The sequence below is a fragment of the Flavobacterium omnivorum genome (assembly GCF_900099915.1).
Taxonomy (GTDB): domain Bacteria; phylum Bacteroidota; class Bacteroidia; order Flavobacteriales; family Flavobacteriaceae; genus Flavobacterium; species Flavobacterium omnivorum.
Genome location: NZ_FNDB01000005.1, coordinates 1 through 115,343, shown reverse-complemented (window position 1 = coordinate 115,343; position 115,343 = coordinate 1). Strand labels below are relative to the sequence as shown.

The window sequence follows — 115,343 nt, the reverse complement described above, 5'->3', positions numbered from 1 at the left end:
ACATTTTTGGAATGTGAAATCCTAATGCGTTTCTGTTTCCTAAATCTTCGGTGCTGTCAATTTCTTTTTCGGTCAACCAACGGCTATTTGAAAACGAAAATTCCATTTTGTTTCTATAAAAAAATTGTTTCTCCGATCCTAAAATGGGTTCAAATTCAGGAAGTTCCACTTTTCCAATGCGTTGCAGATGATTTAACACTTCATTTTGTTTGTAATACAGCTGTTGACTGTATTTCATATTCTGCCATTTACAACCACCACAAACACCAAAATGCTCGCAAATAGGAGTTACACGGTGCTCTGAATATTCGTGAAAGTGAATCGCTTTTCCTTCGTAATACGCCTTACGTTTCTTGAACGTTTGCACGTCGACTACATCGCCGGGTACTACATTAGGGATAAAAACTACTTTACCGTCGGGAGCTTTTGCCACCGATACGCCTTTTGCACCAGCATCAAGGACTTTTATTTGATGAAAGACAACTTTGTCTGTATTTTTCTTAGCCATAGCGCAAAAATAAGCGTTTGAATGGTTTTATAAATTCAATTTTGTAAATATTTTCAAAAAGTCTCCTTTTATTTTGCGCCTTATCTTGCTTTTCGCTGTAAATCTGCTGCACTTGATCTTAAAATCGGCAACAAAAAGAGCTGTATAGCCCTCCGATGCTAAGGCAATTTTTTTTTAGGGCCTTGTGAGCACCTCTTTTTCTATTGCAGTACTTGTGCACATACCGTTTGTAGGTTTGGCCAAGCATTTCAAGCGCAGCAACGGGAAAATAAAAGGACTAAAGCGGTACCAAGACCTAAGTATACTTAAGAGTTTTGTCTCTACATTGAAATAGTTTTGGTATCGAAATTTAGCGATGGAAAAAATTAAAAAAGGAGCTCATATCAGCTTGTTTCAGTGTCGGTTAGGATTGGGAATATAAGTTAGTAACACTTGTTTTTTGAGTGGGAACACTTCCTATATTTCTAAAATCTCTTCCCGTAGGTTCTTCAAAAACTTCTAGTTGAAATTGAGAGGTTATAGTGAGTAAATGATCAAAAATATCGGATTTAATGACCTCATGTTTTTCCCATTCTTTTTCATAAGTAAAACAATAAATTTCTAAAGGCATCCCTTGAGAAGTTGGATCTAATTGGCGAACCATAGTGGTCATCTCGGTATTAATTTTAGGATTAGAAAGAAGATAATTTTCTGCGTAAACTCTAAAAACGCCAATATTAGTTAGGCTTTTGATATTTACTGGATTGGACTCATTATCAATTAGAGAAGAATTGGATTTCTTGATCTCAATTTCTTTCTGAAGGATGTAATCTCTTATAAGTGTGTATTGCTTAAATTGTTCTAGCATTTGATTATCACAAAAACAAAAACTACTTACCTTAAGATAGATGGCTCTTTTGATTCTTCGTCCTCCTGAATTACTCATTCCACGCCAGTTTTTAAAAGAATCAGTGATGAAAGCATAGGTTGGAATTGTAGTAATTGTTTTGTCCCAGTTTTGAACCTTGACGGTGCTTATATTGATGGACATTACGTCTCCATCAGCATCATATTTTGGCATGGCAATCCAATCGCCCACGCGTACCATATCATAAACAGACATTTGAATACTCGCTACAAAACCTAAAATAGTGTCTTTGAAAATTAATAACAATATAGCGGTCATGGCTCCCATAGCACCTAAAAAGTAAAATGGACTCTTTCCTAAAAGTAACGACAAAATAAGAATTCCGCCTACGAAATAAACGACGATATTTAGTACTTGAATGTAACTCGTAATAGGTTTGTCCTTGAAAATAGAAGATTTGGACAGAATGATATCAAATACTGCCAGTAAGGCAATGATGGTCCAAATGATGACCAAAAGAATTACAATCATCGCCAAAGTAACAATATAACTAGACAGTTTTGGATATTCGACCAAAATGGAAGGCACGGTAAAAATGACAAGAACTGCTGGAATAATATAAGCAAGTTTGTCAAATATTTTTTTCTCAAGTAAGAGGTCATCCCACGTCATCTTAGTTTTTAAAAATAGCTTATGTATTGCATTAACAATTAATTTTTTGGTAATCAACCAAGACACAATACCTATGAGGAACAAACAAAAAAGAAGTATCGGGAGATTGATGTAATAAGCGATTCGGGGATCTATGTTAAAAAAATCAGTCAACCAGGAAGGATCTATATTTATGGAAGGGTATTTTTCGGTTAATACAATCATTATTTTACTTTGTTTCATACAAAGGTAACATTCGCAAGTGAAGACAAGGTCAGATCCTTAGGATTGGCTTTTTCTTAACACTACACATTGTTTTAACAGTAATCGAAAATTTTTACCAACGTGTGTTTTTACCTAATTACAGTGCTTGTTTCGGTTAATGCAATTCAAATTTAGGTTATTTTGATTCCCTCTCTGAATCTGATTATTTTGAAGCTGGTAATAGATTTTGATTCAAAGAACAATAACGAACGATTGAGTAAATTACTGGTGGCAGTCAAAAATAAAAAGTTAATGAACCTAGGGAAGGAATTCAATTTTATTTTTTAAAAATAAGAGCAGAGATCTACAATGAAAATCTATTGTTAGAAAGTAAGGACTTCAACTAGGCTACTATAGTTTTTATATTATTAAATTTCAATGGTAAAAAGGGCAAGAGAAAAAAATAGCGATACTGTATAAAAAATAGTATGAGGAATCTCAACATTGTCGTTTTATTCCTTTAAGCAACAGAGATACATTCGGTTTTGCTTTATTCTATTTTAGAAAGAGAATTGTGGTCTGTTCCAATTCCATTCTTCGTTTAATCAGCGAAAGGCCATATTTCTCTTCTAATTGTTTGCTCATACTTTCAAAATTGGTCGTTTGAAGTGTGAAATTATAAGTGTCTTTGAGGTCAGTTTTATCGAAAGTTATTCGCTTGTTCTTTTTGGTCAAAGCATCAACCAGCGATTTAATATTGGATTTTTTGATGATGATTTCCTTCGGGTTTATAGTCACCAAGTTTCCATGTGAATTATGAGTTGATTTGTGTTCAGATAACAGAGATGAGTTTGAAACTTTTAAATCCCAAACTTCCATTAGTTTACGGGTCTTTTTAATTTGGAAATTATAGGTTTTTGTTATTTGATTTAAAGCAATCCTTTTTGTTTGTGAACTGTCTTTCAATTTGTTTTTGAAATATACGTTCAAAGTTTGTTCAAGCTGGTTTTCATTATTGGTTTGTAACAAAATTTCATTTGTAGTCAGTAATTGGGATAGAATTGTTTTTAGACTTATATTTTTGTAAGCCAGGCTATCCGGATACTTTTGTTGCGTACTTTGAAGATGTATGTCGTCAGTTTCTTCGATCTTGATGGAATACGCAGGAGATTCAAAGTTTAGTTTTTCGGAATGGTTTGATATGGATAGTATTCCAATACCAATAAATAAAGCATTGTGAAGCCCGTGCATTAAAAACCCTGAAATAAAACCATCACGAACCCTTAGATAGCCAATAATGAGGCCTAATATTATTTGTGGCGCTACTAAAATTGGCGATAGAAGTAAAATAGTATAGGAAAACTCAAAATTAGTAAGATGAACCATTCCAAAGAACACAGAAGAAAAATAAAATATGAATTTGTATCTTTTAGTCCAGACTGAACTTAGGAATGTTGCTGCTTTTTGTTGATTTCTTTTTCCTGTGAGTGAAGCTACTGCAACGATAAAATGCAATGCGTAATTGTCTTTGTAACGCAAATACAGGCGAAAGAGTAGCTCTTCGAAAAAAGGTATTATGATAACTACTACAAACAAGAGTACTGGAATTGATACTGACTTGATCAAATTTTCCATTGCGTGGTTTTCAGTATCCACTAATCCTAGTTGTTCAAGACCACTAATCAAAAGAATCAAAACTACCATAATCGGAATTTCAATTAGCAGTAAAGAAAGAAGCGTTTTTACTTTTTGAACTACGGTACGTTTTGGTCCTGCCTCGTCTTTAGGATTTTTTAAAAAGACCATTAAATTGAAGTAGTTTTCTTTGATCGCTTCCAGCATAGGAGTATTTTATAATTTAATAATTAGGATTTCAGAAAAAAATATAATGGACTGTTTAGGGAAGTGGTCTCATTTGAACAATGTTCATTTCTCCTGTCACAAACATAATCAAATCAATACGAAAAATAGCACATAAAGAAATATATTCACAAGAATTTTAAGTTGGTATTATTGCAGTTTTTATCATTGACAAAGTATTAGTTCATTAGGGCAGATACACTTTTAGTTTAATATGAATTTTAAACTTTCGTTAAAAAATGGCCTGGTTTAGACTATTTTTTGAGAAATGAACTAAATTTGAGAAAACAGAAAATCTATAATTATGAAAAGAAATGCAACCGCAGTCTGGAATGGTTCACTCAAAGAAGGAGCCGGAAAATTGACGACACAAAGTACTACATTAAGCGATACACAATATTCATTCAAATCCCGTTTTGAAGAAGGAGTAGGGACAAACCCGGAAGAACTGATTGCGGCCGCACATTCAGGTTGCTTTACGATGCAACTTTCAGCTTATATTACGGAAGCTGGTTTTGAAATTGAAAGTATTGAAACCAAATGTGCTATTGATTTGGTCGATGGAACCATTTTGACTTCACAATTAACGGTTACAGCAAAGGTAAGCGGAATAGCAGAAGATGCTTTTCAACAATTAGTGACTAAGGCAGAAAAAAATTGTCCTATCTCTAAGGTACTGAATGCCGCAATTTATACTACGGCTACCTTAGCATAAACAAATAAATATTCCACAAAGCAAGAAGGCCCGACTTAAATCGAGCCTTTTTGCTTTTGTATATTCCATTATTTCTCTACTAAAACTTCTTTGATTGCTTTTTCAGCAAGCGGAGCCATAATCTGATAACCCAATTTGTTAGGGTGCACACCGTCACCGGAATAAGCCTTTTTTAGTCCATCGCGTTCATCTCTCATGGCCGAAAAGTAATCAAGATACAGAATACCTTTAGCGTTAGCGTAATTTTTTATCATTTTATTGAGATCCACTACTTTTTGAGCTGGATTTTGATTGGGTTTCCAAGGGAAGTCATAAGCGGGTAGCACGGAGCATAAAATCACTTTAATGTGATTTGCATGTGCCAACTCAACCATTGAGAAAATATTATTTGTAATCATTTGCAATGTTACTGGACCCGTATTGCCTGCAATGTCATTAATTCCTGCTAAAATAACTACTGCGCTAGGTTTTAAATCAATCACATCAGCTCTAAAGCGGAGTAGTATTTGCGGAGTTGTTTGGCCACTAATACCGCGATTAAGGTAAGGTTTTCCAATAAAATATTCAGAGTCAGTTGTGCTCCAAAACTCTGTTATAGAATCGCCCATCAGCACAATTCTCTTTTCTCCGGGCGCTACTGGTTTCAGCTGTGCATTCTCCTCTTGATATTTGCTTAAATTCGGCCAGTCCTGCGCTTGTGCTTTTCCTCCCATAATGATTGATAACAATAAGATACTATAAAGGAATTGAATTTTTTTCATTTGTCCTTGGATTTAAAATTTCAAAATAAAATTAGGATACGCCAAATGCAACCGAATCAAACTTTTTTTGCTTCTTTGAAAGCTAGAGTAAAGAAGGTTGATTTTAAAAAGTTAAATTAATCAAACAAATCAGATGATAAATAGCGATCGCCACGATCACAAATAATAGCTACAATCACACCAGATTCTAAAGTGTTGGCTATTTTTAATGCTGCAGCAACAGAACCTCCACTGCTCATTCCTGCAAAAACGCCTTCTTCAAGTGCCAAACGTTTGGTCATTGCCCGCGCTTCAGTTTCCGAAACTTCAATTATAGTATCTACTTTTGAGGCATCAAATATTTTTGGCAAATATTCCTGCGGCCATTTTCTGATTCCTGGAATTTGCGAGCCATCGCTGGGTTGTGCTCCTACAATTTGAATAGCTGGATTTTTTTCTTTTAAATAGGTAGAGGTTCCTATAATGGTTCCTGTAGTTCCCATTGCGGAAACAAAATGGGTCACGGTTCCTACTGTATCGGTCCATATTTCTGGACCTGTTGTTTTGTAATGTGCTTTCCAGTTGTCATCATTGGCGAACTGATTTAGCATAATATAGCCGCCTTCGGCTACTTTTTTGTCAGCATAATCTCTAGAACCAATAATTCCTGTTGCAGCGGGCGTTAAAATCACTGTGGCGCCATAAGCGCGCATAGTTTGGGTGCGTTCCTTAGTAGAGTCTTCTGGAAGTACCAATTCGATTTCGATATTGAATAATTTGGCTATCATTGCCAATGCAATCCCCGTGTTGCCGCTTGTAGCCTCGATCAGCTTATCTCCTTTTTTTATATCGCCTCTTTCGAGTGCTGATTTGATCATATTGTACGCCGCTCGGTCTTTTAAACTGCCTCCCGGATTATTCCCTTCCAGTTTCAGTAAAAGTTTTACGTTTTTATTTTGTACCAAATTAGTAGATTCTACCAAAGGTGTATTTCCAATAAGGTCTAATATTTTGAATGATTTCATGCTGTTTTTTATCTTGAATTTGAATTAGAATGCGTAGTTGTAACATCTGAATGCTTTTATAGGTCCCGTTTTTAAAAATAGCAACAAGAATAGCAGAAAGGGATATTATTGTAATGAGATAACATTCGGATTTGTTTTGTAGTGAATTACAAAGATATTGAACTATTTTGAATTATTTCCTTCAAAAACAGAAAGCAATCTTGTTTTTGAAGGTACTTTTGTTAGATAAAATAATCAAAGTTGTTCGAATTGTTCGAATAGTAAAGCGAATCCTATTTGTGTTATTTTATAATCTACAACGGCCAAGTAGTAGTTTTAATGAAAGTATTTTTTTAAATTAGCCAATAAATAAAAATCCATGAAAAGTAATTTGACTTTTATTAGTGATATTTCTAAGAAAGAATTTCCACTTGCTGATAAAGTTTCGGCAAAAACAATCCGAAATCCCATATTGGCACTTATAGAAAATGATTTTCCTGATTTTGATAAAACTAAATTTTTAGCAATTGAGGAGCTGAATATGTATCGAGAGAAATATATTTCAAATTATTTGCTTGTTGAAATAGGAGAGTTGTCCAATTTGGAGGCTAAGGTTATTAATTCTTTGAGCGAAGACAAATCATTGGTGAGTGACGTTGAAGATGAATTGGGTGCTCGCACAGTAGGTCAAAAAGTAGCAGATCAGGTGGCAGGTTTTGGCGGAAGCTGGAAATTTATTATTCTTTTTGGGGTATTTATTATGCTTTGGATTTTAGCAAATATTTATATTTTGCTGAATAAAGGGTTTGATCCTTATCCTTTTATTTTATTGAATTTAATTTTATCTTGTTTGGCCGCACTTCAAGCTCCAGTAATTATGATGAGCCAGAATCGTCAAGAAGAAAAGGATAGGGAAAGAGCCAAAAAAGATTATATGATTAATCTCAAATCAGAACTTGAAATCCGAATGCTTCATGAAAAACTAGATCATTTGATTATGCATCAGCAAGAAGAATTAATAGAAATTCAGAAAGTCCAAATCGAAATGATGAATGATATTCTGTCAAGAATTAAATAATTTTTTGAAGGGAAAAAGTTAGAAATAAAGCGACGAAAAGTGTTTGAAAAAATAACCTCCAATCATAAAAATACCATTTAAGATAGCGGAGGTAATAATCCATTTTCTGTAATTTCTATTGTTGTCAATCAAATTCAAACCAACAATTCCCAGAAATAACAAGGTCGTGAAAAGGGCTGGATACATCTTGAAAGCGCCGTAAAAATCACCTTGTAATAGCAGTAAAAATCCCCTCTGAAAACCGCATCCCAAACACTCCATCCCAAAGAGGGTTTTGCTTAAACACGGGAGCATATATTTATCTAAATTCAATGATATTATTTTTTACAATTTTACAAAAAAATAAGTAACGTTTGAAAAAATAAGCAGGTAATTTTAAATTCATTACTTTTGGAATCTGATATTCTAAAAGATGAAGAAGTTTATAATTCCCGTAATGATTGTTGCCATCATTGTTGCTTTGTACGAGCAAGTCAGTGCAGAAAAAAATGTGTACATCATGGTTGTTGCTATTGTGATTTTCATGATGGGAATGATGCAGTTGAGTGCCAAAACACCTAGTAAAAATCAAGATAAAGAAGACCAAAATGTTTAATAAAGGAGATAAAGTTTCAGTACTTGACGAAGCTATTGATGGCGTCGTATTGTCTATGAATGGAGATCAAGTTACCATCGAAACAGCAGATGGATTCATGATGACATTTTTTGTCAATGAATTACTTAAAGTGCCAGATACCAGTAATTTAATGAATTCTATTAGAAGAGTAAATGTAAGTGAAATTTCTAAAGAAAAAGAGATTCCAAAAGCTCGAAGTTTTGTAAAGGAAAAAAAATCAAAGCATGAAATTCCGGCACCAGAGTTTGATTTACATATCGAAAAACTAGTTCCTAATAAACGGGGAATGTCAAACTATGATATTCTAACCTTACAGACAGAAACGGCAAAACGGCATATAGAATTTGCCATTAGAAATCGGATTCCTAAGATTGTTTTCATACATGGAGTTGGTGAAGGAGTCTTAAAAGCAGAACTGGATTTCTTACTGGGTCGTTATGATAATATTGCTTTTGCGGAAGGTAATTATCAAAAATATGGTCAAGGCGCAACAGAAGTTTTTATTAAACAAAGTGCGATGTAATTTCTTTTTTAGGTAATAAAAATCGAAAAAAAAATCCCGATTTCAAGTCAATTCTCATTAGAAAATAGACTTGAAATCGGGATTTTTGTTGGACTGAAAAACGATTGATTTAGACGTTTAATTTATGTCTAATTCAATATTAATTGGTAGTCAATAATTCACCGTAAATATAATTATCACCTAAAAGAAAATCGCTGTTTCCATTCTTCATTTTTACATTTTTAAGGATCACCGTATGTTTAAAACCGTTCCCAAAACTGGTAGTTGTCACTTCAATTCTACCGCTGATATTTGCAACTCCAGCTACTGCAATCCATTCTTCAAGGACAACAGGAGTAGAGGGATAAACGGTATTGCAAAAGTAAGGATCAGTCAACAAACCAGAGAATAATCTATAGGTAAGTTTATTTGTAGTGTCACTAATTAAGGCGGTTCTTGGTGTGTTTATTGGAGTAGCTTCATTAGTAATCAAAGTGGGATCAATGTCTAAAATCAGTGCTTCACTACTATTTTTATCATATAGTTGTTTAGAATTTGGACATTGCTTTAACACTTTAGTAAAAGCAAAAGGCAAACCCGTCGTGTTCAGGATGTAGTCACCAAAGGCAAAAGTTTCATAAACTTGGATGCCATTACCTTTATCAAAAGTGATGTTTTTAAAAGTAATATTATGATTATAACCTGTAATTTTAGAACTGTTCTCTGTTTCATTTCTAGTTTTAATGGCGGTAGTATTTATGACTATTGTTCCACCTGTAGCCGTCCATTGATCAGTTACTACTGGGGTTGCTGGGGGGATTGTTTCGCATAAAGTAGCAGCAGTTACAGTACCATTATAAAAGCGATAAATTACTCGATTCGTACTATTAATCTCTAATTCTTGGGTAGAAGTTTCAGCAGGAAAGTTGATTCCTGTGGCATCAAAAAGAAGAGCTTCGCTGTCTTTTACTTTATAAATGATAGTATTTGAGGCGCATTTTTGCGCGGCAACATCTTCAAAATTGATATCTTCTTGTATTAAATTTCCATCATCGCAACCAATTAAAACCAGGGCAAAAACCAATACGCTTAGAACTCTTTTCATTTTTATAAAATTTATAACAAAAATAGAATTTTTAATTTATACCAAATACATTACCGGTTAAAAATACCATATTTAACAACATATTGTATTTTTTCATTTTCAAAGTAGTGGAATCAAATCATTATTTTCTTTTCAATTTTGGATTCAATTGTACTATTCTAAAGCCGACAGAAATCAGTATATTTGTACCCATATAAGACGGTTCATGAGACTTAATAAATATTATTCGGCTGCTTTTTTAGCTTTTTTTGTATGGGGTTTTTTTAGTTTTGCTTTAAAGCCCTTACACCAGTATCCTTCCTTGGACATTTTGTTTTATCGCGTTTTTTTTAGTGCGATTACAATGATACTCATAAATGTAGTTTTTCGAAGAAAAGTAATAAAAGAAAATTGGAATCACTTTAAAAATATCTCATCAAAACAACAAAAAAAAGTTGTGTTATTGACACTTGGTGGTGGCGTATTCCTTTCTTCAAACTGGTTTGTTTACATCTATGTGATGAATCATGTTAGCGTTAATGCGGCATCATTGGCCTATTTGATATGTCCTATTGTAACTACAGTTTTTGCCTTTTATATTTTGAAAGAAACATTGAGTAAATGGCAATGGATTGCTGTAGGCATCAGTTTTTTTAGTTGTATTTTGTTGTCATTCAACCATTTTCAGGATATTTTTTACAGTCTTATTACCGCTGCTACTTATGCACTGTATTTAGTGAGCCAACGTAAAAATAACGATTTGGATAAATTTTTAGGTCTAACCATACAATTGATTTTTACTGCACTTGTACTCTTGCCCTTTTATCCAAAATACAGTGGAGCAATCCCTACGGAACCTTTATTTTACATTTGCATGTTCATGATTGTGGTATTTTTCACCATTATTCCATTGTTTTTAAATCTGTATGCTCTCAAAGGAATTAACTCTTCTGCAGTGGGAATTATGATTTATATTAACCCAATTATTAATTTTTTACTAGCCCTATTTTATTATAATGAGCAAGTAAATGTCCTACAATTATTTTCTTATTTTCTGATTTTGATTTCGATAGTAGTGTTTAATGAAAAGATACTGTTTTCCAAGAAACCAACAGCTGTGGCTACAGAATTAGAAAGTTAAAAATAATTTTACAATTTTAAATTAAATGAAAAAAGTATATCTCGATAACGCTTCTACAACAGCTCTTCGTCCAGAAGTAATTCAAGAAATGACCAAGGTGTTAACGGAGGATTATGGAAATCCATCGTCAACGCATAGCTTGGGTCGTTCTGCAAAAAATATCTTAGAGCTTTCTAGAAAGGCAATAGCTAAAAATTTAGGTGCTACGGCTCAGGAAATTATCTTTACCTCCTGTGGTACTGAAGCTAATAATTGGATTCTTCGTTCCGCAGTGAAAGATTTAAAAGTAGAACGCATTATTACAAGTAAAATAGAACATCATGCCGTATTACATACCGCATTAGTCTTAGAAAAAGAGTTTGGAATTGAGATTGATTATGTACCGATAAAACCAAACGGCGAGATTGATATCACTAATTTGGCAGAATTGCTTTCGCACGAAACTAAAACCTTGGTGAGCTTAATGCATGTAAATAATGAAACAGGAACTATTTTAGACTTAGAACGTGTTGGGCGTATCTGCAAGGAGCATAGTGCTTTATTTCATTCGGATACCGTGCAGTCAATTGGAAAAACATCCATTGATTTGCAAAACCTATCGGTTGATTTTATCGTGGCTAGCGCACATAAATTTCATGGGCCAAAAGGAGTTGGTTTTGCTTTTATTCGAAAAAATTCAGGATTACAACCTTTATTCTTTGGTGGCGAACAGGAGAAAGGACTGCGGGCTGGAACAGAGGCCTTACATCAAATCGCTGGAATGGCAAAAGCCTTAGAAGTTTCCTATAGTAAGTTAGAAATGGAACGAATCCATATTTTAGAATTAAAAAACTATCTTATTTCGCAACTTGAAATTGAATTTCCTTCATTTTCAATTAATGGAGGTGTCGATGGATTTTATACAGTTTTGAATGTTTTATTGCCTTTTGCAGCGGATAAAACAGCGATGATCCTCTTTCATTTGGATATGAAAGGAATTGCAGTTTCTAGAGGAAGCGCCTGCCAATCTGGAAGTGTAAAACCTTCTCACGTTTTAGCTGAAATCCTGTCTGATGAGGATTTAAAGAAACCCAGCCTGCGTATTTCTTTCAGTCATAATAACACACGCGAAGATATTAATTTGCTCATTGATGCTTTGAAAACCATTTAATAATAAATGTATAAATATAAGTTGTGCTACTTTTTATTATCAACTGCATAATAGTAGTATTTAATAAAAACAGAAACATTAACATCTTGCATATACAAAATAATTGATCTATGAGAGTTTATGAGGTCTAATTTATCTATAATTTGAATATAGTTTTTAGCTCATTTGTCCAGCTGATTCCAGTCAAGTGTATTTTTCCATAATCAAGCGCGCTTTAAAGAAGCACAAGGTGGATTCAGCCCCTTGGTTTATATTGATATGCGTGTCTTCTAGGCCATCATAAGAAGCACCATTTTCAGGATTATACATAATTTGTTTCAGATGGTTGTTTCCTAAAAACCATATAAAAGCGAGTTTTAATTGGTCTTTGTATTTTGTATTTTGTGTCAGTTCATAAAAGAAGTCCAAGGCAATAATTGTTGTTGCCACTTCGATAGGCTGTTCTCCATAAAATTTTCTTTCGTTTTGTTTCTTGAACCAACCTCTGTTTGATATTACTTTCAATTGTCCTTTCATAAAATAATGGGAGAGTAAAAAATCGAAGGTGATAATTGCAATTTTTTTATACTTCGATTTTTTTGTAACTAAATAACTGTACATCATGGCCTCAGGTAATACATTATTAGCATAGGTCATATAATCTTCATACCAGCACCAGTCCTCTGCAGAGTTGATGTTGTAATGTCTTAAAAGTTCATCGGCCAGTTTCTCAATATGATTTTTGATTTCTTCGTCTTTGTAGGTTTCATGGTAGAGGTACAATCCTTTTAAAGCGTAGGCAATAGCTCTTGGAGATTTGAAATTATCTATCCTTTTAATGGCCCTGTCCCAGCATTTTACTGCCCTGTAAATCATCTCCAGCGGCAAATATTGTCTATGGGAGATAACGGTTCCTAAGCTCCATAAAGCCCTACCATTAGCGTCCTCAAGATTAACCTCTCCGTTTTGCTGAGTAAGTTCATGGTTGTAATCTTTGTAATTGTCAAACCAGCCATCATTTCGCTGTATTCCTTCTATAAAATTCAAATACGTAAAGGCTAATTTTAAATTTTCATCAGCTGGAAAAGCTTTGTCGTACATGACAATATTAATTAAGGCTCTGGCATTATCATCTAACGTATATCCAGATTCAGGATCGGGCTGGCTAAATTTTGAAAACTGAAGAATTCCAAAATCGGTAGTCAGTTTTTTGATGTGATCTAATTTTATTGGTGGAAAATTAAACCGTAAATCCTCTTCTCGATTTGTTAATTGATCAAATAAAAGACGGTATTGTATGGCTATATTTTCCCAACTGGTAGCGCGAGCCATCGAAAAAGCGTTTTTACCCATGGTTATTCTTTGTTCTTTATTTTCAATTAGATAACGTATTGCTTTTTGAAATTCTTTTGGATTATCAAAACTTTTTAATAAAATTCCATTGCCGTTTCCTAAGGACTCAACAGCATGTGGTATAGGTGTTGAAATGACGGCACAACCGCTACTCATGGCATAGGCAAAAGTCCCGCTAACGGTTTGATTTGGATCTTTGGAACTGAATAAATAAATTTCAGATAACGTTAAAAATTCGAGTAACTGTTGTAATTTAAGATAGTCGTTTATGAAAATCACATTGTTATCTAAATGGAGATCTTTTACAATGGATTGTAGGGAATGGCGGTACTTCTCGCCCTCTCTTTTTAAAATCTCTGGATGTGTTTTTCCTATAATTAAATAAATAACTTCGGGATGATGTGCCACAATTTCTGGCAATGCATGCAACACGGTTTCTATTCCTTTATTTTCGCTTATTAACCCAAAAGTGGACAAAACAATCTTATCCTTAAACCCGTATCTATTTTTAAGTATTTTTTTTTGTTCCCAAAGTACAGTGTGATTGCCATGAGGAATAACCATAATTTTAGAGGATTGACAGTTGTAATAGGCGGCCAAGACTTCTTTAGAATTTTTGGTTAGCACTACGACTTTATCTGATAAATCAGTAATGGCGTACACCACTTTTTTTCTTTTTTCATTCGGAGTAGGCAGAACGGTATGAAAAACCGTTACAATGGGTTTGTTTAGGGCTAATATAAAGGAGAGGATATGATCACCATATTCTCCTTCAAAAAGGCCAAATTCATGCTGAATACAAACAAGTCCGATGTCATTGCGTTCATTTATTTTTTCGGCAACTAACCTGTAATGAACTAAAGAGTCTACCGGCAGGATGTAACTAACTTCGTCAGGATACTGAAATTCCTGTTCTCTGTTTTGCAAAGCACATACTTCAACTGGAAGCGTATCTCCAAAGACGATATTGACAGCATTAACAATATCATTGGTAAAAGTAGCTATTCCACATTCTCTAGGCGGATAGGAGCTCACAACTAGCATTTTTATTCCTGTCTCGAATTTCATAGCAGTGCATTTTTAAGGTTGTTTTCTCAATTCGAGAAGCAATTCATTGATATCTAATTTGGCCACAGCAATATGTTTATCTCCTGCACCATAATAAATGTATAGGTCATTCCCAAATAAAGCATGTCCGGTGGGGAAAACAACATTGCTGACCTTGCCTTCCATTTCCCATTTTTTAGTTGGTGAAAATAGGGGGAAGGGCAGTCTTGAAAGCTCAATTTTAGGATTTTCTAATTGTAATAAAGCGGCTTTAGCATGGTATATTTTTCCAATAGTTGATTCTTGTACACCATGATAAATAAGTAACCACCCGTATTCCGTTTCAATAGGCGGGCCACCTGATCCTATATAATTAACTTCAAAACTATCTTTAGGATCTAATACAATGTAATCCACCAAAGTAATGATGTATTCTCTCCAAAATGATTCGGTTAAATCCGTCCAATGCTCAAATTCTACGATTTGAATTCCAGGCCAAATGCGGTGCAAGAGGACAAACTTTCCATTAATTTTCCTTGGAAAGAGGACGACATCTTTATCCCTCAGCATCCTGAATTCATCGGAAACTAATCCTATTTGTGCGAAAAGATTGTAATATTGGTGGTATTTAGGATTAAGTTTGCTGTTATCACAACAATTCACATAACTTTCATATTCATTGTAATTGACCTGTGGTGTAATAATACCGTGTTTCTCGAAATGAATCAAATCTTTAGGAGTAGCTAGTGCTCCCATGGCATTAATGCCGTCATAAGCCGTATACGTAATGTAATAAGTATCTTCAATTTTTACAATGCGGGGGTCTTCTATACCGTGTTTTTCATATTCAAAATCGCGCATAATTATTGGCTGCTCCTGGCGTTCAACAACCTTGGTTGGTCCCTCTAACTTAGCATAACCTACGGTTGAATAATTGCCATGTTCTACTGCTCGGTATAAAACATGAATTGTATTTCCTTCTTGATAAATACCCGGATTAAACACACCGTTATTTTCAAATGGCTTGTCTGTAGGCCCCATAATTATTCCTAATTTTTCTATTGTAACCATGGCTTCAACCGTCTTTTAAATCGTTTAAAAATCAAATTAGTAGCTACTATTTATTTTTGCTCCTCTTCCTTTTTCTGTTCCTTTAATTTTGCTTTTTCCTGTTTTCTAAAATACCCACGAAATAAAAAATTATGTTTTAAGGCTTCTAGATTTTCATTTAAACGGAAACTGGATTCTTTAATATTGTCCATTGTAGAGTTTATTTTTCTTACTAATTTAGGGTCGTTTGAAAGGTAATTGATAGCCCCTTTTCCGCCTTTGATATTGACTACTGTAGTGTCGAGGTTACCTATTACATTATTTATTTGACTACTTGTTTGCTTTAAATTTTGGACTACGGACTTAATGGTATTGGCCACTGCCGTATCTTTCAACACACCAATTACATTGTTTTTATTTTCAAGTGATGAAATAAGTCGGTTTAATTTAATGATTGATTCGGAACTACCTTTTCCTGTAATTTTTAAATAATGCATTGTTTGTTTTAAATCTTCCGCCAGCGTACTATCTTTAATTAATAAGCCTACGGTTCCCGTTCCTTGATTGATTTCATTCGTTATTTTGAGTAGATCTGTGGTGAGGAGTGCTGCATTTTTATTGGTCTTGTCAAGAGTAATGAGCATATCTTCCGTTCGTATGCGATTTATTGTGGCAATTTGATCTCCAGGTAGTATAGATGCCGCCCCTTCTTTTCCTGGAAGGATATTAATAATCATGTTTCCCACTAAACCATCGGAACCTATTGTAGCAACAGCATTTTTTCGAATAAGTGGAAAAATAGTTTTATCTATCAGCATATCGACTCTAATAGCCGTATCGTTAATCATTTCTATTCCGCGTACCGTGCCCACATTGATTCCAGAAAAACGGACATTATTGCCTAGTTGCAAACCATTGACATTATTAAAAACTGCGGATAAGTGATTGGTTTTTCCAAACATTTGTTTCTTATCGCCAATGAAATACACAGCGAGTATAAACAATAATAGCCCGATTATGACAAAAACTCCAAGTTGCAATTTTTGGGATGTTGTTTTTTCCATTTTTATTGTTATTTAAAGAAAGCTTGTACTTTTGGATCTGTTGAAATGGATAGTTCCTCAAAAGTGCCTTCGATATAATTAATGCCATCCACTAGTAAAATCATGCGGTTAGAAATCATTCGAGCACAATCCACATCGTGCGTGATAATTATAGCTGAGGTGTTGTATTTTTTTTGGATAGACATCATTAGCAGCAAAATTTCTTTGGCAGTTATGGGGTCTAGGCCTGTAGTAGGTTCGTCATATAAAATTATTTTAGGTTGCAATATTAAAGTTCGGGCTAACGCAATTCGCCTTTTCATTCCTCCTGATAGTTCTTCAGGCATTAAATTGATTGTGTTTGCTAGCCCAACGTTCTCCAATGCTTCCATTACCATTGGAGTGGTGTCCTTGATAACACCAAACTTTTTTTTGTGTCGTCGCAATGGGAATTCTAAATTCTCCCGGACTGTCATCGAATCGTAAAGTGCACTTCCTTGGAAAAGAAATCCAACTTCCGTTCGAAGATCATCCAGTTCTTCTCGATCGAGTTTACTAATATCATTTTCCATCACAGTGATCGAGCCACCGTCAGGCTGCTCTAGTCCTATCAAACACTTTATCATCACAGATTTTCCAGAACCTGATTTTCCCATAATCACGAGATTCTCACCTTCACGGAGCACCATATTAAAACCAGCTAAAACAGCATTAGAACCATAGCTTTTTCGGAGGTCTTTGATCTCTATGATTGATTTTTGATTTTGTAGTAATGTATCCATAATCAGTTATAAGTCATAAAATATATCAGTAATAAAAACAGCAATAAAATCAATAATAAAGAGCAACATTGAAGTGAAAACGACAGCAGAATTAGCCGCCAAACCTACGCCCGCAGTCCCTTTTTTGCAATAATATCCTTTGTAACAACCCACTAATCCAATAGCAAAACCGAAAAAGAATGTTTTTATAGTTGCAGGAATTAAGTCACCATATTCCAACGCATTAAAAACCTGATTGTAATACAATAAAAATGAAACTTTCCCTTTGATATTTTCTACCAGAAAAGAACCAAAAATGGCGATTGCGTTTCCAAAAAAAACTAAAATAGGAAGCATAAAAGTAGTGGCCAATACTCGGGTAACTACTAAATATTTAAAAGGATTAGTACCTGAAACTTCCATGGCATCTATTTGTTCCGTAACACGCATTGAGCCTAATTCAGCGCCAATCCCAGAACCGATACGTCCCGCACAAATCAATGCTGTAATTATAGGACCAATTTCTCGAATCAGCGAAATACTAACCATTGAAGGCATCCAGGATACAGCGCCAAATTCCTGTAATGTAGGACGAGATTGCAATGTAAATACCAACCCAATTATAAATCCTGTAACTGCTACAAGTAGCAAAGAACGATTTCCCATATTGTAACACTGCCTTAAAAACTCTTTAAATTCAAAAGGACGTTTAAAAGTCTCTTGAAAAAACCGACCCGCGAAGTAGGAGAGTTCGCCAACTTCAAGTAAAAAAGCTTTGAATAATTCAATTATTTTAGAAAATGTATTCATAAGCAAATGAATTGGTTTTTAATAAAAATCAGCTACTCAAATATACATAATTATTTGTCTGATTATCAGCGCTTAAAGGTGTTGTTTGTCTGTTATTTAAAGGATTTTGTCGAGAAAAATTCAATTTAAAAAAAGGAAGACGATTTTAAAACGTTTCTCCTAATTTTGTAACAAAAAGAATTTCTTGCTTTATAATTAGCACAAGGTGTTAAAGAAGTTCAAAAACCATGAACGGCATGTGATTTTTTTTGTTTCAAAAGTATAAATAGCAACAAAAAAACTTACGATTTATTTTCTTTTTTTAACCATTTCTCTATTTCTACCGACCAAAAAACAATACTTGATACCGCTAATGTTAGGATCAATTCACGGAAAGTTAGCGGTTGTGTTTTAAAAATCCCATTAAATAAAGGAGTATAAATTATCATTAATTGAAGTGAAACCGTTATTGCTAAAGCGACAATCATGGGCTTATTAGAGAAAAAACCAATTTTAAAAATAGAATCTTGGCTAGATCGAATGACCATTACATGACCCAATTGGCTAAAGCAAAGAACGGTAAATGCCATCGTTTGCCAATGCGAGTTCGCCACATGTATGGCATAAGCCTGCATTCCGATGGTCACTACTCCCATTAAAAATCCTACCCATAAAATATGCACTGCCATTCCATTTGAGAAAATATTTTCCTTCGGATTTCTAGGCGGTCGTTTCATAATATTTGCTTCTGCTGGTTCAGAGGCTAAGGCCAACCCAGGCAAGCCATCTGTGATTAGGTTAATCCAAAGAATGTGAATGGCCAGTAATGGTATGGGTAAACCAAAGAACGGTGCCAAAAATATAGCCCATATTTCTCCTGAATTTCCAGTCATAATATACTTTATAAATTTCAGAATATTATCGAATATTTTCCTGCCGTGCTTAACTGCAATTACTATGGTGGCAAAATTATCATCTAGTAAAATCATGTGCGAAGCTTCTTTGGAAACTTCCGTACCGTTGATGCCCATTGCAATGCCAATATCAGCATTTTTGAGTGCTGGAGCATCGTTGACGCCATCGCCGGTCATCGCTACAAAATGATTTTTAGATTGTAAGGCAGTGATGATTCTTAATTTTTGTTCGGGATTAACACGTGCATAAACGCGAACCTTTGCCACGATTTCTTCAAACGCAATTTGGTTCAACATTGCTAATTCAGAACCAGTAAGGGCTAAGTCCTCCTCGGAAGAAATAATACCAAGTTTTGCAGCAATAGCTTTAGCAGTAAGCTTGTGGTCGCCGGTAATCATCACCGGAATAATGCCAGCTTCTTTACACTCGGATACGGCTTGCCTTGCTTCTTCGCGAGGTGGGTCTATCATCCCGACAAAGCCAATAAGCGTTAGTTCTGTTTCGATTTCAGCTGGATCCAAATGCTGCGGAAGTGATGAAATTGTTTTCATTGCATATCCCATAACCCGATATCCTTTTGCAGCCATCTCATTTACTTTACGTTCCAATTCTGGAATATGGGATTTTTGATCAGCATTCAACTTGTCAAACAAGACATCAACGGCTCCTTTTGTTAATACAATCATTGTAGCACTATGATCGGCGTCAGGATTACTATTTTGATGAATTGTAGTCATACACTTTCTTTTAGAATCAAAAGGTAATTCTGCAATTCGTGGATAAATTTTTTCTAAATCACCTCGATTAAAACTCTTATCGAACGCATATTCGACCATTGCTACCTCAGTCGAATCTCCTAACCATTTTCCATTTTCTTCTTTTGACACATCATTATTCAAAGCTATTGCATGAAGTAGTCTGTTTTGATCTTTAAAAACCGTCTGATAATTTGCGGTCGAAGTTTCATAAAATTCCTGTAAGGTCATTTTATTGAGGGTTAAAGTACCTGTTTTATCAGAACAGATGTAGGTTACAGAACCTAATGTTTCTACAGCGGGTAACTTACGTATAAGGGCCTTGTGTTTTGCCAATTTCTTGGCTCCAAAAGCTAATGCTATTGTTACCAATGCTGGTAAAGCCTCAGGAATGGCAGCAACTGCAAGTGAAATTGAAGTGATTAGCATAGTCAAAATAGCTTCGCCACGCAGCCAACCAATCATAAAAATGATGGTGCAAATCAATAGTATGCCTGCGGACAATCGTTTGCCAAAAGCAGCTAATCTTTTCTGCAATGGAGTGGTGGTTTCATCGGTCTGGATCATTTTTGCGATATGGCCCAACTCGGTCTGCATTCCAGTTGCCACGACATAAGCAAGGCTTCTCCCATTAGTAACTGAAGTTCCTTTAAAACCCATGTTGGTCTGGTCGCCAAGAGCATAAATTCCTTCGGGAAGTTCTTCTGTGTTTTTTTCTACATTATTTGATTCGCCTGTTAGCGTTGATTCATCTACTTTTGTTTGATGAGTTTCAAAAAATCGGACATCTGCTGGAATAATATTCCCTGCTTCTAACATTATGACATCTCCTACAACGAGATCTGTTGCAGGAATGCTGATCATTTTTCCTTCACGTAAAATATGAGCATGGTTTGCTGCCATATTTTTTAAGGCTTCCATCGCTTTTTCTGCTCGATATTCTTGAATAAATCCTACAGTTGCATTAATAATTACGATAGCTAGTATAATAATTGTATCCGTAACATCACCTATAACGCCTGAAATAATTGCTGCCGCTACAAGAATAAGAATCATGAAATCAGAAAACTGAGATAAAATCATTTTAATAACACTCTTCTTTTTTGTGTCTTCAATTTGATTTTTTCCTTGTTCGCGTAAGCGCTCAGCGGCTATTACTGGATCAATGCCGCTTGGAGTTGAATTTAGCAATTGAGTTATTTCTGATATTGGAAGTAAATGCCAGTTCATAATTTTAATCTTTTAAATAGTACAATAAAATCATCATTAAAACATACACTAATGCTATTAAAGCAGTATCTATGGCGAGTTTCCATTTTTTTTCTTCCTTGAATACGATGCCTATAATGCCAATGGCAGTTATAATTATCGTTCCTAGGACTGGTATAATATGGTTGGGACTAGTAAATTGAAGGATAGCGCCTTTCGTATATAGAATATCATCAATGGCCAAAATGGCAATATTAAAAATAGTACTGCCAAAAATAGTACCAATTGCTAGATCAATGGTTCCCAGTCTAATGGCCGCTATGGATACTACTACTTCCGGAAGTGAAGTAGAAGCAGCAATAAATAAAGTGCCAAAAAAACTTTGTCCCATTCCACTAGCCTCGGCCAAGTGTTGTCCAAAATAAGGCAGCAGCATTGCAGCTCCCATTAGTACAAGTGCGTTCATTATATACCTTCGCACGACTTGTTTTAGTGTTAGAGTGTAGGTGTTTTTTCTTTCTTCCCGATAATGACTTTCTTTTTTATCATAAGAGAATATTACGCGAATGGCTATGACGTAAAATAAAAGAAAGAGTAAGCTGAATTCTCCAATCCATAAAATGGTTCCAAAAATATCGGGCATTAAAATTGCAAAAGCGACCAAACTCAATAGTATGATACCAAAGGATGCTGCAATCACATGACCTGTTTGGGCAACCGATGTTAGTGGTTTTTTATGGTCGTAAAATAAATCCATAATAGAAATAATAAGGATATTGAACGCACAGCTTCCTACAATATCGCCAACGGCAAGATCTGGAGCATTAAGAAAAACCACAGCGCTAATCCCATTCATTATTTCGGGCATAGATGTTACTGATGCCAAAAGAACAATGCCCATAAACATTTTCCCCCAACCTAACATATCGGCCATCATATCACCATACTTAGATAGCCGTGAGCCAGTTGCTACTATTACCGCTGTGGCTAGGATAAACCCGATAATGTCCAGATAGATAGCATTCATGAAGAAATAATTAGTATGTTAGAATCTTTAAATTTCTTACTTATCGTTACGGGCAATAGGAATAGGATGGACTGCTAGCCACTTTTATTGAATTTTAATTGTATTATTTATCTTAAATTAGGAACAGGATGACGATAATTATTGCACTGGAATGCTCAGTAATGGCTTAGCGATTAGATAGGCTGTTTTTTTGGTTATACTGGAGTAAAAAATACGATTCCAAAAACCTTTTCTTTTTAAAGGATTAATTACAATCAGATCCGTTTTATCGGCTACTGTCACTTCTAAGATTATTTTTGCTACGTTCTCTCCTGTACTATGTTTGAAAGTGAATTCAAAATCTTTAAAATGGTTTTGAATTGTATTTTTATAATTGTCAAAGTCTTCATCTGCGGTAAACGCTAGGATTCCCTTGTCGACGTGAAGAATGGTAATGGTAGCATTGAAAAGCTTGTTTAATTCCAGTAATTGAAAGAGAACCTTTTTGTCTTTTTTATTATAATTAGAGGCAAAAGTTATTTTTTTTGGGATCTTGAATTTATATTTTTCTGGAATAGCAAGTACGGGGCAGGAAGCTTTGGTCATAACCTCGGCAGTAAAACTGCCAATGATTTTTTCTTTTAACCCACTAGCTCCTTTTGTGCCCATTACTATTAAATCTATTTTATTTTTTTTACAAAATTTTGGAATCTTTATGCCTTCAGGACCTTGATCCACATGAATGTTTATGGAAAGATTTGGATTTTTATCCATTATAGAATTCATGATAGCAGTAAGATGGTTGGTTAAAATTGTTTTAGTATCTAAATTTTCTTGAGTGCTTGAATTAAGGGGATAAAAAGCGCTCTCAAAAGGAATAAAACAGTGGTATAAAATTAACGAAGCATCAAAAACCGTGGCCATTTTTACAGCATAATGTATAGCAGAATCTGCCCGTAAAGTAAAGTCGGTTGGGCAAAGTATCGTTTTCATATTGTTAATTTTTAGTTTGCTCCTTATCTAAATCATCCCATACATTTCGTTCAAATTATTATTTGATTGTATTTTTTCAAATGCTAACGGATTATTTGAATTTTCAACAGTTCTTTGCTTTTTTCCAATTGTAATTTAATTTTTAACTTTCATACAAGCTCAGCCTGTTCTTAACGGAAATCAATTCCTGCTGTAAACGCTCTATTTTTTCCAATAAATTTAAAATGACATCTATTCCATGCATGTTTACCTCTAATTCTTGGTGTAATCGTATCATTTTTTCAATTGCATGAACAGATTCAGGACGGACATACTTAGTTTCATTGACAGTAAGGATTTCCAATAAACCCATTTCATTTAAATTAAAAAAGAACGACATTTCTAGATTATATTGCATGAAAAGCAGGGATAGAGGGATTAAGTTTGTGGTATTCATGATGTTTTTAATTTTGAAAGTTCCATAAATAAATCTTTTTCTTTTTGGGAAAGATCAGTAGGGATTTTGATTTGATAGGTAATATATAAGTCGCCAAATTCACCTTCCTTTTTATAAATTGGGAAACCTTTTCCTTTAAGTTTGACAATAGTTCCGTTTTGGGTTCCTGGTTTTACAGTCAGTTTTACTTTGCCGTCAAAAGTAGCAACGGTAATCTCACCGCCTAATAGTGCAGTATATAAATCGAGAGCTACACTTGCATAAAGATTATTTTTATCTCGTTTAAATTCCGTGTGATTGGCTACTGTAAATGTGATGTATAAATCGCCTTTTGGACCGCCACTGGAGCCTTCGCCACCCACACCACTAATTTTTATTTGCTGTCCGTTTTCGACTCCAGCAGGGATGGTAATTCGGATATTTTTACCATTGATTGTCAGCGTTCTCTTGTGCGTGTTATAGACGTCTTTTAGGTCAAGATGCAATTCAGTGCTGAAATCCTGCCCTTTAAACTGAGTTTCTCTTCGACTTCCACCAGCACTGGAACGGCCACCAAACATGGATTCGAAAAAATTAGAAAAGTCACCACTACCACTAAATCCTCCTTCTCCATAACCTCCTTGTTGGCCATTTCCTTGATGTTGCCGTTGTTGTTTGGATTTTTCAAATTCCTCAGCGTTTTGCCAGTTTTCTCCGTAATCATCATATTTTTTACGGTTTTCAGAATGGCTTAATACTTCGTTTGCTTCATTAATTTCCTTGAATTTTCTTTCGGCTTCTTTATCATTGGGATTTAAATCAGGATGGTATTTACGGGCGAGTTTGCGATACGCCTTTTTAATCTCGGCTTCGGTTGCTTTTTTATCCACTTCAAGAATTTTGTAATAGTCTATAAATGCCATCGAGATTTTTTTTATGTTGCGGTTACTTCGGTTTTTTTAACTTCGTGCGGCTGAAAAAATCGCTCAATTTTCTATTTTACAATATCAAATTTAAACAATTTTGAAAGAATAAAATAGAAATAAAGTGTTTATATTCAGTTAGATATATAAAAAAATTCCTAAAATGGATTGCTTACTATTGCTATTTTCTCTCCATAAAGAAAACAACTGTTTTTCTATGGCTTTGAAACCTTAATGGTGTTTCAATTCAATAAGTAGCACTTTGTACTTTATAAATTCGGTACCTTTTAGATTGATTTTTAGAACGTAATTTATTTTCCCTACCAGCTTATCTATTTACTTCTGGTGAATTATTTTTTGTGTTTGGGATGCTCGTGCGGCCTAAATTTCTAGACTTAATCAAGAGGTCGAATCCATTCCTTGTGCTTATCAAAAATCAGCTTCGTTTTTGTATAGACAACAGCGCAATAACAATTTGATGTATGTTTAGGGTCATAAAATAAGTTTTTTTGGGATGAATTCGCATTTGGATTTCCCCATCATTTCTGTATGTATTTGCAGTCTGTTTTTGGATCAAAATCCCCTGAAAAGACATGTCATCCGCATAATAACTATCCTAGTTTAGGACTTTATTAGTTTGGAGAGCTGTGGAGAATCTTTTAAGCTATTGCTGCAAAGAACATGCTGTTCTAGACAAGTTACTCAGGTCTCCGTTATTTCACGGAACTAATAATTTTTTTAAAAATGAACTAGAAAAAGAATTCATCCTAATTGATTTGGGATACGTATCTTTAACAATCTAATTTAGGGATTTACTTTTAAGATTCTTTTTTAATTCCAATCCTCTTTTTTTTTAATTATAAAAGCGTTTGTAAGGTGTGAAAGTGACTACTAATTCGATAATTCTAGTGACGCCATACGAAATTAAATTAATGCATTTAGGGATAAAAGTGGTTTTAGTATTTACAGATTCTCGAGTGATGCATTGGCATTGTGCAATGATTTCGTAAAGATGGGTTCGAAACATAGCTGAAAATAATTCTGAACGTATTTCAATGTTAGTTTCGATACTTCCGTACGAACTTAAATTATTCAGGTTAAAAGATCCAATTGTGGACCAATTCTCATCAATAACTGCTGCTTTTCCATGCAAAACCGATTTGTCCCATTCGTACAATTCAATGTTATAGTTGAGAAGTTTACTATATAAAAAGCAAGTTGCCCGTCTAGTCACTGGAAGATCTGATTTTCCGGAAAGAATCAGTTTAATGGTCACTTTGTTTTTTGATGCTTTTTTCAATGCTCTAATGATTCGAATCCCAGGTAGAAAATAGCTTCCTACTATAATTATTTCTTTTTTGGCCTGCCGAATTTCTTTTATATATCCATCACAAATTTCATTTTTCCCCTTTAGCCAATCGTTCTGGAGTATGCGTACGGATGCATCTCCCTGCATTGCAAAAATTGCTTTTATTTTTTTATTTCCTAAGCGTCTTTTCTTAAAATAAATATCGCTGCAAAGTTGCTGCAGTGGTTTAGCAATTTCCCCTTTTAATTGAACGGCATAATCCAGCCAAGGTTCTTCGTTTGCTGATCCATGGTATTTAGCTGCGATGTTTATACCACCAACCAGCGCAACTTTTGCATCAGCAACAACAATTTTAGAATGGAGTCTCCTGCCAATAAAAAAAGTGTATGTTGAAAATAAAGGGGCAAAAAAACGAATATTGATACCGATACATTTCAGTTCTTTAAATAGTTCCGATGGAAAGGATAAACTGCCTATACCATCCAGAAGGATGTAAATTTCAACTTTCCTAGAAGCTGCTTCTTTTAAGACGGTAATAATTCTTGTTCCTGTAGTATCGTTTTCAAAAAGATACATTTGCAGGTAGATTTGAAATTGTGCTTGTTGTATAATAGCTTCTAAACGGGCAAAATAATCTTCTCCACTGAGAACCAACTCTAGATTTTTAGCAGCTGTAAAGCTATCGGTACTTTTTATCATGCGTTATCTTTGTTTTAACTTCATTGATTAAAATAAATTCCATAAGATTTTCGTTATCCAAAACTCCTGCTACTTCATTATTTTCCATCACGAGCATTAATCTTGATTTATTGAGTTGTATCACCTCAAAACTATTTTCCAGAAGTGAGTTACCGTCAAGAAAAACTAAATTCCGATCCATGACATTATAAATAAATTCATTTTCTCCATTTTTTGTAAGCGCCATTATAATTTGATCTCGGTTCAGCGTTCCAACAGGAATACCTGCTTCCGTGATTAGAAAATTCTTGCTTTGGCTGTCTAAAACCAATGATACGGCCTTTTTTATGGTTTCATTCGCATCCACCTTTGGAAATTGTTTCATCAAAATGTCATGAACTTTAAAACCTTTTAACAAAAATTTAGGTTGAGTAAAGTCCGCTTCTACCTGCGCCCCGATAATAACAAAAATACCAATAAACACTAAAACTGGTGTCGTAAAAAAGCCAAAAAGTATAAAGCCTAAAGCTATAAATTGACCAATTCGAGCCGCAATACGGGTCGCTACATGCCGTTGCATTTTAAAGGACAATACAGCGCGTATAATTCGGCCTCCATCCATAGGAAACGCGGGAATCAAGTTGAAAAGTGCCAGCAAAAAATTGACTAAGAAGAAATTCAAAAAGAAATTATTCGGATTTATACCAGTTGATAATTGCGACATTAATTCATCTGTCGTTTCGGGAATGGCTATGAATATCCCTGTAACAACGGCCAAGGTAATGTTTACTAAAGGTCCTGCAACAGCTACTATCAATTCTTCAATTGGCTTTTCAGGAATTTTTTCGAGCCGTGCTAAACCTCCAATGGGCAAAAGAGTGATGTCTTTGGTCTTTATGTGATACCTTTTCGCTGCCAAAGCGTGGCCTAGTTCATGCAGGATTACAGTGATAAATAGACTCAAAATAAACAAAACGGACAAAAGTATTTGAGTTGCGCTCTGGCCGGCTCGGTAATTAATGAAAATGATAAACATAATCAGTAATGAGAAGGTCCAGTGAACAAAAATTCCAATGTCTGCGATTTTTCCGAGTTTGAAGGAACCTTTCATTTGGTGCGTTTTAGCAATACTTTTTACAATATAAAAAGGTAAGTGATCTAGTTGAAAGTAGGCTTATTCTATTTTTTTTTTCGAAAAAAAAAAGAAAGCTATTTTTCATTTATTTCATTTTCTGAAGTACCATTATAGGCCCAAGCATTTAAATTGGCAATTGTTATATTTGCTATTCCGGCCAATGTTTCCTTTGTAAAAAATCCCTGATGACCGGTAATCAGTACATTAGGGTAAGAACGCAATTTGAGAAACAACGGGTCTGTTATAGGAGATTCAGTATGATCCTGATAAAATAATGCATGTTCTTTATCATAGACGTCTAAACCAACAGCTGCAATAGTTTTATTCTCAATTGCCTCGATTAAATCTTCGGTGTTTACAAATGCTCCATGAGCGGTATTGATAAATATCATTCCTTTTTTTAACGTTGAAAAACTAGCTTTATCAAACATTTGCTTGGAGGAATCATTCCATTGCGCATGAACTGAGACTACATCTGAAACTGCACAAACATCTTCAAATGAGCCGTAAGATAATGGGATTTCAGCTAATAGTTCTTTATTTTCAATAGCATCGAAAGCTAAAATTTTACATCCAAAACCATGCATAATCCTTGCAAAAGCAGCACCTATTGCGCCAGTTCCAATGATACCAACTGTTTTTCCATGCAAATCAAAACCTACCAGATGATCCATCCGATAATCACCAATGTGCATTAGCCGCTGACCCAAAATCAGTTTTCTGTTTAAAGCTAACAGCAAACATACGGCGTGCTCAGCGACGGAATAAGGAGAATAAGTAGGTGCATTTGCTACTTTCATGGCCAAAGATTTGGCTCTTGGAAGATCAATAAGATCTGAACGTACCGCCCGCAACGCAATATATTTTACGCCATAAGCATATAGTTTTTGCAACACTGCGGCAGAGGCAACATCTGACGTGGAAACCGATACTGCATCAAATCCCTTGGCTAGGTCTGCCGTGTTTTCATCCAAATGCTCCTCTGAGAAAACTAATTCGTGATTGCCATGAGCTGCTTTTTCCATAAATGGCTTATCAAAACCAAAGATGCTGTAGACTAATACTTTCATTTTAATAGTTTTTACTTTATAAAAAAATTGTTTGCGTGTGTTCTTATCAACCTTGCGAATAATGGATTGCTCACATAAATAAGGGGCTGTTTTTCCATCGAGTTAAGGCAGGTAAGAGATTCATGGCTTTTTGAATCATGTAATCAGGATGCTTCTTTTTCTGCATATGGACTTTTACCATGTTTTTCATGTCTTCTAAGTTCATATCGGGTTGTTTAAATTGGCTGTCTTCATAACAATATTTACAGTAATCACTTGTTTTATGACCCGTATTTTCTGTTCCTTTGACTTCTTCTGAAGCCAGAGGCATTCCGCAACTTTGACAAAAAGGGATGATTTCCATGTTGATTGATTTAAGTGGTTAGCTTTGTTTGTGCATTTATTTTGTTTCTACTTTTATTTCATGTCAATTTTTTTATTAATGAATCGCTTAAGAGCCGGCAGATGAATTCGATAAATGGTATTGCCGTGCGGTTTTTTATAAGTAAAGAGGGTTTCAAGCTCCCACTTTGGATTTGACATTAACTACTTTTCCAGCGCTTCAATAGCGGTAAATTGTTGACCATTTTCTGAATGGAATCTTCATTGATTGCTAATTTTTTCAATTTATTTTTTAAGTTGATTTTCATCTGTTCTAAATTCATCTCTGGATTTTTGAAAGTGCCACCATCAAAACAATACTTACAATACTCCTTACTTTTTAGACCATTTTTATCAGTTCCTTTTAATGCAGTGGCGTCAAGCGGTATGCTACAACTTTGACAGCTAATTTTATTTTCCATAATTTTTTAAAGCTACTATTCCTGTTTGTTGCTAAACATAATTTTTTAATTGTACTGAAGGTATTCAAGTTCCAGCTTGCTCAAATCGAAGTGCTGGAATTTTGGAAATTAAACTATTTCAAGGTATAATTTCCCGTAACCCAATTTTAAATTAGGATAAAAAAATTTAAAGTTTGATCTGGTTTTAGGATCTTATTTCTATTATTGTGCTACAAAACCACCATCTACGGCCATGGCATGTCCGGTTACAAAAGAGGCTTCATCAGAGCACATCCATACTACCGCATTCGCTATTTCTTCTGGAAGACCAAAGCGACCCAGAGGTTCTAAACCTGTGAATTGTTTTATTGCTTCTTTATTTTTTCCAGTCAGACGATCAATCATTGGGGTTTGGATTACACCGGGACAAATCGCATTTATTCGGATTCCTAATGTGGCGCATTCTAAAGCTGCTGTTTTAGTAAGTCCCACGACGCCATGTTTAGACGCTACATAAGCGGGTAATCCTGCAAAACCAACTAATCCAGCGACCGAAGAGCAATTGATAATGACGCCTTTCCCTTGTTTGCGTATTTCTGGAATTTCATATTTCATACAAAGCCAGATTCCTTTTAGGTTTACACCAATGGTTTTATCCCAGTTCTCCTCCGAACAATCTTGGATAGCAGCAGAGGCACCCTCGATTCCGGCATTGTTGAACGCATAATCCAATTGGCCAAATGCGGCAATTGTTTGCGCCACCATTGCTTTTACGTCATCGGTTTTTGAGACATCACATTTGATAAAAATAGCTTCACTGCCCAATTCTTTGATTAAGTCTACGATTTCATCATTTTCTTTCCAATCTACTACGGCTACTTTGGCTCCTTTTTTGGCAAAAGCAAATGCCGTCGCCTTGCCAATTCCAGAGGAGCCGCCGGTTACAATAACTACTTTATTTTTGAATAGTGTTTCCATTTAGAACTATTTTACTGAGTTTGTAATTTTCTTTTTGGTTTTATGTTCGGCCTTTAAAATATTTTCGATTCCTTTTATCAAAGCATCTGGATTAAAGGAGATACTATCGATTCCTTCCTGGACTAAAAAAGCAGCAAACTCAGGAATGTCACTAGGAGCTTGACCACAGAGTCCCACTTTTATTTCTTAACGTTTGGCAACTTTAATGGTTTCTTTTATTAAGTATTTGACTGCTGGATTTTCCTCATTAAACAAATAACTGACTAAAGCTGAATCACGATCTAAACCTAAGGTGAGTTGCGTCAAGTCATTGGATCCTATAGAAAATCCATCAAATAGTTTTGCAAATTCAGCAGCCATCAATACATTACTTGGAATTTCAATCATCACATACACTTGTAATCCGTTAACACCTTGTACTAAACCATTTTTTGTCATTTCCGCTAATACATTTACACCTTCTTCTACTGTTCTACAAAACGGAATCATCAGTTTTACATTGAGGAGTCCCATTTCGTTGCGCACTTTTTTCATGGCTTCACATTCTAAAGCAAACCCTTTTCTATAAAAATCACTGTAATAACGGGAAGCACCACGAAAACCAATCATTGGGTTTTCCTCTTTTGGTTCGTAAAATTTTCCTCCGATCAGGTTGGCGTATTCATTGCTTTTAAAATCACTCATTCGCACAATGACGTCCTTTGGGTAAAAAGCGGCAGCCACAATAGCTACTGCTTCGGCCAGTTTATCAATGAAATATTTTTTTGGGTCTTCGTAGCCTTTTGTTAATGCTGCAATTTCAGATTTGATTATTTGATCGGTTATTTTTTCCGGTTCGCATAATGCCAAAGGATGGATTTTGATGGTATTCGAAATCGCAAATTCCATTCGCATCAGACCCACGCCCTGATTGGGATATTGGCTTAACTCAAACGCTCTTTCGGGATCAGCAAGAATCAGCATCGGATCTGTTTTTGGCATTTTGAGTGTACTGAAATCCTGTTCTGTTATTTCCCATTTTAATATCCCGTCGTACACATTTCCTTCTTTGCCTTCGGAGCAGGAAACGGTAATTTCCTGTCCGTTTTTTATAATTGAAGTAGCATTTCCGCATCCTACAACGGCAACAGTTCCCAGTTCACGTGCTACAATAGCAGCATGGCTGGTGCGGCCTCCTTTATTAGTAATAATCGCTGCGGCTCGTTTCATGATGGGATCCCAATCCGGATTCGTTACATCTGTGACAATGATTTCGCCATTTTGCAATAAATCGCCCTCTTGCGGATTGTTTAGAATTCGCGCTTTACCAGAAGCAATTTTATCACCTAATGCGATTCCTTGAGTTAAGAGAGTGCTTTTCTCTTTGAGCTTATAAATTTCTCGCAGTTGCTTATTTGCTTTGCCGTGAACAGTTTCCGGACGGGCCTGAACAATATACAATTGGTTGTTCAAACCGTCTTTTGCCCACTCAATGTCCATTGGTTTTTGATAATGTTTTTCAATTTTAGCACACCATTGTGCCAGTTGAATGACTTCTTTGTCGTTTAGCGAAAATTGTTTTTGTTTTTCCAATGAAGTATCTGTATTAAAAATGTTATTTTCAGCAGGTGAACCTGCTACAGTATCTGTATAGATCATCGTAAATTCTTTTTGGCCGCACTGTCTTTTTAAAATGGGATTCACGTTCGGATTGGCTAATGTAGGTTTGAATACCATCCATTCGTCTGGCGTAACAGTGCCTTGAACAATATTTTCTCCCAGTCCCCAAATACTATTGATGATGATGGTATTTTCGAATCCGCTATCGGGATCAATTGTAAAAGCGACGCCAGAAGCTGCTTTGTCACTTCGAACCATTTGTTGGACACCCACGGAAATGGCAATGTCTATTTTAGTAAAATCCATGTCATGACGGTATTTTATGGCACGATCTGTAAACAATGAAGCATAGCAACGGTGAATGGTTAACAGTAATTCTTGTTCTCCAATAATATGAAGAAAAGACTCCATTCGTCCTGCGAAACTTGCTGTGGGTAAATCTTCAGATGTTGCACTACTTCGTACTGCTACATCTAGATTTGAGGTGCCACATTGCTTACTGAGTGATTGATAGGCTGTGTTTATTTCGTCCCGAATTTCTTCGGGAATAGTTGCTGATAAAATGAGATTTCTGGCTTTTTCTCCAATAAGGGAGAGATTTGAATATTCCTTGGTATCTAAAGACAACAATAAATCTTGCAAGAGTTGTTCTAAACCATTAGTTTTGCGAAATAGCCTATATCCTTCGGCAGTAATTGCAAATCCGTTTGGAATAGAAATGCCAATTGGATTGAGCTGATTGTACATTTCGCCAAGCGATGCATTTTTGCCGCCTACTTTGTCAATCGCTTCTATACTTATTTGGTTGAAAAACAGGATGTATTTGTATGTTCTCATTGTGCCTTTTTTTTAAATAGGAAAGGGTATTAAATTTGTATGTCAAATAGTAATAGTCGAAAAAAACAGGAGCTTGTTTTTTAATCACAATCATAAAATTTTTAATTAAAAGCTAGAATCGGAATTTACGAACCGCTTTTTTTGAGCTTTTATAGGCGAGTGGTAGGAGCTTCACCTGACTAAACTAATAGCGTAAATTTAGACAAATATTTTTTCTAATTTTAATAAAAACAACATTTTTATTTCGCAAGTTGTTGTTTATCAGTATAATATGTATTTTATCGAATGATTTATTTTATTTTTTATTTTGAATATCTTATAAGCGGTAGTACTTGTCTTTATTTTAGGAGAAAAGGATTGAAAAGGAACAGAAATAAAATAATCAAATGAAGTTACTAATCGAAATACTGTAATTATCACTTTCACAAAAAGTTTTTAATTGCAGAAAAATTGTTCTTGAGTAGATGTGTTTATTTTTCCTAATTTTGATTTTTTGTGTTTTGAAAATAATTTGAATAAGGAGCTTTTTTGTGGATTACTATAAATTTAAGCAGTTATGATTCTGTTAATTCGAAATTAATTTTATTTTTGTAGCCAAACCAATTGGTTTTCAAGCCAGAAATAGGGCACAATAATATTAAACATAAAATAATTAATCAGTATTAATTAATTATTGATCAGTAATAGTAAAGAAAATACCCATTTTAATGAAAGTAGATCCAAAACCAGAAAATGAAATAGAAAGAATCCAAGTACTGAAAGACTTTGCTATTCTGGACTCATTGTCTGAAAAAGAATATGATTCTATCGCGCAGTTAGCGTCTTTTATTTGCGGAACTCCAATAGCTTTAATTAGTTTATTAGATGAAGATCGACAATGGTTTAAATCAAAAGTGGGTTTAAATGTGTCAGAAACAGCTAGAGAAGTATCTTTTTGCCAATATACTATTTTAGGTGATGACGTTTTTGAAGTTCAGAATGCTACTGAAAACAAATTGTTTTCAGAGAATCCATTGGTCACTGGTAATCCTAATATCCGATTTTATGCAGGAGCACCACTTCGAGCTAAAAACGGTTTTAATATGGGGTCGCTTTGTGTGATTGATACGGAACCTAGGGCTCTTACCGATGAACAAAAAAATGCTCTGAAATTGCTAGCTGATCAAGTTGTTGCCTTATTAGATTCACGCAAAAATCATTTAGACTTCCTAGAATCTCAAAAGGAAATGCAAAATTTTATTGATCTGTCTAAAGATTTGGTTTGCATCGCAAATGTGAACGGATTATTCTATAAAGTTAATCCCGCCTTTACAAAGGTTTTAGGTTATTCTAAAGAAGAATTAGAAGGAACTCCTTTTATTGATTTTGTGCATCCTGATGATTTGGCTCAAACCTACAAAGAAGTAGAGAAATTGTCAAAGGGAGAATTAACGATTAGTTTTGAGAACCGTTACCGTTGCAAAAATGGAGATTATACTATACTTAGCTGGAATACTTCACCAGATCCTACAACTGGAAATTTATACTGTATTGCTCGAAATGTGTCCAAGGAGAAAGAAGCCGAGCAACATTTAATCGATGGGAATAATTTATTAGAGGAGTCTCAGGAAATTGCTAAAATTGGGAGCTGGAAATTTAATTTAGTTACTAATGATCTTGTTTGGTCAGAGGGTCATTACCGTATTTTTGAATTGGAACAATTGTCTTCTGATCAGTTGTATAAAGAATATAGAAACAGAATTCATAAGGATGATTTAGTAAAGTTGGACCAAGTAATTGAGAGTGTTATACAAACAGGAAAAGACTTTAAAATCAAATATAGAATCGTTTTTCCAGATCAAAGAGTCAAACATATTTTAGAAATTGGACAACCTTTTAAAAACGAAAAAGGGGAGGTGATTGAGTTAAAGGGAATTATTCAGGATGTTACGGAGATCACATTAGCAGAGCAAAAAATCATTAAAAAATCTAAAGAAATAAGAGACATAAGATCCGCTTTAGATGAATCAGCGATTGTATCTATTTCAGATCAACAAGGATTACTCACCTTTGTGAATGATAACTTCTGCAGTATATCTAAGTATACTAAAGAGGAGCTAATAGGCAAAGATCAACGCACTATTACGGGGCATTTTTCCAAAGAATTTTCTAAAAAAATTTTAAAAACAATTGTTAACGGGGATGTTTGGAAAGGCGAAATGAGAAATTTAGCTAAAGACGGTTCTTATTATTGGGAAAAAGCGACTATCGTTCCGTTTTTAGACGAGAGAAATAAGCCGTATCAATACATTTCAATAAGCACCGACATTACAGATCAAAAAAATGCGGAAGCAAACTTAAATAATGCACTATTGAATTTGAGTAAAAAAAACAACGAACTTGATCAGTTTGCTTACGTAGTTTCACATGATTTAAAGGCGCCACTTCGAGCAATTAATAATTTGTCAGAATGGATTGTCGAAGATATGCCAGATATGCCGGAGACCGTTAGCGCTAATTTTGACTTGCTTCGTGGGCGCGTGTTGCGTATGGAAAACTTAATCAATGGAGTTCTAGAATACTCGCGCATTGGTCGTACCGAAATAGAAAAAGAAAATATTGATTTAAAATTAATGTTAATTCAAATTATAGATTCTATTGTTCCAAAACAAGGCTTTGAAATCACGATTGGTAAAAACTTTCCAGAGATTGAATCCGAACGAATACTTTTGCAGCAAGTGTTTAGTAACTTGATTAGTAATGCTGTTAAGTATAGTAATAAGGAGGTAGGGAAAATAGATTGCCAGTATAAATCCCTGCATGGTTTTCATCAGTTTAGTATTAAAGATAACGGTCCTGGGATTGCAATAGAGTACCATAAAAAAGTGTTCAAAGTTTTTCAAACTATTGAGGCACGTGATGTAAAAGAGAGTACAGGTATAGGTTTGTCAATTGTAAAAAAAATTATTGAAGAAAAAGGAGGTAGCATACATATTGAATCGGAAGAAAATAAAGGGTGTAGTTTCGTTTTTACATTCCCCAAATAAATAGCAATGAAGGAAGAAGAAGGTAAATGTCAACAGGAATTAGCAGCCCTTAGAAAAGAGTTTGAAGAATTTGTTTATATAGTCTCACATGATATTAAATCGCCTATGCGGGCAATTTCAAATATAACCACGTGGATTGAAGAGGATTTAGGAGCCGTTGAAAATCAAGAAGTGGTTGCCAATTTAAGCTTGCTGAAAAATAGGGTCAATCGAATGGAAAACATGATGAATGGACTGTTGGAACTTTCTCGCGTTGATAGGGTAGAATTGGAATTTTATGAAGTGAATATTTCTAAACTGATGGCAAATAGTATTGCATTATTTGAGCCTAATTCCAACGTTGAATTTACTTTAAACATGACTCTTATTAATGAAAATTGTGTAACTTTAGGAGCGAAATTGCAAAAAGTGATACTGAGTGTACTTGACAATGCAGTCCGATTTCACGATAAAGAAAATAGAAAAGTAGGTGTTGAGGTTGTAGAAACCGAAAATAACTATGAAATAAAAGTTAGCGATAATGGACCCGGAATACCAGAAGAGGTAGCGTCTAAAATTTTCTCTATTTTTTATACGGTTAATTCTAAAGATGTGGTGGATACAACTGGAGCAGGATTAGCCATCAGTTGTAAAATCATGAAATTAGTGGGAGGAAAAATTAAATATACAGCTGGTATAAACAGTGGCTCAATTTTTACGTTAATTTGGCCTAAAATAATAATATTAAAAAATTAAAATTATGAACCAAAAATTGGTAAATATTTTATTGGTCGAAGACGATGAAGTAGATGTAATGAATGTAAAAAGAGCATTCTCCAAAAATAATATCATGAACCCGCTATTTGTGGCCGGAAATGGAGTGGAAGCACTTGAAATGCTGGAAAGCCAAATTATTCCGCTGCCTAAGATTATCATTCTAGACATTAATATGCCAAAAATGAATGGGATTGAGTTTCTTAAAATAATGAGAGAAAATGAGAGACTTAAAAACATATCGGTTTTTGTTATGACTACTTCAAATGAAGATAGCGACAAGATAAATGCATACAATTTGAATGTTGCTGGATATATTCTTAAGCCACTTTCTTTTGAAAAGTTTTTGACTTCAGTAGCTACACTCAAGAACTTCTGGCAATTATGTGAACTGTAATATATTCAATTCGTTTTTGTTATGGGAAATGCAAGTATCCTATTGGTCGACAATAGAAAGGCTATTGTCGAATGCATCAGAAAATCTTTTTCAGAAATAGAGGTGAAACACACTTTATTTTCAGCTGCCAATGAAAATGAGGCATGGTCGATGCTGGATGGCTCTGAAAAAATAACCCCTATACCTAAAATAATTATAATCGATATCAATAGGACAAAGAATAAAGGAATACAATTCTTGACAGCGATACGAAATCATACCGATTTAAAATCAATTTTAGTTTTTGTAATTACAGATTCAAAAACTGATAAAAATAAAGTAGCAGCTTTGAATTTGAATATCGCGGGATATATTCACATGTCATTCGAAAGCCAAACTTTAAACCCATTCGTGTCAGTTCTCAATGATTATTGGAATATTATCGAATTTTCTAGTCAAAAATAACAGCATACTATGGGCCAAGTTTTAAAAATTTTAATAATAGACGATGATAAAATCGATGCAATCACGATCACTCGTTCCATTTCGCAATCTGGTATACTTGCAGAAGTAGATAGCGTTTTTTCAGCAAAAGGAGGAATTGAAAAAATCACACAATTAGAGTATGACTTAATCTTTTTAGATTATATAATGCCTGATACCGATGGAATTTCTTTTTTGAAAAAAATTAGAGATTTAGATATTGAGACCCCCGTAATTTTTGTAACCTCACAGGGAGACGAAAAAATCGCTAGTCAAGCAATATTAAGTGGTGCCTCAGATTATATTCCAAAAACGTTGCTGACTCCAGATGGAGTGTCTCAAAGTATCAGGAATGCCATTAAATTACATGAAAGTTTAAAACTGAGAAAAGTTACTGAACTGGCTTTGAAAGTCAATTCAAATCGACTTCTTGAAGCTCAAAAATTAGCTAAAATAGGAAGTTGGGAAGTCAATTTAAGCAACAATGAGGTCTATTTTTCAGATGAGTTTTTTACTATTTTTGAAGTTGAAAACAAGAAGATTACATCAGTAGATTTTTTAAAATCTTGTTTTACAAATGACAAAGACTTAGCCCTTTTTGAAACTAATCTAAAGCATGTTAAAGACACAAAAACGGAAGTACAATTCCATCATAGTATTACTAGTAAAAAAGGAACAGTAAAATACATTAATCAATTTATTAAATGTTTGAATGATGATAAAGACAAACCTTGTAAAATACTGGGAACCATTCAAGATATTAGCGAACAAAAACGAACAGAGACTGAGCTCATAAAGGCAAAGGAATTAGCCGAAAAAGCAGTAGTTATAAAAGAACAGTTTCTAACGAACATGAGCCATGAGATTCGGACTCCTATGAATGGGATTATTGGGTTTGCCAAGATTCTCGAAGGGACGAAATTAGATAATAACCAGATGCAAAGTGTCGAGGCTATTAAAAAAGCCAGTCAAAACTTAATGTTTATTATTAATGATATTCTTGATTTCTCAAAAATTGAAGCGGATAAAATGACCTTTGAAGAGGTGAAGTTTTCGCTGTCAAAAACAGTTTCTTCGGTAATTGAGTTATTAGCTCAAATCGCAAAAGAGAAGAAAATAAAATTGTTATACGATATTGATTCTAAAATAAGTGATAATCTAATTGGTGACCCTACGAAGTTATCTCAAATATTAGTAAACTTGCTTGGGAACGCACTTAAATTTACCGAAAAGGGTTTTGTAGAATTAGTAGTAACTGAAGTTCAAGAAACAGCAGCAGAATGCAAATTGAAATTTTCAATTATCGATACTGGTATTGGTATTCCAAGCGATAAAGTAGATTCCATATTTGAAAGTTTTAATCAGGCATCAAATGAAACTACTAGAAAATATGGTGGAACTGGTCTTGGACTTACCATTACACGTAAACTTGTTGAGTTGCAGGGAGGTAAGATTAGTGTAGAAAGTACTGTTTCTAAAGGAAGTGAATTCTCCTTTTCTTTAGTGTATAAAAAAGGAGAGAAAGGAATTACTGTTTCATCTCAATTGACAAACAAAACCGTTTCTCCAGATTTTTTAAAGGAGTCCAAAATACTCTTGGTGGAGGACAACGAACTTAACCAACTTCTGGCAATCAAAGTGTTTGAAAAATGGAGTAAAAAAATTGATGTTGTTGATAATGGAAAAAAAGCAATTGAAAAGATAGAAAAAACGGCTTATGATATTATATTGTTAGACATTCAAATGCCTGAAATGGATGGTATTGAACTCACGAAGTACATCAGGTCTAATATGGGAGAAAAATCGAGAATTCCTATCATTGCATTAACAGCACATGCCACGGTGGAGGAAGAAAGAAAATGCCTTGAAAATGGAATGAATGATTATTTATCCAAGCCCTATGATTTTGATGTGTTATTGAATAAATTATATCTAAATTTAGAGGTGAAAAAGGTAAATACGATACTTTCGTCAGATGTGCAAAAGGTGGAATTAATAAGAGAAAAACTAGTTGATCTTAAATATTTGAAAGAGTTTGCAGAGGGGGATGAGACTTTTATTAAGGAGATGGTCTCACTTTATTTAGAAAACACACCAGAAACAATGGAAATAATTCTGAAAGCAAACGCGAATAATGACATCAAGATTTTGAAATTAGAAATTCATAAGCTTAAGTCCTCTCTCAGTTTGTTGGGGATGGTCAAAGCATCGCAATGTGTTGACATTATTGAAAAAGAAATTGAAATAAATCCTCAAGGACATAGAAGAATAGATGAAGTTATTAAGTTAGATGAGATTTGCAAGTTGGCGGTAAGCGAATTACAGATATTGGTTGCGCTTTAATCGTAAAAAAAGATTTCATTCTTGTCATGCTATGAAAATACGAGTAAGACATTGCAAAAAATCTTGTTCTGAGAAAATAATTCTCCTGAAAAATCAAATAATAGGGAAATACAATTGTGCTGCTTTTAGTTTGGATCTATAAAACCTAGTGAGTATGAAAACAATTTTAGTTGCTGAGGATGACGAAATGATGTCAAAAGCTATGGAATTTAAATTGGTTAGAGAAGGATACAAAGTCCTTTTATGTCCAAATGGTCAGATTGCTTTAGAAAAAATTGTTTCTGAAAATCCAGATTTGATAATTTCAGATATCATGATGCCATTTGTAACCGGTTTGGATATTGTCAAAAAAGTAAAAATCGAGTTAAAATTGAACATCCCAATAATCATGCTTTCTGCAGTGGGATTGGAGAAAACAGTTTTGGAAGCTTTTGAGCTTGGAGCAGATGATTTTATAACAAAGCCATTCAGCCCGAATGAATTATCGGTTAGGGTAAAACGCTTGCTGCTCAAGAAGTAAAAACCTGAACAATTTGTTTAGTAGATATAAATAGATCTACTTGTAATTATGTAGACAGTACCTGATTATGAGTCAGTACAAGCACTTAGTTTCGAAAATAAAAGGTATTCCTTTTTTGAATTAAACGATACTTTTATAGGAATATTTAACTTATTTATTTTTGTAAAATATATAAAATCATAAAATAGAAACCTCGATTATATAAATTATAAGCGAGGTTTTTATTTTAAACTAAACAGAAAATGCTTTGACCTATTTAATTAATGTGAAGGTTCATAGATGAGTCGTAAAAAACTACTAAATCTTTGATTCTCCCTATTTATGGGAATACCTGTTACTATTCCTACAAGCAAATAGTCAGTTATTACCACTCGCATTTGAGGTCGGATGGTCATGTAGAAATCAGCATTATTAATTTCTTTATTAAACTCAAGGCCTATAAAATTTCGTGTTCCGGGGATCATGTAGTGGATGTTTGAATTTATTTGCCAGTTGGTTTGTGTTGTATTATCTGAAAAATGGTTTGAAAACTGTGGTCCGGTATATAACAAGGTATGAAAATTTTGTCCCCATCGTTTGGCAATTACCAAGAACGGATTGTACCCGTTTCCGGTTATCAAAGTACTGCTGTTATAGTTATTAAAATCTGGCAATAAGAATTCATGGATATAACCAAAAGCCATTGATAATTTCTTTTTTTCTGAAACTAAAAAGGTATACTGTGCCGCTAGTTTTATACTATTCAGGTTACTTCCTGGTGCATTTGTATTTCCGGCTGTGGGATAATAAATAGAGAAAGGCAATTCGACTTCAAGTCCTAATCTATCAATTGGGGCCCATTCATATTCTAGTAGCGCAGTATATTCATCATGAGTAATATTGTCTGTCAGACCAAGACCTAAGTTCCATTCTTTTTCTCCTTTTCGGGCTCCCAAATCTCTAATTAGATCGATGTACAGAGGTTCAGCGTGTAACACTTTTGGACGTTCTTTTTTCCCTTCAACTTCTTGAATGTAAAGACTGTCAGTCAGACGTTTTTTTTGTGCTGCATTTTCTTGTGCTTCAGAGCTACCAATTACTAGCACGAGTAACACTAAGACGAATTTATTTATTTTAAAAAATTTAGTAATCATTTTTTCTGTTTTTTACGATCCAAAACGAAGTATCCTAATATTATAAATAAGATAGTTACTTGCTATTTGATATCAATTGTATTTATGATTTAGTTTTCCTGAATGCTTCCAGGACTAGTATGGTGGTACCGATATAATGTTAAATTAATCCAATTTTTATTGGACTACAAGGAATAGATAATCGGTGTCAATAACAAACTAAACCTCGGGTGGAGGAGTGTGAATTTCAAAATAGAGTATACCAATGGAACGGTTTAGCTCAACTAAGTTGTTTTGTTTGAAATAGGGGTATTTTTTATTCAAGTGCAAACTAGTACTTGGCAGGACAAAAAAATCTAGTAAAATATTGGTTTTGTGCGATATTCTTTTATCAATATCAGTGTCTTCGTTCTCAGCGATTGCATTTTCGAACCCTAATATTTTTTCAACAAAAATTTCTATAATACTTTCCTGATCATTATACATTAAATCCTCCATACCAGAATAAGAATTCAAATTGGGACAATCTACGGTGCAGTTGAGGATATACAAGGACATAAATCCCCAAAAATAACGGACGAAAGCAGTATTTTGAAAGCCTAATGTCATGGTGCATAATTACATCAATTTACGCAATTCTAAAGATAAATATTCGTTAATATAAAGTGAAACTTATCCTATTTTATTGCGAGCACTGCTATCGTTCTGATTTATAGACATGAATGGATTGTCCAACTAATTTCCACTCTCCCTTTATTTTTTCTACTAATCTAATTTCATGTGAGTAACTTCTTTTGCCATTTTTTGCGGTAGAAACTTCATCATGACTTACCCAAGCATTGTTTCCTGTGATATTCATTTTATAGTTTGTATTTATTGCGTAGCCGCCGTTCCCCATAGATTTTGGATCTGTATTGGTCATGGCAATTGCAGGAATATCAAAAGTATGTCCATCTGCGGTTGAAACTAGTATTCTGCTATAGGGCTGGATATGCCAGCATTCCGCATGTCCTTTTCCATCTCCTGCTCTCCAGGTTGCTGATTCTTTCTCTAGTAGTTTTTTGATATTTTCTGATTCGTCACTCTTTTGGTTACAAGCAATTAGTGTTACTGCAATAAGAGTGTAAAGTAATGTTTTATAATTCATTGTGTTTTTTTTTAGGAGTTATTAAAAAATAGGTTTCAACTCTTCAGTATAAAATAATATTTTTTTAGTGAATAAAGTCAGTACAATAGCAGCAACGTTCTATATAGTATGCTGAAAATCAAATTCTTTCGCAATTGCGGACAGATCGAAGTAAAAAACATACCATTATATAGTTTTCAATTCTTCTTTTAAAGTATTGTCCAAAAAAAGGTTATTTTTTAAAACTAATTTCATCCAATCCAATCGTGTATTCTATTCGCTGATTGTCGGCACTATCCCAAATTTCCATTTTTATTTTTGGATTTTTATTTTTCCAATCGATTGTAATCAAACCAAAATGATTTTCCATAATAGGACCTTCAATTCTATTTTTATTTGGTGTAGCAAAATGCCATGTTGAGGAAAGACCGCTGGAAGTTACATCATAAATAGGATAGAGCCCTGGTTCAGTAAGTTTTGAAATTTCAGCATAATGTACGTCTCCTGTTAAAAATAAAACACCGTTAGCTTTTGTCTTTTTGATGAGATTTAAGAATTTTTTCTGCTCCAGCGGAAAATTAGCCCAACCTTCATAGCCATTGTATTCAATTCCAAACTGAGATCCGGAACCAATCAACCTAATGGAGGCGGGTTTCTTTAATTCCTCTTCCAACCATTTCCATTGCACTGCTCCTAAATAGGTTGAATCAGGTTCTTGTTGCGGAGTATAATCTAGATCGTAGAAAAACCGTTTATCTGCAGCGACTTCGCCGTTGTATTTCTTGTAATTATCTCTAAAAGTGCGGTTGTCTAACAAGATAATCTGTACTTTTTTCCCTTTGTTTTCATACATATAGGAAGTGTAAATACCTTTATGTTTTCTTCTTTCTGAATCTTTAGGTTCATCAAAAAAACTCAGGAAAAGTTCCTTAGATTCTGCTTTTTTAGGATAATGTCTGCCGGCATCATTTTGTCCATAATCATGATCATCCCAAGTTGCAATAATAGGAATGTGTTTTTTTAGATTTTGGAAAGAGGGCTTGGCGGCTAACTGTTCGTATTTAGCTTGAAGAGTAGTCATGTTATTCGTATCTCCATAAATGTTATCACCAAGGAAGATAAATAAATCAGGTTTGTGTTGCACTACAACATCAAAAATGGGCAAAGGATTACTTTGATGTGAACAGGAACCAAAAGCTATTTTTGAAATATTCTTTTGACAATACCCATTGTAAGAAAGTAGTAAAAGCAATACTGCATACAAGTGGATTTTATTAAAACTATATTGAATCATCTTTTATATTTTGTGGGTTATAAATTTTTAACAAAAATCAACACAGTTCCAAACGAAGTATTGCATCATTTGTAATGACTAGAAAATAAATTCATAATGACCAAATGTAATAAAAAAGAACGGCAAAGAAAAGCATGGGATAGCTGCTGAAAAATAAAATATTTGACTCTTAACAATTGTTAATTAAAAGTTAAAACATTGATTAACATACAATTTGAAGGCACTAAAAATTATTTTTGATATTGATTAACCATTAAATAACCACTAAATGAAGAAATTTTTCATTTTGACTGCAATCGCAGCCACATTGTTAATACCCACCACCCAGTTTGCCCAATCTAAAAGAAAAAAAGATAAAAATGCTGTGGCGCTTCCCGCTCCGGATAAGAAGCCAGAACCTGCCATCAAGGAATACAGTAAAGTAATTACCAAAGAGGCTATCTCAGACCAAGGCTTGTTCACGGTTCATAAAGTAGATAAAAAATATTTTTTTGAAATCCCGAACAAATACTTAGATAAAGACATGCTTTTAGTGAGCAGGTTGTCTAAATTACCTTCTAATTTAGGAGGTGGTTATGTAAATGCAGGATCCGAAACGAACGAACAGTTGATTGTTTGGCAACGTTTTCAAGATAAAATCTTAATTAAATTGAAATCATTTAGCGCAGTGGCTAATGACAGTTTGCCGATCAGTATATCGGTTAAATCCAATAATTATGAGCCTACTTTATTTGCTTTTGATATTGCTGCATTCAGCAAAGATTCAGCAAGTACGGTAATTGACGTAACTAAATTTTATGGTACAGATGTAAAATCGATCAGCGGGTTATCAGCTGAAATGAGAGAAACCTATAAAGTAAAAGGATTGGATGAATCCCGCAGTTTTATTAATACAATGAAAAGTTTCCCCTTGAATATTGAAGTGATTCAAGATTTTAGCTATAATGCTTCTAAACCGCCTAGTCAAGAAGATGCCGAAACGATCAGCATCCAAATGAATCAATCGATGATTCTGTTGCCTGAAAAATTGATGCAACCGCGCCTCGCCGATCCACGCGTGGGCTGGTTTACGATGAGCCAAATCGATTATGGAAGTAACGAATTAAAATCAGACAGTAAAACCTACATTCGCCGCTGGAAATTGGAGCCTAAAGATCCTGTCGCTTATGCCAAAGGAGAGTTAGTCGAACCTATCAAACCTATTGTTTATTATCTAGATCCTGCCACTCCTGAAAAACTGCGCAAGTACATCAAGCAAGGTATTGAAGATTGGCAAAAGCCTTTTGAAACAGCTGGTTTTAAAAATGCAATTATTGCCAAAGATGCACCAACAAAGGAACAAGATCCTGATTTTAGCCCGGAAGACATTCGGTATTCTGTAATTCGGTATGTGGCGAGTACGACGCGTAATGCGGTTGGACCAAGTGTATCTGATCCAAGAACAGGTGAAATAATCGAGAGCGACGTGATTTGGTACCACAACCATTTGCGCTCCTACAGAAACCGCTATTTATTAGAAACTGGAGCTGCAAATCCAACTGCACGAACTTTAAGCACCAGTGAAGAAGAAATGGGCGAAATGATGCGTATGGTTATCGCTCACGAAGTGGGACATGCGCTTGGTTTTCCCCACAACATGGGGGCAAGTTGTGCTTATGATACCGAAAGTTATCGAGATGGTGAATTTACACAAAAAAGTGGAATCGCGGCCAGTTTGATGGATTATGCGCGCTTTAATTATATTGCACAGCCTGGAGATAAAAACATTCGTTTTATCCGTAAAATGGGGCCGTACGATCATTACGCAACTAATTGGGGATACAGAGTGATTCCTAATGTGACTTCCGCCGAAGCAGAAGTGCCTACATTAGACCAATGGATAATGGAAAAATCTGCAAATATTATTTATAAATATGGCAAACAAAGCAGCAGTTTTGACCCTACCTCGCAAACAGAAGATATTGGGAATAATGCGATGAAAGCGAGTACTTATGGACTCAAAAACTTGCAGTATGTAGCCTCACATTTATCAGAGTGGACTAGTGACGTAACTAATAATTATGAAGATTTAGATGAATTATACAAGGAGATGTTAGATGTTTGGAGCAGGTATGTAGGACATGTTGTTACCAATGTTGGAGGAGTTTATGAAACTACTAAAAAGCCAAACCAGAACGGAACTATTTATGATGTTGTTCCAAAATCCAAACAACAAGAAGCCATGCAATGGTTGCAAACAAATGCTTTTGCTTCTCCAACCTGGCTGGTCAATGTGACTACCTTGAAAAATATTGATTACTCAGGATATACAGAGCGTTTCCGCAACTTGCAAGCCCGACATGTAAATAATGTGCTGAGTTTTGAGCGTATTGGGCGATTAATGGATGCAGAAATAATGGGAGCAGCTAATTATAAAGCGCTTGATTTACTTGGGGATATGCGTAAAGGAATCTGGAAAGAAGCTGCTTTGCCAACGAATGTTACCATTTATAGACGAAACTTACAACGCGCTTACATCGAGAGAATGGGATATCTGATGAAAGAAGAAATTAAAGCAGGTCGCTCTTCTGACTTTTACAATGTGGCACAATCTGATATAAGAGGATTGGTCAGAGGCGAGTTGAACACCTTAAAAAGCACTTTGTCAGTTGCTAAAACGAGAGGCATAAATACAGAAACAAAATACCATTATGAAGATGCCATCAAACGAATTGAATTAATCCTAAATCCTAAATAAGCAACATTCATTTGCTTGTATTATAAAAAAAATCCGCTTTCGAGCGGATTTTTTGGTTTGATACAATAGGCTTTAAAATTAAAAAATAGTTTATTTCATTGGGAAATTTGCTTCGAAAGTCTTAAATCTAAGATCTAAATCCTTAAGAAGTTGTTTTTTAACACCCTCGTCTTTTATGAAACTATAGTGGAGGCTGTTGTATACATATTGCTTGATATCAGTATAAGAAACGTTCTTGTATCTTTTGGCTAATAATACATATTGCTCAGTCATATTAGTGCGTAAAATTCCAGCATCATCCGTACTAATAACAATAGGAACACCAAATTCCTTATACAAGGTCAATGGATGTCGGCTGTCTTTTACTTTCAAAATAAATTCGTTACTTACTAAATTAATCTCAATTGGGATTGATTTCTTGGCCATGTAACGCAATAAATCATACGAATCTTTTTCGTAAGCTAAGTCTACTCCGTGACCAATTCGGTTAGCTCCTGCAGTATAAACGGCAGCGCTGATATGCCATGTTAGTTCTTCGGGTTGTACTAATCCTAAAGTAAGTTCGCCAGCATGCATCGCGTATTTTACAGCTGGATAACGAGAATGACAATATTTAAACATTAGCATGTGCAACCAATAATCCTTCATTGAAGTTGCTCCATCTTCTGGAGAAACAATGTTAACTCCTGCAATAAGCGGACTTCCATCTGCCGAAATAAAAGCGATAACCAGATTCTTGAATAAATCAACAGGTTCCATGAAACGCAAGACAAAATTTTGGTACCGCATTGTAAATTGTTTGTCATCAATTTTAAGGTCTTTGTGAAGCTTTGCCACAAAATTAGTATTGAAATCTTTGGCATAATATTCAGCTTCTTTTTTTAATAAGGAGCTGTAAACAGAATCTAGTGTGGTTAAAATTCCTTTTTCGTCTTTTGCCAAAGCTAATTTTCGCAATCTTGAGTTGAATTTTGTTAAATCATCCGTATTTAGGACTGTTGGAATCGTCGATAATTGAGTTTCAATATAACTGACGTTTTCAGAAATGGCTCTATTTTTAAGTTCCAATAATCCTTGTCCAAAATTTCCCTTTATAGCTGGTTCAAACTTCATAAAGGATTCGAAAAATAACTTATCAGAAGGGTAATCCACATTATTATAGTCTTTTACAGACCATTTTTGCATGATTTTTTGTTGGTAAGAATCTAAAGTTCCATTCGTCTTTAAGGTAGAGAATAATTGCCAATCTCCCGTAGATGGTTTTTCTTTTCGGACATCCATCGTTGCAGTATTCAAATAAAAATCATCTGCAATGGCACGTTGCAATAAAGGTTCTGCATAAATAGAACCGGAAAAATGGTGGTGTAAATCGCCGCCTTTTGGCATGTGGGAAAAAAAAGCAGTCAACGCGACTTCGTTATCCCTAATATTCTCAAAATAGTCATTCGTGGCTTGAGAATAGCTGCTGGTTAAACAAAAAGTAAAAAATAAAGTATATAGTAATTTCATAAAATAATTTTTTAAAGAACTGATTTTTTATCTGTCAAAATTGGTCCGTTGGATTTCTACTTAATTTTTGCGAATAAAAAATATTTAATAGGTCAAAGATCAATATTTTTGATGGATTTTAAAAATTTAGAGCTAAAAGTCTTATTTTTTTAAAGCAAGAGATTACTGCGGTCTCATTAAAGGAATTTTAAAATACTTCGTACAACAGCCAAAGTGTTGTGCAATAGGTCTAATTCTGGTTGTAAAAACAATTAAAAAGTTCTATTTTTGCAATTCCGATGAAAAAACAACTTACAACATCTTCTCAAGATCTTCCGCACTGATTTATAAATTGTAAATCGAGGGATTTCTCCCAAAAATAATTTATCGAATTTTGATTCCATGTGATTTCTTACTATGAAATTGCGTCGTCCACTTATATTTATGAAATGAAAAAAGTATTTAATTTATTTGATTTTTCTCAAAAAGTCAATTTTAGAATAGAAATTTTAGCTGGTTTAACCGTAGCTATGACGATGATTCCAGAATCGCTCTCTTTTGCTATTGTAGCAGGTTTTCCTCCGTTGATGGGCTTATATGCTTCGTTTATCGCTGGCTTAATTACGGCAGTTTTCGGTGGAAGACCTGGAATGATTTCCGGTGGAGCAGGAGCAACTGTTATTGTTTTAATCGCTCTAATGAATTCTAATGGATTAGAATATGTTCTTGCAGCAGTTGTCTTGGCGGGTATATTACAAATTTTAGTGGGGATCTTTAAACTCGGAAAATTTATACGATTGGTGCCGCAACCTGTAATGTTTGGGTTCGTCAATGGTTTAGCGGTTATTATTTTCATGTCGCAATTAGATCAATTCAAAGCAATTGTCAATGGGCAAATTGAATGGCTTTCAGGAAATCCTTTACTGATTATGATAGGTTTAGTTGCACTTACCATTGCGATTATAGTGTTCTTACCAAAAGTAACAAAAGCGATACCGGCTTCATTAGCCGCTATTATCGTTGTTTTTGCACTGGTTTTTTTCTTAGGAGTCGAAACAAAAACGGTTCAAGATATTGCTTCAATCAGCGGTGGTTTTCCTCCATTTCATATTCCTAATGTTTCAATTACTTTTGAAATGTTGGAAATTATATTTCCGTATGCCATAATCATGGCTTCTGTAGGATTGACAGAAGGCTTATTAACACTATCCTTGGTAGATGAAATTACAGGAACTAAAGGCAATGGAAATCGAGAATGTATTGCGCAAGGAAGTTCAAATGTTTTAAATGGTTTTTTCTTCGGGATGGGTGGATGTCCCATGATTGCTCAAACATTGGTAAATCTATCTGCAGGTTCTAGAGCACGTTTGTCTGGAATTGTTGCTGCCTTGACAATCCTGGTTATTATTTTGTTTGGAGCTCCAATAATTGAACAATTACCCATGGCAGCTTTGGTTGGTGTCATGATTATGGTAGCTATTGGAACATTTGAGTGGGCGAGTTTCCGAATAATAAATAAAATGCCAAAACATGATATTTTTGTTGGAATACTAGTGGCAGTAATTACCATTTTACTGCACAATTTAGCACTCGCAGTTTTAATAGGAGTGATTATTTCCGCTCTAGTTTTTGCTTGGGAAAGTGCTAAAAGAATTCGGGCCAAAAAATATATTGATGCAAAAGGAGTAAAACATTATGAAATATATGGTCCTTTATTTTTTGCGTCCACAACCGCTTTCTCTGAGAAATTTGATGTTTTCAATGATCCAAATGAGGTTATTATTGATTTTAAAGAAAGCAAAATTACAGATATGAGTGCGATTGATGCCGTTAACAAAATTACAGAACGGTACGCTAAACTTAATAAAACGGTTCATTTACAACATTTAAGTGCGGATTGTAAAATCTTACTAAAAAATGCAGATAAGATTATAGACGTTAATATTCTAGAAGATCCAACCTATAAAGTAGTGATAGATTAAAGGAAGTGACAATTAGCAATGTTAGTGCGTTTTTTTACCATAAAGAAAATCAAGAACAGTAGAACTTAATTTTCTTAATGATTTTAAAAAACATACTATGATTTAGATAGAGAGACTTTTTTGTAAAAATAAACAGCTTAAGATTTTAAATGTAAAATTTATTTTTGACAAAACTATTTATATGCAGAATCCTATATTTTCATTGCTTCTGCGGCTAATCGGCCTGTTTTCATAGCGGCATTGATAGAGCCATTCAGCAAGTGGTCTCCACAAATGTACAGTACATCTGATATCTTTATTTCAGAAGCCGCGATTTCATTTCGCACACTTTCCTGAGTTGGCAAAGCATATTCAATACGATATGCTTTTAGCATTTTCCATGAAGCTACTTTGTGACCATACCACTGTTTTAATTCGTCTTTCATATTTTCTGCCAAAGTTGCGTCATCAATAGTTGGGATTCCATTGTAGGAAACAGAAATAAGTACTTTGCCTTTTGGCGCATAAGCTTCAGAAACATTAGAAAGGACTGTCAAATTATTAACCCACTTTTTCTTTGTTGAAGCATTCAATACAACTACGGCTTTATCAGTAGGCGCTTCTTTGGCTTCAAAATAGAGGTTAGTCACTTGATGTGACGTCATTTTTTGGTTTGGAAAAAATTGTTGTGTAAGTTGGTTTGCGGTCGTTGCCAAAAGGATTTGGTTGGCTTCTAAAATTGTTCCATCTGCGGTAGTTACTTTATTGCCATCAACAGCAGTTACCTTCGTATTGCATGCTATACTTCCTTGGGGAAGCATGGCAACTAATTGCTTTGGGATTTCTTCCATTCCTAAAGCAGGAACTGCCACGTCACCATCAGAAAACATTTTCATCACAAAATCGAACATTCGTCGGGAAGTTTGCAATTCGTTTTCTAAAAAAATTCCAGAAAGGAAAGGGGCATAAAAACGCTGAATCATCTTTGGACTAAAACCATATTCGGTCAGTTGCTTTTGTGTTGTTTGCTCTGGTTGTTCGAAAATAGCTTCGATGGTTAATTTTTGTAATTTATTTTTTAACCATAGCGTATTCATTTTATCTTTTAACGTACCAACTGGCGCAAAAAGGGTTGCTAATGCTGCCGAAGGTCTTCGTAAGGGATCTGCAATTTCAAAAATGCCTCCGTCATAAAGTACGGTTGCTCCGGGCAACATTTTTTTTAGTTGTAAATCTTTATAATTGAGTAAGGTTTGCGTTTCTGGGTAAGCAGTCAAAAGTACTTGGAAACCTCGATCTAAGAGAAATCCTTCATGGGAATCAGTTTTTATTCTTCCTCCCGCACGGTCGCTGGCCTCTATTACGAGTACTTTTCTCCCTTGGCGGTGCAAATGAACAGCCGCAGCCAGTCCTGACAATCCCGCTCCAATAATAATTACATCGTGTTTCATAGCTTTTAATCCTCTTTAGTACAAAAATAGGCCAAATAACGTTTCCGACTGGCGCAAATGAGGGCGAATTTAAAATTTAAAATAGAAAATACTTGGTAAAAGAGGCAACCAAGTGTTACTTTTCGAGAAGTCTAAGCTGCATCAATAAATCAGTTTGTTTGTCATCTCCCAATGTAAAAACATGTTGGTCAAAAACGACAAATCCATTTTTAGCATAAAATTGAAGCGCTCTGTAGTTTTCTTCCCAGACACCAAGCCAAATAGAAGCAATACCATTATTTTCTGCCAGTTTTTTTGCTTCGTTCAGCAACAATTGTCCAATGTTTTTACCGTGAAAAGTTTGCAAAACATAAATTCGATGTACCTCCAAAGCATTTTGATCGTGTGTTTCTGTTTGGGCATCTCCGAAGTTTATTTTTAGGTAACCAACGGCTACTGCATTCGAATAGGCTAAATAAAACATAGAATTTCTATTGCTTAATTCCGTGGTTAATTGCTTTGTGTTGAAACTATCATTAATATAGTTGGCAATATTATCAGGAGTATTTATGGCAGCAAAGGTTTCCGTAAATGTTTGGATACTTATTTTTTGGAGTATTTCAAGATCATTAAGTGTTGCTTTTTGGATTTCTATTGAATTCATTTTGAGGTCCTCTTTTTGGTTATTTTGAATTCAAAAATACGCAAATATAATGGGTTGTGAATTTAATTATTTATGACATTATTAAACAAATCAATGCAAAATGTTGTCGTTTCCGGTTTTCAATTTGTACTTTTGAGTTTATTAATTGAAAGAGCTCGAAAGAGTAGTATTTATGAAAATTGTTATATCGCCAGCCAAATCCTTAAATTTCGAGAAAGAATTACCTACTAAATTACATACAGAACCTTTGTTTTTAAAAGAATCAAAACAGATTCAAAAAGTGCTTAAAGAGAAAAAGCCCGCTGATTTATCAGATTTAATGAGTATTTCGGATAAATTGGCTGATTTAAATTGGAATCGAAATCAAATATGGAAAACGCCTTTTACAACATCAAATGCACGTCCTGCCGTTTATACTTTTGATGGCGATGTGTACACGGGATTAGATGTTTATTCTTTACCTATCAATAAAATTCAAGCCTTACAAGATAATTTGCGCATTCTTTCCGGTTTGTACGGATTGCTAAAACCATTAGACTTAATGCAGGCCTACCGATTGGAAATGGGAACTAAACTACCCATTGGCGAAAGCAAAAATTTATATGAATTTTGGAAATCTACAATTACCGAAGCCTTGAATAAAGAAGTAAATGAAGGAGAATTATTTGTGAATTTAGCCAGTAATGAATATTTTTCAGCAATTGATGTTAAAGCGTTAAAGGTTCCCGTAATTACACCAGAATTCAAGGATTACAAAAACGGAAAACTTAAAATAATCAGTTTCTTTGCTAAAAAAGCGAGGGGAATGATGGTGCGTTATATTATCGACACCAATGCTCAAACAGCAGACGATTTAAAAGGTTTCAATTACGATGGCTATCAATTTGACGCCCATTTATCAGAAGGAAGCCATTTGGTATTTACCCGATAATCCTAAACACGAGCTATACGACATCCTACAAGAAGACGCATTTTTGGGTTTATAAAACAACACGATTTATAACGTAGTACAATAAGACGTTATAAATCGTCTATCTACTAATGCATGGCATCGGCGGGATTGATTTTGTTTTTACCTTTTTTGATCAAAAGTATAAAAGGGATACACAACAAAAACAAAGCGCCTAAATACAGGAAAATATCGATATACGATAGTACAGAACTTTGTACCATTACTTTATATTCTATCGCTTTGTAAGCTTTTGCCAAAGCTTCATTTTCAGAAAACCCTTTGGACATAAATCCCATTTTGAGTTCTTGTACCGTTTTCTGTACTTCAAAGGAAGTAGCATTTAGATGTGATATAAGATTTACTCGGTGTTCCTGATTGAATCTGGCAATGAAAGTGGTGATAATGGCAATACCAAACGAACCCCCTAATTGTCTCATCATTCCTGTAAAAGCAGCACCTTCGCCAATACTTTTTCCTTTTAAAGTGGACAATGAAAGTGTAGAAATAGGAACAAATAGCAAACCAAGACCAACTCCTCTTAATATTAATGGCCAATATAAATGTTCTTCACCAGAATCTGGCGTAATTACTTGTTGCATCCAGTAGGTAAAAAGGAAAAAGGTTAGAAAACCTGCAGCAACCATATAAGCTTGTGGGACTCCACGCTGAATCATTTTGCCTATAAAGGGCATCATAATTCCAGTAGTGATCGAGCTAGGAATCAATAATAATCCAGCATCTAATGCACTCCAGCCCAAAACCGATTGTGTATAAATGGGGATAATAAAAGTAGAACCATACAATCCGAAACCAAGTATAAAACACATGATTGTTCCTACTCTTAAGTTGGTATCCTTTAGAACTCTTAAATTCACAATTGGATGTTTGTAGGTTAGCTCTCTCCAAATAAAGAGCAATAAACCAAAAATGGAGATCACAGATAAAAGGACAATAATAGTATTATTAAACCAATCATCTTGCTGACCATGTTCTAAAACATATTGTAGAGAACCAATAAAAGCAGTTAAAAGAAAGATTCCCCACCAATCGACTTGACTCGCTTTTAGTTTGTCACCATATTTTGGACTTTTTACGAAGGACAGGGTTAACAATGTAGCAATAATTCCAAGGGGAATGTTGATGTAAAAGATATAAGGCCAGGAAAAATGATCTACAATATATCCTCCCAATGGCGGTCCAAGAGTTGGTCCCACAATCACTCCCATTCCGTAGATGGCTTGTGCCATTCCTCTTTTGGCAACGGGGTAACTCTCTGTAATGATGGTTTGTGCTGTTACTAATAAAGCACCTCCACCGAGTCCTTGTATAAATCTAAAGGTGACTAATTCCCATATATTATTGGCATTTCCACATAAAAAAGAGGCAACTGTAAAGATAATAATGGAAACTGCAAAATAATTTCTGCGTCCAAACTGTTGTGACAACCAACTCGTCATCGGAATCACGATCACATTGGCAATTGCATAAGCAGTTATTACCCAAGCCACATCAGTCAGAGAAGCACCAAGGCTGCCTCGCATATTGTTTAATGCTACATTTACAATTGTAGTGTCAACAATTTCAAGCATAGCACAAAGAACGGCTGTAATGGTTATGATGACTCTTCTAAAGCCATATTCTACTAAATCGTCTTCTCCGGTTTGTACCATTTTATACTAAATTGTAAACTATCATTCTCTTAAAAGTTCTGTCTCTTTTTGATATTTTAGAAGCTGTCAAAGTTTTTATTTAATCCAAGTGTACGTCCACATCTACGTTCATTCCTGGGCGTAATAATTTTATTTTCTCTGGATCATTTGTCGTATTCAAACTTATTTTAACTGGTAATCTTTGGATTGTTTTTACAAAATTTCCCGTGGCATTATCAGGCGGTAATAAGGAAAATCGAGAACCTGTAGCCGGTGAGAAAGAGGTTATGGATCCCTGAAAATTATAACCTGGATACGCATCTACTTTTACGGTTACCTTTTGACCAATAACCATTTTGTTCAATTGCGTTTCTTTGAAATTAGCAATTACCCAAGCTTCTTTGTTGTTGATGATGTAAAATAAAGATTGTCCCGGTTGTACTAATTGTCCGGGTTGAATATCAATTTTGGAAACCTGACCATCAATTGCAGCAGTTATTGCCGTGTAGGTTAAATTTAATTTGGCAGCATCTAATACGGCTTTGGCTCTTGTAATATTGGCGGCTGCGACTTCTGTTTGCTTGCTTGAAACCTTAGACTTAGCCACAATAACTGATTTTTGGAAGGCACTAGCTCTTTCTTGCTGTTGCAGCACACGAACTTGACTTTCTGCTTCTAGCTTTGCTGCTAAGGCTTGCTCGTATTGTTGTTTTGTAATCGAATGGTTTTTATATAGATTATCATATCGGTTGTAATCACTGGTAATGCGTCCTAATCTAATTTTTGCCGATTCAATATTTCCACCTGCTGACATTACATTCGCATCAGAGACCGAGATGCTGGCCAATGCACTTCCAATATCTGCTTTAGAAACTTCAAAATTACCTTCCGCTCCAACCATTGCAGCATTCGCTTCTTCAATTTTTAATTGATAATCTCTTTTGTCAATCGTAAAAAGCGTATCACCTTTCTTTACAAAATCATTGTCTTTGATATATACTTTGTCCACATATCCCGAAACTCTTGGGATAATTGGATTCATATTTTTTTCAATTTGGGCATCATCAGTTTCCTCATGCGATTGGGAATGCATGTATTTATAAGTCCCGTAAGTTCCTCCTAAAACTACCAAAGCCACTAGGATAATAATAAATTTTTTATTTGTTTTTTTCTTTTCCATGGGGTGTGATTATTTTTGAGCAATATTGAAGGTTTGTGATAGTTGGCCAGTTACGGAAAGCAACTCGTAATATTTTTGAATGGTATTGGCTCTGGCCAAAGCTTTATTAATTTTAGAACTTAATTGCTCTACATCCGCTTCCAATAAATCATTGGTATCGGATAGTCCGTTATCATATTTGTCTTTAACTATGCGGTAATTTTCAGTAGATTGCTCTTCTGCTTCCACATAAACAACACTTTGTTTTAATGCTAAATCATAGTCTTCAATAGCCTTTTTTACTTGAATTTTAATGTAATCAGTTAAAATCGATTCTGAATTTTGTACTTCCAGATATTTACTTTCGGCTAGTTTAACCAGCGTGCCATTTTTAAGAATCGCACTTAAATCATAAGAAATTCCAACACCAATATTCATCGCATTTTGAACCGTGATTACATTGCTCAAGTCTAACGCAGTGTATCCGCCAACAATAGCAATTGCTGGATAGTACGAACCTTTGGCTATTTTGATAGTAGCTTCACTTGCTTTTCCTTGAAAGCGTATGGCTTCTAAATCTTTTCGATTTTCTAAAGCTGGTAAATCATTTGTTGGAACATTTGTCATTTGGAAATCAGCAAAATCTTCTTCCCGAATTTCTAGTTTTGTATTGGGATTTAATTTTAAAAGTGTGACCAAATAAAAGTTGATAATTTTTAGATTGTTATTCGTCTCATCAAGTGAAAGTTGAATTTGCGAAGCTTGTAATTTAGATTTCAGTAGATCATTTCTGGGAATAATTCCGTTTTTTTCCAGTTCGATAAAATCTTTTACACGTTGTTGTGCACTTTTTTGATTTTCTTTTAAAAGTTCAATTGTTTTTTGAGCTTTGTATAAGCCAGCGTAGTAATCGATAACCCGCAATGCTATTTCTTCTTTTGTTTGCGAAGCTGTTGCCATTTCTGCCTGATATAAATTCTCATAAACAGTAATGGTATTCTGAATTTTGAATCCAGAAAATACTGGAACACTTGCATTCAGTTGTCCAATCATCAATTGATTTACAATTGGCAGTGGTTGTGTGTTGTTGTTTTGATTGAGTTTAAAATTAACCGATGCATTAGCCAATCTTTGGTATTGGCCCGATAGTTTTAAATCTGGATATTGATTGTTTTTTGTGGATTGCAATTCGTACTTTTTGGTTTTTACTTTTGTATTTGCCAACGTAACTTCATTGCTTTTGGTCCAAGCTAAATTAATGGCTTCGTTCAAGGTTAAACTTGTTTTTTCTTGTGCTTCTATAGCGGAAATTCCAATGAAGAAAATCCCAAAGAGCATAAATTGACTAACTTTCATAAATCAGAAGTGCTTTAATAGTTTGTTGAATGTGCTTTGTCAAATTGGTTTTTATGTAGTTATTGTACAAATCTTCGGTTTTTAAGTTTAATAAATTTTCGAAGAAAGGTTTATTCATGTGAAAATGAAAGAAAGTACCCAAAATGGTGGGCGTAATAAGTGGAATAATAACGTCTTTTCTGAAAATTCCTTTTTTCTGACCTTCTTCAATAATGGTTTCTAGAGATTTTAGATTTCCCTTTTTTAATTCCGAAAAAGCCTGAAGATTTTGCTCTCTTTTTTTAGAAGTAAATTCAAAGTGTAGAATTCTATAAATTCCTCGATTGCTATTAATCCTATTGATGTATAATTCAATCAGTTTATTGATTTTATCAATAGGCTCCAGATCTTCCTGCAGTAAATTGTCTAATTGATTTTTAAGATCAGAAGTTCTATAAACAATAAGGGATTCCAATAGACGCTCCTTGGAACCAAAGTAATAAGAAACCATGGCAACATTAATTTTTGCCACTTTTGCTATGTTTCGAATAGAAGTACCATCAAATCCTTTTTCAGCAAAAAGAACTTCAGCCACTTCGAGGATTTCAATTTGTTTATCGTTAAAATTACTTTTCAATTGGACCTAATTTATGCAAAACAAATTTAAACAAGCGTTTAATTTAAACAACTGTTTAGTTTTTATTTAACATTATATTAACATGAAATAAATTCTTTTTTTATGTTAATATAACGGTTTTGCGGACGAATCTAGTTTCTGTGGTAAACTTTTAAATTTCAATAAGTTCATTGCCATTTACTAGCAAGAAAGTTTGCTTTCACTAGTAGCTCCTTTGTTTGTTTCTGTCGTTTGATTGTGTCTAGTTACAGAGTTGTATCCAAAATCAATACAGTCTTCCTTATAAATTGTGAATATCTATTTTGTGGAAAGTGCTTTTTTTTTCCTTTAAAATCTATCTTTGACCTCCTTAAAAAAAACATAGAGATGAGCACAATTTGGTACGAATGCAAAGTAAAATATAGAAAAACAGATGAAACCGGCGGTCAAAAAATCACAACGGAACCCTATTTGGTAGATGCTTTGTCTTACACAGAAGCCGAAAGTAGAATTACAGAAGAAATGTCGGCATATATTAGTGAAGAGTTTAAAATCACCAATATAAAAATGGCCAATTATGCGGAGATTCATCCATTTGAAAATGCCGATCGTTGGTTTAAATCGAAAGTTTCTTTACTGGCTTATGATGAAGAAAGCGGCAAAGAGCGCAAGACAAGCATGTATTTATTAGTGCAAGCGAATGATGTAAAAGAAGCTTTTGACAATACAACTGGCATCATGAAAGGAACGATGGGTGACTACACTATTCCCGCTATCATGGAATCTCCTATCATGGATGTTTTTCCCTATTTCAGCGGTGAAGAAGGAGAATTAGAACAATTAGAAAAGTTCAATGCGCTGAAAGCTTCAAAACCAGAAGTAGCTGCAGAAATAGTAGACCACATGGAATTTGAAACGGCTCTTGAAGAAGAAGCGACAGTTTAAAATAAATTTTTTTATTTACCGCAAATTTGCAAAGTATAGAAACAGTGGCTAACTGTTTTTATCTGCGAATTTGCGGTTTTTTTATTTTAATCTCTTTAGGTTTAATTTCTAGAAGCTCTGCTTGGATTTTTTTAGCCACAGCTTCACAGATTAAAAAAGAGTATTGAAAATCTGTGAATCTGTGGTTGCTATTTTACTAATACCTCTGGGACTCTGCAATGAGGTAATGTATTCCAAAGTTTTTTAGAATTACAATTAGTCCTATTTAGTCAAGACTTTCTCATATGCTTTTCTTGGGCTTCCTCTAAAATAAACTTCGCCACAATAGGTATAACCTTGACTTTCAAAAATTTTGATCATAGGTAAATTATCAAAATTAGTGTCCGCTTTTACACTGAAAATAGTGTTGCTCAACGCAAAATCTTCTATGTTTTTGATCATTAGTTTTGCCAAACCTTTTCCCAAATAGTTTTCAGAAATAGCGACGCGGTGCATGACAACAAAATCAGCATTTGTAAGCCACTTTCCTTCAATATTTCCATAAGCAGGTTCATCGTTGATAAGCAAAGCACTATAACCAATGATAGTTTCTCCTGTAACTAAAACAAATCCTTCTCCTTTTTCAATATCTTTTTGTACTACTTCCGGATTTGGATAACCGTCTTGCCATTGATTACTGCCGTCTTCTTTTCGGCGTTGTATAGCTTGTTGCAAAATGGCCCATATAGGAGCAATTTCAGATAATTCCGCTTTTCTAAAGTTATAATTCATTATTGTAATTTAAGTGTTCAGTAAACGAGTATGTTTTAAAAGTACAAAACAAATTCTAAATTTTGTACTATCCGAATTGTAGAATGTATTTATTTTTTATCAAGAATGCGCAACAGTAACTAGATAATTTTTTTTTTTAGAACTAAACTTTGTCTAGCGGGCTCACAATAGGAAGAAGAAGTCTTGCTGGTTTGCTCATTCAAGGATTACCAGAAACACAAGAATTGTTAGAATATTGCTGTTGATATTATAGTTTCAGATATCTAAAGGATTGATATCAAAAACATTCAGGATACATATAAGCGCATGGAAAAGATGATGTGCGTTATCGATTTGTTATTGATTTGGCTACATTATTAGTTATCTTTATTCAACGAAAAATCCCTATCAAATTTATTTTGATAGGGACTTTTTTTAGGAATAAAATGTATGATTTTTAAACGGAGTTATTGGTAGTTGATTTTATAGTTTATTTCTTGTTAATTGTTCTTTCAAAAAACTCATACGTTCGTAGCATTTGATCCATGCGTTGACGATTATCACCAGCTCGAGTAATTTCATGAGTGGCGCCGGGATGCACGACAAATTCTACAGGACGACCCAATACTTTTAGACTTCGAAAAAGCATTTCAGCTTGAACAAACCCAGTTCTTCGATCGTTACCTCCATGAAAAATAATAAACGGTGTTGTAATATTTTGGACATAATTTATTGGCGATTCACGGGCTAGAATCTCCTTAACTTTTGGTTCCCAAGGATAGCCACCAAAATAATTGGGTACTAATCGCCAAGCGTTTCCTTCTCCAAAAAAGGTATTCAAATCATAAACACCTCGTTGCGCACATGCCGCTTTAAAGCGATTGTCATGACTTATAATCCATGCGGTCAAATAGCCAGCATAAGAACCACCCGTAATGAGTAACTTAGATTGGTCTACCCATCCTTCTTGAACCGTTTTATCTAATGCTGTTAGTACGTCACTAGCCGGACCGGTTCCCCAATCGTTGATATTTCCTCTCAAGAAATCCAATCCATATCCACCAGAACCTCTAGGATTACTGTAGACTACTCCATATCCTTGGCTACAAAAATATTGGTATTCGTGCCACATACTTTCCTCACCAGGACCCCACATGGCGGATGGTCCACCGTGAATTTCTAGCAATAGTGGGTATTTTTCTCCTTGTTTATAGTTTGATGGTTTCATAATCCAATATTCCACGGTCATTCCTAATTCGTTTTGGAATGTTTTCTTTTCTGGGTAGGATAAATTTTTAGTAGAAACCCAATCATTAAAAGTGCTGATTTTTTTCTCGTTTTTGAAATTGGCATCAGCCAAATACAATTCAGATGGATTTGACACCTGAGTTTTTGAGTAAATAATCATATTGTTTGCTATATCAAAACTAGATATTCCTGAATCAGTGCTAGAAAGTGTTTCTATTTTTTGCGTTAATGGGTTGACTCTGTGCAATACGTTGCCACCATTCATTTGAGCGGTAAAATACAAATATTTATCATTCTTACTCCAGGTAAGATTTGACTTGTTACGATCAAAAGGTATGGTAACAATATCTTTTTCAGTTCCATTTAGTGGCATTATCGATAGTGAAGATACTGATACAAATGAGGTGGTGCTGGAAAGAAAAGCCAACCATTTTCCGGATCGCGATAGTGACGCGCTATTGTATCTTTTTCCGTCTTCTCCTAATAACATTTTGAAATTTTCTCCATTGGCATCCATTATAAAAATCTCACTTTCTAAGGATCGGTCTTGGTTTTCTGAAGTATCTACATCTCCTGATAGAATTATTTGCTTTCCGTTTGGCGTATAATCAGCGGTGCTAAAATTATAAAAACCATTTGTTAGTAGTCTAGGAGCTGCATCTTTAGATACATTTATTTCAAAAAAGTGATTGAAATTCATCTCCGATGATACGTTTGATTCACTTTGAAAATTCAATTTATTAAGGACGATTGCTTTTTTATCGGTTGCATTTTTATCAAGATAGGCTCTAATTTGGGATAAATTTCCGTTTGGTTCTGGCTTTTCTTTATTGGTTAGCAAATGCTCGTTTTTATCAAAACCAGGCTTTTCCATTTTCCATGTAGGAATCGATTTTGCTGGGTTTAAAATAGAATCTTTTAGTAAATCGTGCAACGGGACACTAGATGAATATAGTATATTTTTGCCATTTGGTGACCATTTTGGATTGCTTGCGCCATATTTATCTTTTGTTAATTGCATGGGTTCACCGCCTTCCATAGAAATGATAAATATTTGATTTTTGTCCTCTACAGAACGAGTAAAAGCCATTTGCTTGCCGTCAGGGCTCCAGGTAGGTTTTGTAGCTCCATCTTTATGCGTGGTCATTTGAACAGGCGTGGTATTTCCTGAGATAGCCACCGTGAAAATCTGAGATCGGTATTTATAATCCAACTTGTTATTTTCATCATTTTCAATTGTATTTACTGTAAAAGCAGCTCGTTTTCCGTCCTTAGTTAAGCTGATGTTTCCAACAGTTTTAATTTTTAACATATCAGTAAGGGTAATATGCTCCGTTTTATTTTGAGCAATTGTAGCGTGCAACTGTAATAAAAATAATAATGTAATTGATAATTTTCTCATAGTATTGCTGTTTTATTTTGTTGTTATTGGTAAAATTAAAAACAAAACATTTCAATGAATTGGATTGTTTTTCTATAGAATTTAGTAATCCCTAAATATAAAGTAAATTCTGTTATCTCTAAGATTTATAATAATCAAAATGCATTGGTAAAAGGAAAAATCAGGTAGTGATAATTGACCAATATTAATTATCTATTTTGACAATAAATTTTTTTTATGAAATAACTTAATTAATTTATACTTCTTTTTTAAAATGTAGCACGATTTATATTTAGACGAAATAAAGTTTCGCTTTTACAATCAATTCGGGTTAGATTGTCGAAAGTTTGTTTCTTTTAAGTTTTCTTAAATATAATTATATTTTCTTACAAATTAAAAACAGTCTTTCTTTAAATGACTAAAGAATTATAAAAATATATGAATTAAAAACAAAAAAACCAGTGTTTAAAAGTACTTTAAACACTGGTTTACTTTTATGATTAAAATAATTTTATCGAATTGCTTCGACAAATTCTTTAATTTTCCCTGTTCCGTTTTTGGTTAAATCCTGAATAAAAGCACTTCCAATAATCGCTCCTTTGGCAAATTGCGTGGCTTGCTCGAAGGTTTCTTTGTTGTTGATTCCAAAACCAATTACTTGAGAATTTTTCAGATTCATATCGGCAATGCGCTTGAAATAGTCTTCTTGTGCGCTCCCAAAACCCGTTTGTGATCCTGTCACACTCGCTGAACTCACCATATAAATAAATCCATCAGAAACACTGTCAATAAAATGGATGCGTTCTACAGAAGTTTGTGGCGTAATTAAGAATATATTTTTCAAGCCGTATTTTTCAAAAGTAGCTTTATATTCGTCAGCATATACATTAACTGGAAGGTCGGGTATGATTAGTCCGTCAATGCCAATAGCAGCGCACTCTTTGCAAAAATTATCAATTCCGTATTGTAACATTGGGTTGAAATAGCCCATAATAATTAGTGGAATAGAAACGGTTTTTCGGATGTCTTTAAGTTGATCAAACAAAACTTGAGTTGTCATTCCATTATGCAATGCCTGGGTAGAACTTTCTTGAATTGTTGGTCCATCGGCCAATGGATCGCTAAAAGGCAGTCCTATCTCGATCATGTCCACACCATTTTTTTCTAGGTCTTCAATGATTTGTACCGTATCCTTTAAGTTGGGATATCCCGCTGAAAAATAGATGGAAAGAATTTTTTTAGTTTCTTGTAATTTTTGATTTATTCTGTTCATTTAATGTACGATTTACGATATGTGTTATACGATTTTAAATTTTTGGTGTTTGATATTTTATTTAGGATTTAAGAAAGCCTATTTAGTTGGAGTTATTTTTTTAAGTCTGTCTTATTGTTTTAGTTTTGTTTATTTTGAATTATTGATTCCTGCTGTCTTTATTGATGAAATCACTATTGCAACGAGTCTGTTTCCTTCTTTTTTAAGTATTTCCATTTCTTCTAGCAATGCCACTTCTTGTTTTTCAATCCTTATCATATCAAATAGAGTTTCAATAAAAAAGTGACTTTCATCTGCTTCTTCCTCAACGATTTTTAATTTATTGATAAAATCTGCTGCCGATTTTGCTCTTTGTTAAGCTCTGTAATTAGCACCTACGGAACTGGAACATCTAGCAGGTTGATTTACATTCGCATTGTATTCTCTAGATTTTGGTGATTTGGCACAAAGAATCCAGCAATCAATTGCAAATTTCTTTGTTCTCTTCAACATTATTTCTTTCACTTCAATTAAAAAATTAAGTTGATACTAAATAAGATTTGACATTTAATATCAAACATCGTCTATCGAATATCGTAAATCATACATTAAATAGCCGCACTATACGCCCAAGCTTTTTGTTCCGATTGCAACTGTACTTCAACACGCTTGTAATGCAATCCTTCATAAAGATCCGATTGATGCAGTTCCTTTGTGGTTATGGCATAAACCATTCCGTTGATCGTATCTTCAGGCTTGTGAGTTTCCGTTATAATGGGATAGTAGACTAGCCCAAATTCTTCTTCAATTTGAATGTTTTTTACAATATAACCAATTAGTGTTTCAGGAGTTCCCTCAAGAATCCGTCCAAATAGATCTGTTTGTATGTCCTCATTTTGAAGGCTACCATAAGCGAATAATTTTTCCATAGTTTCTATTTTCAAAATCTGAATTGAACTGCTTCGTGTACTTTTTTTGCGTTAAGGAGTGCATTGAAAATTTTTTTGAGCTTGCTTTTTTGCAAGGTAAAAAAGATTGTAACGGAAAGCCTGACCTTGCAGTAACGCTAGTGAAAGCAAGGGAACGCCCTGAAATAAATTCAGGATAAATACAATTATAATTTAAAATAATCAATATAGGTATTCAAATCTTTGTCGCCACGACCGGAAAGGTTGATGACCACAATATCTTCTGGTTTGAACTTCATTTCATCCAGAACTGCAAAAGCATGGGCACTTTCGATGGCTGGAATTAATCCCTCCATTTTAGATAATTTGATACCCCAATCCATAGCTTCGGCATCGGTGATCGAGATAAATTTTGCTCTACCAGTAGTGAATAAATTAGCATGCATAGGTCCCACTCCTGGGTAATCGAGTCCGGCAGAAATGGAATACGGCTCTGTGATTTGGCCATCCGTAGTTTGCATCAATAAGGTTTTACTTCCATGAATAACGCCCACTTTTCCTAAAGCGGAGGTAGCGGCACTTTCTCCAGAATCGACTCCTAAACCGGCTGCTTCTACAGCAATAATGGTCACGTCTTCATTGTCTAGAAAATGATAATATGTTCCTGCGGCATTGCTTCCACCACCAACACAGGCAATTACGTAATCGGGGTTTTCACGTCCTTCTTTTTCTAGTAATTGTTCTTTAATTTCTTTCGAGATAACACTTTGAAAACGCGCTACCATATCTGGATAGGGATGTGGTCCTACGACAGATCCTATAATATAATAGGTGTCAACAGGATTATTGATCCAATCTCTGATGGCTTCATTTGTAGCATCTTTCAAGGTTTTTGAACCTGATTTGGCGGGACGAACTTCGGCACCTAACATTTTCATACGAGCTACATTTGGTGCCTGACGCTTAATGTCGACTTCGCCCATGTACACAATGCATTCCAAGCCCATCAAGGCACAAACGGTTGCGGTAGCCACTCCATGCTGACCTGCGCCAGTTTCGGCAATGATTCTGGTCTTGCCTAATCGTTTTGCAAGAATAATTTGTCCAATCGTATTGTTAATTTTATGCGCACCCGTATGGCATAGGTCTTCTCTTTTTAGGTAAATTTTTGTATTGTATTGTTCAGATAAACGCTTTGCAAAATACAGTGGCGTAGGGCGACCTACATACTCCTTAAGCAGGTCATCAAATTCAGCTTGAAATGCTGGTTCAGCTGTGATTTTTAAATAATTTTGTCGTAATTCTTCTACATTTGGATATAACATTTCAGGAATGAAAGCACCTCCAAATTCTCCATAATAGCCTTTTTCGTTGACGTTGTAACTCATTTTGTTTTAAGTTTAAAAGTTTAAAGTTTCAAATTATGTTGAAACTTGCTCAATAAATTTTTGTCTTTTAATCCAGGCTCTGTTTCAAATTTACTATTTAAATCCAAAGCATGAATGGGTAATTGTGTTGATAAAATAGCTGTTGTCAAATCGATTTCTTCTAAACCAATGCCACCGCTTAGAAAAAAAGGTTTGGTCGATGGATATTTTTTTAATACTGTCCAATCGAATGTTGAGCCGTTGCCACCGGGTAATTTTCCTTTGGTATCAAAAAGGAAATAATCACAAACCGCTTCAAAGGGTTGCAGAACTTCAAAATCAAAATCAGCAGCAACCGAAAACACTTTTATAATTTCAATATCATTTCCTACCGCACTCCTTAATTCAGTACAAAATGCTACTGATTCATGGCCGTGCAACTGAATGGCTTGTAAATCGTAGGTTTGCGCTTTCGCCAAAATAACTGCAATACTTTCATTAACAAAAACCCCCACTTTTTTAATCGATTTAGGTAAAGGTGGAATCACTCCATCAAAATACCTACTAGATTTATCCCAGAATATAAATCCCATATAATCGGGTAGGAGCGAGGCTATTTCGAGAATGTTTTTAGTGTATTTCATTCCGCAGATTTTAGTTCCAAAGCTCCCTGACTCCCGAGGGGGAAACATTGGAGTGGAATTTGTTTGAAGATTACCACTATTTTTATTTTCTAAAAATGAATCCATTATTGACAAAAGTATTTATTTGTTGCTAATTCCCACTTTGCTGGTTAATGTGCTATTTGCTTAATAAACTCCGTTGCTGCTTGACCCGCATTATCCGTTTTCATGAAGTTTTCACCAATTAAAAATCCTTTATACCCAAAAGGTTTCAATTCATTAATGGCTTCAATGGATGAAATTCCACTTTCTGAAATTTTTACAAAATCATCTGGAATTTGGTTGGCTAATTGCTTGCTGAAATCCAAACTCACTTCAAATGTTTTCAGGTTTCTATTGTTAACCCCAATCATGTCTAATGTAGGCATAATCGATTTTTCTAATTCTTCCTGATTGTGTACTTCAAGTAATACTTCGAGTCCTAGATTTTTTGCAAATTCGGATAAAGCTTTAATTTCCGCTCTTGTTAAAACTGCTGCGATTAGCAGAATTAAATCAGCTCCGTACGCTTTGGCTTCTAGGATTTGGTATTCATCTACAATAAATTCTTTTCGCAATAACGGAATATTTACTGTTGCTCGTGCCAAAAGTAAATCATCTAACGAACCTCCAAAATATTTTCCATCCGTCAATACCGATATGCCACAGGCACCAGAATTTTCGTATCCTTTTGTTACTTCTTCCACCGTAAAACTATAATTTATTTCTGCTTTAGAAGGCGAACGGCGTTTGTGTTCTGCAATAATTCCGGAGGTGCTATTTAATAAATTAGCACGCAATGAAAGGGTCTTTTTTTCAAAGAAAACAGACGCCTCTAATTGTGAAACTGGAATGATTGATTTCTTGAGAATTACTTCTCGTTTTTTGTCAACTATAATTTTATCTAGGATGTTCATGGTTTAATTTAATATTGAGAAATTTAAATATTGAAAAATTTGTGATGTTCAACAAATTACTCTTTAATTTTGGTGTTTAAATATTTTATAAAGTTGGATAAGTTTTGAGAAATCTCGATACTTAAATCATAACTTTTTTCAATTTCTATTTGTGATATTAGTTCTAATTCTTTTGCTAATACTAACATACTACTAACTTCTGCACAACTTCCTTTGGAAATTTTAAATATTTTATTAGCTGTTTGTTACTATTGTATTCGGAACCTTCTGCGATGTTATTAGTAATCGAAATGACAGCTCTTTTTATTTGATCTTTGAAACCGAATTCTTTTTCAAAGGGTTTGTTGTTTAATAATTTAAAAATCAATTTTGCTAATTGAATACCTTTTTGGTACACTTCGAATTTTTCAATTGACATTGTCATAATCTTTCAATTTTTCAATTTTTAAATATTTTAATTTGATATTATGTACTCAATTCTTGTAATGTTTTCAAAGATAAAAGTCCTTTTCCAGATAATAAACTTTCTTTCGCTATTTGAAATCCTTCTAAAGGAGAACATTTTGTCACCGTTGCAATGGCCATAGCTGCATTTGCACAGACTACGTTGTTTTGTGCTTCGGTTCCTTTTCCAGAAATAATATTCATAAATATTTGTGCTGAATCTTCGATGGTCGTTCCGCCTTCAATCTCGCTTTGCAGCAAAAGGCGAACACCAAAATCTTCGGGATGCAGCATTCCTTCCATCGTGCTTGTAATTGTTTTTGTTGCTCCAGTTAAAGAAACTTCGTCATAACCGTCAAGCGAATGTAAAATCGTAAAATTTACATCCGTATTCTGATACAAGTACGCATACATTCTGGCTAATTCTAAATTGAAAACACCAACCAATTGGTTTTTTGGAAAGGACGGATTTACCATTGGTCCTAGCATATTAAAAAATGTTTTTACTGCTAATTCTTTACGTATTGGACCTACATTTTTCATCGCGGGGTGAAATAATGGTGCATGTAAAATGGCAATTCCCGCTTTGTCGATACTCTTTTCTATAAAATCAGCGTCATTGCTAAATTTGATTCCTAGTTTTTCCATAACATTACTAGAACCTGAAATAGAGGAAACCCCGTAATTTCCATGTTTTGCCACTTTTACTCCTGCTCCTGCAGTTACAAAGGAAGCCAAAGTGGAAATATTAAAAGTATCTTTTCCATCACCACCCGTTCCACACAAGTCGATGGTGTTGTAGGCTGATAAATCCACTTTAATACATAAGTCCAACAAGGCTTCTCGGAAACCTGAAAGCTCCTCGATACTGACGCTACGCATCATGTAAACTGTAAGGAATGCTGTAATTTGACTCGGATTATAACTTCCGTTGGAAATATTAACCAATACATCTTTTGCTTCTGCTGAAGAAAGCATTTCGTGATTAATCAGTCTATTTAATATATTTTTCATATTATTTTATTTTTTGCCACTAAGGCTCAAAGACGCAAAGTTTAGTATTGAATATTGTTATTAAATTCAGTCAACTGATTACTGCGACTGAACACTGAATACTATGATTTCACCCAATTTTCTAATATCTTTTTACCATTAGGCGTCAATACGCTTTCTGGATGAAACTGAACGCCGCGTACATCGTAGGTTTTATGTCGTAAGGACATTACTTGACCATTTTCGTCGAATGAAGTAGCTTCAAGAACATCGGGTAAAGTGGCATCTACAACCCAAGAATGGTAACGCCCTACTTCAAATTCATTTCCTAATCCTTCGAATAAAAGTTCATCATTTACTGCTGTTTTTACCACTGTGGCTACACCGTGGTATACTTTGTCTAAGTTAGCAAGTGTTCCTCCAAAAACTTCTCCTATGGCTTGTTGTCCAAGACACACTCCAAAAATGCTTTTGGTAGGTGCATATTTCCGAATCACCTCTTTCAATAATCCCGCTTCATCAGGGATTCCAGGTCCTGGAGATAGCAAAATTTTATCGAAAACAGCAATTTCATCGATGTCAAATTCGTCGTTTCTATAGACGGTTACTTCGCAATCTAAATCTTCCAGATAATGTACTAAATTATAAGTAAAACTATCGTAATTGTCTATGACTAGTATTTTTTTCATTTTGTTATTGAAAAATTGAAAGATTTAAAGATTGAAAAATTCTCACGTTTCAGCAATCTTTAAATTCTTAAATTATTGAATCTTTAAATTATTTATATTGTTTCCGCTAAATCCAAAGCTTTATTCAGAGCTAATAATTTGTTGTAAACCTCTTGCATTTCGCTTTCTTCATCAGATCCTGCTACAATTCCTGCTCCTGCTTGGGAGTGTAATTGATGGTTTTTACTCAAAAAAGTCCGTATCATAATCGCATGATTAAAATTACCTTCAAAATCCATAAATCCGATAGCGCCACCATAAAAATTTCTATTGGTTTTTTCATACTCTTCAATCAGCTGCATTGCCCGGTGTTTAGGAGCACCACTCAATGTTCCTGCCGGAAAAGTATCGGCTACGACTTGCATTGTAGAAGCTTTTTCATGTAAATGTCCCGTTACTTTTGAAACCAAGTGAATTACATGCGAGAAAAACTGTACTTCTCGATATTTCTCTACATTTACATTATGACCGTTTCTGCTTAAATCATTTCTGGCCAAATCTACTAACATTACATGCTCACTATTTTCTTTTTTATCTATGGATAATTCTTTGGCTAGAACGGCATCTTTTTCATCATCTCCCGTTCGTTTGAAAGTACCTGCAATAGGGTGAATTTCAGCTTTGCGATCTTTTACAATGATTTGTGCTTCGGGTGACGAACCAAATATTTTGAAGTCTCCGTAATCAAAAAAGAACAAATACGGGGATGGATTAATGCTTCTTAACGCTCTGTATACATTAAATTCATCGCCTTTAAATCCTTGGGTGAACCTACGAGATAAAACTAGCTGGAACACATCGCCGCGGAAACAATGCTTTTTGGCCAAAGCCACATTATGCTTGAATTCTTCGTCGGTTAAATTTGAAAAGCCTTCACCTTCTTTATAAAATTTATAAGATGAAATGTTTCTGGATTGTAATAATTGTTCGATTTCTGAAATATTATTTTTACCGTCTAAACTGTGGCAGAAAATATAGGCTTCATTTTTAAAATGGTTGATAGCAATGATATTTTGGTACACGGCATAATACACATCAGGGATAGTGTTGCTATTTTCTTTTTTGGCAATAGATACTTTTTCGAAATACCGAACAGCATCGTATGAAATATATCCAAAAAGTCCATTATTGATGAATTTGAAATCATTCTTTTTTGATTTAAACTGACCCGAAAATTCTTGAATAAGTGCAGGAATGTCAGTTGTTTTGTCAATGTTTATTTTCTCAGAACTGCCATCAGGGAAAGTCTTGTAAATGATTTCATTTTCTATTTTGATGGAAGCAATCGGATTGCAACAGATATAGGAGAAACTGTTGTCATTACCATGATAATCGCTACTTTCCAGTAACAGACTATTTGGGAATTTATCCCGAATTTTGAGATACACACTCACAGGAGTAATAGTATCTGCAAGGATTTGCTTGTAATTTGTATTTAAGTTAAATGATTTCAATTGCTATGTTTTTAATGTTGTGTTTAACTGGTAAAATTGGAACAAAAAAAAGGCCTGTCGTGATGACAAGCCTTTTATATTTATATTTTTAATAATACTATAGGAGCTTAGTTCACGACGACTGACGTAAATTGTTCCACCACCAAGTATTGTTTAAAATTGTTTTCATGTTTTATTTATTGAAACAAATGTAGAAATTAAATTCCATTATTCAAACATAAAATGCGTTAAAAATCAGTAAAAATGAAGATTATTTGTTAAATAAAATTTCTAGCAGAAATTCATAAAAGAACAAAACCCCAACAATTTCTTGTTAGGGTTTAATGATATTGTTTTGAAATGAAATTAGAATTTCAAAGCTATAGCTAAATCGAAATCATCATTGATTGCTTTATCCCCTAAGCTGTCAAAGAAACTTCCAGAACCGTATTTAATATCGTATTTTGTTCTGTCAATTTTTACATTTGCAGTAGCTGTATTGGTAGTGGTAGCAAGATCAAAAGTTACAGGTTTAGTAATTCCTTTAATCGTTAAATCTCCTGTTACTGTGTATACATTTGGTGCTTTTGTAACTAATTTTTTGAAAACTAAAGTTGCTGTTGCAAATTTATCTGATCCAAAAAAATCATCCGCTTTCAAGTGACCTTCTAATTTTTCTTTACCTTGACCAGCTTTTAAGTCAGTAACAATCATAGAGGTCATGTCTACTACAAACGTACCACCTACTAATTTTTTTCCTTTGAAAACTAATGTACCATCTTTAAGGTTGATTGTTCCTTCATGAGCTCCAGTTACTTTTTTTCCAACCCAGTTGATTGTACTTGCTGATGTGTTAACTTTTTTAGTTTGTGCAGTTACTGATAAGGTAGATAAAACTACTACTAATGCTAATGCGATTGATTTTAAATTTTTCATTTGTTAGAATTTGATTTGAGTTAATATTTGATTTTGAATTAGTAATTTATAAAGTAATGAATAAGTCTTCGTTTGATTTTCTTACTTTTTTGTAATATTGGGTAGCGTCATCTTCATGTCTGTATCCTAAAGTGGCTATTAATGAAGCATTAAGTCCAAGTTTTTCTAAACCTAAAATTTCATTTACATCGGCAGGAACAAAACCTTCCATTGGCGTTACGTCTATTTTAAGTTCGGCAGCAGCATTAAGTAAATTTCCTAATGCTAAATACGTTTGCTTTGCTGTCCAGTGATTACGAACATCCTCTGGAAGAGTTGTAAGATTGTTTTTCATTAAATCAGCATAAGGTTTTAAGTTTTCTAAAGGAATTTCTCTAGTTTGACTCATGTTCTGAATTAAATTGTCTATTCCTTCTGCTCCAAAATTTACTTCATTTGCAAAAACAATTAAATGGGATGCTTCAACAATTTGTGATTGTCCCCAAGCCGAAGGTTGGATTTTAGCTCTTAATTCTGGATTTTCTACGATAATAACCTTGTAAGGTTGCAATCCATAAGACGAAGAAGTCAAACGAATGGCTTCTTTTAAAGTATTTAAATCTTCAGTAGTAATTTTTTTTGTAGCATCGAATTTTTTCGTTGCGTATCTCCAATTTTGATTTTCTAAGAAAGTATTCATATTGTATTGTTATATTAATTATTTATTTCTGTATTTTTCTAATAAGTGATTTAATTGGTCTATTTCTTCTGAATTTAGATTTTTTGAAAAATACTGGTCGTGAGCAATCACTTTTGGATCCAATTCTTCTAAAACTTCTAATCCTTTTGGTGTTATTAAGACTTCTATTTTTCGTCTGTTTTCAGGACATACTTTTCGAGTTACTAATTCTTTCAACAACAATTTATCTACTAAACGAGTAGTGTTACTGGTTTTGGCTAACATTCGCTCTTGAATGGTCCACATATTTGCTGGATTCCCTTTTTGTCCTCTTAATATTCGAAGTACATTATATTGTTCTCCTGATATATCATGAGGTTTTAAGATTTCATTAAAATTTTCTGTAATAATATTTTGTGTGTACAAAACATTCAGAATAATTTTTTTTGAATTATCCAAGGGTACAGTAGATTTTAATATGTCTTCAATTTTCATAATTGTATGTATGTAATTTGTTGGTACAAATGTAACACTTTTTATAGTTGTATGTACAAATGTTGTATTGTTTTTTTATTAAATAAATTTTTCATCTGTTTTAAGCGCTTTTCATTATCGTTTTGGTTTTGTGAAACTAAAAGGAGTCTTCTAGTTTTCGAATACAGATTTTACAAAAATCAAACCAAAAAATTATTGTGGTTTTGTACTTTAATAATTTGAATTTTATTTGCTCTATTTCGATTTGACCTTTTATGCCATTTAGTAGATAAAAATATAACCCACCATAGATTAACAGGCCTTTTCATATAGTCAAATCATAGAATTATACGATTTTTGACGTTTAAATTATCATTGCCCTTTTTTATTTTTTAACTATAATTTGCTATATTTATCCCTTATTAGATAGTAATGAACAAGAATATAAAGAAGCCTTCGTACGATGATTTACTCATTAGAATTCAAGAACAAGAATCAGAAATAAATCGTTTATTAAAAAAAGAGCAATTCAGCGGTGAATTTGATTTCTATCAAAATGGATCTAGAGATTTAGTTTGCATTAGTGGTTTTGACGGTTTTTTTAAACAAATTAATTCCTCTTTTGTTCAAATACTTGGATACACTAAGGAGGAGTTATTAACTAATCCTATTATAACATTTATCCATCCAGAGGATATTGAGAAAACAAATCAAGAAGTTGTATTATTGTCTAATTCTCGACCATCCCCTTACTTTGAAAACCGTTATATAAACAAGAATTCTGATGTCGTAACGATACAATGGACAATTAATCTTTCTCCGAATCAAGACTTCGTATATGGAATAGGTAGAGATATTTCAGAAATAAAAAATAATCAAGAATATTTACGCTCTGCTCAAAACTTATTGAATGAAGCCCAAAAAATTGCTAAGATAGGAAGTCGGGAATTCAATTTAGCAGATAAAAAGATGATTTGGTCTAAGGAATTATATTCGATTTATGAAATTGAAATGGATCCTAAACAAAATTTGTTTCAGGAATTTATCAATCTTTTTTCAGCAGAGGATGCCAACTCTTTTTTAAATAAAATTGATCAAGCAATTGTAGATAAAAAAGAATTTGAGGTGCAACAAAATGTAGTTTTATCAAACAACAAAAATAAATGGTTGCATGCTATTGTAGTACTAGAATTAGATGAAAATGGCAATGTTGTTACACTAAGGGGGAATACTCAGGATATTACAGAGAAAAAATTAATAGAGCAATCCATAAAAGAGCAAGAAGCTGCAGTTATAGATTATAAACTTAAATTGATTGAGCAAGAAAGCGATGCTAAGTTTAAATATTATATTGAAAATGCTCCAGATGGAATTTTTGTAATCGATAAAAACAGAAACTATATTGATGTTAACCAAGCTGCATCTACATTAACGGGATATTCTGCGCAAGAACTTTTGATGATGAAATTTGGAGATCTATCTTCAAAGGAACATGCGGATGCTACTTTACAAAAATTTCAACTTTTGCAAGAAACAGGAGCGATAAAAGGAGAGATTATAATTATTCATAAAAATGGAGCTGAACTGTTTTGTTTCATTGATGTAGTAGCGCTTTCTGGGGATCGCTTTTTAGGTTTTGTTAAAGACGTTACTGAAAATAGAAAAGCCGAAGAAAAAATTAAAGAAAGCGAAAAACGGTTTCGAGCCTTGGTGGAAAATAATGACAGCATTATATCGGTCATTGATGAAAATTTCAATTCACTATTTCGCAGCCCGTCATCATCTCGTGTTAACGGATATTCACATGAAGAATATGAAAACTTAACGGAACAAGAATATTTCCATCCTGATTATTTGGAATATGTTCATGAAATGGTTCAGAAAACTTTTAATAATCCAGGAAAACCGCATCCAGTTTTATTTCAGGTAAGGCATAAGAATGGAAACTATATCTGGCTGCAGGGAGTCCTGAATAATATGATGGAGCACAATGGCGTGAATGGTATTGTTGTCAATTTAAGAGATGTCACTGAAAGCATCATGGCCAATGAAACCTTATCAAAAGAAAAAGATAAATTTGATAAAATTGCGGCTACCTCGCCTGGATTGATTTATTCCATGCGGCAAAACAAAGACGGCTCATTGAGTTATCCGTATGCCAGTCATGCCATTGAGGACATATATGGGTTTACTTATGAAGAAATTGAGTTTGATGCAAATAAAATTTTCGGATTAATTCATCCGGATGATTTAGAGAACCTGATGTGCAGCATACATGAAGCTAAATCCAAGCTAGTTTTTCTCAAAGGAGAATACCGCTATTTTCATCCTACAAAAGGAATGGTTTGGCATAGTGTAAATTCTTTGCCTGTAGTTGAGCCTGAAGGAACGGTAATTTGCCACGGAATTGTCACGGATGTTACTGAAAGAATTTTGGCGGAACAAAAAATTATTAAAGCCAATAGGCTGTATTTTTTTATCAGTCAAATTAACCAGATGATCGTAAGAACTACGGATCAAGAAACCTTATTTACGGAAGCATGTACTATTGCAGTTAATTTAGGAAAGTTTAAAATGGCTTGGATTGGCATTGTAGACGAAGAAACTAAAAAAGTGATACCGGCAAAAATTGTTGGGGATGACAATGGTTATTTCGCCAAAATTAAAACCATAACAATAGATGACGAACCACTAGAAAGAGGTCCAGCAGGTCGTGCCATTGGACTGCGCAAATCAATTGTTTGTAATGACATTGAAAAGGATGTAATGATGCTGCCGTGGAAAGAAGAAGCATTAGAGAGAGGATATTTATCTTTAATGTCAGTTCCAATAAATAAATTCGGAAAAGTAATTGGTACTTTTACTTTCTATGCAGAGGAGAAAAATTTTTTTGATAAAGAGGAAATCGCATTATTAGAGGAAGCAACAGGCGATGTGGCTTTTGCACTAGAAATTTTTGAAAAAGAAGCCCTACGCAAAAAAGCGGAAGAAGATATATTTGAAAGTGAGCAAAGATACCACACCCTAACGGAGGTTTCTACAGTTGGAATTTTCCGTACAAATGCAAAAGGAGATACTACTTATGTGAATCCTTTTTGGAGTCAAATTTCTGGATTGACTTTTGAAGAAGCTAAGGGAAACGGCTGGATAAACGCCGTTCATGAGGACGATAAAAAAATAGTATTGCAAGGATGGGAGGAAGCAACAAATGATCTTGAAACTTCAGTGTCAGAGTATCGTTTTGTGCGCCCGGATGGATCGATAGCTTGGGTTATGGGGCAGGCGATTCCGGAAAGAAATCTTAAAAACCAGATTGTGGGATATATTGGTACTATTACTGATATTTCGGAGCGCAAGATTGCTGAAGATGCGATTTTGAAGGAAAAACAACTTTCGGAACTGATAATCAATAACCTTCCTGGCATTTTTTATATGTATGATGAATCAGGAAAATTTGTCAAGTGGAATAAAAATTTCGAGACCGTTACTGGCTACAATCCGGGTGAAATAGCTCAAATGGAAGCGGTAGATTTTTATGATGATGATTACAAGGAAATAATACGAACAAGATTAAAGACGGTCTTTGAAATGAAAGCACCGGGATTAGAAATCGAATTGTTTACAAAAGATAAAGATAAAATCCCATATTACATTAATTCTCATGCGTTTGAGTATAAAGGGAAAAAGTGCCTATTGGGAATGGGAATGGATCTTTCTGATATTAAAAAAGCAGAGGAGAAAATAAAAATTGCCAACGAACGATTTGAAATTATTTCTGCAGCTACTAATGATGCAGTATTTGAATATAATGTACTAACAGGAGAAAGTTGGAATAATCAAACTTTCATTTCTCTTTTCGGATTTGGCAGTAGTTTGCCAAATGGCCAGAACAATAGCGTTATATGGCGTTCTAAGGTTCACCCAGAGGATCGAGAAAGAGTGATTAAAAAATTAGAAGATTCCTATGTAGGGACTGCCAATTTATGGTCAGATGAATTCCGTTTTTTAAAAGCAGATGGTAGTTATGGAATTTTTTATGATAGAGGAATTATTTCCAGAGATGAATCTGGAAATGCAATTCGCTTAAATGGAGCCATGATAGAAATCACTGAATTAAAAAATATTAAGGAGCAGTTAATCCGCAGTGAAGAGAAATATAGAAGTCTTATTGAACAAGCATCTGATGCTATTTTTATTAATGATCTTGCTGGAGACTTGCTAGAGGTAAATGAAAGTGCCTGTGTTATGCTAGGGTATAGCAAAGAGGAACTTTGTAACAAAAACATAGTAGATTTATACACGGAAGCCGAACTTGTAAGAAGGCCAATTATGCATAAAGAATTATTAAATGGGGAGCAAACTTTGCTTGAACGATCGATGCTTCACAAATCAGGATCCTTTATTGATGTAGAAATCACCGCGAAGATGATTCTAGATGGTCGAATTCTTGCTATTGTAAGAGATATAAGCGAACGCAAAAAAAAGGACGATGAATTTAGGAAAATGCATAAAAAAATGGAGGCCATTCTTGGCGCCATCCCTGACCTGCTATTCGAGGTAGATATAACAGGTAAAATTTTTAATTATCATTCGCGCCGAGATGATTTATTAGCACTACCTCCCGAGGTTTTTTTAGGAAAAACATTTTCAGACGTTTTGAATCAGGATGTGGCTAATTTAATTTTGTCTGCTATTAAAGAAGCTGCTCTGCAAGGATATTCTACTGGAAGACAGTATTTCTTAAAGCTAAATGAGGAATTACGTTGGTTCGAAGTCTCCATTGCTCCTATGATGGAAAGTGATGCGCAAGAAGTCCATTTTATATGTCTGTCTCGTGATATTACTGCGACAAAAAATTCCGATTTTGCACTTTTAAAAAGTGAAGAGAGGTACCGAGGTTTATTAAAAAATCTTGATGCAGGGATACTAGTTCATGCCGTCGATACCTCCATTATTGTCAATAATCAAATAGCAGCTGAATTATTAGGATTGACTGAAAGTGAGATGAAAGGAATGAAAGCTTCTGATCTTGCTTGGAATTTTTTAGATGAGGAAAATGCACCATTGTCTATTAACAACTATCCCGTAAACCAAATTATTGCTACAAAGAAATCTTTGAAAAATTTTGTATTAGGAGTACATCGTTCTACAAAAAAAGATATTGTTTGGTTGTTAGTAAACGGTTATCCAGATCGTAACGAGAAGGGTGAAATCTTTGAAATAGTAATCAGTTTCATTGATATCACGGAACAAAAAGTAATGGAAATGGAATTGCTAAAGGCTAAGGAATTAGCTGAATCTGCCAACAAAGCAAAGACTGATTTTCTAGCTAATATGAGTCATGAAATTAGAACGCCATTAAACGGGATAATTGGATTTACTCATTTGTTAATGAAGTCAAATTTGAAAAAAAATCAAGCAGAATATATGACGACAGTCAATGAATCTGCAACTTCATTAATGGAAATTGTCAATGATGTGTTGGATTTCTCTAAAATTGAATCTGGAAAATTAGAACTTAATATTGAAGAAGTGAATCTTTTTAAATTGACAAATCAAGTCATAGATTTATTTAAATCCCAAGCAAATCAAAAGAAGATAGATTTAATACTTGACATTAATAATAACGTTCCGCAATACATTTTAGCTGATTCTGTGCGATTGAAACAAATACTTGTAAATCTCTTGAGTAACGCGATTAAATTTACCAATTTTGGTGAAATAAGATTGGATATAAATCAGATTGACTTTTCAAATTCAAAAGGATCAACGATTCAGTTTTCTGTAAAAGATACTGGAGTGGGAATTAAAACCCAAAACAACGAGAAAATATTCAATTCGTTTGTACAAGAAGATAATTCCACCAGTAGAAAATTTGGTGGAACAGGATTAGGGTTGGCCATTTCAAATCAATTACTGGCTTTGATGGATAGCAAGTTACAATTGATCAGTAAATATGGCGATGGAAGCGATTTCTTTTTTGTGATTACATTCAAAAAGGCGAAACATAAGAAACATCCAACGGCATTATTTGCCAAAAGCTTAAAAGACGACTTTATAAAACCTTTGCATACGTTAAGTGATCTTACAGTTTTAATAGTGGAAGACAATAAAATTAATATGTTTTTAGCTAAAACACTAGTCAAAAGAATCATCTCTAATTGCACTATTCTTGAAGCTAAGGATGGTAATGAGGCTGTCGATAGGTACAAAAAAGAAAAACCTGACGTGATTTTAATGGACATTCAGATGCCAAATAAAAATGGATATGAAGCAACAGACGAGATTAGACAATTAGAAGATTCGGGGGATATTCCTATAATCGCAATCACCGCGGGCATAATGGTAGGAGATAAAGAAAAATGCCTTCAAGCAGGCATGAACGATTACTTACCGAAGCCGATTATTCAATTGGATTTAGAAAAAGTGTTGCAAAAATGGTTGAATAAGAATTGATTCTATTTCAACAAAGTCTAAAAAGAGTGTTTAATTATTGATGCCTAGTAAAAAATTAGGTAAAAAAACAGAGAGAGAAACGAGAAAGAAGGAGAGAAGATGCTATTTTTTTTCACTCCTTTTCTGCGCTTCTTTAGGCTGGGTAACACCCATTTTAGATAGGTGTAAGATAAAAAATAATCGAGTGCAATTTGATAGAAATAACGGACTACTTCATGAGAATAATTTCGAAATCAAAATCAAAGAAGCGAAGAAATTTACTTTCACCTTTCCTAAATGATGTAAAAGCAACTTATAAAAACGGGTTAACTGCTTTATTTATAGTGTAAAAGCCTGTATAATTGAGCATACAGGCTTTAAACTGGCTTACTACAAGCAGAATTGTTTTAAGATATCAGAATATTTAATTCCATCATACAGGCGCGCATCATTTGATAGCTTCTTTCAATATTATTGTCTAAACCTATAGAAAATCGGATTAAACCATCAGTCAATCCCATTTCTATTTGTTCCTCTAGAGGGATTTCACTTGATGTCGAAGTTCCAGGGGCACTAAACAACGTTTTGTAAAACCCTAAACTAACAGCAAGATACCCTAGATTTTTTGCTTGCATTAATTCCATTAATTCATTGGCTTTCGCCAAAGTTCCTATGTCCAAAGTCATCATTCCTCCAAAACCATATTCGGGATTGATCATCGTTTTATAAATTTCGTGACTTGGATGGCTTTCCAAACCGGGATATACTGTTTTTAGTCCATCTTTTTCGAAGCGTTGCGCAAGATACATCGCATTATGACTGTGCTGTTTCATACGGATATGCAAAGTGCGCAAGTTTTTCATCACACTCGCTGAACGTAAACTATCCATTGTAGGTCCCAGTAACATGCTGGCTCCGCTATTTACGTTTTTTAAACTATCAATAAATTCTCGCGAGGCACATGTCACTCCGCCCACAGTATCACTGCTTCCGTTAATGTATTTGGTCAAACTGTGAATCACAATATCAGCACCCAATCGTGCAGGAGAAACGGACAATGGTGAAAATGTATTATCAACCACAAGCGTTAAATTATGGCGCTTTGCAATTTTAGATAAACCTTCAATATCAGCTACTTCTAGCAACGGATTGCTAACTGTTTCACAATACAAAACTTTGGTTTCGGGCGTAATTGCCGCTTCAACAACATCAAGTTTTGTAATATCTACAAAAGTAGTTTTGATGCCTAATCTTGGCGTAAAATTCTTCAAGAAAGCATACGTTCCTCCATAAATTGTTCTGCTTGAAACAATGTGATCACCCGTGCCGCACAACTGCAATAGTGTAGGGGTAATTGCGCCCATTCCGGAGGCCGAAACATTAGCGGTTTCTGTTCCTTCCATTGCTGCGAGTGCTTTGTCTAAATACAAATTACTAGGTGATGAATGGCGGGAATATAAATAACAGCCTTCCATATTTCCTTCAAAAGTATCAAACATCGTTTTTGCCGATAAAAACGTATACGTGGAAGAATCAGAAATGGACGGGTTTACACCACCAAATTCTCCAAAGTACTGTAAATCCTGAATGTTGTCTGCGGGATTGAAATTTTTCATAGTTGTATGTATTATTATTTGAAGCTATTCCTGCTATTCGTTTCAATCTTTCTATTCCTGAAACAAGTTCAGGAATAGAAAGGATTTACACTGCTATTAGGGCTAGGGTATTTCGTTAGTAACAAAATCTATTCAAAATAACACGGTTCTAGATTAATAATCAATACTATTGATGAATATTGGATTTTAAATCTATAAAATAGGAATAATTTAATTTAATTTTCTAAATTAGCTCTTTAAACAGGATTTACATAGATTTTATTTCAATTCAAATTTCAATAAAAATGACATTAGACTCAATTGATAAAAAATTGCTTTTCTTATTACAATCCGATTGTAAGAAAACCACAAAAGAATTTTCAGTAAAACTCAACCTTTCGGTTACTGCGGTATATGAGCGCATTAAAAAGCTCGAAAGAGAAGGAATCATCGATAAATACGTAGTGCTAGTCGATCGTTCGAAAGTCGAAAAAGGATTCGTCGTTTTTTGTCACCTTAAATTGATACAACACACCAAAGAGTTTCTTACCAAATTTGAAAGTGAAGTCGTGAAGCTCAAAGAGGTTCTGGAATGTCATCATGTTAGTGGCGATTACGACTATATTTTGAAAATAGTGGTAAAAGATATGGAAGCCTACAGAGAATTTTTAGTAACTAAATTAACAACTTTGGAACATATTGGAAGCACACACAGTACATTTATGATTAGTGAAGTCAAAAACACTACTGTCATAACGATTTAAAATAAAGGAAAATACAACGACCTATTTACTGATAAATAAATGTTAATAAGCATTTATTTCAGACAAAAACCAGTGAATTTAGACTTTAAACAAAACTTAATTCCTTAATTTTGTGCGACATTTTATAAAAACTTAATAAATAATTATACTATGAGTTCATTTGACGTAGTCATTATAGGTTCTGGACCAGGCGGATATGTTGCAGCAATTCGTTGTGCACAGTTGGGTTTCAAAACAGCAATTATCGAAAAATATTCCACTCTTGGAGGAACTTGCCTCAATGTAGGTTGTATTCCTTCCAAAGCATTGCTTGCTTCTTCTCATCATTACAGTGAAATTGCTCATTTTGCTGATCATGGAATTGAAGTTTCTGGGGAAGTAAAAGTGAATCTAGAAAAAATGATTGCGCGCAAACAAGCGGTTGTTGATCAAACTTCAGGTGGGGTGAAATTTTTAATGGATAAAAATAAAATTACAGTTCTTGAGGGATTAGGTTCATTTGTTGACGCTACACACGTTGCTGTTGCAAAAGCAGATGGAACTTCTGAAACTGTTGAAGCTAAAAACATCATAATCGCAACAGGGTCAAAACCCTCTTCTTTGCCTTTTATCAAAATTGATAAAGAAAGAATAATCACTTCTACCGAAGCTTTGAAACTTCCTGAAGTTCCAAAACATTTGGTCATTATTGGTGGTGGAGTTATAGGTATTGAACTTGGACAAGTATATCTACGTTTGGGAGCACAAGTTTCGGTTGTAGAATATCTAGACAGAATCATTCCAGGAATGGATGCTTCTTTGTCTAAAGAATTGACTAAAGTATTGAAAAAACAAGGTATGAAATTCTACGTTTCACATAAAGTGAAATCAGTAGAAAGAAATGGCGATATTGTTGCTGTTCAAGCTGAGAATACAAAAGGAGAAACGATCACACTAGAAGGGAATTACGCCTTGGTTTCTGTAGGTCGTCGTCCTTATACCGATGGATTGAACGCTGATAAAGCAGGAGTGAAAATTTCGGATAGAGGTATGGTTGAAGTAAATGATCATTTGCAAACGAATGTTCCAAATATCTATGCCATTGGGGATGTTGTTCGTGGAGCGATGCTTGCTCATAAAGCCGAGGAGGAAGGAACTATGGTTGCTGAAATTTTAGCAGGTCAAAAACCGCATATTGATTATAACTTGATTCCTGGAGTCGTATACACTTGGCCCGAAGTAGCTGCTGTAGGACAAACAGAAGAGCAATTAAAAGCATCTGGAATTGAATACAAATCAGGAAGTTTTCCATTCAAAGCATTAGGACGTGCAAGAGCAGGAGGAGATTTAGATGGATTTGTAAAAATTCTTGCTGATGCAAAAACGGATGAGGTTTTAGGTGTTCACATGATTGGAGCGCGTTGTGCGGATTTAATTGCCGAAGCAGTAACTGCAATGGAATTTAAAGCATCTGCTGAAGATATTTCTAGAATATCACATGCGCATCCTACTTTTGCGGAAGCGATTAAGGAAGCTGCATTAGCCGCTACAGACAATAGAGCGTTACACGTATAGAAAATACAGTTCTAAAATAATAAATCCCAAATTCCATAAATACAATTGGAATTTGGGATTTTTTTGTTTTGGTATTTAGAAGGTTTTATTTCAAACTTCCCACCATATCTTCAGGTTTAACCCAAGCATCAAAATCTTCGGGTGTTACATAACCCAAACGCACCGCTTCTTCTTTTAATGTTGTCCCGTTTTTATGTGCTGTCTGAGCAATTTCAGCCGATTTGTAATATCCAATTTTAGTATTCAAAGCAGTAACTAACATTAAGGAATTATCTACTAGTTCTTTGATTCGTTTGTAGTTTGGTTCAATACCTTGAGCGCAATGTTCGTCAAAAGAAAGACACGCATCACCTAATAATCGAGCAGATTGTAAAAAGTTTGCTGCCATTAGAGGTTTAAAAACATTCAATTCATAATGACCTTGCATTCCTCCCACAGAAATAGCGACATCATTCCCCATAACTTGTGCGCAAACCATTGTCAAAGCTTCGCACTGGGTAGGGTTTACTTTTCCTGGCATGATAGAAGAACCTGGTTCGTTTTCTGGAATAAGGATTTCTCCAATTCCGGAGCGTGGTCCTGAAGCTAACATTCGAACATCATTAGCAATTTTATTCAATGAAACGGCCAATTGTTTTAATGCACCATGTGTTTCTACAATAGCATCATGCGCAGCCAAGGCTTCAAACTTGTTTTCTGCTGTTACAAATGGATGTCCTGTAAACTCCGCTATGTATTCCGCTACTTTTACGTCATATCCTTCTGGAGTATTCAATCCAGTTCCTACTGCTGTACCTCCTAAAGCCACTTCTGATAAGTGAGCTAACGTATTTTTAACTGCTTTCAAGCCATAGTTTAATTGTGCCACATATCCTGAAATTTCTTGTCCCAATGTAAGCGGAGTAGCATCCATTAAATGTGTACGTCCAATTTTTACTACTGTCTTGAATTCTGTAGCTTTGGCATGCAAGGTGTCTCTTAATTTTTCAACAGCAGGAATTGTAATTTCCACTACTGCTTTATAAGCGGCAATATGCATTCCAGTTGGAAACGTATCATTTGAAGATTGTGATTTGTTCACATCATCATTCGCTTTAATGAATTGCTCCCCTTCGCCAATGTTAAATCCCTTTAATACCTGAGCGCGATTTGCAACTACTTCATTTACGTTCATGTTACTTTGTGTTCCAGAACCGGTTTGCCAGATAACCAATGGAAATTCATTATCTAGTTTACCAGCAAGAATTTCATCACAAACGGCTGCGATAGCATCTCGTTTTTCGATTGGTAAAACTCCTAAATCACAATTAGCGTAAGCAGCTGCTTTTTTTAGATAAGCAAAACCTTCTACGATTTCTTTTGGCATCGAAGCAGATGGGCCAATCTTAAAATTATTGCGAGAACGTTCTGTTTGTGCGCCCCAATACTTGTCAGCAGGAACCTGCACTTCACCCATGGTGTCTTTTTCTATTCTGAATTTCATGTTGATGTTATTTATAAATATGTAGTTTACTCGATTTTTAGCCGCGATGGAAATGGAAATCCTTTTCTTTTTTTCTTTAAAAAAGAAAAGATTGGAGTGTACAGCGGGAACAGCTCCAAATTCTGAGTTCAAAAATACGGAAAATTCCTTTTTTATAAAAATTCATGGGTAGTTTTTATCCTTTTTTATTGGTATGAAAAGGAATTAAACTTACATTTGTGGCTACATTCAAAAATTCCGGAAAACATGTTTGAATTTTCACAGTATTTAGGCTTTTTACTTTTCTTAACCATTCTTACTATAGGGTTTTGGTTGATGTTCTTTTTAGTTGGTTTCGTATCCTATTGGGTAGGTGGAGCAACTTGGGAAGCATACAAAGAGAAAAGAGATAAAAAGAAGCAAGAGCAACAAGCAGTATAAGCTGTTTTGTTAAATGAAAAGGACCCGTTTTTACGAGTCCTTTTTTTTATGCTTCGAGTTTTTGAAATTTCATTTTTAATGGATACAAAAAAACAAGGACTCCTTTTCGGGAGTCCTTGTTTTTTTAACCTTGATAGTCACCTTCATTATCCCCTTGATTTTGTCTAGGTTTTTCTCTTTCGTTTTTAGGTTTGTTAAAACGATAGGTAAACGATAAACTAAACTGTCTTACTCTCCATTGCATTTCGCTGTAAGAATCAACAGTTCCCGGAAGGTAAGTTTCTATCATTCTTTTTCTGGAATTGAACACATCACTGATATTAAATGATAGTGTTCCTTTGTCTTTCATGATGTCTTTACTAAAAGCCAAGTTTGCTGCAAGAACACCCAAACTTCTTCCTTGAGCATTATTTTGTGGACCGTTATAACTAGCATTTGTTTGCCAATCGATTTTGTATGGCAACGTGATTTTTGAAGTCAGTCTTGTAGACCAAGATGTAGCTATGTTGTCAAAATTTTGAGAGATTTCATTATTGTTAAAGTCCGTATAGGTGAAATCGCCTTTTGTTTCGTTTCTAAAGAAATTGAAATTCCCATTTAATTTCCACCATTTGTAAGGAGAATAGTTTAAAGTAAACTCAAATCCTGTTCTGAATTCAGTAGCTAAATTGATAGGCGAGCTAATAAGTATAGGCGTGCCATTCACAAAGTCACCAGATTCTCTTCTAGCAAATTGAAACGAATCATTTGTTTTGTTTAAATATAAGGAAGTGTTAAATGTTAATTTATCCCATCTTTTGATATAACCAAAATCAATAGCATCAGTAAATGCTGGATCTAAATCAGGATTTCCAACAAAAATATTGATATTACTGGATAAGTTACTGAACGGATTTAAGAATCGCCCTCTTGGTCTTTGAATTCTGCGACTGTAACTTACAGAAGTGCTACTTTTATCTGAAATTTCATAAGTGAAGAAAGCACTAGGAAAAAAATTATTGTATTTTTTAGTATTGAAATCATTCGTGGCTAATTGGTTAATTTCAATATTTGAATCTTCAAAACGCAAGCCAAAAAGGGCTGAGAATTTATTGATTTTCACACCATATTGAGTATAAAGAGCATTTACTTTTTCTTTATATTCTAATGTGTTCGTAAAGTTGTTGTTAATTACTCCGTCATTATCCACTTGATAATCCGTTAGTAATTTTGAAAAATCACCACGATATCCCGCTTCAAATTGACTTCCTTTTCCAAAAGGTAAAACATAATCCATTTGAAGTAAATTTCTACTCTGAGTTTGATCATTTCGAGTATTATCAAATGTAACCAAATTTGTTCTAGAATCTTTATCTGTAATTATAGCATTATTGATATCATCATTAGTAGAAAAGGATCCGTCAATTGACAATTTGTGTCCGTCTTTTTTGAATTTTTTTATGAAGTTGGTAGCAAATTCTACATTTTCACTGTCGCTATTTTCATCGTTCACTCGATTGCGAGTGTAATCATAATTAAAACCTGAATCATAATAATCTTGAAAAACGTCATCCCTATTCTTTCCATTACTTTTACGGTAATTAATTGAATTTGTCCATGATGTTGATTTGTTCAAATACCATTCTACACCAAAATTCCCATTGTAGCCTTTATTGTTTCTTTCGTTTTCTCTGGTTTCGTAGATGTAATCTCGAGTTGTATTGTCAGCATTTAAATATCTAGAGTTTGTAAAAGCATTTCCAGGATTATTACGATCATTGTAAGCTTGTGTAGTGAAAATATTAAAATTATCTGATTTATAATTTAAGGTACCGCTTAAACCGTGATTTTCAGGATATCCCGTTGAGGCAATAAAAGTTCCATTTAAACCTAAATTTTTACCTTTTTTTAAGATAATATTTAAAAGACCCCCACCACCTTCAGCATCATATCGAGCAGATGGGTTGGTAATTACCTCTACTTTTTCAATGGCATCAGCCGGTATTAAACGCAATGCTTCAGCTATGTTTATCGCATTTGATGGTTTTCCATCAATCAGTACTCTAACATTTTCATTTCCCCGCAAGCTTATGTTTCCTTCAATATCTACTGCAACCGAAGGAATATTATCTAAAACATCACTTACCGTTCCGCCTTTGACCATAAGGTCACTACCTACGTTGTACACTTTTTTATCCAATTTGATTTCAACGGTAGTTTTTTCAGAACGAATAATAACCTCGTTCAATTGATTTACATCTTCCTCTAAACTAATTAAGCCTAAACTTGTATTGGATTTTAGGTTTTTTTGTTTGATTTCGTTTACTTTGAAAGATATGAATTCAATTTTTATGTCATAAACACCTGGTGTAACCTCAATATCAAATTCTCCTTTTGGATTTGTAATTCCACCTGCAATTGGTTTGGGATTATTAGGAGCCAAAAAAGTAATAGTAGCATATTCTAAAGGTTGATTGCTTATTTTTTCTACCACTCTTCCCGAAATTTTGATTTTTGGGACTGTAGGTGCTTGTTGAGCAAAACTAAAAAGGGTATTAAAAGAGAGAACAAGAAGTAAAATAGATTTTATTTTTTTCATTTCTATAAACATTGGTTAAACAATATTAGACGTCAAAAGTTGATTTTTGTTTAATGCTCACTGTCATAAAAAAATGTTAAATTTAAATAATTGAATAATTATGCGATGAACTTGCTGACTTTTTCTAAATCTCGTCCTATAATTGCCTTGTTTCCCTTTACTACAATAGGTCTTTCAATTAGAATTGGATTCGATATCATGGCTAGAATAATTTGTTTGTCATCTAATTTTTGATCTTCATACTTTTCGATCCAAATTTTTTCTTTTTGCCGTACTAATGCTATTGGTTTTATATTTAGTTTTTCAATAACAGTAGACAGCTCATTAAATGAAGGAGGATGTGTTAGGTAATGGATGACTTCAAACTCTAGGTTCGAATTTTGCATAAGTACTAAACATTGTCGGGATTTTCCGCAGCGGGAATTATGGTATATTTGTAACATGTAAACCTATATTTTGTTTGTTTTAATTTTTTAAACAAGGAACTTAATCATGTAACAAAAATACGGTTTGTTAAACTAATCAGATATACAATTAAAGTAAAATTCATGTTTATAGAGCAAGGTGTAAAGTCAGAGAATAGATTTTGGAAGTATATTTGGGGTTCGGTATTACTCGTTTTAGCCTCACTAATAGGTCAGATGCTATTTGTTGCGGCTTTGTTTTATGAAACATTTACCAATGGCACATCATACCCAACAAATAATGAGGCACTAATGAGATTTTTTGAGCCTAATGTAACCTTATTTTTGATATTGATTTCATTCGTTTTCATTATGCTTGGTGTTGTTTTAGTGGTGCGCTATTTACACCATCAAACGTTTCTATCTGTAACTACTGCTAGAAGTAAAGTGGACTGGAATCGAATCATCTTTTCTTTTTCAATTTGGTCCGGAATTACAATAGTCTCTACACTGTTTTTTTATTTTTATGAACCCAACGACTTTGTAATCAATTTTAAACCAATTCCTTTTGTAATTCTTGTTATTATTGGAATACTACTTATTCCAATACAAACCAGTTCTGAAGAATATATTTTTAGAGGATATTTGATGCAGGGTTTTGCTAATTTGTCTAAAAATAAATGGTTTCCTCTACTCATGACTTCGCTTATTTTTGGCGGGATGCATATCTTCAATCCTGAAGTGGATAAAATTGGCTACATTATATTGGTTTATTATATCGGAACAGGTTTGTTTCTGGGGATTATTACGCTTATGGATGAGGGATTGGAACTGGCTTTGGGCTTTCATGCAGCTAATAATTTAGTTGGTGCATTGTTAATCACTTCAGATTGGTCTGCTTTTCAAACGCATTCTATTTTTAAAGATATTTCAGATCCTTCAGCAGGATTAGATGTAATTTTACCAGTTGTCATAATTTACCCGATACTTTTATTTATCTTTAGTAAAAAATACAACTGGATGAACTGGAAAGAAAAATTAAGCGGTAATATATAGTTGATATAAGCATTAAATAATTTAAAAAATACTCGCTCATGACCAATACAATAACTTATCAGAATGTTCATAATCTGTTTAAATTGAACGGATTTCACCTAAATCGAAATGATTTATGTCGAGTTGCGTATAGTTTTATCAAAGAAGGTGATGAATATGAAAAGTCTGTAGGAGACTTCATACTTGATTGGTTTGACAATAAATCCTACTTGGAACTCAATACATCCGGGACTACGGGAACGCCTAAGATAATCCGAATTGAGAAACAAGCAATGGTCAATTCAGCGATTGCTACAGGTGATTTTTTTGATTTACAACCGGGTGATAAAGCATTACACTGTTTGCCAACAAAATATATCGCTGGAAAGATGATGTTTGTTAGAAGCTTTATTCTTGGTCTTGATATCGATTTTGTGGCGCCAAGTTCGCATCCAATGTTGAAAAATGACACTAAATATGATTTTGTAGCAATGGTTCCTATACAAGCCCAAAACTCTTTAGCAGTATTAAATAATGTGAAGAAGATGATTATTGGCGGAGCAAAAATGAGCAATACTTTAGAAAAAGAACTTTCTAAGTTGAAAACGCAGGTATATGAAACCTACGGTATGACTGAAACAATCACTCATATCGCTGCAAAGCAAGTAGGAGACGTAGCATTTTCAGTTTTACCTAACATAAAAATTGCCAAAGATGACAGAAATTGTCTGGTGATTGATGCACCCAAAATTGCAGAAGAATCCATTGTTACGAATGATTTAGTAGAATTAGTTGGTGAAAATCAATTTGTTTTTTTAGGAAGAATAGATAATGTAATCAACAGCGGTGGGATTAAATTAATCCCTGAGAAAATTGAGGAGAAATTGTCTTCAAAGATTCAATCCAGATTTTTTGTAACTGGAATACATGACGCTGATTTAGGCGAAAAATTAGTTTTAGTAATCGAAGGTGAAGATCAAACTTTAGGGGATAGTATTTTTGATGGTTTAGATAAATATGAAAAACCAAAAGAAGTATTTTATGTAGAAAAATTTATAGAGACTGAAAACGGAAAAATTAAACGTAAAGAAATTGTAGAAGGTATTTAAAGAAACTACTTATTTCATTATCCATATTATAAAAGCATCTGTTTCTCACAAGATGCTTTTTTTATTAGGACCGTTATTAGCTTTATAAGACTAGTTTAAAAATCGGTAATTTAGTTTGAATCCAAGACTATTTTCAGCATGGCCAAGAGCTAAGAATTGAGTTAAATTCATGGATATACCTATTTTATTTATTTTAGGATTGAAAACAAAATACCTTCCTACGTACAAACCGGAACATAGCCCGAATTGCTGATCATTAGCATATTCTGACACAAATCCTAGTCCAATCTTTTGATCTTCATCTGAAAGCGCATAACCAATACCCGTTTCTACACCCCAGAACCAATGCGAGTTCATATTAAATTGAATGTTGGGTTTGATGCAAAATAGACTAAAATTATTGTGACTGGCTCTTTCTGCAAGCGTACTTTCAGCGGTTAGTATTCGCGTATTTTTTTTAATGAATCGGTAATCATAGTCAAAACGAATGCCTAGTTCTACTTTTCGGGAAACTATTTTTCCAACTCTAGCGTTTATGCCAATTCCCAACCTGTGGGTTCTATACATTTCTATATGTACTGGTAAGGAGGCGTTGATTCCAGATTCCCAATAAACAGATTTCCTTTCATTTGTAGCATAGGATGGCGCTCCACTAGTTTGGGCAACGATAAACTGACTAAGGAATAGTGCAGTAACAAGTAGTAAAATCGAAATCTTTTTCATTTGTCTCTAATTTTAAATTATTAAAATGAATTAGGTTAAGATTTTTTGGGCTTAATATAATAAGAAAAGCTGTTCTGCAAGTACTATAAGTAAATTGCAGAACAGCTATAAATGTACAAAATAATTACATAAGTCCTTGGTAACTAGAGTTAAACTTGAATAACGCCCAAGTTAAATTTCTTTTCAATAGGAGCGTGATTTGCCGCTTCAATACCCATTGAAATCCATGTGCGAGTATCTATAGGATCGATTATGGCGTCCGTCCACAATCTGGAAGCAGCATAATAAGGGGAAACTTGTTCGTCATATCTGGCCTTTATTTTGTCAAATAGTGCTTTTTCTTTGGCTTCATCTACTAATTCTCCTTTGGCTTTAAGTGAAGAAGCTTCAATTTGTGCCAATACTTTTGCCGCTTGAGTTCCACCCATAACCGCGAGTTCTGCACTTGGCCAAGCAAAAATTAATCTTGGGTCATACGCTTTGCCGCACATGGCATAATTTCCAGCACCGTAAGAATTTCCAACAATCACAGTAAATTTTGGAACAACTGAATTACTAACAGCGTTGACCATCTTTGCACCATCTTTTATAATTCCGCCATGTTCGGATTTAGATCCTACCATGAAACCGGTAACATCTTGAACAAAGACCAAAGGAATTTTCTTTTGGTTGCAATTAGCAATAAAACGTGTGGCTTTATCCGCTGAATCGGAATAAATTACACCACCAAACTGCATTTCTCCATTTTTGGTTTTTACCACTTTTCGTTGATTGGCAACAATTCCTACTGCCCAACCATCAATCCTGGCATAGCCAGTGATGATTGTTTGTCCGTAACCGTCTTTATACGCTTCAAATTCAGAATTATCAACCAGACGATTGATTATTTCCATCATATCGTATTGTTCATTGCGCGCTTTTGGCAATACGCCGTAGATTTCTTTTTCGTCTAATGCGGGCTTTTCTGCCTTGATTCGGCTGTAACCAGCTTTGTCAAAATCTCCTATTTTGTCTACAATATTCTTTATTTTATCTAAGGCATCTTTATCATCTTTGGCTTTATAGTCAGTCACACCCGAAATTTCACAGTGTGTAGTTGCGCCTCCTAATGTTTCATTGTCGATATTTTCGCCAATGGCAGCTTTTACTAAATAGCTTCCTGCTAGAAAAATACTTCCTGTTTTTTCAACAATCAAAGCTTCGTCACTCATGATGGGTAAATAGGCACCACCGGCAACACAGCTTCCCATCACGGCAGCAATTTGGGTGATTCCCATGCTACTCATTTGAGCATTGTTTCTGAAGATGCGTCCGAAATGTTCTTTATCAGGGAAAATTTCGTCTTGCAATGGCAAGTAAACTCCAGCGCTATCTACCAAATAGATGATTGGCAATCTGTTTTCCATTGCTATTTCCTGCGCACGCAAATTTTTCTTTGCGGTTATAGGGAACCAAGCACCTGCTTTTACAGTTGCATCATTGGCTACAATAATACATTGTTTTCCTCTGATATACCCTATTTTTACTACAACACCTCCTGATGGACAGCCGCCGTGTTCCGCATACATTCCTTCACCAACAAACGCTCCAATTTCTATACACTTCGCCTTTGGATCCAATAAATAATCGATACGTTCGCGTGCAGTCATTTTGCCTTCTCCGTGTAATTTTTGGATGCGTTTTTCACCGCCTCCCATTTTAACTACGCTCAATTTTTGACGCAAAGCGGAAAGTAAAAGTTTATTGTGGTCTTCGTTTTTGTTGAAGTTTAAATCCATGATGAAATAATGTTAAAAAAGTTTGCGCTAAAATACAAAATCCAAGTAAATAAATTTTATTATTTTAAAGTGTAAATAATGAAAATCGAATATTTGTTTACTATTAAAACAAAAAAACAGAAGCGAAGTTCTGTTTTTTTGTGAATTCAATAAAAAAGCTAGTAATTATTTTTTAGATTCATTTACGAGTCTTTTCAAAATTGCCCATTGTTTCAATGCATCTCGAGCTTCTACAGCAGGATATCCTAACATGGTTTTTCCCGCTGGAATATCTCCTGTAACACCTGAACCGGCACCTACAATGGCTCCATCGCCAATAGTAGTGTGGTCTTTTATGGAAGCGCTCCCACCTATAATTACACCGTTTCCTAGTGTTACTGAGCCAGCTAATCCACTGTTTCCAGCCATAATACAGAATCTTCCCAATTTGCTGTTATGACCTATTTGGACTAAATTATCAATTTTGCAACCGTCTCCTAAAATGGTAGAACTGAATTTCCCTCTATCAACGCACGTATTGGCGCCAATTTCTACATTATTACCTATAATTACATTTCCAATTTGCGGAATTTTCACTAAACCTCTTTGAGGATCAGGTCGAAAACCAAAACCATCGGCACCGATAGTAGCATTAGGATGTATAATACAATCATTCCCAATATGACATCGTTCCCGAATTACAGTTCCGGACCAAATTACAGTGTTTTTTCCCACTGTGGAATCATCAAGAATGGTAACATTGGGATAAATCGTTGTGTTGTCGGCCAGAACCACATTAGGTCCTATATAACAGCCCGCTCCAATTCTCGCTCCATTGCTAATAGTTGCAGTGAGATCTATCACTGCGGTTGGATGGATGTCAACACTAAATAAAGGTGCCGGAGGCGCAAAAAGCTCTAAGACTTGCGACATCGCTAAATCAGCATTTTTAACTTTTATAAAAGCCCTATTTTCTCCGGGTTCTATTGCAATATCCTCATTGACAACTGCAACACAAGCTTTAGAAGTTGCCCAAAATTTTTCGTATTTTTTATTTCCAATAAATGAAATTTCAGTTGCGCTAGCCATTTCTAATTGTTCTGGAGCAGTAATCTTTTCAGAGGTATTCCCGACAATAATTCCTTGTAGAATCTCATTTATTTCTTGTACTGTATAGGATTTCATTAGATGTAAATTTGGTTTTGGTATTTAATATTTTTCAAATAAAAGAATTTAGTGTTAATATTCCTAATCCTAACCTTTTCTTTAAGAAAAGAGACCGCTTTAGCAGTAGCAATTATCAGCGCAATTCGCTGATGAAAATTAAAAATCAAAGAGTATATTTGCAAATTATAAATTCTGTCATGCTTATGAAATTCTTTCAATTTAAAATAGTATTGTTTTTAGTGTTATGTTTTTCCACTAGTGCAAATGCACAAATTCAAGCGCTTTTCAATAGCAAGACACAATTGAGGGACTTGACGGAACGTTGGGAATTGGATACTACTTCAACGAGAGGAACTTTTTTAGTTACTCCTTATAAACCAATGTATGTACTTCCTGTTCGATGGACAAGTAATCCTAATGAAAAACCAATTTCTGGGAACTTAGATCCGGATTATGTAGCTCCTCCAGGCGTTAATTATAATAATATTGAATCTAAATTTCAATTGAGTTTTAAGACTAAAGTAATGCAGGGTATCTTTTGGGGACATGGTGATTTATGGGTTGCTTACACGCAAATATCGCACTGGCAAATCTACAATAATGCGCTTTCTAGACCCTTCAGAGAAGTCAATTATGAGCCAGAACTAATTTTGAACGTGCCTGTTAAATTTAATTTCTTGGGTTTTAAAACCCGAATGGTAGGAGTCGCGTTCAATCACCAGTCAAATGGGAAAAGCGAGCCCTTTTCAAGAAGTTGGAATAGAGTGATTTTTCATGCTGGTCTAGAACGTAGGAACTGGACCATCTATATACGACCATGGCTGCGAGTGCCAGGAGGGAAAGATGATAATCCAGATATTGCCGAGTTTGTAGGACGAGGTGATGTAAATGTAATATATACTAAAAACGGAAATATACTTTCTTTCGTTGGTAGTCACAATCTTAATTTTAATTCCAAAGCTAGGGGTAATTCGACATTTTCTTGGTCTTATCCTATTAAAAATAATTTAAAAGGGTATTTATTAATCTCTCACGGATACGGGGAAACATTGATTGATTATAATCACTTGCAATCTACCGTAGGTCTAGGTGTTTCATTAATTGAATGGCTTTAGATCTTTAACTGCAGCTCCATTTTAGGTATAGATTATCCTAAAATTTAAAAAAGGCCCCACTATTTTGATAAAAGATAGTGGAGCCATTTTTTTATAGTTTAGGTCTTATCAAACCGTAATAATTGCATTTTGAGCGATTCCACCTGATTACTCTTCTTTTTGTCCCATCATCATTAGATAGGCTTTCAAGAATTCATCAATTTCACCATTCATAACACCATCAACATTACTGGTTTCATGACCAGTTCTTACGTCTTTGACTAATTTGTAAGGTTGCATCACATAATTTCTGATTTGTGATCCCCATTCTATTTTCATTTTTCCCGCTTCGATATCCGCGCGTTGAGCCTGTTTCTTTTTTAGCTCAATTTCGTATAATTGCGACCGTAACATTTGCATAGCACGCTGTCTGTTATCTTGTTGCGAGCGCGTTTCAGAGCATTGTATTTGGATTCCAGTTGGTTTATGAAACAATTGTACTTTGGTTTCAACCTTATTTACATTTTGTCCTCCTGCGCCACTAGATCGCGAGGTTGTAATTTCAATGTCGGCAGGATTAATGTCAATTTCAATACTGTCATCCACAAGCGGATAAACGTAAACAGAAGCGAATGAAGTATGACGCTTGGCATTACTGTCAAAAGGGGAGATTCGAACTAACCGATGCACTCCGTTTTCTCCTTTTAAATAGCCAAAAGAATAATCTCCTTCAAATTCGAGGGTTACTGTTTTTATTCCAGCAGCTTCTCCTTTTTGGAAATTCAGTTCTTTTATTTTATAACCGTACTTTTCGCCCCACATCATGTACATGCGCATGAGCATTTCGGCCCAATCACAACTTTCAGTTCCACCGGCACCGGCGGTTATTTGCACTACTGCACTCAAAGTATCACCTTCGTCCGAAAGCATGTTCTTGAATTCAATGGCTTCAATATGCGCTTGTGTAGCGATGTAATGTTCGTCTAATTCCTCACTTGTAAGTTCTCCTTCTTTGTAAAAATCGTACGCCAGTTGCAATTCGTCCGTCATTTCGATGGCTTTATTGTAATCTTCAATCCACTTTTTTTTATTTCGCAGATTCTTTACAATGATTTCGGCCTCTTTTGCGTTATTCCAAAAGTCGGGTGCAAAAGTCTTCTCTTCTTCGTTTGAAATTTCTATTAATTTGGCATCAACGTCAAAGATACCTCCTCAACGCACCAAGGCGCTCTACAATACCTTTAATCTGTTCGGTAGTTGTCATAAAATTATATTAATTTAATAGGTCTATTTTCAATATTTATCAAAAATCCCTTTGTGTATTACAATTAGTTTAGTTTTAACGGAACTAGTTGGAATTAATAAACGGTATTGTGTAAATTTGTGGCACAAAAATAGAAAAATTTTACGCAGGGACAAGTCGTGGCTTCTCCTTATCAAAAATAAAAAAATAATATGGAAATAAATTTAGTTAGCGATACAATTACAAAGCCTTCACGCGAAATGCTGGTATACATGTTAAATGCTGTGGTAGGTGATGATGTTTACAAACAAGATCCTACCGTCATTGAACTTGAAGCCAAAGTTGCCGAAATGTTCGGAATGGAAGCAGGACTTTTCTTTCCTTCAGGAACCATGGCCAACCAAACTGCTATAAAATTGCACACACAGCCTGGAGAACAGTTAATAGCGGATAAATATGCACATGTATATCATTATGAAGGCGGTGGAGCTTCTTTTAACAGCGGAGTTTCCTGTTGTTTATTGGATGGAAATCGCGGAATGATTACTGCGGAACAAGTAGCAGGTGCGATTAACGATCCGGAGTTTTATCACAGTCCATTGACTAGCTTGGTTTGTGTAGAAAATACAACCAATAAAGGTGGAGGTGCTTGCTATGAACTAGAGGATTTGCAAAAAATAAAGTTGGTTTGTGATGCCAATAATTTGAAATTTCACCTTGATGGTGCTCGTATTTGGAATGCTTTGGTTGCTAAAAATCAAGATCCGAAAGCGTTTGGAAAACTCTTTGATACCATTTCAGTTTGTTTGTCTAAGGGTTTGGGAGCTCCTATTGGCTCTGTGCTATTGGCTGATAAAGCTACTATTCATAGAGCTTTGCGAATTCGTAAAATATTAGGTGGCGGAATGCGTCAAGTAGGTTATTTGGCAGCAGCTGGAATCTATGCTTTGGATAACAATATAGAACGCCTTGCTGAAGATCACCGTAGAGCTAAAGAAATTGCCGAAGTATTAAAAAAGTTGAGCTGGGTAGCCTCAGTAGAACCGGTTGAAACTAATATTTTGATTTTTTCACTGGTTCCAAATTGTATCGAGAAGAACTTAATTGAATTGTTGAAACAAAAAAATATTTTAATCAGTTCAATGGGCCATGGAAAACTGCGAATTGTTACACATCTAGATTACAAAGAAGTAATGCACACATATGTACTAGAAACACTGCAAAAGTTAGCATAGTTCTTCTTAGAGAATTTGTTTAAAGTTTAAGGTTTAAAGTTTTTATCACGATCAAAAAAACGTTAAACCTTAAACTTTAAACTTTTTTATTTAAACAAATCTTCCATTCCAGGAATCATTGGCATATCCATTTTAGTAACGGCATCTAGTTCGCTTTGATTCACATTTGTCGCTTTCTCAATCGCTTTATTCAATACTAAAATCAAATAATCTTCCAGTTGATCTTTATCTTCTAATAAAGTGTCGTCAATGGTAATTGATTTGATAGTTCTGTTAGCAGTCAAAGTAACTTTTAATAAATTATCGGTACTTTGCTCGTCAATTAGAACAGTATCTAAACGTTTTTTTGTGTCTTCTATCTTTTGTTGGGTCTCTTGAAGTTTGCCCATCATTCCCATTAAATCCATGTTTTAATTTTTTTAAATTAATTTGATTTACAAAATTACTATATTGCATAGTCATAATCAATAAAATATTCATGAAAAATAAACTCATCCTCAGTTGTCTTTGTGTTATTTTTGCAGCATCAAATACTAAAATTAAAGCACAGAAAATGTCAAAAAATATTCCAACTCCAATAGCTAATTTAATTCCCAAAACTTTAGAAAAACATGGTGAAAAAAGGCTAGATAATTACTTTTGGTTAAACGATAGAGAGAACCCGGAAGTCATTGATTATTTGAATCAAGAGAACACGTATTATGACGCCATGACTTCGGATACTAAAGGTTTTCAGAAAGAATTATACGAAGAAATGAAAGCCCGCATCAAGGAAGACGATCAATCGGTTCCTTATTTGTACAATGGATATTATTACATCACACGTTTTGAAACTGGAAAAGACTATCCTATTTATTCCCGAAAGAAAGGGAGTCTTGCTGCTACAGAGGAAATTTTGTTCAATTGTAATGAGATGGCTGAAGGGCATTCGTATTTTCAATTGGGAGGTTTAAGCATAAGTCCAGATAATAAATTTGTAAGTTTTGGCACGGACATAATGGGAAGACGGATTTATACCATACAAATAAAAAATCTCGAAACGGGTGAACTGTTTTCTGAAAAGATTGAAAATGCTACCGGAAGTTCAGTATGGGCTAATGATAATAAAACTATTTTTTACACTAGGCAAGACGAAGTTACGTTGCGTTCTGATAAAGTTTTCAAACATAAATTAGCTACAGACGCTGCCGATGATGTATTGGTTTTTAATGAAAAAGATGATACGTTCAACGTTTCCGTTGGGAAAGAAAAATCAAAAAAATACATTGTAATTGCATCAGGAAGTACCTTAACGACGGAGTATAGAACATTAAATTCAGATATGCCTGATGGAGAGTTTAAAGTTTTTCAGCCTAGAGTGCGTGGATTAGAATATAGTATATCTCATTTTGGAGATTCTTTTTACATCATTACAAATAAGGACAAAGCGACTAATTTTAAGTTGATGAAAACTCCTGAAAATGCTACTGCAAAAGATAATTGGAAAGACGTTATCTCACATCGTAAAGATGTTTTGCTAGAAGATATTGAAATTTTTAGAAATTATTTGGTGGTTGAAGAACGTTCTAATGGCTTGAATCATATTCGCATCATGCCTTGGAATGGAGACGGAGAGTACTACTTGCCTTTTGGCAGCGAAACCTACAGCGCAAATACTACAACCAACGTAGATTTTGATACTGATATTTTGCGTTACAGTTATCAATCTTTGGCAACACCATCGTCGGTTATTGATTTTAATATGAAAACTAAGGAGAAAGAAATCAAGAAAGAGCAGCAAGTTCTTGGTGGTAAATTTGATAAAAATAATTACGTAGAAGAACGCGTTTGGGCTACAGCAAAGGATGGAACCAAAGTGCCAATTTCAATGGTTTACCACAAAGAATTGAAAAAAGACGGCAGTAATCCAACATTACTTTATGGTTATGGTTCCTACGGTGTGACTATGGATGCTTACTTTTCATCTACAAGATTGTCCATATTAGACCGCGGTTTTGTATTTGCAATAGCACACATTCGTGGTGGCGAGGATTTAGGAAGAGAGTGGTATGAGGATGGGAAATTATTGAAAAAGAAAAATACATTTACTGATTTTATCGACTGTTCTAAGTTTTTAATCAAGGAGAAATATACTTCACCTAAACACTTATATGCCGAAGGCGGTTCAGCTGGAGGTTTATTGATGGGAGCAGTAGTGAATATGGCGCCTGAATTATACAACGGAGTAATTGCTCAAGTTCCTTTTGTAGATGTAATCACTACGATGCTTGATGATACGATTCCGCTTACGACTGGAGAATATGACGAGTGGGGAAATCCAAACGAGAAAAAATCGTATGATTATATGGTATCCTATTCGCCTTATGACAATGTAAAAACTCAAAACTACCCTAATATGTTTGTTTCTACTGGACTTCACGATTCTCAGGTGCAATATTGGGAACCTGCAAAATGGGTTGCAAAGCTACGAACTCAAAAAACGAATGATACCGTTTTGTACTTGAATACGAACATGGATGCTGGCCATGGAGGTGCTTCTGGACGATTTGAAGCGCTGAAGGAATTAGCTAAAGAATTTAGCTTTTTGTTAGATTTAGAGGGAATTAAAAACTAATTAGATTTTTTTTGTTAAATTTGTAACATTCGTGTTTAATTAAAAATTGTCACGATAAACTATTTTTTTATGAAAAAAGAAATAACTGCTTATAATAATGTCTTAGAATTAATAGGTAATACTCCACTTATTAAGCTAAATAAAGTTACTGAAAATTTAGAAGGAAATTTTTATGCTAAAGTAGAAGCTTTTAATCCAGGACATTCCTCAAAAGATAGAATAGCATTGTACATAATTGAAGAAGCTGAAAAGAAAGGTATTTTATCTCCAGGTGATACCATAATTGAAACGACTTCCGGTAATACGGGTTTTAGTTTAGCAATGGTCAGTATCATAAAAGGTTACAACTGCATTCTTGCTGTTAGTTCTAAAGCTTCTAAAGATAAAATAGACATGCTTCGCAGCTTAGGTGCTAAAGTGTATGTTTGTCCGGCACATGTTTCTGCTGATGATGAGCGTTCTTATTATAACGTAGCCAAACGTTTGCACGAAGAAACAAAAGGCTCGGTTTATATTAATCAGTATTTTAATCAGTTGAATGTTGATGCACATTATAAGTCTACCGGTCCTGAAATTTGGAAACAAACTAATGGTGCGATTACTCATTTAATTGCATGTAGTGGTACAGGTGGAACTATTTCAGGTACGGCAAAATACCTAAAAGAGCAAAATCCAAATATTAGAATTCTTGGCGTGGATGCTTTTGGTTCTGTATTGAAAAAATATCATGAAACCAGAGAATTCGATAATGATGAGATTTATCCATACAGAATAGAAGGACTGGGGAAAAATTTAATTCCATCTGCAACGGATTTTGATATTATTGATAAGTTCATGAAAGTAACAGATGAGGAAAGCGCTCATGCAGCCCGGGAAATCACTAGAAAAGAAGGTTTATTTGTTGGATACACTTCAGGAGCAGTGATGCAAGCGATAAGACAATATGCAGAAGAAGGTGAATTTGATGCCAACAGTAATGTAATCGCAATTTTCTCGGATCACGGTTCTCGTTATATGAGTAAAGTATTTAGCGATGATTGGATGAACGAACAAGGTTTCTTTGACAGCATCAACGAAGAAGAAGTTCAAAAAATTGAAATGATAAAATAAGTTGAAAATTATAAATGAAAAAGTCCCATTTTGCAAATGGGACTTTTTTTTTAACTTTAAGCAAGAACCCTTTTTTATTTAGTCTAACAATTCAGGATTATTCAGTATCAATTCAATTTTTTTAATAGTAATTGTGATCTGACTCATTTGTAATTCTATATTTCTAAAAAAGAGACTAATATCTCTATTGACCCAGCTTTCGGAAATTACTCTGGCTCCCAAACTAATTCTTAAAATAGCACTTTCAATTTCAGAAGTATATTTTACATTAACTGCTTGTCCAATATGACATTTTTGAGCTGCAAGACGAATGATTTCTAAAGAAGAACCTTCAAACTGATCCGATAAATCAGAATTTAATAAAGTGTATAATTTTTTTACTTTATCAACAGATAGGACTTCATTGTCTTTGAAAATAAAGAAAGGAAAAATGGTACGGATGTTTCTTATTCCAAATTCTTTACTGCTGTAACTCTTGGTTTTTGTTTCATCACCATAAATAGGCTGTAAAAAAGTAGCCTCTTTTATGGAGTCATCCACAAAATTGCAAAACATCTCAATACCCATATTTCGATATAAAATAGGTGTTTTGTAATACCTGTCCATTTCAACTATGGCGGCATTCCAGCGCATGTAGGATCCATAATTATAGCCGTCAGATAGCTCATTGGAACAAAACCAAGAAGTCGGCCAATCAGAACGATTATAATATTGGGTTAAGCCTTTGGGTAATGTGTTTTTTACAGAATGAATTAATTTATTAACACTTTTAGGTAGAAGTAATGCACCGCAATAAGGAGGACCAGTGAAGAATTTACTTCCTGTAATAGTGACAATATATCCTTTATTTAAATAATTTTGTATGTCTTTTGGATCTAATCTTAGCTGTGATCCATCGACAATTATTTGAATTGATAAGTTTTTAAGAGAATTTAGTTTTTTAATAAATTCGTCGCTTGGAGATTGATACCCTAATTTTGATTGGTCCATCGTATGCAATACAATGTGCCTACCTTGATTTTTGGTATTAATAACGGCATCTAGTACCTCCTGATCTAATTGAACAGCAGTTTTTAAGGCACCATTTTGATCTCTAAAAGGAATTTGTATTAAATCAACTTCTCTAAAACCTTCAATTTTAGTGTCTTTTTTAATTGGATAATTTAAAGCAGTAGTATTTTCAAAATGACATCCCTTCAAGGCCGCCGCTACACCGCTGCCAGTTTCATCAGAGGCAACCAGAATGTGTGTTATCTCTTTATCGGAAATAATTTGCGTTAAAGCTGCTATTTGAAGTGAAGAATCAGTACCTGATGGAGAAAAAATTATTTCACATTCCTCATTCAATTTAAAGATATGTCGCAGGTTATTTTTTAGCAATTCTGAAAATTCGATCGTAGTATTTTCAAAACCATTTTTCAGGCTATTTCTAATCAATATACTTCTCACTTTATCTGTTTTATCAAAAGCAAAATTAGAAACGCTCGAAGCCGTAGAAGAAGCAAAAGTAAATGCATCTGGTCTTGGGAATGGGCGACATCCGTATTTGTTTAGCAAATGAATCTCGTCGATATTCAATCTCAGATCACCACCAGACATCAGCATGTATTCTGTGGGTTTTGCAAGATTTTCGATGATCGGTTTCCAAGATTCTTTGATCTCAGTGTTAGCATTTTTTAAACCATGAAAAGATTGAATTTCTTCGTTTATTAAGGAGGATTCAACATTTAGATCGATGTCATTTTTAATTAAATTAATGAGAACATAATCAAGATTTTCTAATTTTTCTTTATCATCTTTAGGTAGCAAATTATAAAATATTCTGATTACTTCAAGAGCTGCAATATCACATAAGCCAACATCTTTTTTCTCGGCGTTCAAAGCTTTGTACCATAGCTGCCATTCGATTCCATATCTTAAATAGACTAAAGCTAAAATGGGTTTGTCTAAAAAGGAGGAACCAATTATAATTGATTTATTGGGAACAATTTTGAAAACAGTAGGCTCACTAGTCGACGTGATAATATTGATGTTATTTATCTTTGGAACAGTATTAAATCTTTTCAAAATGCGAACTAAATAGTTTACATTTTCTTTTTCAAATAAACTACTTCTTTTATATTGATTTTCAATTAGAATATTGTTTGTCATATATTTTATAATTTTAAGCGTTCCTTAGAACGATATTCTGTATTTGGAAATTTAGCTTATTAACTAAAGTCTTTAAATCAGGAATTATCTTGTGTAAAATAGCCTCACAAAAAATGATTGTGCTCTTACTAGTTTTATCTTTCGCTTTTATGAGGGCGTTGCATTTCGCAAAAGTCAGCAAATATAAGAAACTTGGTAGCAGTAAAAAATATTAACAAATGCTCATTTGCTAAATTTTTTGTTTTTAATTACGGTCTATTATTTAAAAGATATTAACGACATGATTTTAATGTAAACGTATTAAAAAAAGTATGACGTCTTAATAATTAGTACTAGAAACTTTCATAAAAACAAAAGGGCAATTACCTCATTTCTAACAATTATTTAGTTTGTGTTCAAATAATGTTTTCGACCTATTTACAAACGAACTAAGAGATTTCTTTAAAAAAGAAATTACAGAGGCTATCTTCCTAGTGCATAAACTACGAAAAAAAAACTCTAGCCAAAGCTAGAGTTTTAAGTATAATTTTAATGAAGTTTATGCCTCTTCCATAGTATGATACACGTTCATAACGTCATCATCTTCCTCTAATTTTTCAATAAGTTTCTCCACATCGGCCATTTCAATTTCTGTCAATTTTTTTGTGATTTGCGGAATCCTTTCAAATCCAGAAGAAAGAATTTCTAATCCTCTGTTTTCTAATTCTTTCTGGATGGTTCCAAAACTACCAAAAGGAGCATAAATCAAGATGCCGTCTTCATCTTCGAAAACTTCCTCAGCACCAAAATCGATTAATTCTAACTCTAGTTCTTCAGGATCCATTCCGTTTGCTGGAATTCTGAAGTTGCAGGTGTGATCAAACATAAATTCTACAGAACCTTGCGTTCCCATAGTTCCGTTGCATTTGTTGAAATAACTTCTAACATTAGCTACCGTTCTATTGTTATTATCCGTTGCAGTTTCCACTAGGATTGCAATTCCATGCGGTGCATATCCTTCAAATAAAACTTCTTTATAATTGGCTGTGTCTTTATCAGTTGCTTTTTTTATGGCGCGTTCCACATTTTCTTTAGGCATATTTACTGCCTTAGAGTTCTGGATAACGGCTCTTAATCTAGAGTTGGCATCAGGATTTGGTCCGCCTTCCTTTACAGCCATTACAATATCTTTTCCAATTCTGGTAAATGCTTTGGCCATTGCTGACCAACGTTTCATTTTTCTTCCTTTTCTAAATTCAAATGCTCTTCCCATTACTAATTTATTATTTTGAACTGCAAAAATACAGCTATTAGTTATTTTTTCAAATGTTTTTATTAATCAATTGGTACGTGTTTTGAAATAAAAGTAGTTCCCGCTGTATTCCAAGAATTGATTGTGATTGACCGCTCTGTATTGAACTTTGTGCTGAGTTTGTTATAAGTCCCTACTTCGTTATTCAACTCATTTACTAGCAAATTGAAATTATCGACCTCTGCTTTTGTTCGGCTCTTCGTAGCTTTATCATCCATTGTTTTCTTACTTTCCTGAAATTTTTGATTCAACATCATAAAACCAATAACTTCTGGAGCGAATTCTAAAGCTTCTTTTTTACTGAATTCCAATATTTTTTTGGTTGCATTAACTAAAAGTAAATCGTTTTTATACGGTTTGAATGTTTTCAATTTATCTAACCCCTCGTTTGAATATTGTTCTAGCGCATTGCTGTTTTGTTGTATGGCAATCAAATTGTTTTCAGCTATTGCTTTCATTAAGACAGATTCTGTAAAATTCACTTTAAAAAAGATTAAGTATAATTGCGTATGATTTTCAAAAACTTCGTTAGAGATTTTCATCTTTTTGCCCAGTTCACTATTGTCCTCGCCTATTTGGATACCATATTTGGTGGCAAATATTTTTTGGTTGGCATTCAATTTATCAACTTCTTCATTAATTTTTGCATTAACCAAATCTCTCGCTAAAATAAAAGCTTCCATAAAATCATAAGACTGTTCCGCCACTTCTTGCATGTCTATGATTTTTTCATATTCCTGATTAATTTGTTTTTCGGAAATAGATAAAAAGGCTAGCAATTGGTTTTTATATTCCACATCTCCTTTGTAACCCTCCTTTAGTGCTTCAATTTTTTTGGCGGCAGTTTGTATACTTCGAACTAATGTTTTTCGAGTAACATCAATTTTTCTTGAATTTTTACTGTGCGCCACTGCGGATGTGTATTTCCAAGTAGTTCTTGTAATAACATCCGTTTCTTTACCAATATAATTTAGATAGTCCACAGGTGTTTTAAACTCTTGAGCAGTAGCTAAAGTTACTGTAAACAAAAATAGAAGTGAGGTAAAGGTTGATTTCATAGTGTATGGTTTTGTTTATTTGGTTATTCTAATGTAATCGTTCAGTATAGCGACAGCTTCCTCTAAATAGGGACTGTTTTTAAGATTTTGAATTTTGAACGTATTAATATCTTGCTGAAAAGCATCAAATTTTAATTTTTCTAAATCATAAGAAGTGTTTGAAATAGTAAAATTACGCTGACTATCGACAATTTTTTTAACCTTTTTCCAGAGCGAATCAATCTGGTGAACATCATTAAATACATCTTTAAAAACCAATCGTGTTGGTTTTTTAGGATTGTTGTAAAGTGCATTTATTTGGTCATTGGCAATACTTATTTCATCAAAAAGAGTGGCAGTTTTTATTCTGGAATTACTTAGGTGAATTAATTCTGAAAAATGCGTTTTTGGCAATGGATTAAATCGCGCTTTGGTTTTAATTACATCATTTTTGAAAGATGTTTTGTAACTGATTTCTCGAGGAATTACACTATCAAATAATACTGGAAGCGAAATGTCAGGAATAATGCCTTTTATTTGATGGCTTTCGCCCGTAATTCTATAGAATTTTTCAATGGTTATTTTAACGAAATCTTGCTGATTTTGCTCGTCTAATGGCAAAATTGACTGCATCGTAGCTTTTCCCAATGACGTGCTTCCTATAATAATTCCTCTGTTGTAATCTTGGATTGCTGCTGCAAAAAATTCACTCGCTGATGCAGAGTTTCCATTGATTAACAGCACTATTGGGCCCATGTAAACACTCCCACGATTGTAATCTTTAAGAATAGTTTGATTGGCTTTACTGTCAACTAAAACAGACACAGGCCCTATGTCTATGAACATTCCGGCTAATTTTATCGCTTCTTCTATCGAACCACCGCCGTTGTTTTGAAGATCAATAACGAGTCCTTTAATGTTGTCTTTTTGAAGTTTTACAATTTCCTTAGCAACATCATCGGCACAACCTTGAACGGTATTGCCTTCAAAATTGGAGTAAAAACTTGGGATGTTTATATAGCCAATTTTGGCTTCCTTTTCGGCAATAAAACTGTAAACAGCATTATCATTCGCTTTCATTAATTGTTTTTGGAGAAAAACCTTCAGGATTGCCCCGTTTTTTTTCTGTATCGTTAATTCAATTTCAGTTTGGGAATCAGAAAAAATCAATTCTCCAATCCTTTCAATCGAAGAACAGGAAACGGTATATTCTATTCCTTTAGTATTTGAAACTTTCAGAATAACATCTTCTTTGTCAAACTTATTGGTCTTTGCGGCGGGTCCACCAGGTACAATTTTAGCTATAATGATTTCTTCCTTCTCATTAAAGCTAACATTCAAACCTAAAGAAAGGGTACTTGTTGATAAACCCGACATGAAACTGGATTTAGCAGCTAGTGAAAAATAATTGGAATGAGGGTCAAAATAAGTGCAAAAAAGATTTAAAATAGTATTTTGAAGATCATCATCTATTCGGTTTTTAGTTTCTAAAATGCTATTGACTTGACATAAATTAGCATCGAATAATCTTGCTTTAGTTGTTTTTTCGAGTGTAGCAAAGTTTTGAGTCAGCGAATCTAAATTGGTGCTCAATTTCGAAATATCTTCTAAAATATCATATTTAATTCTCTTTTTCCAAATATGTTCTAGGTCAGTTGCAACAAGGTCAAACGGAAAGTTTTTCTTGGAGAATCTAACAGAATCTTTAGTAGTATAATCAAAGGGCTCTTTTTGTATTTTTTCAAGTACTTTCTTTTTTCGGATTAAAGCCAAATTATAAACAGAAACAAATTCATTCATAAATGAACAATTGTTTTGTAAAATATAATTATCTAATTGTAGCCTATGCTGACGTAGTTTTTGATATTCAATTTGGGTAAATAAATTCCTATTGGAGTCCAAAGCATCCATAAAACTATCAAAAACAAAAACCGATAAACTGTCGTCTACCGGTTTTGGTTGGTAATGTTCGCGCTGAAGTAGCGTGTTTATTTTAGAAACTATTTCACAGGTTTTTGCATCATTTTGACCAAATAAAGAAAATGTAGTCAATAAAAATGAGAGTGAAATCTTTTTCATTTACTTTTATTTCTTGTAAAAAGGCAATTTCACCACTTTGGCAGGAACATCATTTTTACGAATTCTGATAAAGATATCACTCTCTAAAGCGCTATTTTCAGCAGTTACATAACCCAAACCAATTCCTTTATTCATTGATGGAGACATCGTTCCTGATGTTACAATTCCAATTACATTTCCTGCAGCATTCACAATTTCATAGTCATGTCTTGGCACAGCGCGTTCTTGCATTTCAAAAGCAACTAGTTTTTTGGTAACACCTGCTTCTTTTTGTTTTTTCAGATTTTCTGAATTCGTGAATTCTTTGTTGAATTTCGTGATCCAACCCAATCCAGCTTCAAGAGGAGATGTAGTATCATTAATGTCATTTCCGTACAAACAGAAACCCATTTCTAAACGCAACGTATCACGAGCAGCCAATCCAATTGGTTTAATTCCAAATGCAGCACCCGCTTCAAAAACTTTATTCCATATTTGTTCCACTTCTGAGTTTTTGCAATAAATCTCAAATCCTCCAGAACCGGTGTAACCTGTAGCCGAAATAATTACGTTTTCAATTCCAGCAAAATCACCCACTTCAAAATGATAATAAGGAATCGCTGATAAATCTTTGGATGTTAATGATTGCATTGCTTCAACGGCTTTTGGTCCTTGAATAGCTAACAATGAATAGTCATCCGAAAGGTTTTTCATTTCGACACCCAAATCATTTTGCCCCGAAATCCAATCCCAATCCTTGTCAATATTCGATGCATTTACGACTAATAAATACTGTTCGTCTTTCATTTTATAAACCAGCAAATCATCTACAATTCCACCGTCATTGTTTGGTAAACAAGAATATTGCGCTTTTCCAATAGTCAATGTCGAAGCATCATTCGAAGTCACTTTCTGGATTAATGCCAATGCATTTGGACCCGTAAGCAAGAATTCACCCATATGCGACACATCAAAAACACCTACAGCATTTCTAACCGTTTCATGTTCTGCATTCACTCCCTCATATAAAATTGGCATATTGTATCCGGCAAACGGAAGCATTTTTGCTCCCAAACTCTCGTGTATATGCGTAAGCGCAGTATTTTTCATTGTGTTTTTGTATAAAATTTGATGGTGCTAATTTATTGCTTTTATTCCGAGTGACAAAGGCGAGAGCAACCAAAGTTTAAAGTTTCAAACGTTTTCGGAATAATGCATAATAATTACTTCAATTTTTTTAGGAGCTATTTCCAGCTTTCCATTTCAAGTCCTCGTCTCGCCAAAAAAGGCTTGACTGTGGGCTTTCCATTTTAATCTGGGCTAGGGCATTTGTTTTCTCAATTCATTTCTTTCTTCAAGAAGTACGATGTGCTATTAAACAAAAAAAGACAAATCAAAAATAGGTTTGATTTGTCTTTTTATAGCAAAATTCTAAGTCTTAATATTTTGCCGCTTCTCCAGTTTTTGGTAATGATAGTTTAATGAATTCTCTGATGTCTTCATTTGCCGTTTCCAAATCTTTTTTTCTTAAATACATCATGTGTCCGCTTCGGTAGCCTTTCCAACTCATTCTTTCTTTTAGCTTTCCGCTAGGATCCATTTGCCATAAATTGTATTTTGCATTGAAATAGTCACAAGCGCCATCATAATATCCAGATTGAACCATTACGTTCAAATAAGGATTTTGTGCCATCGCCTGACGCAAATTTTCTCCGGTTTTATCATTGGAATTATCCCAAGGTCTCACAGATCCAAACATATTGTATTTGAAATCCGTTTTATAATTCAAATTATTGCGCAAATACATGTTGATGGCAGGTGTAAAAGAGTGGAGCCAGGAAGTAAGTTCTGCATTAAAATCTGGACTATCTCCAGAATCTTTGCGATCAATTCCTTTATAACGAGAATCCAATCTTCCCACAGTAAATCCCTTATCGCGCAGCAATTCTTTCCAAAAGTAATCATAAGGAACATCCAGATTATTTTGCATAACCACTTTTTCCGAAATACCTGAATAACGCGCTATTTTGGTAGCAATCTCTTTTCTTTTTTGCTCGTCAAGCGAACCGCCTTTACTTAAAGAGGGAAGCAGTTCATTAATGGTAAAATCTTCTACTTCTGGAAGCATATCAGTTAAATCTTTATTCTGCAAATCGGGTGGCAGCATTTTATGATACCAAGCTGTCGCTGCAAAATAGGGTAATTTGAGCGCTGCATCTGCGGCTACTCCGCGCGTTATTCCCAACTCTGTTGGGGAAACTAATATCACTCCATTAAGGTACATCCACTGATTGTTTTGCAATTGTAATGCTAATCCAGAAACACGAGTGGTACCATAGCTCTCGCCAATAAGATATTTAGGGGAAGCCCAACGATTCGTGCGAGTTACAAATCCACCAATCCAATCGGCCAAGTATTTGATATCGGCATTGATGCCAAAAAATGTAGAGGTTGGAATCTCCTTACTCGTTGCTCGGGAATAGGCTGTGTTAACGGGATTTACAAAAACAATGTCCGCCACATCTAAAATAGAATATGGATTTTCTTTGATTCCGTAGGGCTGCAAAGGATAACCTTCCTCATCAATATTTAATAAACTAGGTCCGGTGTAAGCGATTTGCATCCAAACAGAAGCAGAGCCTGGGCCACCGTTAAAGGAAATTACGAGTGGGCGGGAAGCACGATCTTTAACATCGGAGCGTTCATAATAGGTATAAAACAATCCTGCAATTGCTTTTCCATCTTCGTCCCAAACTGGCATGGTACCAGTGGTTGCTTTGTAAGAAATTTTTTGTCCTTTGATGGTTGTAGTGTGTTCTGTAACCACATTTTGATCGGGATTGAACACAAGATTTGCAGGAGAAGATTTTTCATCTTTGACAAGACCTTTTGTTTCTTTTGATTCAGAACCAGTTTGTTGTGCGTAAGAATGATTTATAAATGCAGAGAATACTAATAAAAATAGTGTTTTTTTCATAAGATGGTTAATAGGATTTAGTTTTAGTAACAAAATTTAAAGATACTAATGTATTGTTTTTTAAAACAATGGCAAATACCGTCAGAACATATTTACGATAAATAAAGACTATTTGAAATCCACCTTTGAAAGTACGCAAGTAAATTTTTAAACATATAGATTCCGAAATTTTAGTGTAGGACAAAGAATTTTCATTTAAAATGTGTAATTTTAGACAAACAAATCCTACCATGAATACCATTTATATCGACCAAAAAGAAATTCTAAAACGTTATAAATATATTGATAAACAGACCCATAAAGGCATTCAAGGTCATGCTTTATTAATTGGTGGAAGCTATGGTAAAATAGGTTCCGTTTGTCTTTCTTCCAAAGCTGCACTAAAAACAGGTTGTGGTTTAGTTACTGCTTTTGTTCCCAAATGTGGGTATGAAATTGTTCAAATCAGTATTCCTGAAGTGATGGTTTTGACCGATGTTCAAGAAAAATTCATCTCAAATATTACGTTTGATATTATTCCCCAAGCCATTGGAATCGGGCCAGGAATTGGACAGGGACTCTACACACAAAAAGCACTTCATGATTTCCTGAAAATCAATACAGCGCCGTTAGTCATGGATGCTGATGCATTGAATATTTTATCCCTAAATAAATCATGGCTTTCTTTATTGGTTCCAAAAACCATTATCACGCCACATCCCAAAGAATTGGATCGATTGATAGGGACATGGATGTCGGAGGAAGATAAATTTGAAAAAACAAAACTCTTTTCAAAAAAATATAATTTGATTGTAGTTATGAAAGGCGCACCAACCCATATAATTGATGATGAAACAATTTATGAAAATACCACTGGAAATGCTGCTTTGGCAACAGCAGGAAGCGGGGATGTTTTAACTGGGATGATAACCAGTTTATTAGCCCAATCCTATGAACCCGTGAATGCGGCTATTCTGGGTGTTTATCTTCATGGTTTAACCGCTGATATTGCTTTGCCGGAAACGGGTTATCAGTCTTTTATAGCTTCAAATGTCATCGAGAATATTGGAAAAGCGTATTTGAGTTTACAATAAGTGGAGTAGTATGTTGTGTTTTAGTATATCATTTCTGTTTCTTTTGTCATTCCGATAAGGGAGGAATCTCATTATGTTGTTGGCAAATTTTTTACGAATAACTCATTTGTACAACTTATTATTGATAGATTTATCGGTTGAAAATAGTATTTAGGAGACTGATTCCTCTTTAGAATGATAAATGGCACATGATTATTCTGTAAAATTGTAATTAAATTCATCCCACTTATTTGTAAGTTTGTACCCAATAAAAATAGCTTTATCCAATACGATTATGGAAAATAACCCCCATCTAAGAACCGTAAATGTTACCCGATATATCACTCCTTTGCGAGAAGGTGGTTCTTTGCCTGCATTAGCTGAAGCCGATGATGATTTTAAATACGTTTTAAAATTTAAAGGTGCCGGTCATGGTGTAAAAGCCTTAATCGCTGAATTGATTGGCGGAGAAATTGCCCGTGTTTTGAAATTAAAAATTCCAGAATTGGTGTATGCTAATCTGGATGAAGCATTTGGCAGAACAGAAGCGGATGAAGAAATTCAAGATTTATTACAAGGTAGCCAAGGACTTAATTTAGCTTTACATTTTTTATCAGGAGCCATAAATTATGATCCCGTTGTCACTGTTGTCGATTCAAAACTAGCTTCCCAAGTGGTGTGGTTAGATGCGTATATTACTAATGTAGATCGTACGTATAGAAATACTAATATGCTGATGTGGCATAAGGAATTATGGCTGATTGATCATGGAGCGTGTTTATATTTTCATCATTCGTGGACCAATTGGGAAAAACAGGCTCAAAGTCCTTTTGCATTGATCAAAGATCATGTATTGCTGCCACAAGCTTCTTTGTTGAAGGAAACCGATGTTTTATTCAAAAATATTTTAACAAAAGAAGTTTTGCAGTCTATTGTTAACCTTATTCCTGAGGAATGGCTCAAGTGGGAAGATAGCGAGGATGCTCCCGAAGCGCTTCGAGCAATCTATCTACAGTTTTTATTAATCCGATTGAACCATTCTGAAATTTTTATAAATGAAGCCCAAAATGCAAGAGAAACACTTATATGAGTACTCCGTAATCCGAGTTGTACCAAGGGTAGAACGCGAAGAATTCCTTAATGTGGGTATTGTTCTTTTTTGTAAAAAAGCAAAATATATAAAGGTAATTTATGCCATAGACGAGTCAAAATTCAAAATTTTCGCAAGTGAATTAGACTTGGAACAACTGCAATTAAATTTAGAAGCATTTCAAAAAATTAGTAATGGAGCTATAACCGGTGGACCTATTGCGCAATTTGATATTCCATCCCGTTTTCGTTGGTTAACAGCGCTTCGAAGCTCATCTATTCAAACCTCAAGACCACATCCAGGGTTATGCGTTGATTTAGAACAAACAACCCAGCGCTTATTTGAGGAAATGGTGTTATAAATAAAGGAAAATAAATTTTTTAAAAGCTGTTTTGATCTAATACAAGACTTTTTGCAGCTAACAATAAAATAAAAAATTTATTAATGAAGGCTGTTTAAATGCTTTGCGAGATATTTGCCCATGCTAAAGCTAGCTTGAAGAAGGTAGCCTCCAGTAGGGGCGTCCCAGTCTAACATTTCACCAATACAATAATACTGTTTCAGTTTTTTTAATTCAAAATGTTCATCCACTGCATTAAGTTGTATGCCGCCTACAGTAGATATTGCCTCATTTAAAAGTGCTGAGCCTAAAATTTCGATAGGTAGCTCTTTAATTTTTTTTGCTAATAATGCTGGATTAAGGTAGGTTTCTTTTGAGAGGTACTTTTTCAAAAGCCCAATCTGAACAGGACTTAATTTAACCTCTTTTTGCAGTGTTTCGCTTGTCTTTTTGAAGGTTGATTTTTGGATCTTTTGAAGGACATCCGTGTAATGTAAAGAAGGCTTTAGATCGATACAAACAATGGCTTTTTGGTGTTTTTGAAGTTCTTCACGGATCTGTGGGCTCAATGCATAAATGGCATTTCCTTCTAATCCAAAATGTGTGATGACCGCTTCGCCTTTTTGGCTTTTATTTAAACAGCTCATGGCAATATTTTTAAGTGGACTGCCTTCGTGTTCAGTAATAAAGTCTTTCGGCCAATTTACATCGTAGCCACAATTAGAAGATTGAAACGGTGCTACAGGAATATTTTGCTTTTTAAATAGATCAAGCCATGACCCATCAGAGCCGGTTATTTTCCAACTGCCTCCACCAAGAGCAAAAATAGTATAATCAGATTGTATTTCAGTATCAGTATTGAAAACGAGAGCGCCTTTAGATGTCCAGCCTCTCCAAATGTGATTATAACGGATGTCAACATCCTGTTTTTTAAGAACAGTTACCATTGCGTTCAGCACCGCTATAGGTTTGATCCCGATTTCGGGATACACGCGTTTGCTGCTGCCTACGTATGTTGAAACGCCAATGGAATCGAGCCACTTTCGAAAATCGTGATTGTCAAATTCCTTTAGCGCTTCACGTAAAAAATGTGCTGGAGTATATCGTGCTATAAGTTCCTTGGTGGATTCTGAATGAGTCAGATTAAAACCTCCTTTTCCAGCCACTAGAAATTTTCTTCCTACTGTTTTATTTTTCTCATATAAAGTGACCTTAAATTTTTTGCAATCGAGCGATGCAGCGAGTATAAGTGCTGCGGGACCTCCTCCAATAATTGAAACTGATTTCTTCACGCAGCAAAAATAAGGTTTGTTTTGGCGTTTAACACGGAATCTTTTTTAAATAGCTTTAAGTGTGTCAAATACTAAATTAAAATTGTGATGTAAAACAGTAGCTAGAAATAGTTGAAAAAGAAGTTTTGATTATATCTTGGGCGTTTCCCTCTATAAAAAAGAGGCTATTATCTAAATGGGTAGTAGCCTCTTTTTTATAGAGGGCCGGGCTATTCGCTGCAAGTCCTCGTCAAGTTGCGTTACACTTCACTTGGCTGCGGGCTTTACGGTACTATCCCTAACGCTGGGAGTTGTATAATTGATTTAGAATTCGGTGTACCTTATATATAGGTATAGAATGTCTAATATAATGAGAACCGTAAGAAACAAACAAGGAACAACTGTCCAGGCGTCAAAAAAACCTAACTCTCATAGATGATACTGCAGTCAATGACCTAAAATGAGTATTAATCTTGTCTGTGATGTCAATAAAGAGGCTCAGAGAACCAATAAATGTTTTAAAGGCATTGCTAATTCAAGACATGCTAGATTGATATAATGGTAAAAACTCTAGATTTTGGTCCGTTTTGCAAGCTTATCTTTGGATAGGTTGAGTGAATCATAAAAAACTTTTTTTTCAAGGAGCGTATTTTCAGCAAGTTAAAGTAAAAGTTAAGAAAAGGATAAAAAAAGTGTTTAAAAAAGCTTGAATAACGGTATAAAGGAGTTAGTTTTGCACCCGCAAGAAGTGCAAACGTTCATTTAAATACTGGCAAGCAAAACGAATTAGAGTAGAAATTTTTTTCTAAAAAGATTTAAAAAAGCTTGTGAGATTAGAAAACGGATGTTACCTTTGCACCCCGCAAAACGCGCAACGTTCCTTGAGATACTGGTAAGAAAAGATAAAGAAAAGAGGATTTAAGTCTTCAAA

At 34.4% G+C, this 115,343-nt stretch carries 93 protein-coding genes and 2 pseudogenes (1 of these 95 running past the window's edge); 29 read left to right on the top strand and 66 right to left on the bottom strand.

Annotation, left to right across the window (positions count from 1 at the left end; all coding sequences use genetic code 11):
• The 3 genes from rlmD to BLS90_RS07360 all read right to left on the bottom strand — a co-directional run.
• Positions 1-508: the beginning of a 23S rRNA (uracil(1939)-C(5))-methyltransferase RlmD gene (gene rlmD / locus BLS90_RS07370; protein ID WP_091257029.1), read on the bottom strand. It extends 905 nt beyond the left edge of the window; 508 of the gene's 1,413 nt are visible here — the first part of the coding sequence; it begins with the start codon at positions 506-508; the stop codon falls past the left edge of the window.
• 403 nt (positions 509-911) lie between these two features.
• The gene (locus tag BLS90_RS07365) at positions 912-2,249 is read right to left on the bottom strand and encodes a mechanosensitive ion channel family protein (protein WP_245705060.1); all 1,338 of its coding nucleotides are present in this window, start codon (positions 2,247-2,249) and stop codon (positions 912-914) included.
• Between the two features lie 516 nt (positions 2,250-2,765).
• Positions 2,766-4,052 (bottom strand): CPBP family intramembrane glutamic endopeptidase, encoded by a 1,287-nt coding sequence (locus BLS90_RS07360; protein WP_091257027.1) that lies wholly within the window; start codon positions 4,050-4,052, stop codon positions 2,766-2,768.
• 322 nt (positions 4,053-4,374) lie between these two features.
• On the opposite strand from BLS90_RS07360, the gene BLS90_RS07355 reads away from it, so the two are divergent.
• Positions 4,375-4,785, top strand: coding sequence for an OsmC family peroxiredoxin (locus BLS90_RS07355; RefSeq protein WP_091257026.1), 411 nt, complete (start codon positions 4,375-4,377; stop codon positions 4,783-4,785).
• A 68-nt stretch (positions 4,786-4,853) separates the two neighbouring features.
• On the opposite strand, the gene BLS90_RS07350 is transcribed toward BLS90_RS07355, so the two are convergent.
• Entirely contained in the window at positions 4,854-5,546 is a 693-nt protein-coding gene (locus BLS90_RS07350) for an SGNH/GDSL hydrolase family protein (protein ID WP_245705059.1), read from the bottom strand.
• A gap of 116 nt (positions 5,547-5,662) precedes the next feature.
• A complete protein-coding gene (gene cysM / locus BLS90_RS07345; protein ID WP_091257025.1) occupies positions 5,663-6,550 on the bottom strand; it encodes a cysteine synthase CysM in 888 nt (295 codons plus the stop codon).
• 358 nt (positions 6,551-6,908) lie between these two features.
• Between cysM and BLS90_RS07340 the strand changes: the two genes are divergently transcribed.
• Positions 6,909-7,607 carry a DUF1003 domain-containing protein gene (locus tag BLS90_RS07340; RefSeq protein ID WP_091257024.1) on the top strand — a complete coding sequence of 233 codons (699 nt, stop codon included), beginning with the start codon at positions 6,909-6,911 and terminating at the stop codon, positions 7,605-7,607.
• An 18-nt stretch (positions 7,608-7,625) separates the two neighbouring features.
• Here the strand turns inward: BLS90_RS07340 and BLS90_RS07335 are convergent, their stop codons facing one another.
• Positions 7,626-7,919 carry a DUF2752 domain-containing protein gene (locus BLS90_RS07335; protein ID WP_091257023.1) on the bottom strand — a complete coding sequence of 98 codons (294 nt, stop codon included), beginning with the start codon at positions 7,917-7,919 and terminating at the stop codon, positions 7,626-7,628.
• A 100-nt stretch (positions 7,920-8,019) separates the two neighbouring features.
• On the opposite strand from BLS90_RS07335, the gene BLS90_RS07330 reads away from it, so the two are divergent.
• On the top strand, positions 8,020-8,202 hold the full coding sequence (locus BLS90_RS07330) for a hypothetical protein (RefSeq protein WP_091257022.1): 183 nt from the start codon (positions 8,020-8,022) through the stop codon (positions 8,200-8,202).
• The gene (locus tag BLS90_RS07325; RefSeq protein ID WP_091257021.1) at positions 8,195-8,746 is read left to right on the top strand and encodes a Smr/MutS family protein; all 552 of its coding nucleotides are present in this window, start codon (positions 8,195-8,197) and stop codon (positions 8,744-8,746) included. Before BLS90_RS07330 ends, BLS90_RS07325 begins: the two co-directional genes overlap by 8 nt.
• Before the next feature lie 139 nt (positions 8,747-8,885).
• Here the strand turns inward: BLS90_RS07325 and BLS90_RS07320 are convergent, their stop codons facing one another.
• Complete coding sequence (locus BLS90_RS07320) at positions 8,886-9,830, bottom strand: hypothetical protein (RefSeq protein ID WP_091257020.1); 945 nt, start codon at positions 9,828-9,830, stop codon at positions 8,886-8,888.
• A gap of 205 nt (positions 9,831-10,035) precedes the next feature.
• Between BLS90_RS07320 and BLS90_RS07315 the strand changes: the two genes are divergently transcribed.
• Both BLS90_RS07315 and BLS90_RS07310 read left to right on the top strand, forming a co-directional pair.
• A complete protein-coding gene (locus tag BLS90_RS07315; protein WP_091257019.1) occupies positions 10,036-10,950 on the top strand; it encodes an EamA family transporter in 915 nt (304 codons plus the stop codon).
• A gap of 25 nt (positions 10,951-10,975) precedes the next feature.
• A complete protein-coding gene (locus BLS90_RS07310; RefSeq protein ID WP_091257018.1) occupies positions 10,976-12,100 on the top strand; it encodes a cysteine desulfurase family protein in 1,125 nt (374 codons plus the stop codon).
• A gap of 183 nt (positions 12,101-12,283) precedes the next feature.
• Here BLS90_RS07310 and BLS90_RS07305 read toward each other — a convergent pair whose 3' ends face one another.
• The 17 genes and pseudogenes from BLS90_RS07305 to ppsA form a co-directional block, all read right to left on the bottom strand.
• Positions 12,284-14,500 (bottom strand): glycosyltransferase, encoded by a 2,217-nt coding sequence (locus BLS90_RS07305; RefSeq protein WP_091257017.1) that lies wholly within the window; start codon positions 14,498-14,500, stop codon positions 12,284-12,286.
• Positions 14,501-14,512: 12 nt separating this feature from the next.
• Positions 14,513-15,550: a glycoside hydrolase family 130 protein gene (locus BLS90_RS07300; protein WP_091257016.1), complete on the bottom strand. Its 1,038-nt coding sequence runs from the start codon at positions 15,548-15,550 to the stop codon at positions 14,513-14,515.
• 50 nt (positions 15,551-15,600) lie between these two features.
• The gene (locus tag BLS90_RS07295) at positions 15,601-16,593 is read right to left on the bottom strand and encodes an MlaD family protein (protein ID WP_091257015.1); all 993 of its coding nucleotides are present in this window, start codon (positions 16,591-16,593) and stop codon (positions 15,601-15,603) included.
• An 8-nt stretch (positions 16,594-16,601) separates the two neighbouring features.
• Positions 16,602-17,354 carry an ABC transporter ATP-binding protein gene (locus BLS90_RS07290; protein WP_091257014.1) on the bottom strand — a complete coding sequence of 251 codons (753 nt, stop codon included), beginning with the start codon at positions 17,352-17,354 and terminating at the stop codon, positions 16,602-16,604.
• A gap of 6 nt (positions 17,355-17,360) precedes the next feature.
• On the bottom strand, positions 17,361-18,143 hold the full coding sequence (locus tag BLS90_RS07285; protein ID WP_091257013.1) for an MlaE family ABC transporter permease: 783 nt from the start codon (positions 18,141-18,143) through the stop codon (positions 17,361-17,363).
• A gap of 281 nt (positions 18,144-18,424) precedes the next feature.
• Positions 18,425-21,022 carry a cation-translocating P-type ATPase gene (locus tag BLS90_RS07280; RefSeq protein WP_091257012.1) on the bottom strand — a complete coding sequence of 866 codons (2,598 nt, stop codon included), beginning with the start codon at positions 21,020-21,022 and terminating at the stop codon, positions 18,425-18,427.
• 4 nt (positions 21,023-21,026) lie between these two features.
• Positions 21,027-22,028, bottom strand: a complete 1,002-nt coding sequence (locus BLS90_RS07275; RefSeq protein ID WP_091257010.1) for a sodium:calcium antiporter — start codon at positions 22,026-22,028, stop codon at positions 21,027-21,029.
• Between the two features lie 138 nt (positions 22,029-22,166).
• The gene (locus tag BLS90_RS07270; RefSeq protein ID WP_091257008.1) at positions 22,167-23,000 is read right to left on the bottom strand and encodes a universal stress protein; all 834 of its coding nucleotides are present in this window, start codon (positions 22,998-23,000) and stop codon (positions 22,167-22,169) included.
• Between the two features lie 142 nt (positions 23,001-23,142).
• Positions 23,143-23,436, bottom strand: a complete 294-nt coding sequence (locus tag BLS90_RS07265) for a chaperone modulator CbpM (RefSeq protein ID WP_175455442.1) — start codon at positions 23,434-23,436, stop codon at positions 23,143-23,145.
• Positions 23,433-24,338, bottom strand: a complete 906-nt coding sequence (locus tag BLS90_RS07260; RefSeq protein ID WP_091257006.1) for a DnaJ C-terminal domain-containing protein — start codon at positions 24,336-24,338, stop codon at positions 23,433-23,435. Before BLS90_RS07260 ends, BLS90_RS07265 begins: the two co-directional genes overlap by 4 nt.
• 853 nt (positions 24,339-25,191) lie before the next feature.
• Positions 25,192-26,346, bottom strand: coding sequence for a phospholipase D-like domain-containing protein (locus BLS90_RS07255; RefSeq protein WP_091257005.1), 1,155 nt, complete (start codon positions 26,344-26,346; stop codon positions 25,192-25,194).
• Positions 26,327-27,436, bottom strand: coding sequence for a site-2 protease family protein (locus tag BLS90_RS07250; protein ID WP_091257003.1), 1,110 nt, complete (start codon positions 27,434-27,436; stop codon positions 26,327-26,329). The genes BLS90_RS07255 and BLS90_RS07250 overlap by 20 nt, the downstream gene beginning before the upstream one ends.
• A 98-nt stretch (positions 27,437-27,534) precedes the next feature.
• Entirely contained in the window at positions 27,535-28,530 is a 996-nt protein-coding gene (locus tag BLS90_RS07245; protein ID WP_091257001.1) for an NAD(P)-dependent oxidoreductase, read from the bottom strand.
• Between the two features lie 70 nt (positions 28,531-28,600).
• Positions 28,601-28,873, bottom strand: coding sequence for a zinc ribbon domain-containing protein (locus tag BLS90_RS07240; RefSeq protein ID WP_091256999.1), 273 nt, complete (start codon positions 28,871-28,873; stop codon positions 28,601-28,603).
• Positions 28,874-29,051: 178 nt separating this feature from the next.
• The gene (locus tag BLS90_RS07235) at positions 29,052-29,312 is read right to left on the bottom strand and encodes a zinc ribbon domain-containing protein (RefSeq protein WP_091256997.1); all 261 of its coding nucleotides are present in this window, start codon (positions 29,310-29,312) and stop codon (positions 29,052-29,054) included.
• Positions 29,313-29,513: 201 nt separating this feature from the next.
• Positions 29,514-30,269 (bottom strand): SDR family oxidoreductase, encoded by a 756-nt coding sequence (locus BLS90_RS07230; RefSeq protein ID WP_091256993.1) that lies wholly within the window; start codon positions 30,267-30,269, stop codon positions 29,514-29,516.
• A 6-nt stretch (positions 30,270-30,275) separates the two neighbouring features.
• A pseudogene (gene ppsA / locus BLS90_RS07225) lies at positions 30,276-32,705 on the bottom strand (phosphoenolpyruvate synthase).
• A 707-nt stretch (positions 32,706-33,412) separates the two neighbouring features.
• On the opposite strand from ppsA, the gene BLS90_RS07220 reads away from it, so the two are divergent.
• From BLS90_RS07220 to BLS90_RS07195, 6 genes are all read left to right on the top strand, one after another.
• Positions 33,413-35,731 (top strand): GAF domain-containing sensor histidine kinase, encoded by a 2,319-nt coding sequence (locus tag BLS90_RS07220; protein ID WP_091256990.1) that lies wholly within the window; start codon positions 33,413-33,415, stop codon positions 35,729-35,731.
• A 6-nt stretch (positions 35,732-35,737) separates the two neighbouring features.
• Positions 35,738-36,466, top strand: a complete 729-nt coding sequence (locus tag BLS90_RS07215; protein ID WP_091256987.1) for a sensor histidine kinase — start codon at positions 35,738-35,740, stop codon at positions 36,464-36,466.
• Between the two features lie 4 nt (positions 36,467-36,470).
• Entirely contained in the window at positions 36,471-36,881 is a 411-nt protein-coding gene (locus BLS90_RS07210; protein WP_091256984.1) for a response regulator, read from the top strand.
• A gap of 21 nt (positions 36,882-36,902) precedes the next feature.
• Entirely contained in the window at positions 36,903-37,325 is a 423-nt protein-coding gene (locus BLS90_RS07205; protein ID WP_091256981.1) for a response regulator, read from the top strand.
• Positions 37,326-37,334: 9 nt separating this feature from the next.
• The gene (locus BLS90_RS07200) at positions 37,335-39,686 is read left to right on the top strand and encodes a response regulator (RefSeq protein ID WP_091256979.1); all 2,352 of its coding nucleotides are present in this window, start codon (positions 37,335-37,337) and stop codon (positions 39,684-39,686) included.
• A gap of 154 nt (positions 39,687-39,840) precedes the next feature.
• Positions 39,841-40,206, top strand: coding sequence for a response regulator transcription factor (locus BLS90_RS07195; RefSeq protein WP_066081531.1), 366 nt, complete (start codon positions 39,841-39,843; stop codon positions 40,204-40,206).
• Between the two features lie 260 nt (positions 40,207-40,466).
• Here BLS90_RS07195 and BLS90_RS07190 read toward each other — a convergent pair whose 3' ends face one another.
• The 4 genes from BLS90_RS07190 to BLS90_RS07175 form a co-directional block, all read right to left on the bottom strand.
• A complete protein-coding gene (locus BLS90_RS07190; protein ID WP_091256974.1) occupies positions 40,467-41,339 on the bottom strand; it encodes an HAEPLYID family protein in 873 nt (290 codons plus the stop codon).
• Positions 41,340-41,537: 198 nt separating this feature from the next.
• A complete protein-coding gene (locus BLS90_RS07185; RefSeq protein ID WP_091256972.1) occupies positions 41,538-41,927 on the bottom strand; it encodes a hypothetical protein in 390 nt (129 codons plus the stop codon).
• Between the two features lie 88 nt (positions 41,928-42,015).
• Entirely contained in the window at positions 42,016-42,465 is a 450-nt protein-coding gene (locus BLS90_RS07180) for an endo-arabinase (protein ID WP_091256970.1), read from the bottom strand.
• A gap of 211 nt (positions 42,466-42,676) precedes the next feature.
• Complete coding sequence (locus BLS90_RS07175) at positions 42,677-43,738, bottom strand: alkaline phosphatase D family protein (RefSeq protein ID WP_091256968.1); 1,062 nt, start codon at positions 43,736-43,738, stop codon at positions 42,677-42,679.
• 268 nt (positions 43,739-44,006) lie between these two features.
• Between BLS90_RS07175 and BLS90_RS07170 the strand changes: the two genes are divergently transcribed.
• Positions 44,007-46,475, top strand: coding sequence for a zinc-dependent metalloprotease (locus tag BLS90_RS07170; protein WP_091256966.1), 2,469 nt, complete (start codon positions 44,007-44,009; stop codon positions 46,473-46,475).
• A gap of 90 nt (positions 46,476-46,565) precedes the next feature.
• Here the strand turns inward: BLS90_RS07170 and BLS90_RS07165 are convergent, their stop codons facing one another.
• On the bottom strand, positions 46,566-47,984 hold the full coding sequence (locus BLS90_RS07165) for an amidohydrolase family protein (RefSeq protein ID WP_091256964.1): 1,419 nt from the start codon (positions 47,982-47,984) through the stop codon (positions 46,566-46,568).
• Positions 47,985-48,412: 428 nt separating this feature from the next.
• Here BLS90_RS07165 and BLS90_RS07160 point away from each other — a divergent pair, with 428 nt between their 5' ends.
• Positions 48,413-49,945 (top strand): SulP family inorganic anion transporter, encoded by a 1,533-nt coding sequence (locus BLS90_RS07160; protein ID WP_091256961.1) that lies wholly within the window; start codon positions 48,413-48,415, stop codon positions 49,943-49,945.
• A 191-nt stretch (positions 49,946-50,136) separates the two neighbouring features.
• Here the strand turns inward: BLS90_RS07160 and BLS90_RS07155 are convergent, their stop codons facing one another.
• Together BLS90_RS07155 and BLS90_RS07150 are read right to left on the bottom strand one after the other, a co-directional pair.
• Positions 50,137-51,375, bottom strand: a complete 1,239-nt coding sequence (locus tag BLS90_RS07155) for a protoporphyrinogen/coproporphyrinogen oxidase (protein ID WP_091256957.1) — start codon at positions 51,373-51,375, stop codon at positions 50,137-50,139.
• Between the two features lie 115 nt (positions 51,376-51,490).
• The gene (locus tag BLS90_RS07150; protein WP_091256955.1) at positions 51,491-52,018 is read right to left on the bottom strand and encodes a GNAT family N-acetyltransferase; all 528 of its coding nucleotides are present in this window, start codon (positions 52,016-52,018) and stop codon (positions 51,491-51,493) included.
• 172 nt (positions 52,019-52,190) lie between these two features.
• On the opposite strand from BLS90_RS07150, the gene yaaA reads away from it, so the two are divergent.
• Positions 52,191-52,949: a peroxide stress protein YaaA gene (gene yaaA / locus BLS90_RS07145; protein ID WP_091257136.1), complete on the top strand. Its 759-nt coding sequence runs from the start codon at positions 52,191-52,193 to the stop codon at positions 52,947-52,949.
• Positions 52,950-53,056: 107 nt separating this feature from the next.
• On the opposite strand, the gene BLS90_RS07140 is transcribed toward yaaA, so the two are convergent.
• The 4 genes from BLS90_RS07140 to BLS90_RS07125 form a co-directional block, all read right to left on the bottom strand.
• A complete protein-coding gene (locus BLS90_RS07140; RefSeq protein ID WP_091256952.1) occupies positions 53,057-54,640 on the bottom strand; it encodes a DHA2 family efflux MFS transporter permease subunit in 1,584 nt (527 codons plus the stop codon).
• Between the two features lie 79 nt (positions 54,641-54,719).
• Positions 54,720-55,799, bottom strand: coding sequence for an HlyD family secretion protein (locus BLS90_RS07135; RefSeq protein ID WP_091256951.1), 1,080 nt, complete (start codon positions 55,797-55,799; stop codon positions 54,720-54,722).
• A gap of 9 nt (positions 55,800-55,808) precedes the next feature.
• Positions 55,809-57,134, bottom strand: coding sequence for a TolC family protein (locus BLS90_RS07130; RefSeq protein WP_091256950.1), 1,326 nt, complete (start codon positions 57,132-57,134; stop codon positions 55,809-55,811).
• On the bottom strand, positions 57,124-57,750 hold the full coding sequence (locus tag BLS90_RS07125; RefSeq protein WP_091256948.1) for a TetR/AcrR family transcriptional regulator: 627 nt from the start codon (positions 57,748-57,750) through the stop codon (positions 57,124-57,126). Before BLS90_RS07125 ends, BLS90_RS07130 begins: the two co-directional genes overlap by 11 nt.
• 366 nt (positions 57,751-58,116) lie before the next feature.
• Between BLS90_RS07125 and BLS90_RS07120 the strand changes: the two genes are divergently transcribed.
• On the top strand, positions 58,117-58,674 hold the full coding sequence (locus BLS90_RS07120; protein WP_091256945.1) for a DUF4494 domain-containing protein: 558 nt from the start codon (positions 58,117-58,119) through the stop codon (positions 58,672-58,674).
• A gap of 261 nt (positions 58,675-58,935) precedes the next feature.
• On the opposite strand, the gene BLS90_RS07115 is transcribed toward BLS90_RS07120, so the two are convergent.
• The 15 genes and pseudogenes from BLS90_RS07115 to BLS90_RS07040 form a co-directional block, all read right to left on the bottom strand.
• On the bottom strand, positions 58,936-59,445 hold the full coding sequence (locus BLS90_RS07115; RefSeq protein WP_091256942.1) for a GNAT family N-acetyltransferase: 510 nt from the start codon (positions 59,443-59,445) through the stop codon (positions 58,936-58,938).
• A gap of 469 nt (positions 59,446-59,914) precedes the next feature.
• On the bottom strand, positions 59,915-62,074 hold the full coding sequence (locus BLS90_RS07110; protein WP_091256939.1) for a S9 family peptidase: 2,160 nt from the start codon (positions 62,072-62,074) through the stop codon (positions 59,915-59,917).
• A gap of 490 nt (positions 62,075-62,564) precedes the next feature.
• Positions 62,565-63,326: a tryptophan synthase subunit alpha gene (trpA, locus tag BLS90_RS07105; protein WP_091256938.1), complete on the bottom strand. Its 762-nt coding sequence runs from the start codon at positions 63,324-63,326 to the stop codon at positions 62,565-62,567.
• Positions 63,327-63,455: 129 nt separating this feature from the next.
• Positions 63,456-63,584 carry a hypothetical protein gene (locus BLS90_RS17230; protein ID WP_262488570.1) on the bottom strand — a complete coding sequence of 43 codons (129 nt, stop codon included), beginning with the start codon at positions 63,582-63,584 and terminating at the stop codon, positions 63,456-63,458.
• Between the two features lie 329 nt (positions 63,585-63,913).
• Positions 63,914-64,234 (bottom strand): gamma-glutamylcyclotransferase family protein, encoded by a 321-nt coding sequence (locus BLS90_RS07095; protein ID WP_091256936.1) that lies wholly within the window; start codon positions 64,232-64,234, stop codon positions 63,914-63,916.
• A gap of 185 nt (positions 64,235-64,419) precedes the next feature.
• Positions 64,420-65,601: a tryptophan synthase subunit beta gene (trpB, locus tag BLS90_RS07085; RefSeq protein ID WP_091256931.1), complete on the bottom strand. Its 1,182-nt coding sequence runs from the start codon at positions 65,599-65,601 to the stop codon at positions 64,420-64,422.
• Between the two features lie 20 nt (positions 65,602-65,621).
• Positions 65,622-66,224 carry a phosphoribosylanthranilate isomerase gene (locus tag BLS90_RS07080; RefSeq protein ID WP_091257135.1) on the bottom strand — a complete coding sequence of 201 codons (603 nt, stop codon included), beginning with the start codon at positions 66,222-66,224 and terminating at the stop codon, positions 65,622-65,624.
• Between the two features lie 149 nt (positions 66,225-66,373).
• Complete coding sequence (trpC, locus tag BLS90_RS07075) at positions 66,374-67,159, bottom strand: indole-3-glycerol phosphate synthase TrpC (RefSeq protein ID WP_091256929.1); 786 nt, start codon at positions 67,157-67,159, stop codon at positions 66,374-66,376.
• A 56-nt stretch (positions 67,160-67,215) separates the two neighbouring features.
• Positions 67,216-67,577: pseudogene (locus BLS90_RS07070) on the bottom strand (four helix bundle protein).
• A 47-nt stretch (positions 67,578-67,624) separates the two neighbouring features.
• Complete coding sequence (gene trpD, locus BLS90_RS07065) at positions 67,625-68,617, bottom strand: anthranilate phosphoribosyltransferase (RefSeq protein ID WP_091256927.1); 993 nt, start codon at positions 68,615-68,617, stop codon at positions 67,625-67,627.
• A gap of 101 nt (positions 68,618-68,718) precedes the next feature.
• Positions 68,719-69,285 carry an anthranilate synthase component II gene (locus tag BLS90_RS07060; protein WP_091256925.1) on the bottom strand — a complete coding sequence of 189 codons (567 nt, stop codon included), beginning with the start codon at positions 69,283-69,285 and terminating at the stop codon, positions 68,719-68,721.
• A 92-nt stretch (positions 69,286-69,377) separates the two neighbouring features.
• The gene (locus BLS90_RS07055) at positions 69,378-70,778 is read right to left on the bottom strand and encodes an anthranilate synthase component I family protein (RefSeq protein WP_091256924.1); all 1,401 of its coding nucleotides are present in this window, start codon (positions 70,776-70,778) and stop codon (positions 69,378-69,380) included.
• A 345-nt stretch (positions 70,779-71,123) separates the two neighbouring features.
• The gene (locus BLS90_RS07050; protein WP_091256922.1) at positions 71,124-71,693 is read right to left on the bottom strand and encodes a YceI family protein; all 570 of its coding nucleotides are present in this window, start codon (positions 71,691-71,693) and stop codon (positions 71,124-71,126) included.
• Positions 71,694-71,739: 46 nt separating this feature from the next.
• Positions 71,740-72,372: an NAD(P)H-dependent oxidoreductase gene (locus BLS90_RS07045; RefSeq protein ID WP_091256919.1), complete on the bottom strand. Its 633-nt coding sequence runs from the start codon at positions 72,370-72,372 to the stop codon at positions 71,740-71,742.
• Between the two features lie 18 nt (positions 72,373-72,390).
• Positions 72,391-72,846: a MarR family winged helix-turn-helix transcriptional regulator gene (locus tag BLS90_RS07040; protein WP_091256917.1), complete on the bottom strand. Its 456-nt coding sequence runs from the start codon at positions 72,844-72,846 to the stop codon at positions 72,391-72,393.
• A gap of 411 nt (positions 72,847-73,257) precedes the next feature.
• On the opposite strand from BLS90_RS07040, the gene BLS90_RS07035 reads away from it, so the two are divergent.
• Positions 73,258-79,281, top strand: coding sequence for a PAS domain S-box protein (locus tag BLS90_RS07035; RefSeq protein WP_091256915.1), 6,024 nt, complete (start codon positions 73,258-73,260; stop codon positions 79,279-79,281).
• A gap of 386 nt (positions 79,282-79,667) precedes the next feature.
• Here the strand turns inward: BLS90_RS07035 and BLS90_RS07025 are convergent, their stop codons facing one another.
• Complete coding sequence (locus BLS90_RS07025) at positions 79,668-80,876, bottom strand: aminotransferase class I/II-fold pyridoxal phosphate-dependent enzyme (RefSeq protein WP_091256910.1); 1,209 nt, start codon at positions 80,874-80,876, stop codon at positions 79,668-79,670.
• A 284-nt stretch (positions 80,877-81,160) separates the two neighbouring features.
• Between BLS90_RS07025 and BLS90_RS07020 the strand changes: the two genes are divergently transcribed.
• Entirely contained in the window at positions 81,161-81,619 is a 459-nt protein-coding gene (locus tag BLS90_RS07020; RefSeq protein WP_091256907.1) for an Lrp/AsnC family transcriptional regulator, read from the top strand.
• A gap of 150 nt (positions 81,620-81,769) precedes the next feature.
• Positions 81,770-83,173 carry a dihydrolipoyl dehydrogenase gene (lpdA, locus tag BLS90_RS07015; protein WP_091256905.1) on the top strand — a complete coding sequence of 468 codons (1,404 nt, stop codon included), beginning with the start codon at positions 81,770-81,772 and terminating at the stop codon, positions 83,171-83,173.
• An 85-nt stretch (positions 83,174-83,258) separates the two neighbouring features.
• On the opposite strand, the gene fumC is transcribed toward lpdA, so the two are convergent.
• Positions 83,259-84,656, bottom strand: a complete 1,398-nt coding sequence (gene fumC / locus BLS90_RS07010) for a class II fumarate hydratase (protein ID WP_091256903.1) — start codon at positions 84,654-84,656, stop codon at positions 83,259-83,261.
• 246 nt (positions 84,657-84,902) lie between these two features.
• Here fumC and BLS90_RS07005 point away from each other — a divergent pair, with 246 nt between their 5' ends.
• The gene (locus BLS90_RS07005; RefSeq protein ID WP_091256901.1) at positions 84,903-85,076 is read left to right on the top strand and encodes a hypothetical protein; all 174 of its coding nucleotides are present in this window, start codon (positions 84,903-84,905) and stop codon (positions 85,074-85,076) included.
• A gap of 124 nt (positions 85,077-85,200) precedes the next feature.
• On the opposite strand, the gene BLS90_RS07000 is transcribed toward BLS90_RS07005, so the two are convergent.
• Both BLS90_RS07000 and BLS90_RS06995 read right to left on the bottom strand, forming a co-directional pair.
• Complete coding sequence (locus BLS90_RS07000) at positions 85,201-87,654, bottom strand: outer membrane beta-barrel family protein (protein WP_091257134.1); 2,454 nt, start codon at positions 87,652-87,654, stop codon at positions 85,201-85,203.
• A 98-nt stretch (positions 87,655-87,752) separates the two neighbouring features.
• Positions 87,753-88,097 (bottom strand): arsenate reductase family protein, encoded by a 345-nt coding sequence (locus BLS90_RS06995; protein ID WP_091256898.1) that lies wholly within the window; start codon positions 88,095-88,097, stop codon positions 87,753-87,755.
• Positions 88,098-88,202: 105 nt separating this feature from the next.
• Here BLS90_RS06995 and BLS90_RS06990 point away from each other — a divergent pair, with 105 nt between their 5' ends.
• Positions 88,203-89,114, top strand: coding sequence for a CPBP family intramembrane glutamic endopeptidase (locus BLS90_RS06990; protein WP_091256896.1), 912 nt, complete (start codon positions 88,203-88,205; stop codon positions 89,112-89,114).
• 38 nt (positions 89,115-89,152) lie between these two features.
• The gene (locus BLS90_RS06985) at positions 89,153-90,202 is read left to right on the top strand and encodes an AMP-binding protein (protein ID WP_091256893.1); all 1,050 of its coding nucleotides are present in this window, start codon (positions 89,153-89,155) and stop codon (positions 90,200-90,202) included.
• 90 nt (positions 90,203-90,292) lie between these two features.
• On the opposite strand, the gene BLS90_RS06980 is transcribed toward BLS90_RS06985, so the two are convergent.
• The 3 genes from BLS90_RS06980 to lpxD all read right to left on the bottom strand — a co-directional run bounded on the left by BLS90_RS06980 (position 90,293) and on the right by lpxD (position 93,867).
• Entirely contained in the window at positions 90,293-90,925 is a 633-nt protein-coding gene (locus tag BLS90_RS06980; protein WP_091256889.1) for a hypothetical protein, read from the bottom strand.
• Between the two features lie 149 nt (positions 90,926-91,074).
• Positions 91,075-92,703, bottom strand: coding sequence for an acyl-CoA carboxylase subunit beta (locus BLS90_RS06975; protein WP_091256887.1), 1,629 nt, complete (start codon positions 92,701-92,703; stop codon positions 91,075-91,077).
• A 165-nt stretch (positions 92,704-92,868) separates the two neighbouring features.
• Positions 92,869-93,867 (bottom strand): UDP-3-O-(3-hydroxymyristoyl)glucosamine N-acyltransferase, encoded by a 999-nt coding sequence (gene lpxD / locus BLS90_RS06970; protein ID WP_091256884.1) that lies wholly within the window; start codon positions 93,865-93,867, stop codon positions 92,869-92,871.
• Positions 93,868-94,052: 185 nt separating this feature from the next.
• Between lpxD and BLS90_RS06965 the strand changes: the two genes are divergently transcribed.
• Complete coding sequence (locus tag BLS90_RS06965; RefSeq protein WP_091257133.1) at positions 94,053-94,964, top strand: phospholipase A; 912 nt, start codon at positions 94,053-94,055, stop codon at positions 94,962-94,964.
• Positions 94,965-95,111: 147 nt separating this feature from the next.
• Here the strand turns inward: BLS90_RS06965 and prfB are convergent.
• A protein-coding gene (gene prfB / locus BLS90_RS06960) for a peptide chain release factor 2 (RefSeq protein WP_139171395.1) occupies positions 95,112-96,207 on the bottom strand; the annotation gives its coding sequence in 2 pieces (ribosomal slippage) (positions 95,112-96,143 and positions 96,145-96,207; 1,095 coding nt in all).
• A gap of 191 nt (positions 96,208-96,398) precedes the next feature.
• On the opposite strand from prfB, the gene BLS90_RS06955 reads away from it, so the two are divergent.
• Complete coding sequence (locus tag BLS90_RS06955) at positions 96,399-97,421, top strand: threonine aldolase family protein (RefSeq protein WP_091256879.1); 1,023 nt, start codon at positions 96,399-96,401, stop codon at positions 97,419-97,421.
• Between the two features lie 86 nt (positions 97,422-97,507).
• Here BLS90_RS06955 and BLS90_RS06950 read toward each other — a convergent pair whose 3' ends face one another.
• Positions 97,508-97,828 (bottom strand): YbaB/EbfC family nucleoid-associated protein, encoded by a 321-nt coding sequence (locus BLS90_RS06950; RefSeq protein WP_091256877.1) that lies wholly within the window; start codon positions 97,826-97,828, stop codon positions 97,508-97,510.
• A 146-nt stretch (positions 97,829-97,974) separates the two neighbouring features.
• Here BLS90_RS06950 and BLS90_RS06945 point away from each other — a divergent pair, with 146 nt between their 5' ends.
• On the top strand, positions 97,975-100,035 hold the full coding sequence (locus tag BLS90_RS06945; protein WP_091256874.1) for a S9 family peptidase: 2,061 nt from the start codon (positions 97,975-97,977) through the stop codon (positions 100,033-100,035).
• 69 nt (positions 100,036-100,104) lie between these two features.
• Positions 100,105-101,145: a PLP-dependent cysteine synthase family protein gene (locus tag BLS90_RS06940; protein ID WP_091256871.1), complete on the top strand. Its 1,041-nt coding sequence runs from the start codon at positions 100,105-100,107 to the stop codon at positions 101,143-101,145.
• 78 nt (positions 101,146-101,223) lie between these two features.
• Here the strand turns inward: BLS90_RS06940 and BLS90_RS06935 are convergent, their stop codons facing one another.
• From BLS90_RS06935 to BLS90_RS06910, 6 genes are all read right to left on the bottom strand, one after another.
• On the bottom strand, positions 101,224-103,296 hold the full coding sequence (locus BLS90_RS06935; RefSeq protein ID WP_091256869.1) for a hypothetical protein: 2,073 nt from the start codon (positions 103,294-103,296) through the stop codon (positions 101,224-101,226).
• A 538-nt stretch (positions 103,297-103,834) separates the two neighbouring features.
• Entirely contained in the window at positions 103,835-104,548 is a 714-nt protein-coding gene (locus tag BLS90_RS06930) for a YebC/PmpR family DNA-binding transcriptional regulator (RefSeq protein ID WP_091256866.1), read from the bottom strand.
• Between the two features lie 62 nt (positions 104,549-104,610).
• On the bottom strand, positions 104,611-105,645 hold the full coding sequence (locus tag BLS90_RS06925; protein WP_091256863.1) for an LIC11966 family surface protein: 1,035 nt from the start codon (positions 105,643-105,645) through the stop codon (positions 104,611-104,613).
• 15 nt (positions 105,646-105,660) lie between these two features.
• A complete protein-coding gene (locus tag BLS90_RS06920; RefSeq protein ID WP_091256861.1) occupies positions 105,661-107,703 on the bottom strand; it encodes a S41 family peptidase in 2,043 nt (680 codons plus the stop codon).
• 6 nt (positions 107,704-107,709) lie between these two features.
• Positions 107,710-108,792, bottom strand: coding sequence for a glycine cleavage system aminomethyltransferase GcvT (gcvT, locus tag BLS90_RS06915; RefSeq protein WP_091256859.1), 1,083 nt, complete (start codon positions 108,790-108,792; stop codon positions 107,710-107,712).
• Between the two features lie 328 nt (positions 108,793-109,120).
• Positions 109,121-110,659, bottom strand: a complete 1,539-nt coding sequence (locus BLS90_RS06910; protein WP_091256856.1) for a S10 family peptidase — start codon at positions 110,657-110,659, stop codon at positions 109,121-109,123.
• A gap of 230 nt (positions 110,660-110,889) precedes the next feature.
• Here BLS90_RS06910 and BLS90_RS06900 point away from each other — a divergent pair, with 230 nt between their 5' ends.
• The 3 genes from BLS90_RS06900 (at position 110,890) to BLS90_RS06890 (ending at position 113,162) form a co-directional block, all read left to right on the top strand.
• Positions 110,890-111,732: an NAD(P)H-hydrate dehydratase gene (locus BLS90_RS06900; RefSeq protein WP_091256851.1), complete on the top strand. Its 843-nt coding sequence runs from the start codon at positions 110,890-110,892 to the stop codon at positions 111,730-111,732.
• A gap of 274 nt (positions 111,733-112,006) precedes the next feature.
• Positions 112,007-112,801: a HipA family kinase gene (locus tag BLS90_RS06895; protein WP_091256849.1), complete on the top strand. Its 795-nt coding sequence runs from the start codon at positions 112,007-112,009 to the stop codon at positions 112,799-112,801.
• Positions 112,779-113,162 carry a DUF3037 domain-containing protein gene (locus BLS90_RS06890; RefSeq protein ID WP_091256847.1) on the top strand — a complete coding sequence of 128 codons (384 nt, stop codon included), beginning with the start codon at positions 112,779-112,781 and terminating at the stop codon, positions 113,160-113,162. The genes BLS90_RS06895 and BLS90_RS06890 overlap by 23 nt, the downstream gene beginning before the upstream one ends.
• Positions 113,163-113,242: 80 nt before the next feature.
• Here the strand turns inward: BLS90_RS06890 and BLS90_RS06885 are convergent, their stop codons facing one another.
• Positions 113,243-114,433 carry a BaiN/RdsA family NAD(P)/FAD-dependent oxidoreductase gene (locus BLS90_RS06885; protein ID WP_091256844.1) on the bottom strand — a complete coding sequence of 397 codons (1,191 nt, stop codon included), beginning with the start codon at positions 114,431-114,433 and terminating at the stop codon, positions 113,243-113,245.
• Positions 114,434-115,343: the final 910 nt, after the last annotated feature.

What these genes read in the sequence shown, in the direction of transcription:
- BLS90_RS07365 (WP_245705060.1), bottom strand. Translation starts at nt 2,249, where the DNA reads ATGAAACAAAGTAAAATAATGATTGTATTAACCGAAAAATACCCTTCC.
- BLS90_RS07360 (WP_091257027.1), bottom strand. Translation starts at nt 4,052, where the DNA reads ATGCTGGAAGCGATCAAAGAAAACTACTTCAATTTAATGGTCTTTTTA.
- BLS90_RS07355 (WP_091257026.1), top strand. Translation starts at nt 4,375, where the DNA reads ATGAAAAGAAATGCAACCGCAGTCTGGAATGGTTCACTCAAAGAAGGA.
- BLS90_RS07350 (WP_245705059.1), bottom strand. Translation starts at nt 5,546, where the DNA reads ATGAAAAAAATTCAATTCCTTTATAGTATCTTATTGTTATCAATCATT.
- cysM (WP_091257025.1), bottom strand. Translation starts at nt 6,550, where the DNA reads ATGAAATCATTCAAAATATTAGACCTTATTGGAAATACACCTTTGGTA.
- BLS90_RS07340 (WP_091257024.1), top strand. Translation starts at nt 6,909, where the DNA reads ATGAAAAGTAATTTGACTTTTATTAGTGATATTTCTAAGAAAGAATTT.
- BLS90_RS07330 (WP_091257022.1), top strand. Translation starts at nt 8,020, where the DNA reads ATGAAGAAGTTTATAATTCCCGTAATGATTGTTGCCATCATTGTTGCT.
- BLS90_RS07325 (WP_091257021.1), top strand. Translation starts at nt 8,195, where the DNA reads ATGTTTAATAAAGGAGATAAAGTTTCAGTACTTGACGAAGCTATTGAT.
- BLS90_RS07320 (WP_091257020.1), bottom strand. Translation starts at nt 9,830, where the DNA reads ATGAAAAGAGTTCTAAGCGTATTGGTTTTTGCCCTGGTTTTAATTGGT.
- BLS90_RS07315 (WP_091257019.1), top strand. Translation starts at nt 10,036, where the DNA reads ATGAGACTTAATAAATATTATTCGGCTGCTTTTTTAGCTTTTTTTGTA.
- BLS90_RS07310 (WP_091257018.1), top strand. Translation starts at nt 10,976, where the DNA reads ATGAAAAAAGTATATCTCGATAACGCTTCTACAACAGCTCTTCGTCCA.
- BLS90_RS07305 (WP_091257017.1), bottom strand. Translation starts at nt 14,500, where the DNA reads ATGAAATTCGAGACAGGAATAAAAATGCTAGTTGTGAGCTCCTATCCG.
- BLS90_RS07300 (WP_091257016.1), bottom strand. Translation starts at nt 15,550, where the DNA reads ATGGTTACAATAGAAAAATTAGGAATAATTATGGGGCCTACAGACAAG.
- BLS90_RS07295 (WP_091257015.1), bottom strand. Translation starts at nt 16,593, where the DNA reads ATGGAAAAAACAACATCCCAAAAATTGCAACTTGGAGTTTTTGTCATA.
- BLS90_RS07290 (WP_091257014.1), bottom strand. Translation starts at nt 17,354, where the DNA reads ATGGATACATTACTACAAAATCAAAAATCAATCATAGAGATCAAAGAC.
- BLS90_RS07285 (WP_091257013.1), bottom strand. Translation starts at nt 18,143, where the DNA reads ATGAATACATTTTCTAAAATAATTGAATTATTCAAAGCTTTTTTACTT.
- BLS90_RS07280 (WP_091257012.1), bottom strand. Translation starts at nt 21,022, where the DNA reads ATGAACTGGCATTTACTTCCAATATCAGAAATAACTCAATTGCTAAAT.
- BLS90_RS07275 (WP_091257010.1), bottom strand. Translation starts at nt 22,028, where the DNA reads ATGAATGCTATCTATCTGGACATTATCGGGTTTATCCTAGCCACAGCG.
- BLS90_RS07270 (WP_091257008.1), bottom strand. Translation starts at nt 23,000, where the DNA reads ATGAAAACGATACTTTGCCCAACCGACTTTACTTTACGGGCAGATTCT.
- BLS90_RS07265 (WP_175455442.1), bottom strand. Translation starts at nt 23,436, where the DNA reads ATGAATACCACAAACTTAATCCCTCTATCCCTGCTTTTCATGCAATAT.
- BLS90_RS07260 (WP_091257006.1), bottom strand. Translation starts at nt 24,338, where the DNA reads ATGGCATTTATAGACTATTACAAAATTCTTGAAGTGGATAAAAAAGCA.
- BLS90_RS07255 (WP_091257005.1), bottom strand. Translation starts at nt 26,346, where the DNA reads ATGATAAAAAGTACCGATAGCTTTACAGCTGCTAAAAATCTAGAGTTG.
- BLS90_RS07250 (WP_091257003.1), bottom strand. Translation starts at nt 27,436, where the DNA reads ATGAAAGGTTCCTTCAAACTCGGAAAAATCGCAGACATTGGAATTTTT.
- BLS90_RS07245 (WP_091257001.1), bottom strand. Translation starts at nt 28,530, where the DNA reads ATGAAAGTATTAGTCTACAGCATCTTTGGTTTTGATAAGCCATTTATG.
- BLS90_RS07240 (WP_091256999.1), bottom strand. Translation starts at nt 28,873, where the DNA reads ATGGAAATCATCCCTTTTTGTCAAAGTTGCGGAATGCCTCTGGCTTCA.
- BLS90_RS07235 (WP_091256997.1), bottom strand. Translation starts at nt 29,312, where the DNA reads ATGGAAAATAAAATTAGCTGTCAAAGTTGTAGCATACCGCTTGACGCC.
- BLS90_RS07230 (WP_091256993.1), bottom strand. Translation starts at nt 30,269, where the DNA reads ATGGAAACACTATTCAAAAATAAAGTAGTTATTGTAACCGGCGGCTCC.
- BLS90_RS07220 (WP_091256990.1), top strand. Translation starts at nt 33,413, where the DNA reads ATGAAAGTAGATCCAAAACCAGAAAATGAAATAGAAAGAATCCAAGTA.
- BLS90_RS07215 (WP_091256987.1), top strand. Translation starts at nt 35,738, where the DNA reads ATGAAGGAAGAAGAAGGTAAATGTCAACAGGAATTAGCAGCCCTTAGA.
- BLS90_RS07210 (WP_091256984.1), top strand. Translation starts at nt 36,471, where the DNA reads ATGAACCAAAAATTGGTAAATATTTTATTGGTCGAAGACGATGAAGTA.
- BLS90_RS07205 (WP_091256981.1), top strand. Translation starts at nt 36,903, where the DNA reads ATGGGAAATGCAAGTATCCTATTGGTCGACAATAGAAAGGCTATTGTC.
- BLS90_RS07200 (WP_091256979.1), top strand. Translation starts at nt 37,335, where the DNA reads ATGGGCCAAGTTTTAAAAATTTTAATAATAGACGATGATAAAATCGAT.
- BLS90_RS07195 (WP_066081531.1), top strand. Translation starts at nt 39,841, where the DNA reads ATGAAAACAATTTTAGTTGCTGAGGATGACGAAATGATGTCAAAAGCT.
- BLS90_RS07190 (WP_091256974.1), bottom strand. Translation starts at nt 41,339, where the DNA reads ATGATTACTAAATTTTTTAAAATAAATAAATTCGTCTTAGTGTTACTC.
- BLS90_RS07185 (WP_091256972.1), bottom strand. Translation starts at nt 41,927, where the DNA reads ATGACATTAGGCTTTCAAAATACTGCTTTCGTCCGTTATTTTTGGGGA.
- BLS90_RS07180 (WP_091256970.1), bottom strand. Translation starts at nt 42,465, where the DNA reads ATGAATTATAAAACATTACTTTACACTCTTATTGCAGTAACACTAATT.
- BLS90_RS07175 (WP_091256968.1), bottom strand. Translation starts at nt 43,738, where the DNA reads ATGATTCAATATAGTTTTAATAAAATCCACTTGTATGCAGTATTGCTT.
- BLS90_RS07170 (WP_091256966.1), top strand. Translation starts at nt 44,007, where the DNA reads ATGAAGAAATTTTTCATTTTGACTGCAATCGCAGCCACATTGTTAATA.
- BLS90_RS07165 (WP_091256964.1), bottom strand. Translation starts at nt 47,984, where the DNA reads ATGAAATTACTATATACTTTATTTTTTACTTTTTGTTTAACCAGCAGC.
- BLS90_RS07160 (WP_091256961.1), top strand. Translation starts at nt 48,413, where the DNA reads ATGAAAAAAGTATTTAATTTATTTGATTTTTCTCAAAAAGTCAATTTT.
- BLS90_RS07155 (WP_091256957.1), bottom strand. Translation starts at nt 51,375, where the DNA reads ATGAAACACGATGTAATTATTATTGGAGCGGGATTGTCAGGACTGGCT.
- BLS90_RS07150 (WP_091256955.1), bottom strand. Translation starts at nt 52,018, where the DNA reads ATGAATTCAATAGAAATCCAAAAAGCAACACTTAATGATCTTGAAATA.
- yaaA (WP_091257136.1), top strand. Translation starts at nt 52,191, where the DNA reads ATGAAAATTGTTATATCGCCAGCCAAATCCTTAAATTTCGAGAAAGAA.
- BLS90_RS07140 (WP_091256952.1), bottom strand. Translation starts at nt 54,640, where the DNA reads ATGGTACAAACCGGAGAAGACGATTTAGTAGAATATGGCTTTAGAAGA.
- BLS90_RS07135 (WP_091256951.1), bottom strand. Translation starts at nt 55,799, where the DNA reads ATGGAAAAGAAAAAAACAAATAAAAAATTTATTATTATCCTAGTGGCT.
- BLS90_RS07130 (WP_091256950.1), bottom strand. Translation starts at nt 57,134, where the DNA reads ATGAAAGTTAGTCAATTTATGCTCTTTGGGATTTTCTTCATTGGAATT.
- BLS90_RS07120 (WP_091256945.1), top strand. Translation starts at nt 58,117, where the DNA reads ATGAGCACAATTTGGTACGAATGCAAAGTAAAATATAGAAAAACAGAT.
- BLS90_RS07115 (WP_091256942.1), bottom strand. Translation starts at nt 59,445, where the DNA reads ATGAATTATAACTTTAGAAAAGCGGAATTATCTGAAATTGCTCCTATA.
- BLS90_RS07110 (WP_091256939.1), bottom strand. Translation starts at nt 62,074, where the DNA reads ATGAGAAAATTATCAATTACATTATTATTTTTATTACAGTTGCACGCT.
- trpA (WP_091256938.1), bottom strand. Translation starts at nt 63,326, where the DNA reads ATGAACAGAATAAATCAAAAATTACAAGAAACTAAAAAAATTCTTTCC.
- BLS90_RS17230 (WP_262488570.1), bottom strand. Translation starts at nt 63,584, where the DNA reads ATGATAAGGATTGAAAAACAAGAAGTGGCATTGCTAGAAGAAATGGAA.
- BLS90_RS07095 (WP_091256936.1), bottom strand. Translation starts at nt 64,234, where the DNA reads ATGGAAAAATTATTCGCTTATGGTAGCCTTCAAAATGAGGACATACAA.
- trpB (WP_091256931.1), bottom strand. Translation starts at nt 65,601, where the DNA reads ATGAGTTACAACGTCAACGAAAAAGGCTATTATGGAGAATTTGGAGGT.
- BLS90_RS07080 (WP_091257135.1), bottom strand. Translation starts at nt 66,224, where the DNA reads ATGAAATACACTAAAAACATTCTCGAAATAGCCTCGCTCCTACCCGAT.
- trpC (WP_091256929.1), bottom strand. Translation starts at nt 67,159, where the DNA reads ATGAACATCCTAGATAAAATTATAGTTGACAAAAAACGAGAAGTAATT.
- trpD (WP_091256927.1), bottom strand. Translation starts at nt 68,617, where the DNA reads ATGAAAAATATATTAAATAGACTGATTAATCACGAAATGCTTTCTTCA.
- BLS90_RS07060 (WP_091256925.1), bottom strand. Translation starts at nt 69,285, where the DNA reads ATGAAAAAAATACTAGTCATAGACAATTACGATAGTTTTACTTATAAT.
- BLS90_RS07050 (WP_091256922.1), bottom strand. Translation starts at nt 71,693, where the DNA reads ATGAAAAATTTAAAATCAATCGCATTAGCATTAGTAGTAGTTTTATCT.
- BLS90_RS07045 (WP_091256919.1), bottom strand. Translation starts at nt 72,372, where the DNA reads ATGAATACTTTCTTAGAAAATCAAAATTGGAGATACGCAACGAAAAAA.
- BLS90_RS07040 (WP_091256917.1), bottom strand. Translation starts at nt 72,846, where the DNA reads ATGAAAATTGAAGACATATTAAAATCTACTGTACCCTTGGATAATTCA.
- BLS90_RS07035 (WP_091256915.1), top strand. Translation starts at nt 73,258, where the DNA reads ATGAACAAGAATATAAAGAAGCCTTCGTACGATGATTTACTCATTAGA.
- BLS90_RS07025 (WP_091256910.1), bottom strand. Translation starts at nt 80,876, where the DNA reads ATGAAAAATTTCAATCCCGCAGACAACATTCAGGATTTACAGTACTTT.
- BLS90_RS07020 (WP_091256907.1), top strand. Translation starts at nt 81,161, where the DNA reads ATGACATTAGACTCAATTGATAAAAAATTGCTTTTCTTATTACAATCC.
- lpdA (WP_091256905.1), top strand. Translation starts at nt 81,770, where the DNA reads ATGAGTTCATTTGACGTAGTCATTATAGGTTCTGGACCAGGCGGATAT.
- fumC (WP_091256903.1), bottom strand. Translation starts at nt 84,656, where the DNA reads ATGAAATTCAGAATAGAAAAAGACACCATGGGTGAAGTGCAGGTTCCT.
- BLS90_RS07005 (WP_091256901.1), top strand. Translation starts at nt 84,903, where the DNA reads ATGTTTGAATTTTCACAGTATTTAGGCTTTTTACTTTTCTTAACCATT.
- BLS90_RS07000 (WP_091257134.1), bottom strand. Translation starts at nt 87,654, where the DNA reads ATGAAAAAAATAAAATCTATTTTACTTCTTGTTCTCTCTTTTAATACC.
- BLS90_RS06995 (WP_091256898.1), bottom strand. Translation starts at nt 88,097, where the DNA reads ATGTTACAAATATACCATAATTCCCGCTGCGGAAAATCCCGACAATGT.
- BLS90_RS06990 (WP_091256896.1), top strand. Translation starts at nt 88,203, where the DNA reads ATGTTTATAGAGCAAGGTGTAAAGTCAGAGAATAGATTTTGGAAGTAT.
- BLS90_RS06985 (WP_091256893.1), top strand. Translation starts at nt 89,153, where the DNA reads ATGACCAATACAATAACTTATCAGAATGTTCATAATCTGTTTAAATTG.
- BLS90_RS06980 (WP_091256889.1), bottom strand. Translation starts at nt 90,925, where the DNA reads ATGAAAAAGATTTCGATTTTACTACTTGTTACTGCACTATTCCTTAGT.
- BLS90_RS06975 (WP_091256887.1), bottom strand. Translation starts at nt 92,703, where the DNA reads ATGGATTTAAACTTCAACAAAAACGAAGACCACAATAAACTTTTACTT.
- lpxD (WP_091256884.1), bottom strand. Translation starts at nt 93,867, where the DNA reads ATGAAATCCTATACAGTACAAGAAATAAATGAGATTCTACAAGGAATT.
- BLS90_RS06965 (WP_091257133.1), top strand. Translation starts at nt 94,053, where the DNA reads ATGAAATTCTTTCAATTTAAAATAGTATTGTTTTTAGTGTTATGTTTT.
- BLS90_RS06955 (WP_091256879.1), top strand. Translation starts at nt 96,399, where the DNA reads ATGGAAATAAATTTAGTTAGCGATACAATTACAAAGCCTTCACGCGAA.
- BLS90_RS06950 (WP_091256877.1), bottom strand. Translation starts at nt 97,828, where the DNA reads ATGGATTTAATGGGAATGATGGGCAAACTTCAAGAGACCCAACAAAAG.
- BLS90_RS06945 (WP_091256874.1), top strand. Translation starts at nt 97,975, where the DNA reads ATGTCAAAAAATATTCCAACTCCAATAGCTAATTTAATTCCCAAAACT.
- BLS90_RS06940 (WP_091256871.1), top strand. Translation starts at nt 100,105, where the DNA reads ATGAAAAAAGAAATAACTGCTTATAATAATGTCTTAGAATTAATAGGT.
- BLS90_RS06935 (WP_091256869.1), bottom strand. Translation starts at nt 103,296, where the DNA reads ATGACAAACAATATTCTAATTGAAAATCAATATAAAAGAAGTAGTTTA.
- BLS90_RS06930 (WP_091256866.1), bottom strand. Translation starts at nt 104,548, where the DNA reads ATGGGAAGAGCATTTGAATTTAGAAAAGGAAGAAAAATGAAACGTTGG.
- BLS90_RS06925 (WP_091256863.1), bottom strand. Translation starts at nt 105,645, where the DNA reads ATGAAATCAACCTTTACCTCACTTCTATTTTTGTTTACAGTAACTTTA.
- BLS90_RS06920 (WP_091256861.1), bottom strand. Translation starts at nt 107,703, where the DNA reads ATGAAAAAGATTTCACTCTCATTTTTATTGACTACATTTTCTTTATTT.
- gcvT (WP_091256859.1), bottom strand. Translation starts at nt 108,792, where the DNA reads ATGAAAAATACTGCGCTTACGCATATACACGAGAGTTTGGGAGCAAAA.
- BLS90_RS06910 (WP_091256856.1), bottom strand. Translation starts at nt 110,659, where the DNA reads ATGAAAAAAACACTATTTTTATTAGTATTCTCTGCATTTATAAATCAT.
- BLS90_RS06900 (WP_091256851.1), top strand. Translation starts at nt 110,890, where the DNA reads ATGAATACCATTTATATCGACCAAAAAGAAATTCTAAAACGTTATAAA.
- BLS90_RS06895 (WP_091256849.1), top strand. Translation starts at nt 112,007, where the DNA reads ATGGAAAATAACCCCCATCTAAGAACCGTAAATGTTACCCGATATATC.
- BLS90_RS06890 (WP_091256847.1), top strand. Translation starts at nt 112,779, where the DNA reads ATGCAAGAGAAACACTTATATGAGTACTCCGTAATCCGAGTTGTACCA.